This window comes from Acinetobacter sp. G18 (assembly GCF_052660225.1).
This window is the reverse complement of record NZ_CP109658.1, coordinates 3,806,321-3,890,204: the sequence shown is the minus strand read 5'-3', so window position 1 is coordinate 3,890,204 and position 83,884 is coordinate 3,806,321. Positions and strand designations below refer to the sequence as shown.

Here is an 83,884-nt window from a genome sequence, read left to right as displayed (position 1 = left end):
GTGTATCCCCTATGTCTGCGTTTTAAATTCAAATCATTTAAAGATTAACCCTTCCTGATAAGAAGGGGTCGCCATTCTACCCAAGTTATCCACATCTGTCATGACGATTTCAGTTGATTTTGTCTAAAAAGAAAACTCTTGTGAATAAATTTAAATTCAAAACCAATTGTGAATAACTTTTTGCACATCCTGTGGATAAATTAACACATAAACTTATCCACAATCTATAAAGTTAATAAAAACAGAGTTATCAACAACTCAAATATATGTTTTTTAAATTTAAAACTACGAAATCCACAGAAAAAGTCCACACTAATAAGAATAAATTTAAATTTTAAAATTTGAATTTATTTAATAGGGTTACATCAAATTGTGGATAACTAAAAAATATGAATTTAAATTCAAATATACCAAACTAGAACCACTTTGACATCTTGGTTTGTTGATAAGTATGTAAATAAGAAGTGTATATCTTGAAAGTCTCAATAAAAATAAACAATTACTTTGTGTATAACTTTTAAGTAAGAAAAAGTAGCTAAATATAAACAGAAGGTAGGAAAGTAAAAATTTGACTTAAATACAAAACTTTCTCGGTTTTTCATTGACAGCGTAAACATTGCACAATAAAATCGCGGACCTTTATAGAAAGATCATTTTTGGGAGTTTCAATATGAAACGTACTTTCCAACCATCTGAATTAAAGCGTAAGCGCGTTCATGGTTTCCGTGCTCGTATGGCAACTAAAGCTGGTCGTCAAGTTTTAGCTCGTCGTCGTGCAAAAGGTCGTCATAGCTTAACTGTTTAATTACTGTTAGCTGACCAGACTTGGGTGTGATGGCACTTTACAGTTTTAGCACAGATCGTCGTGTACGCTGTGCTGCAGATTATAAAAGTGTATTTGATGGTGCGCTTTTTAAAGTGCATCAGCCCCATTTTTTATTTCTTGCAAAATTCACCGAACAGCCTAATAGCCGTTTGGGTATTGTCGTTGCTAAGAAAAAAGTGCGCCGTGCGCATGAAAGAAATCGAATAAAGCGTCTTGCCCGTGAGAGCTTTCGTCTTAATCAGCCGAAATTTGGGTTAGACATAGATGTTGTTGTAATGCCTAAAGTTGGTATTGAAACGATTACGAATGCTGAGCTATATCAACAATTAGATTTTGCTTGGCAAAAATTACAACGCTTGGCAAAAAAACATTCTAAAGTTGTCCCAACCTCGCAGAACTAAGAGATGACCAATGGTTCGTATTTTGCGTTGGTTGATTCGTCTGTATCAAATTGCGATTAGTCCGCTTCTTGGACCCCGTTGTCGTTATATTCCAACTTGTTCCCAATATGCGATAGAAGCATTACAAACTCATGGTGCAATTAAAGGCGTTTGGTTATCTTCTAAACGTATTTGCCGTTGTCATCCATGGGGAGGCTCCGGATATGATCCGGTACCGCCAAAAGCAATTCGTTTTATTTCGTTTCATCAAATAGATTCTCAAACGCATCATGTTGCTGTACCCTTTCGTGATCGTTTAATGAAGCAAAATCTCTCTAACCATTTGGGGTAATAGATATGCAACAATGGGCCAGGTTTGCAATTCTCGGGGCCATGTTTGTCACCGCATATTTGCTCATTTTGGCTTGGCAAAAAGATTATGGAAATGCTGCAACTGCACCGCAACAACAAGCGGCGGCTGTAAGTTCGCATGAAGTATCTGCTGATTTGCCAAATGCCAAAACTGCAACAGTGGCTTCCGATGTGCCACAAGCAAATATTGCGCAGTCACAAACCACAGATGCAACTGCACCTGTGAATCAACAGCTTATTTCAGTACAAACTGACCTTTACCATATTTGGATTAATCCAAAAGGTGGTGATATTGTTCGTATTGAATTACTCTCTCACGACAAAAGCAAAGACAGTAATCAACCTTTTGTTATGCTTGAAAATGATGCCAAGCGTACATATGTTGCTCAATCTGGCTTAATTGGTTTGAATGGACCAGACAGTAGTCGTGGTGGTCGTCCGTTATATGCGGTTGAAAAAACATCATATACTTTGGCTGATGCTAAAGGTGTACAAGATCAAAAGGGTCAAGCTGAAAAAGTTTTAAACGTTCCTATGGTATTTAAAACACCAGAAGGCGTTGAAATTATTAAAACTTTCACCTTTACTCAAGGTCAGTATCCGATTGTTGTAAGCCATCAAGTCATTAACCGTAGCCAACAAAATTGGCAAGGTCAGATGTTTGGACAATTAAAGCGCGATAACTCTGAGGATCCTGGTAAGTCTTCTCAAGGTATTTTCACACTAGGAACTTTCTTAGGTGGAGCATGGGGTACGCCTGATTCACACTATAACAAGCTTAAATTTGCTAATTTCTCAGAAGAAAAAGTAAATACTGAAGCTAAAGGTGGATGGGTTGCGATTGTTCAGCATTATTTCGTTAGTGCTTGGATTCCTGGAAATCTTAAACTGACCCAAGCAAATGGTCAGCCTTATGTTGCGAAGCTTGAATCTCGTCAGTCTGCGGATCATATGAATATTATTGGCTTTACGTCGCCAGTAATTAATGTTCCAGCTGGCACTTCAATGGAAGTAGATGCGAAGCTTTATTCAGGTCCAAAAGTACAATCTGAATTAAAAGATTTGGCTGTAGGTTTAAACCAGACTGTTGACTATGGTTGGTTATGGCCAATTGCCAAGTTGTTGTTCTTAGGTCTTCAATTCTTCCATAGCATTGTAGGCAACTGGGGATGGTCGATCATCTTGCTTACCATTATGGTGAAGATGATTTTGTGGCCTTTATCTTCAAAAAGTTATCGTTCTATGGCGAAAATGCGTGTGATTGCACCAGAAATGCAACGCATGAAAGAAGAGTTCGGTGAAGACCGTATGCGCTTCTCGCAAGAAATGATGGCACTTTATAAACGTGAACAAGTTAACCCACTGTCAGGTTGCTTACCATTATTGCTACAAATGCCAATTTTCCTTGCTTTGTACTGGGTACTCATGGAAAGTGTGGAATTGCGTCATGCGCCATGGTTAGGCTGGATTCAAGACTTGTCAGCAATGGATCCTTGGTTCATCTTGCCATTAATTATGGGTGCGACAATGTTTGCTCAGCAAATGTTGAACCCGCAACCTGCTGATCCAATGCAAGCGAAAGTATTCCGCATTATGCCGATTATGTTCACGGTATTTATGTTGTTCTTCCCTGCGGGTCTGGTGTTGTACTGGATTGTGAACAACAGTATTACTATTTTACAGCAGTCGTTTATTAACAAGAGTGTTGCGAAAAGTCGTCTAAACAAGACTGAATCAGCATCTTAAACGTTGAACTTTTGCTGAATCAATCCGCTTAAGATGGTAATCTTAAGCGGATTTTTCTTTGGCTGTATTTTGGGTTTTTTAGGTGAGTAATATGCAAAGTCAAACCACAATTGCCGCAATTGCAACGCCACCCGGGCGTGGTGGAGTGGGCGTGATTCGCTTATCTGGACCTAAGGCCTATGAAATTGCTCAAAAGCTAACGCAAAAAAACTTGCCTGAAGCACGCATGGCTGGTTTCCGTAAGTTTTATGATGTAGATGGAAGCATCATGGATGAAGGGATAGTTTTGTGCTTTCCAAATCCGCACTCCTTTACTGGTGAAGATGTTGTCGAGTTACAAGGTCACGGCGGTCCAGTTATTCAAAATGCCTTGCTTGGTCGTTTATTTGAGCTTGGTGCAATTGCTGCAAAAGCTGGTGAATTCTCCATGCGAGCTTTTGAAAATGGCAAAATGGACTTGGTACAAGCTGAAGCGATTGCGGATTTGATTGATGCGACTTCGCAAGCTGCGGCTCGTTCGGCAGTCCGTTCTTTACAAGGCGCCTTTTCAACAAAAATTAATACAGTTTTAGAAAAACTGATCCATTTACGATTGCATGTAGAAGCTGCAATTGATTTTCCTGAAGAGGAAATTGATTTCTTAGCAGATGGTAAGATTTTAGCTTTACTGGAAGATGTTCAGCAGTCAGTACATGCAGTTCAAACATCTGCACGACAAGGACAACTTTTGCGTGAAGGTTTGCAAGTTGTGATTGCGGGTAAACCGAATGCGGGTAAATCAAGCTTGTTAAATGCACTTGCTGGTGTAGAACGAGCGATTGTGACCGATATTGCTGGTACTACTCGCGATGTTTTGCATGAAAAAATTAGCTTAAATGGCTTACCAATCACTTTAACAGACACTGCTGGCCTTCGTGAAACGGGAGATGTGGTCGAAAAAGAAGGGATTCGCAGAGCAATCAAGGAAATTGAACAAGCTGATTTATTGCTGTTGGTTTACGACTTAAATCAAGGTGATGACCCATTACAACTCGCTCAAGAATATTTTGCTGAACATATTGAGCCTCGGCGCTTAATGTTAATTGGTAATAAATGCGACTTAACCGGTCAATTAGCCGAAATCACTGATTTTCAGGGGTTCCGTCATATTACAGTTTCTGCAAAACAAGAGATGGGTGTACAAGGCCTCGTAGATGCGATTACAGCGCATGCAGGTTTTCACCCTGAGGAAGATACGTTTATTGCAAGAACACGCCATTTAGACGCAATGAAGCGCACACAGCTCTATCTTTCAGAAGCACGTGAGCAACTTGTTGTATTTAACGCTGGTGAGCTTGTTGCCGAGTCATTACGCCTTGCTCAAAATGCTTTAGGTGAAATTACAGGCGACTTTAGCGCTGACGACCTATTAGGCAAAATCTTTGGTTCTTTCTGTATTGGAAAATAATAAAAAAACTGGATGATGTAGAGTGCTATGTCATCCAGTAATTTCCTTAGCCGTATCTCTTTAAAACTTTTAAAAATTCCTCTAACTCATTTTGATCAACTTCTGCACCTTGAAGTACATGGTGGTGTAAGTGTTGTTCCATCAATTCACTCATTAAACCGTTTATTGCACCTTTGATCGCTGCAACTTGCTGCAAAATATCGATGCATGAGGATTCTGGTTGTTCTATCGCATTTTCGATGCTGTTGATTTGCCCTTTTAGTCGTTTTACACGATTAAGAATTTTTTTATCCTGACCAATGTGACTCATCTGTTTTCTCTTAATAATTCAATATACTGGTAGGGAGTATATTGGGTTTAAATGTTATGCACGGCTATAGTGTATCACGTCATGATCAAAATCAGATTGAGAAAGCTTTTAAAAGCTGTTTATGTTCCACGTGAAACATTGGATTAAGTAAGTGGGAGTTTGGTTATAACTCGTAATCAGCTCTGTTTTCAAAAGATGAACTGATTAAAATAATATTCTTTCCTCTCTATGAGTCGGTTTTATGCTTAAAAAATTAGGAATATTGGCATTATTTAGCTTAACTACAAGTTTGAGTTTCGCTAATGTGGATACTGTTAGGGAAAATATTAAAAAACAATATCCTAATTTGAAAATTAGCAATATTCAGAAAACTGAAATGCCCGGACTATATAGTGCTAATCTGGATCAACAAATCATTTACCTTGGTGAAGATGGTCAGCATATGTTGGTAGGTTCTATGATTCGCTTAAAAGATCAGAAGAATTTAACCAAAGACTTAGTTTTAGGGCAGAATTCAATTGATTGGAAACAATTGCCTTTAAAAGATGCTATTAAAACAGTTAAAGGTAATGGTCAGCATGTTTTAGCGGTATTTTCTGACCCAAACTGTCCTTACTGTAAAAAGCTCGAACCTGAGCTAGATAAGCTTAAAGACGTAACAATTTACACGTTTATCTATCCTTTAAAACCTCAGTCTATTGTCGTTTCCAGACAAGTTTGGTGTGCACCAAACCAATCATACTCTTGGAAAAAGCTAATTGAACAAGGTGTTAAACCAACGGTTGCGAGCTGCACAAACCCAATTGACCGAAACTTGGAGCTTGGAAGAAAATTAGGTTTTAATGCTACTCCTACTCTGATTTTTGCAAACGGTTTTAAATTAGTAGGTGCAAGGTCTGCTGAAGAAATTCAGGAAGTCTGGAAAGAGTTAGGTCTATAAAGATATTAAAAAAGCACCATAGGGTGCTTTTTTTATGAATGAACTAAAGTTTAGCTTTTTCGTGCAATCAAATTGTAAATAAACAAAATAATGACTGCACCAATTACGGAAGCGATAAAGCCCGCAGCTGAATTTTCTCCGTAAAAGCCAAGTAAGCGACCACCATAAGTGGCTAGAAGTGAACCTGCAATACCAATTAAAGTGGTAACGATAAAACCTGCTTTGTCATCACCTGGATGCAAAGCACGAGCGATTAAGCCAGCGAAGAAACCAACCACAATAGCAACAATAAGTGACCACATATTTGTTCTCCAGTTGTTTTTTTGATGAAGTTAATGATTTTGCTTCATATTCTATCGTGCGACAGAGCTGTCTATTTTGTCTGTAGCAGATTGCGACTTTTTGTGTCTTTTTTGTTCAAAGATAAAACCTTATATAAAAAAATAGCACCTTATGGTGCTATTTTTATGAAATTTATAGGCCAATTTCACCAATAAAAGGCAAATGGCGATATTTTTGATCGTAATCTAGGCCATAGCCCACAATAAACTTATCTTCAACTTCAAAACCCAAAAATTTAACTTCGAGATCAATTTCACGGCGAGACGGTTTGCTTACTAATGTGCACAATTGAATCGAATTTGGCTCGCGAGTTTGCAACATTTCCACAACTTTGCTTAAGGTGTTGCCTGAGTCGATGATGTCTTCAACCACTAGTACATCTTTACCGCGAATTTCACCGTCAAGATCTTTTAAGATTTTAACATCTCGGCTTGAAGTGGTACCACCGCCGTAGCTAGACACTGTCATAAAGTCGAGTTCGTGTGGTTTGGTAATGGTACGGCATAAGTCTGCCATAAAAATAACAGAACCACGAAGTAGACCAATCAGAACCAATTCTTTATCACTATTTGCATAGTGAGAATTGATTTGCTCGCCGAGCTCTTTGACTTTTGCTTGAATTTCTTCGGTTGAAATCATGATGCTCATTGCAACAGTCATGGCAGATTCCTACAAGATATAAAAGAAAAAATAAAAAAGGTGTTGACCTGCAACACCTCGAAAATTTGAGTTAATGGTAAAATTTTAAAGCAAAATGACGTTTCATGCACCCTTTGAAGGAGCTGAAATTTTATGATTTTGCTGAATATGTCGATCACACTTTAATACAAGAGCACATATTCCAAATAATAACAAAAACTTAACAATGCCTTTTTTACTGGGCTATTTCTTTTTGATAAGCACGTTTTCCATAAACATAAGTTGCCTCAATATTACGGTCATCACCTAAAGTGAATAATGCAAACAACGAATCTTCAACAGATTTGGATTTAGACTGACGAAGTTGCTGTAGTGCAGTTGGCTTAAGGTTAAGTACAACAAAGTCTGCTTCTTTACCGATGTTGAAATTGCCTAACTTATCCTGCAAATCAAGCGCTTTTGCTCCGCCTAGCGTGGCATGATAGAGCGCTTCATAAGCTGAAAGTTTATCACCCTGTAACTGTTGGACCTTATAAGCCTCGTTAACAGTTTGCAGTAAACTAAACGATGTACCCGCGCCTATGTCTGTCCCCAAACCTACTTTCACTTGTTTTTCCCAAGTTTTTTTCAATGGGAATAAACCACTTCCCAAGAACAGGTTTGAGGTTGGGCAAAATGCGATAGCCGACTGCGTATCATGCATACATTGCCATTCTTCATCTTCTAAGTGAACACAATGAGCAAACACGGAGCGTTTACCAGTTAGACCATAATGTTGATAAACATCTAAGTAGCCCGTTTGTTCAGGAAATAAAGATTTCACCCAAGCAATTTCATCTTTATTTTCACTTAAATGTGTATGTATATAAACATCTGGAAACTCTTGTTTTAACTGCCCTGCTCTTTCTAACTGTTCAGGTGTAGACGTTGGTGCAAAACGTGGTGTAATCGCATACAGAGCACGACCCTTACCATGCCATTTCTCAATGAGTGCTTTGGTGTCGCTGTAAGCCGTTTCTGGCGTATCACAAAGCGCTTCAGGAGCATTGCGGTCCATGAGTACCTTACCGGCAATTAAACGCATCTGAACGCGTTCTGCGGCTTCAAATAAGGCATCAACAGACTCGGGGTGAACTGTACAGAAAACGAGGGCTGTGGTTGTACCGTGTTTTAATAGCTCTTGAACAAAGAACTGGGCAATTTCACTTGCGTATGCTTTGTCTTGAAACTGGATTTCAGTGGGGAATGTATAGGTATTGAGCCAACTTAGAAGTTGTTCGCCGTAAGCTCCTACCATTTCAGTTTGCGGAAAATGAATATGGGTATCAATAAAGCCGGGTACAATCAATTGTTCTGGGTAATGTTGAACCTCAACTCCAGCAGGAAGATGCTGTTGAGCGTCTGCCCATGCACCAAACCATTTGATTTTTCCATGTTCACTAATCAATACACCATCTTCTAAATAACGCACTTGATTTGGAATATCAGTTGGCTTAGAGACGGTTTGCTGAATATCTAAAAAACGACCACGCACAACGGTGGTATTTGCGATCAATGACATGGAAAGCCTTTATATTTTCACTTTTTTCGATTGATTGTACCCCACTTAGCCAATATTTAAACGGTATAACGTTTACTTAGTCCCCATTCAGCCAAAATCCGTCGATAAGTCGTTGATGAACGGTCTGCTTCAAAATGTGCTTCCATCATTAAATCAAGTGGCAGGTCTTCCGGCTTTTGTGATTCGACCATGTCTTGGTCTTCAGCAAAAATTTGCGCATTGAATGCATATACTTTTTCTAGATCCCCTGTTTGGTCAAAGTTACGGGTGAGTGGAACAAATAAACGGGTTTTATTGCTAGAGATAGGACAGCAGGCATTTAAGATTTTTAAGACCCCATCTTCTGGGAAATCGACCGTAAGCACAGCTGAAAAAGGCGGATAGACATCAAAGGTACGCTTCCATAAAAAACCTTCTGGTTCGAGATGTTTTAGCTCATGTGGATAGTTACTGACATTGCTGATATAGACCGTTTTTAAGCCGTAGCTGGTACGTTCTGTGTGATATTTTGGTACGACAGGATTCTCTCGATTCGCAAAAGCATTGTGATGTACCCAAGCAAAATGAGCGACATCGATAAACCCTTCAAGTTGACGTCCGCTAGAACCGCCAATATCGACAAAAGGCGGTAAAATTGATTGATGCTCTGCATGGTCCCAAGTATCTAGTACAGGAATATTGGCTTGAGTAATATCACGACCATGAATACTGGTCCAAATCAGGCCATATCGTTCAACAACTGGAAATTTGGTAAGAGAAAAACGATCAGAAATTTTGGTTAACTCAGGTTGAGCTGGTATTTGGGTACATTTCCCTTCGGTGTTATAGCGCAGACCATGATAAGGACACACAATTTCTTCACCATCGACCCAACCTTTGGTTAATGGAACCCCACGATGTGGGCAAATGTCTCGAACCAGATGAATTTCACCACTTTCTGTCTTATACAAGGCCATATTGACGTCTAGTAATGTAACTCGTTGAGGTGCTGTGGAGACATCTTGAATACGCGCAACTGGATACCAGTGAGTAGATAAAATTTCCCAATCTTTTGCTTCAAAGCTGCTGTTACACGGCATTGCAAGTGGCGTTAAAGTTGGAATCGCATTCATGGCATCTCTCCTTAAAAAAATCAGGGCTCTTTCGAGCCCCTAAAATCTAGGCTTTTTTCTTTTTAGGAGATGCAAAGAGCTTGCCAATATTGATTTTTAATAAAGAAATTAAGAGTAAAATTATTAAAATACATAATTTTATGGAATTTTATTTTTGAATTTTTGTTCTAAATTAGATTTGAAAATGAAAGTTCATTATGCGTTTTATACTTAAAGTGCACTGATTGATTGCAAGAAAGACCCAATAAAAAAGCACTTTAAAAGTGCTTTTTTATGTAGATCCCTTGATAGGATGAATTAAGACTGCAATTGCTTTTTGTTGTGTCGTAAAGAGAGGTAAGCCGTGATTGCTAACACTATTACGATAAAGCTTAACGAGATCCAGATTGGCATGTGGAATACATCAAGCAACAACATTTTCGCGCCAATGAACAATAAGATGATGCCTAAACCGTATGGCAAGTAATGCAATTTAGATGCAGCGCCAGCAAGCAAGAAGAACATTGCGCGTAAGCCTAAAATTGCCATTAAGTTCGCTGTTAAAACAATAAACGGGTCGCTCGTTACCGCGAAAATAGCAGGAATAGAATCTACCGCGAAAATCACATCTGAAGCTTCAACCAAAATCAAAACTAGAAATAACGGCGTTACCCACAATAAACCATTTTGACGAACAAAGAATTTGTCACCATCAAGCTGTGGCGTAATACGCATGTGCTTACGTAGCCATTTTAAAATTTTGATGTCTTCGATATTGGTTTCTTCTTCTTGGCCCTTTAAGAACTTGAAGCCTGTATATACCAAGAACGCACCGAAAATATAAAGCACCCAAGAGAACTCTTGAACGAACCATGCACCAATGAAGATAAAAAGAGTACGCAGTACGATTGCGCCTAATACGCCGTAAAGCAAAATTTTACGTTGTAGTGCAGCTGGAATAGCAAATGCCGCAAAAATCATTAACCAGACGAAAACATTGTCAATTGCGAGGGACTTTTCAAGTAAGTAACCTGCGAAGTATTCCATGGTTTTTTGGTTTGCTAAGGTCACCCCAACTGTTTGTTGAAGATAAAGCCATAAACCACCACCAAATAAGGCTGCGACGCTTACCCATGCCACACTCCAGTAAGCAGCTTGCTTAATTGAGACATCTTGACCTTGTTTTTGCTTAAAGCCCAAGAAATCAACCAAAAGCATGACAATGACTATGCCAAAGAATGCTACGTACAGCCATAAATTGCCGATTGTTTCCATAAATCCTCCATACATCCGGCAATTGGGCATAAAAAAACCTCGACCAGTTGCCAGATGAATTAAACATCTGTATCAACATGATCAAGGTCTTGCCTACATCATGAATTTCACGATGCTCAGATACCGACTTTTTAATAAAAGTGTATTGACGATATCTGACACATAACATTGCTGTTATGTTTGGAGGAGGCTACTCCCCTTGTCAAACTAAATTCTTTATTGGATAAAACCTATCCAATTACACATAGAATGGCAGATTTTTTTGTATTACGCAACTGAACTTAATGTCGTAGTGGGAATACCAAAATTTCTACGAATTATTTAATCAAACCGCGGTCTAAAAGCGGTTTGCATATAATTTGGTAAAGGTGAATAAAGAATGCGGTCAAACTTGTACCGTAAGCATTCCAGAAGTAATAACCTGCCGTATTGACCAGAAGCGCGACAATAAAAGCCCCCAGCATGTCTAAAGGGAAATGCACACCTAAATAAATACGTGACCACGCTACCACAAATGACAAAAATAACAGAATGATGCCAATCATTTTGCGCTGAGCAAACAAATAAGACAGGGCTATGGTGCTGAAAATCAGCATATGATTACTTGGAAAAGATGCTGTTGGTGCATGTTCAATAAACGTGGTGCCCACACCCATCACAAATGGTCTTGGATGATGATAAAACAGAGAAATAACATAACCCACTAAAAGTGATATGCAGGTTAAAAAGACAGATTTAATGACCCTATTTTTTAAATCTTGATCGCCGTAGAACCATAAAAATGTAAGAATGAATAAAAGAATATAGAGGAGATCATTAGCAAAAAAGATAGCAAGGCGAATGATAAATTGACTCGCATCCTGAGCACCATTTATGACATGGAATAAGCTAAGGTTGAGTGTTTCTAAAGACATTCATATTCCAAACAAGAACAAAAAACGTGGGCTATGATAAAGAATTAAGCCTGTTGTCTTGATAAAGAATTGTCACAAAAATGAAATATAGTTTGTTTGTGACTAAAGATTAAACAGCAGGTCTAGATATTTTTTAATGCGTGATCTGGACGTTAATATTAAAGTGTTAACGTGTTGGCACTTTATTCGAGAACGTTATTTTATGACTACTCAAGAAAAACAGAAAAAATTAAGTTTGAGGCCTTTATCTCCAAGAGATCCTAAACAGCCGCATAGAGCAGCAACTCCCCTCGAATTATTGTTCGATTTAATTTTTGTGGTCGCGATTGCAACAGCAGGTCAGCAGTTACACCATGCGATTATTGAAAATCATATCTGGCATGCGCTGCCAAGCTACCTGATGGTATTTTTTGCGCTATGGTGGGCATGGATGAATTTTTCATGGTTCGCCTCAGCTTACGATAATGATGATGCATTGTATCGATGCCTTACCTTTGTACAAATTGTAGGTTCATTGGTGATGGCCGCAGGTATTCCTGATGTGTTCCGTAGTCAGGACTTCGACATCATTATTGTGGGCTATGTGATTATGCGCTTGGCTTTAGTCACCCAGTGGCTCCGAGCAGCAAAACATGATCCTGAACGGCGAGTTACGGCTTACCGCTATGCGATAGGTATAGTCTTGGTACAAATTGGTTGGCTTGTAGCTAACTTTGCTCATGTCCTTTCTATACCTTTATTTTTATGTCTAGCTGTGCTCGAGTTATTTGTTCCAATCTATGCTGAAAAACATTCGCCTACGCCGTGGCATCCTCATCATATTGTAGAGCGCTATGCCCTCCTCACCATTATTGTTTTAGGCGAATCAATCGTAGGTAGTTTTAATGCGATACGTGATGCGCTTGCCGCTCAATCTATCAATATTCCTGCCGTTTTCTTAATGATTGGTGGATTGATGCTCATGTTTGCAATGTGGTGGGCTTACTTTGATCGCAGTGAACAGCATCATCATTTTAAAGGTGTACGCCCATTTGTATGGGGTTATGGTCATTATTTTGTTTTTGTTAGTATTGCTGCGGTAGGTGCTGCGCTTGCCGCCGCCGTGGATGTCACGACCCATCATGCACATATCTCTGATTTATATATGGGTGTGATTGTTGCTGTGAGTGTGGTGCTTTATACCACTTGTATATGGATGTTATACGAGTTTGAATGTTTAGCTGGAATTTCTAAATGGTTTTATCCTATTACTGCACTCATTATTTTATGTATTCCATTTATTTGTAATAACGTGGGGTATAGCGTGTTTGCGATGGGTATTGTCTATACGTTACGTTTATTCATCTCGAATAAATTAATAGAAGATATAGAGCCAAAGCAGGTTTAAAAACCATTAAACTAAAAAAACGGGTTTCAAACTGAAACCCGTTTTTTTATTAAATCATCTAGAGAGAAAGTTAAGCAGCTTTTGCTTTTAATGCGCTTATAAGTTTTTGATGTAAGCCACCAAAGCCGCCATTAGACATAATCACAACAGCATCGCCCTCACCTGCTTCATTAACAATACGGTTAATAATTTCATCAAGTGAACGGCTGACTTGAGCGCGGTTTGAAGCAGCTTCAATCACTGGTTGTAAATCCCAGTCTAAACCTTCTGGCTGATACCAGATAACGTCATCTGCTAAGCGTGCTGAATGCGCCAAGCCATCTTTATGGCTACCCATACGCATTGTATTTGAACGCGGTTCAATAATAGCCCATAAACGGCGTTCGCCTAGGCGTTTACGTGCGCCATCCAAAGTCGTGTCAATCGCTGTTGGGTGGTGAGCAAAGTCATCATAAACCTCAATACCATTCACGGTACCGAGTAACTCCATACGGCGTTTCACACCGCCAAAGTTAGATAAAGCTTCACAAGCTGTTTCAAGTGCAACGCCCACATGTTGAGCGGCTGCAATGGTTGCCAAAGCATTCGCTACGCTATGTTGCCCTGTCATGCTCCATTTCACTTCACCAACGGCATTGCCATTTTCGAGTACTTTAAAATGGCTACCATCAATTGAAATTAATTCAGCAGATAAAGCAGCTTTTTCATTCGCTTCTAAACTTGTACGAATCACTGGCGTCCAGCAACCCATTTCAAGCACTTCATCAATATGAGTTTCAGTAATTGGCGCAATAATACGGCCTTCACTTGGAATGGTACGAACAAGATGATGGAATTGCTTTTGAATCGCTGCTAAGTCATCAAAAATATCGGCATGGTCAAATTCAAGGTTATTTAAAATCGCCGTTTTTGGATGATAATGAACAAACTTAGAACGTTTATCAAAGAAAGCTGAGTCATATTCATCAGCTTCAACGCAGAAGTATTTTCCACCGCCTAAACGAGCGCTTTCACTAAAACCAAGTGGAACACCACCAATTAAAAAGCCTGGATTTAAACCAGCCTGATCAAGTACCCAAGCTAGCATTGTGGTAGTCGTGGTTTTACCATGAGTACCCGCTACACCAAGTACATGTTTACCTTGTAAAACGTGATCTGCAAGGAACTGTGGACCAGAAATATATGGCAGGCCTTCGTTCAGCATGTATTCCACGGCATCAATACCACGTTTCATGGCGTTGCCGACAATAACCAAATCTGGATGAGGCTGTAAATGGCTACGGTCATAGCCTTGCATGAGTTCAATACCTGCGTTTTCTAACTGGGTAGACATTGGCGGGTAAACGTTTGAATCGGAACCTGTTACCTTATGTCCTAAATCACGAGCTAAAAGTGCTAAAGAGCCCATAAAAGTGCCACAAATACCCAAGATATGCAGATGCATTGCTCGCCTTCTCCACTGCTTTTGTACACAGTATAAATATGATTTACTGTGGTTTCATTATTGATAAATTTGCCAGCAACGATAGCAAGGCTCAACTGGAAAAGATAGTCAAAATTCGTTGTTGTTCTATGTGTTTGAGATGCCTATAAACGGACAGCTTTATTTTTTAGATTTAAGCTGAATTACAGTTTTATCTTTTATAATATTTTTGATCCATATTAATACTTAAATCATCGTAATGATGAAGGATGTGCCTTTGAGCCCAACGGTTTTAGCTTTTGTGCTATTAATTATTTCGAACTGTTTTATGACACTTGCATGGTATGGGCATCTTAAGTTTTTGCACCATGCCCCATTCTGGCAAGCGATTTTATTCGGTTGGATTATTGCCCTACTGGAATATAGTTTTATGATTCCAGCAACTCGAATCTTGAGTGATCAAAACTGGACCTTGGGTGAAATGAAAATTACCCAAGAAGTGGTTACGCTTATTGTATTTGTGCCATTTATGGTGTTGCTGTTTAAGCAGCCGTTTAAATTAGACTATGTTTGGGCCATGTTATGCCTGTTTGGCTGCGTCTATTTTGTATTTAGAAGCCAGTAATCAGCAATAGCTTGTATTGAATAACTGACTTTACAAGCTATTACTTTTCAAATACCTGATTATTTAGCAGAATATTTACACGCTTTTTTTAGAATTTTAGAAAATTGTTTATCTCTTGGCGTTGGGTCTTCATAGTCAAAAGCATAATTACTATCTAATGTAGTTGTACTCAAAGCGCCGTCCGGTTCAAAATTAGACATGGCAAAACCATAGGTCTGATCGTCACAGTAAATACGATATTCGGTAATTGAATATACATTTCCTACCTCAGTTGCACCAAGATAATAACCAGTCATCAGAACTGGCTCTCTCTCATCAGTAGCAGATTTTCCAGTGACAATAAATTTCTCTTGTACCTTACCAGTTAATGCTCCACTTTTGATTTCTCCGTTATAACCCTTTTCTTTATTTAAAGTTTTAATGGTTTTTTGAAATTCGCTGATATTTAAATTTACTAAGGCCGCGTAACTCGTTGTTGTGCAAAGTGTGAGTGTTAAGACTCCAAGAAATTTTTTCATTATTAAGCTCTTATGAATTTGATTAAGCGCGTTATATTAATAAAATTTGAGAATGTGTCACTGTTAAAGCATGACATTTTTTTATGAGATTAAAAATATTTACAGAGCTGGTGAGTTAAATTTTCGTGAGATGAAAAATCAGTCTATAATAATGGGCTTCCGAACTATTTAAAACTTGGCTCTCGTCGAGATTTATCTTCTTTTACTTTTGTCTTTGGAACATTAGCAATGAATGCGGCCGCAGCACAAGACGCTCAACCTCTCGTTGGAATTATTATGGGTTCTCAATCTGATTGGGCAACTCTCGAAAACACTGCCAATATGCTTAAACAGCTTGGTGTCCCATTTGAAGCGGAAGTGGTATCTGCTCACCGTACGCCAGACCGTTTATTTGAATATGCAGAAACTGCGCGTGATCGCGGTATTCAAGTGATTATTGCTGGTGCTGGTGGTGCTGCGCACTTACCAGGTATGTGTGCTGCAAAAACTGACTTACCTGTGTTGGGTGTACCAGTTAAATCATCAATTTTAAATGGCGTAGATTCATTGCTTTCAATCGTACAAATGCCAGCAGGTATCGCAGTCGGTACTTTGGCAATTGGTCCGGCTGGTGCGACTAATGCTGCGATTATGGCTGCTCAAATCTTAGGTTTAACTCGTCCTGAAATCGCAAAAAATGTTGCTGATTTCCGTGCTGCACAAACTGATAAAGTTGCAAGCAACAACATTCCGGGACAAGTTTAAGAGGCTGAAATGGATAAAACTATCGGTATTTTTGGTGGTGGACAACTGGGCCGTATGATGGCGCAAGCAGCTTTACCATTAAATATTCAATGTACTTTTTTTGAAGCAAATACAGATTGTCCCGCAGGTGTTTTAGGTCAAGTTTTTTCTAGCCAAGATGAACAAGGTTTAAAGCAGTTTATTGAAAGTGCTGATGTTTTCAGCCTTGAGTTTGAAAACACACCTGTTGCCGATGTAGATGTTTTAACTCAAACCAAAACATTGCACCCTCCCCGTATTGCTTTAGCAACTGCGCAAAATCGTTTATCAGAAAAAGCATTGTTTGATGAACTTGCGATTCCTGTTGCGCCGTATCGTGCTGTAGATAGCTTAGAAAGCTTGAAAAAAGCTGTTGCTGAACTTGGTTTGCCGATTGTACTTAAGACAGCAACTGGCGGATATGATGGCAAAGGTCAGTTTGTACTTCGTTCAGAAGACCAAATTGATACTGCTTGGTTTGAACTTGGCCCTGCAAAAAGCTTAGTTGCTGAAAGTTTTGTGAAATTTTCTCGCGAAGTGTCAATTATTGCAGTACGCGGCCAAAATGGTGAAGTAAAAACTTGGCCATTGGCTGAAAATCATCATCACAACGGTATTTTGTCGCACTCAATCGTGCCTGCACCGAACAGTGAAGCTCTACAACCAGTTGCTCAAGACTACATTACGCGTTTGTTGAATCATCTCAACTACGTTGGCGTGTTGACTCTAGAGCTATTCATGACAGAACAAGGCTTATGTGCAAATGAGATGGCACCACGTGTGCATAACTCAGGCCACTGGTCAATTGAAGGCGCCGTATGTTCGCAGTTTGAAAATCATGTTCGAGCTGTTGCAGGGTTACCATTAGGTTCAACAGACGTTGTTCGACCAACGGTTATGATCAATATTATTGGTCAGCATCCTAAAACTGAAGATGTTTTAGCACTACATGGCGCTCATCTGCACCTTTATAACAAATCAGAACGTGCTGGCCGTAAGTTGGGTCACATTACGTTAATGCCTGTGGATAGTAATGAATTGACGAATTTATGTCGTCAATTAGCGAAAATTTTGCCAGAACCACTCGCATTAACAGCTGATATGACTATTTAATTAAGTTAAAATTTCTAAAAAGCGATCTTCGGATCGCTTTTTTGTCTTTTAAATTTAAAAAATCTAATCTTGTTCTGTTGTGGATAACTTTTATTAAGCTTTTTGAATTTAAAAAATGAAACAAGGTGTTTTGGTGGTTTTGAATTTAAAATAAGTTATCCCCAGCACCCGAAGTTTGAATTTAAATCTAGTAGATCGGCTTATGTTTGTTTTGAATTTAAAAAGATGCATGTTATCTCGGTGGTGTTTTGAATTCAAAACTATATCTAACTTTTAAATTTAAAATATCTCTCTGAGTGGTGAAGGGGTTGTAACATATAAAGATGATGAAGAGCATAGCTAATATAGGGGTTGAGGCAGTTTAGAGCTGTGGTTTTATAAGTTATCCACAGATGGATTGGGCTTATATTTTTAAATTTAAAGAGGCATTTTGAATTTAAACTACAGGAGGGATTTTTGAATTTAAAAACCAATTAATCTTGTGTAAGAAGTTTTAAATTCAAAACTAGATGTAAAATTTGAATTTAAAACTCTGGAAATGAATTTAAAGAATTAATTATGAATTCAAATTTACGATTTCTCTCTGAAAATTTTGAGTCCATAATGGTATGGTAAAGACAAATTTAAATTTAAAAATTGAACTAGGATAATATGCGACGTTTTTCTTGTATTGTTGGGTCTATATTTTTGACAATGACTCAGGCTCAAGCAGAGCTGATAATTAATGGTTCTACTTCTACAATATCTAGTAATGCGACTGTTCCTGTAACGAATAGCAATACTTACACGCCTAATAATGATTTTCAGAGTTGTTTGGCAAATTTACGTTCGCAAGCGATTGCTGCAGGTGTTTCAGGTAGCACTTATGACCGCTATACACAAAATTTAACGCCAGACTACTCAGTAATTGATAAGTTAAATTATCAGCCAGAATTTTCGACACCGATTTGGGACTATTTATCTGGTCTTGTAGATGAAGAGCGTGTTGAGCTTGGTAAACAAAAATTAGCGCAATATCGAGATATTTTAAATCGTGCATCTCAAACTTATGGCGTACCGCCAGAAACAATTGTGGCGGTGTGGGGTGTTGAAAGTAATTTTGGGGATATTTCTGGAAAATATCCTTTATTGCAAGCACTTGGAACTTTAAGTTGTGAAGGGCGCCGACAAAGTTATTTCCGTACAGAATTTTTTGCCACTATGCGTATTTTACAACGTGGTGATTTAACCGAAGATCAGCTTAAAGGCTCATGGGCTGGCGCATTCGGTCATACACAGTTTATGCCATCAACTTATGAACGCTTAGCTGTTGATTTTGATGGTGATGGTCGTCGTGACTTAGTGTCTAGTACAGCAGATGCATTGGCATCAACAGCTAATTTCTTGAATAAAGCTGGTTGGCAAACGGGTATGCCATGGGGCTTTGAAGTCAAAATCCCAGCAGGTATGTCAATTGATGGAGAAGGGCGTCGCTCTAAAAAATCATTGAGTAGCTGGAATGCGCGTGGAGTAACCCAAATTGATGGTACACCTTTAATTCAAGGTGCGTTGTCTGATAATACGCCTGCTGGTTTAATGGCACCAGCAGGAGCAAATGGCCCAATCTTTTTAGTATTTAAAAACTTTGATGCTATTTATAGTTATAACGCAGCAGAAAGTTATGGACTTGCGATTGCACATTTATCTGATCGTTTGAAAGGTGGTAAACCATTCGTTGCTTCTTGGCCAACAGATGACCCTGGTACTTCACGAGCAGAACGTCGAGAAATTCAGCAGTTTTTGATTAATCGTGGTTATGATATTGGTGCTGTGGATGGCTTAATTGGTGATAAAACTCGCGTTGCTATCCGTCAGGAACAAACTCGTTTAGGTTTAAATCCAAATGGACGGGCAGGGCAACAGATTTTACGTGCATTTCGCCAAGAGCAAGCTCGAAAAATGATGCAGTAATAACGATACCAAATAAAAAGGTCTGCATATGCAGACCTTTTTATTTGGCAGTTAAACTATGAATTAATCTAGCTTTACAGCTTCCAAAATGTCCAAAATAACTGAAGTGACATCTTGGCTTAAATCACGATCATTGAAGATTTCATAACCAGTAATAGTGACATCAGTGTCACTTGGCAACTGCTTTTGTTCTTCTTCGATTAAATGCTCGATAGGGAGTAAGGTTTGCTTAACTTCAAGATGTAAAATATCTTTATATTCAATATTTTCATCTTCAAGCTCAATTTCTTGCTCGTTAAAGTAAGGCAACAAAATAGAATGAAGGTACGGTTTAAGTTCAATAATATCAAATAGTTCGATATCTCGAGTTTGTTCAATCGTACTAATGTGGTCATTTACTTCAATCAGGATATGATAATAACTCATCTTGATCTCCATTCTATTTTAGTCAGCTCTTACAACCACAATAACATGACTTTGACATGAATTTCGATGTATCTACTTATAAAATAGATACATCATTGATGTTTCATATCTAATTATTGAGGTAAAGCGTTTAGTAGATCACGATCAGCGTCAGTTAAAGCATTAGTTTTTTTATCACTGTCTTTGCGAACTGAGTACATTAAGGCACCCGGTTGATCGCTATGTTTCAAACCAAGCGCATGGCCTAACTCATGAGCAATCGTTAAACGTAAATCATCAATAGAGCTATATTCATAGATTGTGATTTGTTTACCGTTATAAATGCCTTTCTTAAATACATCAGCTTGTGCATTTTGCTTAAACTGATTTAAAGATTGATTGAACTTATCATTAATCTGGTTAAAGTGATTAACCTTTTTATTTAAGTCTGCAGCTTGTTGATTATAAGCAGCAATATCTTTCTTTAAAGCAACAGTCTGTTTCTGTAAATCTTTCTGAGTTTTACCAAGCGATTTTGCTGTGTATTCAGGTGCTAATTTACCTTGATTAAACTGCATCATTTGTTGATCAAAATTTTTCAACTTCTCATTTAAGATCTGTTTTTTGTTTTCAAGATCAGATTGAGTTTGACTTAAATTTTGCTTCAACTGCTTAATTTGCTGCTGTTCATCAATGATACGTTGTTGATCTTGTTTAAACTGAGCAGAAATTTTTTGACGCTGTTCTGAACGATTTTTGCTATCGTCATATACAAGACGAATTTCTAACTTTGCATTTGGGTCATAAGTAAAGTAATTTTTACCTGTTCCTTCTTTCCAAATATCAGCAGCTTGCTGAGTAATCTCAAGCAATTGATCTTGACTTAAACCAAAACGAGGATCAACTTCAGCAATTCTATATGTCAAATGTTGAGCATTTTTTTGCTGAACTTGAGTATTTGCAGAAGTAGCCAAGTGAGCATTGGCCTGAAAATTAGAAAAAGCAAAGGCTACGCCTAGTAACAAAGATGTTAAACGCATAATTGATGGGGGAGATTTAAAAAAAACGTATTATAAGAATATAAAGTGAAAAATCAATCAAAAAATGTACAATTTGAATAAATAAATGAGACTTTAGTCTCATTATTTTTTACCCTTTGAAAAAATCATTTATTAGTGAAACTTGATTAATTTATATTTTATTTAGTTTATTTAACTGGTTAGCTTTAATAGTTTTCACTATTTGATTTATAAAAGGAGCCTAATAAATTTAGATCGGAATCTGTTAATTTGAAGTTGTGAATATCTTGCTCTTTTAAACGAGGAAACATTAGAGACTTTGGGTCGGTTGTATGTTTTAGACCTAATGCATGTCCAAACTCATGAGCAAGGGTTAGGCGTAAATCATCGAATGAACTAAAACCATAAATCTGAATTTGATTATGACTGAATAAACCTTTATGGAAGGGTTGAATACTAGTTTTCTGCTCTAGTTTGAATTGTGTTTTTAAAGCGCTTAAGTCACTTTGCTCTCGATTTAGCTCTTTAATTTTTAAGTTAAGTGCTTGAATCTTAATATTTAGACTATTGGATTCATTTCGTAAATTTTCCGATTTTTGCTCTAGTTGTTTTTGCCATTCTTTTAAATTATTGGCACTAGAGTACTGCTGTTCTCCTTGATTAAAGCACGTTACCTCTTGTTGATATTGTTCAAACTCCGCTTTTAGATTGGCCTTTTTCTTGTTCAAATCAGTTGATAGTTGAGCAACCTCTTGTTTATTTGAAATAATTTCTTCATTTTTAATGCGCCAAGCTTCCTGCTTTTGCAAAAGTGCATCCAAATTGTTTTGCTGTTCATCTTTAACCAGTTGATGATCATCATAGATTAAGTTAATTGACAATTGAGCCTGTGAATCATAAATAAAATAGGTCTTCCCAGTTTCTTTTTGCCAGATTTCAGCAGCTTGCTGACTTACCTCGACTAATTGTTCTTTAGTGAGTTGAAATCGCGGATCAATAAAAGCAATTCGGTATTTTAAAGGCTGATGAGATGAATTAATTGGCAGATTGCTTTGAGCAAAAAGTCTTGTTTGTAAGCCCATACATAAGCATAAGCTCAATCCCCACCATAGAAATTTTTTCATGGCAAAATAAAAAATATAAATAAATCTTATTGTTAGCTACTTAATTTAATTCGTCAAAATGATAAAAATCTCAATAGATTAGGTGAGTTTTGTGATATTGGTCGAAAAATTAAAAAAGATGTTCTCAGACTTGGCAATAATCAAATAATTAATGTAGTAAATAACAGTGGTTTTTTTACAAAAAAATATTATTTAAAATTAAATATTTAGTTTTTATCATTGATCTTTCTGACAGAAATATTTGAATAATATCATTAAAACACTTATTGTTACTTTTTGTAAACAATAAAAAACTGCGCCTAAGCGCAGTTTTTTATTAAAGAAACAAATTATTTTTTGTCATCTTTAACTTCAGTGAAATCAGCATCTTTTTTAAATAAAGGTTGGTAGAGGCTAGGTACAACTAAAATGCCCCAAATTAGTGTAGAGAGAATATTGCCTAGCTCATAAAAAATAGCACTTAGACCAGACATTAATGTCCAATAGTAACTCGGTAATAAATAAATGAGTAAAATTGGGAAAAAAGTATAAATATATAGTTTCCTCGCCCATTCTTTGAATAGAAGCAAACCAATGAATATGATCAAAAAAATAATTGAAAGAAGACAAGTAATGGCTAATTCCCAGTTTTGGGGATCTATTGATAACGTCTCATTGATTGAGATAAACGTTTCATCATAGGCATCAAATGTTGCACTAAAAATGGCGAAGAGTAGAGAAAAAATAAGCATTAATCTAAATTTGGTTTTTGTGATAATTGGTTCGATTTTCATTTTTATAGCGTGATATTTTAATGTTTTAGATTATATATAATATTGTATCTGTATCAAATTGATATAGTCTGATTGACTAAAGTTGAATGTACATAATCCTAGCAATTACTTGTCAACAATGTATACAGCTGCAGTAGTTAAGATACTGAAATAAAATGATTACCGATAAATAAAATGTGAAGGAAGTTACACGCCGAAAATACTTACTTGAAGCATCTCATTCAGCATGGAGTACGATTTCATCATCTGAGGCAAAATTTAAAAATCCAATACTTGAGAATAACAGGATTTATCTTAAAAAAAACCGCGCTTTCGCGCGGTCTTTTTTTAAAGAGACAAATTATTTTTTGTCGTCTTTTACTTCTGTAAACTCAGCATCTACAACGCCATCATCAGCTTTTTGTTGACCAGCATCACCACCTTGGAATGCATTAGGATCAAAACCTTCAGCACCACCAGCTTGTTGCGCTTGTTCATAAGCACGTTGAGTGATCGGCATCAAGATGTTTTGTAAAGCTTCAGTTTTTGCTTTGATCGCTTCAACATCATTTTCTTTAGTTGCTGCTTCAAGTTCAGAAACCGCTGTGCTTACCGCTGTTTTTTCATCTTCAGTCACTTTGTCACCAAGATCTTTAACAGCTTTGTTCGAGCTTGAAATTAATGCATCAGCTTCGTTACGAGCTTTTGCAAGTTCTTCAAACTTACGATCTTCTTCAGCATTCGCTTCAGCATCTCTAATCATCGCTTCGATTTCAGCATCAGACAATCCTGAGTTTGCTTTAATCTGAATCGATTGCTCTTTACCAGTGCTCTTATCTTTCGCAGATACTTTCAATATACCGTCAGCGTTGATGTCAAACGATACTTCAATTTGCGGCACACCACGTGGAGCAGGTGGGATATCGCCTAATTGGAAGTTACCCAACAATTTGTTTTGTTGAGCCATTTTACGTTCACCTTGGTAAACCGAAATATCTACAGCTGGTTGGTTATCAGCAGCAGTAGAGAACACTTGTGATTTCTTCGCAGGAATCGTCGTGTTTTTCTCAATGATTGGTGTTAATACACCACCCATTGTTTCAATACCTAAAGTTAATGGTGTTACATCAAGAAGCAATACGTCATTCTTGTCACCAGACAATACAGCACCTTGAATTGCAGCACCGATTGCAACTGCTTCGTCAGGGTTCACGTCTTTACGTGGCTCTTTACCAAAGAATTCTTGTACTTTTTGTTGTACAAGTGGCATACGAGACTGACCACCAACCAAGATTACGTCAGAGATGTCAGAAGTCGAAAGACCAGCATCTTTAAGAGCAATACGGCAAGGTTCAATTGTACGAGCAACTAAGTCAGCAACTAAACCTTCAAGTTTTGCACGAGTTACGTTGATCACTAAGTGTTTAGGGCCAGTCGCATCAGCCGTGATGTATGGAAGGTTGATTTCAGTTGCATTAGATGAAGAAAGCTCGATTTTTGCTTTTTCAGCAGCTTCTTTCAAACGTTGTAACGCAAGTGGATCATTTTTCAAGTTCACACTTTGTTCTTTCTTGAATTCTTCAACCAAGTATTCAATTAATGCGTTATCAAAGTCTTCACCACCAAGGAAAGTATCACCGTTAGTTGATAACACTTCGATTTGTTGGTCGCCATCAAGGTCTGCGATTTCAATGATAGATACGTCAAAAGTACCACCACCTAGGTCGTAAACTGCAACTTTACGGTCGCCTTCTTTTTTGTCCATACCGAACGCAAGTGCAGCAGCAGTTGGTTCGTTAATGATACGTTTAACATCTAAACCAGCAATTTTACCTGCATCTTTAGTTGCTTGACGTTGAGCATCGTTAAAGTAAGCAGGAACAGTAATAACTGCTTCTGTAACTGTTTCACCTAAATAATCTTCTGCAGTTTTCTTCATCTTTTTCAAGATTTCAGCAGAGATTTGTTGAGGTGCTAGTTTTTTATCGTTTACTTCAACCCAAGCATCACCATTGTCTGCTTTGATGATTTTATACGGTACAAGACCAATGTCTTTTTGTACTGCTTGATCTTCATAACGACGACCAATTAAACGCTTGATCGCGAATAATGTATTTTTAGGGTTTGTTACTGCCTGACGCTTAGCGCTTTGACCAACTAAGATCTCGCCATCTTTATAAGCAATGATCGATGGAGTTGTACGTGCGCCTTCAGCGTTTTCGATTACTTTTACTTTATCGCCTTCAAGTACAGCAACACATGAGTTGGTAGTACCTAAGTCAATACCAATAATTTTTGCCATTTGGTGTGTTCCTCTAAAATTCTGTTGCAATGTTTTGCTTGTTATTCGATATGAGAGTCAATCGGTTTTTTTCAAGCATTTTTATGAAAAAAAATCAAAAAACTCTCAAATTCTTGTGCTTTTAGCAAAGCGATGCTTCGCTTTTGTTCGTTTTATTGACCAACCATAACCATAGCAGGGCGCAACAAACGACCATTTAAGGTATAGCCTTTTTGTAAAACGGTACCGATTTCATTGGCTTTGGCATTTGGATCAATACCAACAGCTTGATGTAAATCTGCGTTGAAACCATTTTGAGTATCAGCTTCTACAACGCCAAATTTCTCAAGAGTTGTTAATAGTGACTTCAAGGTTAGCTTAATACCTTCAAGTACTGGTGTTTCTTCACCACCGGCAGCCTGAATTGCACGTTCTAAATTGTCGACAGAGTCCAACAATTCTTTTGCAAATTTTTCAAGCACAGTTTCTTTATGCTTCTCAGACTCACGTTGAATACGCTCTACACTTTTTTGTGCTTCATAAACTGCATTTGCTGTACGAGCTTTTTCCAGCTTAAGATTTTCTTCTAGTTTAGTGATTTGCGCTTGTAAAGATTCAACGGTAACGTCGTTTGCTTGCTCTACACCTTCAGCTTGAGTTTGCTCGTTAGATTGCTCAGCTTGCTCATTTTGAATGTCTTGAGCTTGCTCATTTTGCTCATTAGCCATTGATGATCTCCGTTTAAATGGGTTTTTAAACATGTACAGTCCTTTTTGGCATCAGTATTTACTGTGTAAAACCTGAACTGCCATGCATATGCTGTAATTCATTAATAGGGATGAAGTATGGGCATTGCCTAAAAATTCAAGCGTACACGGCAATTTAAAGCTTTTAATTTTGCGGTTTTAAGTAAAAATCTAAATTTTCGATCATAAAAGCAATAAATTCTTGAGTAATTCGAGGTAAATGTTGTCTAGAGGCATACACGATCGACAAGCTTAGCTCAGGAGCCATAAAATTTTTAAATAAAGCGGTTAGGCGTTTTTCTTTTAAATCTTTTTCAACTAATAATGACGGTAACATAGCGACTCCCTGTGCATGTAAACACATATCGTAAAGCGCATTTACATCATTACTTTTAAAAGTCACATTCAAAGGATAGTTCTGAGGTTGTTGTTCATTATCAAACAGTGTCCAGTATTGGTGCTGACTATGATGAGCAATACATTCATGCTGAATCAGCTGACGAGGATGGAGCAGGGGACTGTGTTGTTTTAAATAATCTGGATGAGCACAGAAAACGGACTCGATCTGACAAACTGGTCGTGCAATTAAACCATCGGCTACCTTTTGGGTAATACGTAACGCTAAATCCACTTGTGCATCTATAAGATCCATAGTGTTTTCAGTCAAATAAACATCGAAATTAATATGCGGATGCTGACGTTTAAATTGGCGAATACATTCTGCTACTCCAAGTTCAAACAAAAATAAACCGCATGTAAAACGGATTGTACCGTTATGTTGCTCAGGCGCTGCGAGCTCTTGTAAAAGTTGTTGTTGTTGTAAAATATTTTCACAGTAGAGCAGAGCTTTCTCACCTGCGGGAGTGAGGGATATTTTTCGGGTATTTCTCTGAAAAAGTCGAGTTGAGAATGTATGTTCAAGGTGCTCAAGATAACGTGAAACCATGGCGCGAGAATAATTAAGATGTTCTGCGGCTTTGGTCAAATTGCCATGTTGTGCAATAGAAACAAAGACCTGAATCGCTTTTAAAGTATCCATATGTCTAGCTATTATTACAATATATGCAACAGTTTATCTTAAATTAGTGCGTTTATCTTACATAAATTGCAATTTAAAGTGTTCTTCATGAAACAGGAGAATACCTAATGAAATTATTTAAATTAACCGCTTCTGCGCTTACTACTGCAACGGCATTAACTATGGCTCAGTCAGCTTTTGCTCAAGACCTAAAAATCCAGAGTTTTCTGGCTAAACCCGAACATTTTGGCGTGACATCTACTTTAATTGAAGGCGATAAAGAAGTTCTATTGGTTAATGCGCAATTCTCAAAATCTGAAGCATTGCGCATTGCCGCAAATATTTTAGATAGCGGTAAGGCGTTAAAAACAATTTTTGTAAGCTATGGCGACCCAGACTATTACTTTGGTTTAGATGTATTTAAACAGTATTTCCCGAATGTACAGATTATTGCCACTCCAGAAACAGTAAAGCATATTCAAGATACTCAAGCGCTTAAAGTTAAATATTGGGGACCACAAATGGGTGCAAATGCACCTAGCCAAATTATTGTGCCTCAAGCTTATACAGCTAAAACTTTAAAACTTGAAAATGAATCAATCGAAATTAAAGGTAAAAAAGAACTTACCTATTTATGGGTACCGTCTGCAAAAGCAGTAGTGGGGGGAATCCCTGTGTCTTCAGGCATTCATTTATGGATGGCCGATACTCCTAAAACTAAAGATCGTGCGGAAGTTATTCAATCCTTAGAAAGTATCAAAGCCCTTCAGCCTAAAATTGTTGTGCCTGCGCATATGGTTGAGGGAGCTCCACAAGGTCTCGATGCGGTTAATTTCTCGATTAACTATTTAAATAGTTATGAAAAGGCAGCTAAAGCAACTAAAAACTCTGCTGAGTTGAGCAAAGTTATGCAAAAGCAATATCCAACTCTTCAAAGTGTTGATAGCTTAGAGTTAGGGGCTAAAGTTGTAAAAGGTGAAATGCAGTGGCCATAATTTAATGTTTAAGCCATATTCACTTTCAAAAAAAGTCGCGATCATTCGCGGCTTTTTTATGAGTAAACCACTTTTAAGGGTAAAAAAGCTCTGTAACAGTCTACGTACCTTATATAGCGTTTCTATAAATGGAAAAATTTTAAATATAAGGGCTCAGCAGAATAAAAAGAAAAAATTGATAAAATTAAACAAACGTTTATCTATGGTTTAATTTATAAAATAGATTGGTCAGATTAAAAAATTGAATTTAATAAAAAATTGCAGAATTTGTACTTCTATTACTAGAAAAGACAACCAATGATACGCACGCCAGAAAAAAAAATTGTGAATTATAGGCAGCGCGAAGATGAACTTTGCATTTAAACGTTTGTCGTAATGAAAGGAAAGTGATTATGAAAAAATTAGGTCTTATCTCTGTAGTGCTTGCTGGTGTCGCTTTTACAGCTGTTGGTTGTGCATCTGAAGCCGGTTTAAACGCATCAGGTTCTGCTCAAACAAGTGCTAGCCCATCTGGGGTACAAGCAGGTGCTGGTATTGATGCAGGTGTTTCTGGTCAAGCACAACCAGGTCAAGTAGATGCTGGTGCTTCTGGTTCAGTTTCAGGCTCTGCAACTGCTCAGTAATTTGCTGCTAAAAATAAGAGATATGAGTTTATAGAACATATATGTTCAAGATGCCAATACATATATGAAATGAGCTGCTACTCATTTTTCTATAGATTAGAGAGAATTTATATTCCTCAAAAAAGCCCCAAAAGACTTATTTCTTTGGGGCTTTTTATATAGTAGTAAGTTTAGTCATCATGACGATAATCTCGGCGATCATGATCTCGATCTTCTACCCGTTTTTTATCCCAGTCACGGTGTCTTTTATCCCATTCACGACGATCTTTTTCTTGTTCACGAATATCTTTACGTTGTTGTTCGTATACTCGTTGACGCTCTTCCCAACGCTTCCGTTCCCAATCATTATATCGACGTTGATCATCACGATCATAGCGGCGATCATGGTCATGATAAACGTATCCGCCACCACGATAATAAGGATCATCTGGGTAAGCAACACAGCCTACAGTTAAAAGACTGGTTGCTAACATAGTAACAACTAGTTTTGCTGACATAGCGGTACCTCTTTTTGTCTGTTAACAATAATTGGCAAAAAAGTCCTGTTTTAATCGACAGATTTGTTAATGACATTTGCTATAAATCAGATTAGCGTAGATTGGTTTTTACCTTTGTATCTTGATTGCATGAGTTGTATGCGAATATAGTCAAACAACAAAGAATTCTGTAGAAAATATGAAGGATAAGAGGGATTCAAGGAGACAGGCATGACAGCATTTAATCAAAAAATTCAAACATTGCTAGATAAAGGGCAAGGCCCTGCTGCTCGAGCACTCGATAGGTTGCCTCGACTAGCCCAAGAGTCTCTTGCGAAAATTTTAGGATATTCTTATCAGTATCCAGATCTCGATTCATTTACTAAATGCATGATGGCTGTGCAAATTAAACAGGGGAAAGAGGGCTTTATTGGCTCTGACCCCATTCAATCAAGAAGAATGTTTGATGCACAAATGCAGGCTATACGCCAAAAACCAACTTATATTAATTCAGTAGAGGATATTCGCCTACCACTACAAAGCGGGACAATCTTTGCCAGACATTATCATCCTGCTCCTAACAAGAAATTGCCATTAATCGTGTTTTATCACGGAGGTGGTTTTGTCGTAGGTGGTTTAGATACCCATGATGAGGTTTGTCGTTTATTAGCTAAATATGCAAAAGTACAGGTACTCAGTATCGACTATCCTCTTGCTCCAGAAGTTTCACCACAACATTTAATTCAGTCATGTGAAGATGCATTAGCATGGGTTTATCAAAACCGCAGACAATTAAAAATTTTAAAAAATAGAATAGCGGTCGCAGGGGACAGTGCTGGTGGAAATATTAGTACTGTTGTAGCGCAAAGATCAGTAAATAAAGCTTATGCTCCGCAAGCACAATTACTTATTTATCCAACAGTGGATTTCAAAAGCAGACATCCTTCTTTTTATGCTTATAACGAAGGGTTGGTTTTAACAAATACCGATATTGATTACGTCACACAATATTATGCAACTCAGCATAATGTAGAACTTGACGATCCAATTATTTCACCTACCTATGGCAATCTAAAGAAAAATCCACCAGCTTTTGTGATTACAGCTGGACATGATGTCTTACATGACGAAGCAAAAATATATAGTCATAAGTTAAGACAAAATGGCGTGAAAATGCATTACGAAGAATTTCCAGAACAGACTCATGGTTTTATTAATCTGACACCAATTTCTAGAAAAGCGAAACGCTATACTATCGAAATTAGTAAAAACTTTAGAAAATTCTGGGATAAAAATAGTTAAACAAACACAATAATCCATGTTTCACGTGGAACATGGATTACTTAGAAAATAGAATTAAAATTCTTAATAAATACTCACTAGAATTCTTTGCTGTAGACGATTAGATTTAATGATTATCTTTTTATAAATTTTATTGTAGGAAAATATGAAAAAGCTATTGATGTTGTTTTGTCTAGGTCTAAGTAGTCACTCAGTATGGGCTAATAGCTTAGTTGAGATGCAAACAAATTTAGGCAACATCGAAATAGAGTTATATGATGACAAAGCACCGATTAGTGTGAATAACTTTAAAAGCTATATAAAGTCTGGTTTCTATAAAGAGACAATCTTTCATCGTGTGATTCCAGGTTTCATGGCACAAGGTGGTGGCATGACTGCAAATATGCAGGAAAAGACAACACGAGCGCCTATTAAGAATGAAGCAGGAAATGGTATTGCAAATACGCGTGGTACTTTAGCCATGGCTCGTACATCAGATCCAGATTCAGCTACTAGCCAGTTTTTTATAAATGTTGCAGATAATAAATTTCTTAACCGTTCACCGGGAAATCCTGGGTATGCCGTTTTTGGTAAAGTGATAAAAGGAATGGATGTAGTTGATCGTATTGTTCAGGTTCCTACATCAAACTATGGCATGCATCAAAACGTGCCAAAACAGCCTATAAAAATTGTAGATATAAAGATCAAAACATCGAAAAAAATAAATTAATGATATAAATCAAATATTTAATAATTTTATAAACTTTATTTGAGTGAAAAAGAACCGGTCGAGCACTGATATTTATAAAAGTGCTTGCGTACCGGTTTTTTTTCCCTATAATGCACTCATCCCGACGCGATACACGAGAATATCTTAGCTTACAGGGTTGAGATAAAAGCTTAGTATTGTGTCGATTCTGTCTCTGACGAAGAGCAGAAAAATCATTAAGAGAATTGAAGAACAACTTGTGTGGATTTTTACTGATTGATTAATCGAAATAATTTTCATTGATTGATTGGTTTAAATTACTCGAAGTTTATTTGAGCGAAATTTAAGTCAGTAATTGATGAGCCAGAATTGGTACCTTGTCTTTAAATAAGGTACAAAATGATTTTAACTGAAGAGTTTGATCATGGCTCAGATTGAACGCTGGCGGCAGGCTTAACACATGCAAGTCGAGCGGAGAGAGGTAGCTTGCTACTGATCTTAGCGGCGGACGGGTGAGTAATGCTTAGGAATCTGCCTATTAGTGGGGGACAACATCTCGAAAGGGATGCTAATACCGCATACGTCCTACGGGAGAAAGCAGGGGATCTTCGGACCTTGCGCTAATAGATGAGCCTAAGTCGGATTAGCTAGTTGGTGGGGTAAAGGCCTACCAAGGCGACGATCTGTAGCGGGTCTGAGAGGATGATCCGCCACACTGGGACTGAGACACGGCCCAGACTCCTACGGGAGGCAGCAGTGGGGAATATTGGACAATGGGGGGAACCCTGATCCAGCCATGCCGCGTGTGTGAAGAAGGCCTTATGGTTGTAAAGCACTTTAAGCGAGGAGGAGGCTACTTTGGTTAATACCTAGAGATAGTGGACGTTACTCGCAGAATAAGCACCGGCTAACTCTGTGCCAGCAGCCGCGGTAATACAGAGGGTGCAAGCGTTAATCGGATTTACTGGGCGTAAAGCGCGCGTAGGCGGCTAATTAAGTCAAATGTGAAATCCCCGAGCTTAACTTGGGAATTGCATTCGATACTGGTTAGCTAGAGTGTGGGAGAGGATGGTAGAATTCCAGGTGTAGCGGTGAAATGCGTAGAGATCTGGAGGAATACCGATGGCGAAGGCAGCCATCTGGCCTAACACTGACGCTGAGGTGCGAAAGCATGGGGAGCAAACAGGATTAGATACCCTGGTAGTCCATGCCGTAAACGATGTCTACTAGCCGTTGGGGCCTTTGAGGCTTTAGTGGCGCAGCTAACGCGATAAGTAGACCGCCTGGGGAGTACGGTCGCAAGACTAAAACTCAAATGAATTGACGTACGCACAAGCGGTGGAGCATGTGGTTTAATTCGATGCAACGCGAAGAACCTTACCTGGCCTTGACATAGTAAGAACTTTCCAGAGATGGATTGGTGCCTTCGGGAACTTACATACAGGTGCTGCATGGCTGTCGTCAGCTCGTGTCGTGAGATGTTGGGTTAAGTCCCGCAACGAGCGCAACCCTTTTCCTTATTTGCCAGCGAGTAATGTCGGGAACTTTAAGGATACTGCCAGTGACAAACTGGAGGAAGGCGGGGACGACGTCAAGTCATCATGGCCCTTACGGCCAGGGCTACACACGTGCTACAATGGTCGGTACAAAGGGTTGCTACACAGCGATGTGATGCTAATCTCAAAAAGCCGATCGTAGTCCGGATTGGAGTCTGCAACTCGACTCCATGAAGTCGGAATCGCTAGTAATCGCGGATCAGAATGCCGCGGTGAATACGTTCCCGGGCCTTGTACACACCGCCCGTCACACCATGGGAGTTTGTTGCACCAGAAGTAGCTAGCCTAACTGCAAAGAGGGCGGTTACCACGGTGTGGCCGATGACTGGGGTGAAGTCGTAACAAGGTAGCCGTAGGGGAACCTGCGGCTGGATCACCTCCTTAACGAAAGATTGACGATTGGTAAGAATCCACAACAAGTTGTTCTTCATAGATGTATCTGAGGGTCTGTAGCTCAGTTGGTTAGAGCACACGCTTGATAAGCGTGGGGTCACAAGTTCAAGTCTTGTCAGACCCACCATGACTTTGACTGGTTGAAGTTATAGATAAAAGATACATAACTGATGATGTAAGCTGGGGACTTAGCTTAGTTGGTAGAGCGCCTGCTTTGCACGCAGGAGGTCAGGAGTTCGACTCTCCTAGTCTCCACCAGAACTTAAGATAAGTTCGGATTACAGAAATTAGTAAATAGAGATTTCGGTCTTGGTTTATTAACTTCTGTGATTTAAGTATCACGGTATTAAGCATGACCTGACGAAGGCGTGTTTATTCATTAACAGATTGGCAAAATTGAGTCTGAAATAAATTGTTCACTCAAGAGTTTAGATTAAGCAATTAATCTGAATGAATTGAGAACTAGCAAATTAACTGAATCAAGCGTTTTGGTATATGAATTTAGATTGAAGCTGTACAGTGTTTAAGTACACAGACAACAGATAGTGGCGATGAAGAATCGCACGGACAACACTCACTTGTAGGTGTTGACGACTGTTTGGGGTTGTATAGTCAAGTAATTAAGTGCATGTGGTGGATGCCTTGGCAGTCAGAGGCGATGAAAGACGTGATAGCCTGCGAAAAGCTCCGGGGAGGCGGCAAATATCCTGTGATCCGGAGATTTCTGAATGGGGGAACCCACCTACTTTAAGGTAGGTATTGCAACATGAATACATAGTGTTGCAAGGCGAACGAGGGGAAGTGAAACATCTCAGTACCCTTAGGAAAAGAAATCAATTGAGATTCCCTCAGTAGCGGCGAGCGAACGGGGATCAGCCCATTAAGTTATGTGTGTTTTAGTGGAACGCTCTGGGAAGTGCGAACGTAGAGGGTGATATTCCCGTACACGAAAGGGCACACATAATGATGACGAGTAGGGCGAGGCACGTGAAACCTTGTCTGAATATGGGGGGACCATCCTCCAAGGCTAAATACTCCTGACTGACCGATAGTGAACCAGTACCGTGAGGGAAAGGCGAAAAGAACCCCTGTGAGGGGAGTGAAATAGATCCTGAAACCGCATGCATACAAGCAGTGGGAGCCGACTTGTTCGGTGACTGCGTACCTTTGTATAATGGGTCAGCGACTTATATTCAGTAGCGAGGTTAACCGTATAGGGGAGCCGTAGAGAAATCGAGTCTTAATAGGGCGTTTAGTTGCTGGGTATAGACCCGAAACCAGGCGATCTATCCATGAGCAGGTTGAAGGTTGGGTAACACTAACTGGAGGACCGAACCCACTGTCGTTGAAAAGCCAGGGGATGACTTGTGGATAGGGGTGAAAGGCTAATCAAGCCTGGTGATAGCTGGTTCTCCCCGAAAGCTATTTAGGTAGCGCCTCGGACGAATACCATAGGGGGTAGAGCACTGTTTCGGCTAGGGGGTCATCCCGACTTACCAAACCGATGCAAACTCCGAATACCTATGAGTACTATCCGGGAGACAGACTGCGGGTGCTAACGTCCGTAGTCAAGAGGAAAACAATCCAGACCGCCAGCTAAGGCCCCAAAATCATAGTTAAGTGGGAAACGATGTGGGAAGGCATAGACAGCTAGGAGGTTGGCTTAGAAGCAGCCACCCTTTAAAGAAAGCGTAATAGCTCACTAGTCGAGTCGGCCTGCGCGGAAGATGTAACGGGGCTAAAACTATGTGCCGAAGCTGCGGATTTGACATTAGTCAAGTGGTAGGGGAGCGTTCTGTAAGCCGATGAAGGTGTATTGAGAAGTATGCTGGAGGTATCAGAAGTGCGAATGCTGACGTGAGTAACGACAAAACGGGTGAAAAACCCGTTCGCCGAAAGACCAAGGGTTCCAGTCCAACGTTAATCGGGGCTGGGTGAGTCGACCCCTAAGGCGAGGCCGAAAGGCGTAGTCGATGGGAAATTGGTTAATATTCCAATACTTCTGTGTAATGCGATGAGAGGACGGAGAAGGTTAAGTCAGCCTGGCGTTGGTTGTCCAGGTGGAAGGATGTAGGTATGTATCTTAGGCAAATCCGGGGTACTCTATACTGAGATCCGATAGCAAGCTGTACTTGTACAGTGAAGTGGCTGATACCATGCTTCCAGGAAAAGTCTCTAAGCTTCAGTTACACAGGAATCGTACCCGAAACCGACACAGGTGGTCAGGTCGAGTAGACCAAGGCGCTTGAGAGAACTCTGCTGAAGGAACTAGGCAAAATGGTACCGTAACTTCGGGAGAAGGTACGCTGTTGTTGGTGATGGAACTTGCTTCCTGAGCTGATGACAGCCGCAGAAACCAGGCCGCTGCAACTGTTTATTAAAAACATAGCACTCTGCAAACACGAAAGTGGACGTATAGGGTGTGATGCCTGCCCGGTGCTGGAAGGTTAATTGATGGGGTTAGCGTAAGCGAAGCTCTTGATCGAAGCCCCAGTAAACGGCGGCCGTAACTATAACGGTCCTAAGGTAGCGAAATTCCTTGTCGGGTAAGTTCCGACCTGCACGAATGGCATAATGATGGCGGCGCTGTCTCCAGCAGAGGCTCAGTGAAATCGAAATCGCTGTGAAGATGCAGTGTACCCGCGGCTAGACGGAAAGACCCCGTGAACCTTTACTGCAGCTTGACACTGAACTTTGACCTTACTTGTGTAGGATAGGTGGGAGGCTTTGAAGTTGGAACGCTAGTTCCAATGGAGCCGTCCTTGAAATACCACCCTGGTAATGTTGAGGTTCTAACTCTGTCCCGTTATCCGGGACGAGGACCGTGTCTGGTGGGTAGTTTGACTGGGGCGGTCTCCTCCTAAAGAGTAACGGAGGAGTACGAAGGTGCGCTCAGCGTGGTCGGAAATCACGCGTAGAGTATAAAGGCAAAAGCGCGCTTAACTGCGAGACCCACAAGTCGAGCAGGTACGAAAGTAGGTCTTAGTGATCCGGTGGTTCTGTATGGAAGGGCCATCGCTCAACGGATAAAAGGTACTCTGGGGATAACAGGCTGATACCGCCCAAGAGTTCATATCGACGGCGGTGTTTGGCACCTCGATGTCGGCTCATCTCATCCTGGGGCTGAAGCAGGTCCCAAGGGTATGGCTGTTCGCCATTTAAAGAGGTACGCGAGCTGGGTTTAGAACGTCGTGAGACAGTTCGGTCCCTATCTACCGTGGGCGCTGGAAATTTGAGAGGATCTGCTCCTAGTACGAGAGGACCAGAGTGGACGAACCTCTGGTGTACCGGTTGTGACGCCAGTCGCATCGCCGGGTAGCTATGTTCGGAAGGGATAACCGCTGAAAGCATCTAAGCGGGAAGCCTACCTCAAGATAAGATTTCCCTAGGAATTTATTCCTCTAAAGAGCCGTTCGAGACTAGGACGTTGATAGGTTGGATGTGGAAGCATAGTGATATGTGAAGCTGACCAATACTAATTGCTCGTGAGGCTTGACTATACAACACCCAAGCAGTTGTATATAAAGCATCAATCGATTCATAAATCTACAAAGAAACTTGATTTAGTTATTCCACTAGATAAAATGAACAAGTCAGATTCAATCAGCCCAATCTGTAAAGATTTGGAAAACGCTTCGGCAAATAATAAGACCAAAGCAAGTATCCATAAACAGTTGTGCTGGCGACCATAGCAAGAGTGAACCACCTGATCCCTTCCCGAACTCAGAAGTGAAACCTCTTAGCGCTGATGGTAGTGTGGGGTTACCCATGTGAGAGTAAGTCATCGCCAGCTCATTATTCAAACACCCCGGTCTCGAAAGAAACTGGGGTGTTTCTTATTGCGCGGAATTTAATTTTTAATAAAAGATAGGTCCAGAATTAGATTTGTATTCTCGCTATATTCTATGAATATAATTATGAACTCTATTATTTTTGAGTACGTCCATGAAAATCAATTCTTTCTCTCCAATACCTGAAGATGATGAAGAGCTATCTTTGCCTGCATTGATTTATTGGGCATCTCTAGGTGATATCGATCAAGTAAAAGAATTACTAATAGAGGGAGAAGATCCTAATCAGATAGATGATGAGGGATATAGTGCTCTACAGGCAGCTGCTGAAAATGATCATTTAGAGATAGTTCAACTCTTAATTGAAAAAGGTGCCCATGTCGCTTACAAAAGTGAATACACAGCATTAGAGCTTGCAGAAATGGCAGGTAATATAGATGTAGTGAATTATTTAAAAAATTTATAAAATTAAAGGCCTCTTTTGTTTAGAAAAGAGGCCTTTTGTTCAATTAAGACAAATGATATTTCTGTAGTTTCTCAACAATGGATTGAAGACCTTTTACTTCAAATTCATTGGCTTCAAATTTTTCATCTTTATTGCGTTTAAAGATATCTCGTATTTCTATTACAGCATTTGGGTCAACAATACTTAAACTTGAGGTGACTTGGCGTATTTGGCTAATAGAGCGAGAGCCATTTGTTGAGCCATAGCCAATAAATGCGGCTGGTTTACCGCTCCATTCTTTACCTACATAGTCGAGTGCATTTTTTAAAGCTGGGCTGTAACCGTGGTTGTATTCTGGGCTAATAAAGATAAAAGCATCTGCTTGAGCGATTTTGTTTGCCCATTCTTGTTGTTTAGGTTGATCATAAATTCCGGTAGCGGGTGGGTGAGAGCCTGAAAACAGAGGTAAATCCCATTCTTTTAAATCGACTACTTCGGTTTGGAAATCTTTTAGACCCAATGTTGGAATTGTTGATTCTACCCAATTGGCAATTTTAATTGCTGTACGTCCTTCACGAACACTTCCCACGACAATATAGACCAGCATATATTTTTCCTAAGGATTTTTATCTTTATAACTTAATTCATTACATAGGACGTGAGAATATAGAATTTGTAAGGATTATTATGTCATGCATAAAGATTAAATAATAAAAAAGCCCTCAATCGAGGGCTTTTTTTACATCAACTTAATGCCTTGCTGGCCAGCTGGAGTTACTTTGAATATCTCTACTTCAAAAGTAATATTTTTGCCAGCTAAAGGATGGTTGAAATCAATTTCAGTAATATCATCATTCACTGACTTCACGACACCAAATAAAGTTGCTTTTGCTTTATCTTCAAATTCGATCATGTGACCAGGAATAGGTCGTTGTTCGAATTTAACCGTATCAAAAGTTTGTATATTTTCCGGATTCCAAGGACCAAAAGCATCTTCTGGTGGAAGGTGTACTGTACGTCGGTCACCTGCACGTAAGCCGAATAAGGCTTTCTCAAAACCTGGTAACAAGTTACCGTCACCAATAGTCAAGCTAACAGGTTCTTCACGGCTACGTGTATTGTCAATTTCTACGCCATTTTCAAGAGCAACAGAAAAGTGTAGGTCAACTTTAGAACCGTCAGTAATACGAATTTCTTCATTAGGTTGAATAATTTCGGTCATATTATGCATCCGAATTTTTAGGTCTTTGCTTCTCAAGGAAGAATGTATCGATGAGTAGCAAAATGGTACCTAGAGTAATGGCACTGTCCGCAATATTAAAAGCTGGAAAGTGATGATTTTGGTAATAAACATGAATGAAATCGACCACATAACCTAAAGTAATACGGTCAATTAAATTACCAAGTGCTCCACCTAAAATTAAAGCGATAGCTACAGGTAGCACCACCATTTTTTTAGGCATACGCAGCAACCAAAATACAAAAAGTATTGAAACTAAGCCTGCCAAAGATGTGAAGAAATAGCGTTGCCATCCCCCCGCATCAGATAAAAAGCTAAAAGCTGCACCATAGTTATGTAATAGTGTCCAGTTTAAAAATGGAAGCACAGGTACAGGATCTGCATAGTTCAAATGTGTACTTGCAATCCATTTTGTCCATTGATCCAACACAATGGCAAGGACAGAAAGACCAAGCCAAATGAGGTTGTGCGGATAAAACTGGAATAAGCCTTTTTTAGCTTGTGAATTAGGCATATTTTCTCACTTCGCCACGACCAGTGACGTTCACAATACAACGACCACATAAACCAGGATGATCGGCGTGTGTATTTACATCAGGAAGGACGTGCCAGCAACGTGCACATTTTTCACCTTCAGCTGCAGATACTTGTACACGTAAGCCTTCCATTTCAGTTGCTTCACCTTGTTCAGCAAATGGATGTACTACTACTTGCGAAGTAATAAGAACAAAACGGAGTTCATCAGCCAGTTGGTTTAAAACTGTTTGTAATGATTCATTTGCCCAAAGTTCAACTTTGGCTGAAAGATTACTACCGACAAGTTTAGCGTTACGAGCTGCTTCAATCTGTTTATTTACTGCAGATTTTACGCTAATCAATGTTTGCCAATCTGCTTCAGAAAGTAAGTTTGCTTTTGATGAAACAGGTAGGTCATACCATTCAGCTGTAAATACATACTTCTCAGTTTGTTCTGGAATAAGTGGCCACGCTTCTTGAGCTGTGAAGCTTAGAATCGGGCTCATCCAACGAACAAATGCTTGTACGATATGATAAAGCGCTGTTTGTGCAGAACGACGTGCTTGTGAGTTAGCCTTAGTGGTGTATTGACGGTCTTTGATGATGTCTAGATAGAAACCACCTAAGTCATTAATACAGAAGCTTGTTAACGCACTACACACGACATGGAAGTTCATTTCTTCATAAGCAGTGATAATAGTTTGTTGTACTTCATTCGCACGTTGCAAGATGTATTGATCAAGAGCGATAAGGTCATCTACTGCTAAAGCATCTGTACTTGGTTTGAAACCATTTAAGTTTGCAAGCAAGAAGCGTAGCGTATTACGAATACGACGGTAGCTATCACTTACACGGCTAAAGATTTCTTTTGATGCTGCGATTTCATAGCGATAGTCGCTAGACGCGACATATAAACGTAAACCGTCAGCACCAAGTTGTTTGATAATTTCTTCAAGCGGAATATAGTTGCCTAAAGATTTCGACAATTTACGGCCATTTTCATCCACTGTGAAACCATGTGTTAACAAGGCTTTGTATGGCGCGCGATTATGAATTGCCATAGACGTTAATAAAGAAGATTGGAACCAGCCACGGTGTTGGTCTGAACCTTCTAAATATAAGTCAGCAGGGCTTTCTAATTCTTCACGCTGCTCAAGTACCGCATAATGTGTTGTACCAGAGTCAAACCATACATCTAGTGTATCGCGAACCGCATTGTACTGTTCAGCATCTTCACCAATGAAGTCTTTTGCATCACGGTTAAACCATGCATCGATACCTTCTTGTTCGATAAGTTTTGCAACTTCTTCGATGAGTTCTGGCGTACGAGGGTGCAATTCATTCGTATCTTTATGAACGAAGAAAGGAATTGGCACACCCCAAGTACGTTGACGTGAGATACACCAGTCTGGACGACCTTCAATCATTGATTCAATACGGTTTTTACCCCAGTTCGGTACAAACTCGATATCGTTTTCAATGGCGTTAAGCGCACCTTCACGTAAACCTTTTTGATCCATGCTGATAAACCATTGTGGTGTAGCACGGAAAATAATCGGAGTTTTATGACGCCAGCAGTGTGGGTAGCTGTGTTTAATTGGTTGATGAGCCCATAAGCGGCCTACAGCACCTAAAGCTTCAATAATCTTTGGATTGGCTTTATAGATGTGCTCACCAGCAAAGATTGGTGCGGTTGGTAAGTAAACACCGTTACCACCCACTGGGTTTTCAACTTTAAGGTTGTATTGAAGACCTACTTTATAGTCGTCTGCACCGTGGCCAGGAGCAGTGTGTACCGCACCTGTACCGCTTGTTGCGATAACGTGTTCACCTAAAATAACTGGAACCTGGCGATCGGTAAGTAAAGGGTGTTGTAAAGTAAGATTTTCAAGAGCTGAACCAGTAAAGTCAGCTAAGACAACCGGGTTTTCAAGCTTGTAACGCTCAATTGCAGAAGCAACTAGGTCTTTAGCAAGAATAAAGTTTTGCTTACCACGCTCAGTAGTCACTTGTACCAATTGATATTCAATTTCGGCATGCAATGCAACTGCTTGGTTCGCTGGCAATGTCCAAGGTGTAGTGGTCCAGATCACGATGTCTGTTGGGTCTTGAACATCTACATTTACACGAGCGCTTAAGTCTTTTAAATCTACAACGCCAAAACCAACGTCAATTGCGTCAGACTTTTTATCTTCGTATTCAACTTCAGCTTCAGCAAGTGCTGAACCACAGTCCATACACCAGTTCACTGGCTTTAAGCCCGGCTGGATATGCCCATTTTTTTGGATTAAACCTAAAGCACGAACGATATCGGCTTCTTGTTTGTAGTTCATGGTGAGATAAGGATTATCCCAATCACCTAAAACACCAAGGCGTTTAAAGTCAGCACGCTGTAAATCAATTTGTTTTAGCGCATATTCACGGCACAGTTTACGGAAAGTCGCTGCATCAACTTTTTCGCCTACTTTACCTACTTTTTCTTCAACTTTTAGTTCGATTGGCAAGCCATGACAGTCCCAACCCGGAACATATGGCGCATCGAAACCTGCCAAAGTACGGCTTTTTACGATGACGTCTTTGAGTACTTTGTTAACCGCATGACCCAAGTGAATTGTACCGTTCGCATATGGAGGGCCATCATGCAAAATATATTTTTTCTTGCCAATACGCGATGCACGAATCTGCTGATAAATGTTGTCGGTATACCACTCTTCTAACCATTTCACTTCACGTACTGCCAAATTTGCTTTCATTGCAAATTCAGTATCCGGCAGGTTTAGCGTGGCTTTGTAGTCCACTGCATTTTCAGTAGTTTGCTTATCGCTCATGCAAGTTGTCTTCCAGTTTAATCAGCTTGGGAGCCGACATGTTTTACAATCAAAATTCGAATTAAAAAGGAAATTGTGTCGTGTCTTTACGATATTGTCGTAATTGTTGCACGTCATTATCAATTCCTGCCTTAAGTGCCTCAAGCGAAGGGTAGTTCAATTCACCATGAAGATAGTGAAGAAAAGTCACCCGCATAAATAAGCCATACAGATTAGCAGAAACATCAGGGAAATGTACTTCTAATCTCCACTCTGGATGCTCTTGCTGAATGGCTGGGCGAGTACCGACATGACCTGCACCATAAAGGCTATTTTCATGATATCCGGCAATTCCCGGTTTTTCAGGATCATCCTGAAGCACTTTTTGAGTTAGCGAAGTTGTTTCGCAAATGACTTCAACGCCATAAATACCATTTAAACAAGGCTTATGGCGGTTGAGACGGACATTAATCGTTGGAAAATCTAAAGTTCGTCCAATTTGGTCGCCATATTGAACTCGTCCGGTAATACTGTACGGACGGCCTAATAATTTAGCTGCTAAAGCGAGATTACCCACTTGAAGCACTTGGCGAATACGAGTTGAACTGACGCGTTCACCTTCGAGTTCAATCGTATGTAAATTTGTGACTTGAAAGCCGTAATTTCTTAAAAATTCGCTGTTGCCTTGACGGTCTTTGCCGAAATGAAAGTCATCTCCTAAAACCAAAGCCTGCGCATTTAATTTGTCTTTTAATAAATCTGCGAATTCTGATGCGCTCATGCTACGGAAATGCTGGTCAAATTTGGCAACCGCAATGTAATCCACTCCAAGTTCAGCGAGGTATTCAACTTTTTCTCGTAATGAATTAATACGAGGTGGGGCATCGTAGCCTTTAAAGAACTCAAGCGGTTGTGGCTCAAAAATCATGACCAATGTTTTTAAGCCTTGTGCTGCAGCAATTTTTTTGAGTTGAGCAATCATCGCTTGGTGACCTAAATGGACACCATCAAAATTACCAATAGTTACCGCTGTTTGCGGCAACTGGAAATTGGGCGATAACGCATTAAGACGAAGCAGTTTCATGAACTTAAAATATGGCTATTTTTGCAAGGGCTATATATTGCCATAATCTCACAGATTCGTCTTGTTGTTGTGTTTTTACTCAGGTATTTTTCAATATGAATATCTTTTATATCTAAAAAACTGATGAATTAAATAAAAATAAATCAATTTTTCTTATTATTAATTTATCCTACTATAGCTTCATCCACTCTTTGACTAGAGACTCAAGATGAAAAGACCCTTTTACCAATTAAATCAAAGTAAAGATGTTATACGGCATTTTACCCCAAATTGGTTTACAGCAACTATGGGTACTGGTGTGGTGAGTATGATTTTAATTCAGCTTCCATTTGCCAAATCATTTTTATTTATGTTGGCGACGCTGTTATGGCAATTTAATATTGTTCTATTTAGTGTTTTTTCAGGTCTTTATTTATTGCGGTGGTTTCTTTTCCCTCATGAAGCGAAGCAAGTATTTAATCATCCAAATATGAGCTTGTTTTTAGGCGCTATACCGATGGGGCTTGCAACCATATTAAATGGCTTTTTAAGCTTCGGTGTCGGGCTTTATGGTGAAGTAGCAATCCATATTGCTCAAGCTTTATGGTACGTCGATGTATTTTTAGCACTCGCAATTGCTTGGATTGTGCCGTTTTGCATGTTTAGCCGTCAGAACCATCAGCTACATACCATGACTGCAATCTGGCTTTTACCTGTCGTTGCTTGTGAAGTAGCAGCAAGCTCTGCGGGCATGTTGGTTGCACACTTACCAGCAGATTTGCATAGCTTTCATTTATTAATGGCGGGCTACGTACTTTGGGGAATTTCTGTTTTACCTGCATTCGCTATTTTGACCATTTTAATGCTGCGTATGGCTTTGCATCAGTTACCGGAAAAAGAAGTCGCAATTTCTAGCTGGTTATCTTTAGGTCCAATTGGAACAGGTGCGTTAGGTCTATTGTTGCTAGGTGAACAGGCAAAAAGAGTGGCGCCAAATGTAGGATTTGACCAGTTTGCCAATGTATTTCAAGCATTAGGCGTGGTAGGCAGTTTGGTACTGTTAGGCTTTGGGTTATGGTGGCTAGGTCTTGCGATATTAACAACGCTTCGTCATGCAAAAACCGGTATTCCGTTTAACTTGGGATGGTGGGGCTTAACCTTTCCACTTGGTGTGTTTATTTTGGCTTTATTTAATTTAGGGCATCAGGTTGAAGTTGTATTTTTACAGTATGTTGCAGTGGCACTTAGTGTTTTATTATTAGTGATGTGGAGCGTTGTAATGAAGAAAACCTTAGCCGGAGCCTATAGTGGGCAACTGTTCTTCTCTCCATGTTTAATCGCCTTACAACAAAAAATGCAGTAATAGTGAAAAGGTGCAAAAAAGCTTTTGCACCTGATTTATACTTATTTTCTAATTTATTTAATTTTGATTTGAGCTTTTTGAATGAACAAAGATATCGCTTTAATTATGGCACTTCCCAATGAATCTAAAGGTTTATTTGAGCAAGCAGGTATTGAAGTCCATTATAGCGGTATCGGTAAAATCAACGCTGCCTTTAAAGCATTTGAAGTTATTCAAAAAACAGGCTGTAAAACTCTAATTAACTTAGGTTCGGCAGGAAGTTCATCTTTTAATCGACATGATTTGGTCGAAGTAAAAACTTTTGTACAACGTGATATGGATGTTTCACCATTAGGGTTTGAAGTAGGAGTTACGCCGTTAGATGAACACTTACCTGCTGAAATTCATCTTCAATCACATTTTGCTGATTTACCAAAAGGCATTTGCGGGACAGGGGACTCATTTGAAACGGGTCAGCCGAAAGTCGCTTGTGATGTGGTGGATATGGAAGGGTATGCCTTAGCCAAAGTTTGCTACAAGCTAGGTGTACGCCTAATTTCAGTGAAGTATATTACTGATGGCGCAGACGATACCGCTCATTTAGATTGGGAAGAAAATTTATTATTGGGCGCGCAAAAACTCTTGGCTCTTTATCAAAATCATTTCTAAAAAAAAGATCGGCAAATTTGCCGATCTTTTTTTTTTAACGAGGGATTACGCCGTAGAGCATGAGATGTACTGTATGCTCAATCGAGCGTTGGAACATACTGCGGTTTCGCAACGTTTTTCCAGTCACCATTTCCATTTGCGTGGCAAAATCGGCATAGTTTTGTGTAAGACCCCAAATATTGAGTATTAACAGCTCAGGATCGATATCTGGGGAAATTTTCCCTTCTTCCTGCCAAGTCTGAATGACTTTAGCTTTGCGCTTAAATAGCTTTTTCAAAGGCCCTTTCAGTATAGGTAAAATGTGCGGCGCCCCTTGGATAATTTCCAAAGCAAATAGTCGCGAAGCCTTTGGTTGGCTACGTGAAAGTTCGATTTTTTGTATTAAGTAGTGAGACAAAGCTTCGGCTGGTTCTAACTCAGCTTCTAAGGTTTGTAAGGGAGCAAGCCATTTTTGTAAAACTGTGGTCAGCACTTCCACATATAAAGACTCTTTATTTTCATAGTAATAGAAAATATTCGACTTATGCATGTCAGCGAGTTGGGCAATTTCATCCAGACTTGCACCACTGAACCCATATAGTGAAAACACATCAAGGGCGGCAGCAAGAAGCTGATTGCGCTTTTGAGTACTCTTCTTTTGTTCCATTTGCTGCATAAATTAAAAAGATAGTGCTCCCATTGTAAGGTAAATCGTTTGATTTGTGCACAGGTGTCTCACTTTTTTAGTGAAAAAACGGATAGTTATTTGAGCAATAGATATACTATTGTGCAAAAAATAGAGAGATTCACTAGTTTATTGTTATTCTTAAAAATATTTTTTTATATTCGCCCCAAAAAAGAGCAATAAATCATCAGTTTTATTGCTCGTTAATTGGACATTTTGTGGTTGAAATGGTTCTCATTACTCATCTCAGCTTTAAGTTGCTAAAACAGCATCGAGTACTTGTTGTTCAAGCTGGGCAAAAGTTATGCTCTTTTTACGCGGACGTGGCAAATTCACTTGGAAACTTTGGGCAATTTGGCCCTTATCTAATAGGATAATACGGTCGGCCAGTTGCACGGCTTCACTTACATCGTGTGTGACCAAAATGGCAGTAAAACCTTGCTCTTTCCATAAACGTTCAATCAAGCTTTGCATCTCAAGACGGGTGAGCGCGTCTAATGCACCTAACGGCTCATCTAACAGTAAAATACGTGGAGTATGAGATAATGCGCGAGCTAGCGCTGTACGCTGGCGCTGGCCACCTGAGAGCTGTGAAGGCCACTGTCCCGATTTTTCTTTTAAACCCACCTTTTCCAGTAATTCTTCTGCCAAAGCATGTTGTGATTTTGGTAGTCCAAGTTGAACGTTTTGAAGAATATTTCTCCAAGGAAGTAAACGTGGGTCTTGGAACATAACCCGAATATCATCGTTAGTAATCCCTTCGCGTAAATGTCGCGCAGATTTAAATTTAATTTCTCCGAAACTTGCTTTTTCAAGTTGGGCAATTAAGCGTAGTAACGTACTTTTACCGCAGCCACTACGACCAACGATCGCTAAAAATTCGCCCGGTTGAATATGCAGGTTAAGATCTTCAAGAACTTTCACCTCACCATAAAACTTGTAAAGCTGTTCAATCAGAATCTCTGCACCTACGACAGGTTCTTGTGACTCTGGATGATTTTCTGGAATGAGCTCTACGTCATTCTGATTAATATTTAAATTCAGATTTGTCATATTTTAAGCTCCCTTATTTTTGATAACCAGCGTGCCAACGTAGTAAATAGCGTTCCAAAATTTGTGCTAAAACATCGGCTAACTTGCCTAATAGGGCGTAAAGAAGAATACCGACCAGAACCACATCTGTTTGCAAAAACTCTCGTGCATTCATGGTCATATAACCAATACCTGCTTGCGCTGAGATCGTTTCAGCCACAATGAGTAATACCCAAACCAAACCTAAGGCAAAACGTAGACCCACTAAAATAGAAGGCATTGCACCTGGTAGAATAATTTCTTTGTAGAGCTGCCAGCGGGAAAGCCCATAGCTTTTACCCATCTCAATCAATTGTGGGTCGACTGAACGAATTCCATGATAGGTGTTGATATAAATTGGGAAGAAAACACCGACAGCAACTAAAAACAATTTTGCTGTTTCATCAATACCAAACCACAAAATCACCAGCGGAATAAGCGCAAGAGCTGGGATATTACGAATCATCTGTAAGGTTGTATCGAGTAGGGTGGAGGCGAAACGTGAAGACCCATTGAGCAGACCTAATAGCAAGCCTAAACCACCGCCTACCAAAAGCCCAAGCAATGCACGACCAGCACTTACTTTAACGTGATGCCATAGTTCGCCACTCACCAAAAGATGCCAAAAAGCTGAAATGACAGCACTTGGAGCAGGTAAAATACGGCTTTCTAAAAGACCCGAACTTGAGGCAATTTGCCAAACAACCAATAGAACAATTGGGAAAATCCAGGGCAGCAAACGCTGCCCGATTTGTTTTGTTCCACGTGAAACAATATTTACATCTTGGCTCATGCAGGCTCCTTGACGGAACTATTTTGCTTCTTCTCGTCTGGAACATAGTTGTTGGCAATAATCTCACCGAATGGACCAGTTAAGTTTGGCTGAGCAAGTTTAGCTCGGGTCTCAATTGGTAATAACGGGAATACTAACTCTGCAAAACGGATCGACTCTTCAAGGTGTGGATAGCCTGAGAAAATAAAGGTATCAATACCAAGGTCTGCATACTCCTGAATACGAGTAGCAACTGTTTCTGGGTCACCTACAAGTGCCGTACCTGCACCGCCACGGACTAAACCAATACCTGCCCAAAGGTTTGGAGAGACTTCTAGCTTGTCTCGGTTACCGCCGTGTAGCGCGGCCATACGTTGTTGGCCTACGGAGTCCATTTGAGCAAATTTTTTCTGTGCTGCAGCAATAGTTGCATCGTCGAGATATTGAATAAGCTCGTTCGCTGCTGCCCATGCTTGTTCGTTGGTTTCGCGAACAATGACATGCAAGCGAATGCCATAAGTTAATTTACGGCCTTTAGCCTCGGCTTTTGCACGAACATGCTCGATCTTTTCTTTCACGGCCGCTGGCGGTTCACCCCAAGTGAGGTAAGTGTCTACTTGCTCCGCTGCAAGGTCGACAGCGACATCTGAAGAACCGCCAAACCAAAGAGGTGGGTAAGGCTTTTGGACAGGTGGGTAAAGTAGTTTTGCATCATCTACTTGTAGGCGTTCACCGTGGAATGTAAAAGCTTCACCCGTATGTGAACGCGTCAAAATTTCACGCCAGATTTTTACGTATTCATTGGCAGTTTGATAACGTGTTGAGTGATCTTCATATAAACCGTCACCGCGTAGTTCTGCTTCATCGCCACCAGTCACTAAGTTGAGTAGCACACGACCATTCGATAAGCGGTCAAATGTAGCAGCCATACGAGCAGCCAAAGCTGGTGTTGTTACACCTGGACGTAACGCAACTAAAAACTTAAGGTGCTGAGTTGCATCAATCAGGCTCGCCGCCGTGATCCACGGGTCTTCACATGAACGGCCAGTTGGAATAAGTACACCCTCATAACCCAAATTATCTACTGCCACAGCAATTTGCTTCATATAGGCATGGTCAACCTGACGAGCGCCTTTACTTGTACCTAAATAGCGACTATCACCGTGGGTAGGAATAAACCAGAAAATTTTCATGTGCATTACCTATATGTCTATATGAAATTACTTCGCACCCCAAACAGCTTGTTTAATGCTGATTGATTTTGGAATGATGCCTTGTTGAGTAAAGATGTCTGCAAGCTGCTGTTGTTCAGCAATCACTTTGCTGTTAAGAGGAGCTGCTGCTGATGGACGTGGACGACGTTTAATGAATAAATCACTAGTTGCAGGTTTTAAGCCTGTACTTTGGCCAATCGCACTTGCTGTTTCTGCTTGATGGCTTTGAACCCATTTGTCAGCTTGATTAATCTGTTTGATGAGTTCAGGAACAGCTTTTGGATATTGCTTAACAAAATTTGGAGCGGCTAAATAAAAGGTATAGTTCGGACTTAAACCTTTACCTGAAGCAAGTACACGAGCTTGGTCTTCTAGTTGTGCTGAAGCGTAGTAAGGGTCCCAAATTGCCCATGCATCAACGGCACCTTTTTGAAATGCAGCGCGAGCATCGGCAGGTGTGAGCCAAATTGGCGTAATGTCGCTCCATTTTAAGCCCGCTTTACGCACAGCCTGTACGAGCAAGTAATGTGAACTAGAACCTTTTTGCAACGCAATACGTTTGCCTTTTAGGTCTTTAAGCTGGGTGAGCTGTGAGTTTTTAGGAACTAAAATTGCTGACGCCAATGGCTTGGCTGCTTCATAAGCAATGTAATATAAAGGCTTGCCTGCTGCTTGAGCATAGACTGGAGGTGTGTCTCCAGTAACGCCAACATCGAGTGAGCCAACAGCCAAGGCTTCTAAAATTTGAGGGCCAGCCGGGAACTCGTTCCAAGTGATCTTGGCATTTGGAAATTCTTGTTCAAATAATTTTTGCTGCTTAGCAATTGCAAAGTTGATCGAGCTTTTTTGAAAACCGATACGAAGTTCTTTTACAGTAGGGTCTATTGCCCAAGTAGGTGCAGCAATCGTTAAACCTAAGACAGCGACTGCGCTAAAGCGCTTAACTAACTGAGTCCACTGACTCTTATTAAATAATGACTGATGTTGCATATAGATATCCTTGTTCCCTTAAGGCAAGGCACAGCATTTATATCGTTATTTAAGCTGTGCCAAAGCTGGGTTTATTTCAGTTTTAAAATGGCATCTTGAATGGTGAGCTTGTTTGGAATGAGCTTTTGCGCATAAAAGGCATCGGCTACATATTGTTGTTCTTGGGAGACCTTGTCAGATATTGGCTGAACACCAAAACCCATTCGCGAAATAGAAGTTTTGAGTACATCAAACTCAAGTGCCGTAGGTTTTTCGAGTAGCTTGGCCGCTTCATCTTGATGCGTGCTGACCCATTCAGTTGTCTGGTTTAGCGTTTGTACAACAGTGTTGAGTACTTTTGGATTACTTTCTGCAAATTTACGATCAGCTAAGTAAAACTGATGATTGCTTACCAAGTTTTCACCTGTTGCTAAAACACGAGCCTGAATTTGATGTTCAGCTGCTGCAAAGAACGGGTCCCAAATGACCCATGCATCGACAGCGCCTTTTTCAAAAGCAGCACGTGCGTCTGATGGCGGTAAATAAACTGGTTGAATATCACTTAAGCTTAAGTTGTTGGCTTCTAGAACTTTCAATAATAGGTAGTGAACATTCGAACCCTTATTCAGTGCGACACGTTTGCCTTTTAAATCTTGAATAGAGTGAATAGGAGAGTCTTTTTGTACCAATAATGCTTCTGCTTTTGGTGCAGCCGGTTGGTTTGCAACATAGACTAAGTTTGGATTGGTTGCTTGAGCAAAAATAGGTGGTGCTTCACCTGCCTCACCCAATGAAACGCTTCCGACATTTAGACCCTCAAGTAATTGAGGACCCGCAGGAAACTCGACCCATTTCACTTGTACACCTTGGTCTTTTAGTGCTTTTTCCAAGTCACCACGAGCTTTTAAAATAGGAAGGATGCCATATTTCTGGTATCCAATATTTAGAGTTGTGGTGGTCTGTTCCTCTTTTTTGGCACAACCACCTAGCATCATCACTCCCGCAAGGCCGGCAGCAATGACTGAATATTTTGCCCATGAAGTGGAATTAAAAAGTGCCATGTGGTTTCGTGCTCCCCGAAAGAGAAAAAGAAAAATAATTGGATGAGCAGATACCCTAAAGGGATTTTTATTTCATAAAAAATAAGTATTCGGTCTTTATTTATACAAAAAAAAGCTAAAAACTTTCGGAGATAAACTTATGCAAAAAAAAGATTTATTAAACAGAATAATATTTAGAAAATGGTGTTTAAGGCTTTGTAAATAAAATGAAAAATATGAAATGAAGAAAATTTAAAGATTTAAAAAAAGTACAACCATACATTAATGGTATGTATGGTTGTACTTTTGGGACTAAGCTTATCTGAAATAAGAATATCTTAAAAAATGCAAAGACTAGGGAAGCAGTTTTTTAAACACTAAAGAATTTCTTTGATAGTTATATAGTGCCTGACGGGCATTTGGTAATTCATCAACAGTGACTTGATGGAAACCATGTTCTAAAAACCAATGAGCAGTTCGTGTTGTTAAGACAAATAATTGACGAATGCCTTGTTGTTTGGCCTTTTCTTCAAGGAATTGCAGAATTTGGCTACCACGATTTGATTTGCGATAACTTGGGTGTACTGCTACACAAGCAATTTCTGCCGAACGAGTTTCATTAAATTCAGTTGGAATTGGATAAAGAGCAGCACAAGCCAAAATCATACCGTCTCGTTCAATAACCGCAAACTGGCTAATTTCCTGCTCTAAACGTTCACGCGAACGATAAACCAAGATGCCTTCTTCTTCTAACGGGCGCAATAAATTCATTAAGCCACCCACATCTTGAATATGGGCTGTGCGAACTTCTTCATAGTGCGCATCGGTAATCATGGTACCCACACCGTCACGGGTGAAGAGTTCTTCAATGAGCGCACCATCATAAGCATATGAAATTAAATGAACACGGTGAACACCCGATAAAGAGGCCTTTTTTGCTTCTTGTAAATGTAGAGTTAGGGTGGGACTACTGGTCTGGTATTGCTGAATATAGTAATCAAGCTGATGCGGGCTCAATTCACGCAATAATTGTCCTTCTTCATTAAGCAAACCTTGTTGTTCACCTAAAAAGATTAATTTGTCTGCTTTTAAATAGGTCGCAGTTTTCGTTGCAACTTCTTCAGCTCTTAAATTAAATACTTCACCAGTGGTTGAATAACCAGTTGGGCCCAGTAAAACAATATTATCGTTATCGAGATGACGCTCAATCGCGTCGGTATCTATGGAACGAACTTCACCCGTAAGCTGAAAATCCATTCCATCACGAATACCATAAGGTTTAGCTGTTACGAAATTACCTGATACAACATCTATTCGAGCGCCGTACATTGGAGAATTAGCCAATCCCATAGATAACAGTGCTTCAATTTCTAACCGAATAGATCCCACAGCACTCATGACACAGCCTAATGATTCGCGTGTTGTAATACGACTGTTATCATAAAAAGGAGTTTCGATACCTTTATCTTTTAGATTTTGATTTATTTGTGGACGTGCGCCATGGACTAAAATTAAGCGGATACCAAGTGAATGCAATAAAGCAATATCATGAATAATATGTTCGAAATTAGGATCGCGGACTGCTTCACCGCCAAACATTAAAACAAAAGTTTTATCGCGATGGGCATTAATATATGGTGCTGAATGTCGGAACCAATGTACATAATGTTGAGTGTTATTATGTGATTTCTCTAAAGACTTAGTTGGCATACCGATCTCGAATCAACAGCAAAAAGATATAAAGATGATTCTAAACAAAAAAGCTTAAAGTCGCATGTTTTAGATATAAAAACACCCAAATTAGATTTGGGTGTCTGATATTTTATTATATTAACGAATCACTTTAATGATTTTATGGCTTTGTTCATTTACCAGTACATAGTTACCATTCACTTTATACCATTTTTGAAAACGCCCTGGTTTGGTTAGTTTCTGGTGTGAGCGGTAGTCAACTGCATAACGTGGGTGCTGATATTCACGGGGTACAACTTGACCTGCTCGCCAGTCATTGCGATGGTCGTCTTTTTTAATCACTTTAACTGTTTTTACTTCATGGTTTGGGTAATTACCATGACGATCATGGTCATTTGGAGCAGCCATTGCTGTTGTTGCGATTAAACCACTCATTGAAAGAACAATTGCTGTTGTTAGTTTTTTCATCATGAACCTCGAATGATCAATTAAATTGCGATAATTGAAGATTAGTGAATAATTAAAGATAAATCGTGAAGACTAAGAACGATAAATGTGAAAAAATTCTATGAAATAAGAAGAAATTTAGAATATATGAATTTTTATTATCTAATTGATATATAAAATAAAAAAAGGATAAAACCGATGGGCTTTATCCTTTTTTACTAACTGATGAGTGAGGAGCTATCAGTTTTATAAACCACGAATGCTCACAATACTGTTAGAGTCTGTGTCGACTAAAATATAGTCATTGTTAATTTTATACCATTGCTGGTTACGGTCTGGTTTAGGCAAGTTACTGTCTCTATAGTCGACCTTATAGCCATTGCCGCGATAATGCTGTGGCATGACATAACCTGGTTGCCAACGATGTTGTTTTAGACGCTCAAAACCACGTTCTTCACGCATACGGCGTTCATCGCGGAAACGATCATCGTCATTGTCCCGATCAAATTTATGTCCACGATCATTCCATTCACCATGCGGACCACCTTTAGGACCATGTCCTCGATCAAAAGGAGGGTCGGCAAAGCTTGCCATACTAGTAGTCAGTACGGTTATGCAAAGAGTTAAGGTAGTGAACAACTTTTTCATGATGCATCCTCGTTTACATCTGATGTCTCTCATGGTGAATACTCTACGCGTAAAATGCAGAGAAACTGTGAAGATCATTTAATGCTTCAATTAAAATTACGGATAGATCCAGAGTTTTTATCAATAATAAAAAAGGCTTGTATATATCTTTTCAGGTATAGCCAAGCCAGATGTGATGATCGGCCGTAATGTATTTTAGCTTTTCATCTATAGTTATTTAATCCTGAGCATCAATACTTTGTCCATTGAGCGCCAAACTATCTTCACCCATTAAATAAAGATAAGCCGGCATAATCGACTCAGGTGTCAATAATGTTTTTGGATCTTCTTCAGGATAGGCTTTTGCACGCATTGCAGTGCGTGTTGCACCAGGGTTAATGCAGTTAAAGCGGATATTTGGATAGGTATGCTCAGCTGCAAAAATTTTACTTACAGCTTCAATCGCAACTTTAGACACTGAATACGCGCCCCAGAGTGCACGTGCTTCGCGACCTACGCCAGAGCTGGTAAATACCACAGAAGCGTTATCTGATTTTTGTAAAAGCGGGAGTAGGGCTTGAGTAAGAGCAAAAGGCGCACGTAAATTTACTGACATTACATCATCCCATACTTCTGTTGGATAATGTGCCAGTTCTACTCGATCACCTAAAATGCCGGCATTGTGCAAAATACCGTCCAGACGTCCAAATTGCTTTTCTAACGTATTGACTAAAAAGTCATAATCACGATCAGAAGCACTCGAAAGTTGTAATGGTAAAATTGCAGGCTGAGGAGCGCCTAAACCTTCAATTTCATCATAAATTACTTCAAGTTTATTTAAGGTTCTACCATGCAAAACCACAGTTGCGCCGTGTAAAGCATAACTGAGGGCCGCAGCTCGCCCAATTCCATCACCTGCACCGGTGATTAAAATAATTCGATCTTTGAGAAGATCTGGACGAGGTTGATATTCTGAATATTTCATTGGTAAACCTCCTTCTTTTTATATTGATATAAATAACTGTTAAAAAAGCCTGTAAAACTCTTGTGTTAACCTATCATACGCTGATTTTCCTGTAGAGCAGGAAGCTTTTGACGTAACATCTCGTGTAATTCTGTCACCGTATTTACAATCGAGTCGGCTTGCCAAGCGGCTAAATCATCACGATGTTCTATAGGTAAATAACCGTATGCTGCCAAGATCGTATACATATCGGCATTGCGACCAGCATCAATATCACGTGGATGATCACCCACATAAATAATTTCATTTGCTGGTATATTTAACTGCTTTGCAGCCAAATACATTGGTTCAGGGTCTGGCTTGGTTTTAGAAACGTCTTCTGGACACACTAGAACTGCACAGCGTTCAGTCAGATTTAATTTATCTAACAATGACTCACTTAAACCACGTGGTTTATTGGTCACAATACCCCACGGAATTTGCTGAGCTTCTAACTCTTCTAAAAGTGGATACATGCCTTCAAACAGGTCTGTATCGACGACAATATTATTGCCATAAATATCTAAAAAGTTTTGTCGATGCGCCAAGAAAATTGGATTGGCTACATCCAGTTCTGGATAAACCAATTTGACCATCGCTCGTGCGCCCTCAGAAACCTGAGTACGGATGAGGTCTGCATCAACTACAGGGCGTCTTGCATCATGACACATTTGTTGAATAATACGAATAAAATCGGCAGCCGTGTCGATGAGAGTGCCGTCTAAATCAAATAAAACAGCTTTCATCATGCACCTGTATTTACTGTATGAACCATATAGTTAACATCAACATTTGGCGCTAACCAGTAATGCTTGGTAAGCGGGTTGTAGTGCAAGCCTGTCATTTCTTTTAAAGTTAAGCCTGCATTACGAATGTCATGTGCCATTTCTGAAGGGCGAATGAACTTGTGATAATCATGCGTGCCCTTTGGAAGCATGCGTAATACGTATTCAGCACCAATAATCGCAAATAAATATGACTTTGGGTTACGGTTAATGGTCGAGAAAAACACATGACCACCTGGCTTCACTAAAGCCTGACATGCTTTAACAATAGATGCTGGATCAGGAACGTGTTCCATCATTTCCATACAAGTGACCACATCGTATTGGCCTGCTTGCTCTTGGGCCAATTCTTCAACTGGAATTTGGCGATATTCAATATTTTGAACATTATCTTGCTGAGCATGCAAACGACCTACAGCTAAAGGTGCTTCACCCATATCAATACCGAGTACATCTGCACCACGGCGAGCCATACTTTCAGCTAAAATACCGCCACCGCAGCCAACATCAAGTACTTTTTTGCCTGCAAGACCACCAACACGTTCATCAATCCAGTTTAAACGTAATGGGTTAATTTGATGAAGTGGGCGAAATTCAGAATGTTGATCCCACCATTTGGCAGCAAGTGCTTCAAACTTTGCGATTTCTTGTAAATCAACATTCAATTGCGACATGGTGCTACCTCTAAACTTGAGTTATCTTTTTGGATGTAGTTCGCCGTTAGTGTAGCGATTATTGGGAAAAAAGCGATAAACCCAATAAAAAACTTCACAGAAGCAAAACGAATTTAGCATATTTGTTTTATATTTAGAGCATAAGCTAATGCATAACAACTTAGAGGAAAAGCTGTAGCAATGAAAAAATTGGTTTTGGGTGGTTTGAGTGCAGCAATTATGGCCGTATCGGGTAGTGCAATGGCAGCAGATTTCGTTGCTGGTAAAGACTACACCGTGATTGCCAATCCAGGCAAAGTGGAAGTACCGGGGAAAATCGAAGTACGTGAGTTCTTTTGGTATGGTTGTCCGCACTGTTTTAAACTTGAACCACATATGCAAACGTGGTTAAAACAAATTCCTAATGATGTACGTTTTGTACGTACACCAGCTGCTATGAACAAAGTATGGGAACAAGGGGCACGTACTTATTATACATCTGAGGCATTAGGTGTTCGTAAGCGCACACATTTACCATTATTCCATGCCATTCAGGTGAATGGTCAGCAGATTTTTGATCAGGCTTCTGCGGCTAAATTCTTCACGCGTTATGGGGTACCTGAAGAGAAATTTAACAGTACTTACAACTCATTTGCCGTAACTGCAAAAGTTGCTGAGTCAAATAAACTTGCTCAACAGTACCAATTAACTGGTGTTCCTGCTGTAGTGGTAAATGGTAAATATGTGGTACAGGGTGAAGATGGTAAAGTGACCCAAGTACTTAACTACTTAATTGAGAAAGAACGTAAAGCAAAATAATTTTGATTGCGTTAGAAAAAGGGCTCCTTTAGGAGCCCTTTTTTAATATTTAATTACTTTCACAATCACGAAATAATTCAATTAATTTTGATGATTTTCATCTTCGATTTGGAAATTTAGTGCATCAAAATTGGTGGTTTGTGTTGGCAGTGATAATGCCTGATTAATATATAAATTAATGAGTTTTTGGCGAGAACCAATTGAACGCTGATAATACGTTGAGTTTAGAAGCAGTGATGCGCCATAAGTCAGTGACCAGATATATGATAAATAATCACGAATCGACATATCGTAGTTCAATGATTTTAAATAATTTTCAGTAATATCTTTAATCGCTAAAATACGTTGCTGACGAATTTCATAAAGCTCTTCGAAGAGGTGTTTCAACTTAGACTCTGTCATGGTCAGATTTTCTTCAAGTTGATGCAATAGAATCGTTTTGCCCGGTGTGAGCAAATGATGCAGCATGTAACGGGGTGCATACTCTTTAAAGTCTGTATTATATTTTTGAGAAATTTCTAAAATTTGTTTTTCATTTTGAATAATGAGTTCAAGTAGAAGTTCATTTTTACTTCTAAAGTGCTTATAAAGCGTACCTTTTGCAATATCTAGCTCGGCCACTAATTCATCTAGAGTAATTTCCTGATTGTTTTCTAGTAACAATTTTTCTGCAACGCTCAGAATCTTTTCTTTGCGCATTAAAAACTGTGTATGACGATCAAGATTCATAGGTATTCCCACACCAGTTTGGCCTAACGAATAGTTTACTTCCTGTAAAAAAGAAAAAGACTTTTCTCGAAATTTTGAGCCTTTTTCTTTCTCTGTTTACGTATTACCACATAACCTGTTTTTTGTCATTTGCCGCTTCTATCGTTCCCAGTTCGCAATCCCTCTAAACAGTAAGCGAACTTGTGTAGATGCGTTTTCAATAAAGGCAGTTTGTTGCTGCTTGAGCTGTTCACCTTGATATTGTTTGGCGAGGTTAAGCCACGTCATTGCCCATGTAAATGACATATTAGTCAAAATGGTAGATAAGACATTTAAATCTTGAGGGTTTTGAATATGTTTAAAATTTTCGAGCTTAGTCAGATCTGTTGTTAAGTCTTCAATCAGAAATTCGATTTCTCGAGCAATCGCTGCACGAACCGTTTCGGAACCTCCCCAACGTTCAGCAATCATAAATTGCCACTGTTTAGGGCTATGATTCACTGCCTGCACAAATAGCTCAATGCTGGTTTGGGTTTTAGCAGATTTATGTTGTAAATAACTTTGTCCAAGTTGATGCAAAACGCTTTTTAAATGCAGCGCGACTTGATCGACTAGTTCCTTACCGAGTTCATCCATGTCTTGAAAATGGCGATAAAACGCTGTTGGTACCAAACCAACTTCACGTGCAACTTCACGCAAACTGATACTACTGAACGAACGCCCAGACGTACTTAAATGCAAGGCTGCATCGAGAAGTGCCTGACGACTTTGCTGTTTTCGTTCATCCCGTATCGACATTAAAAGAACCTATTTAAACCGTGAGCCAAAGTCTAACAAAAAAGAGCAAACTTTCATAAAAAAAATAGTGAACAAGTGTTGACTGAGTGAACACTTATAAATATAGTGTACATATGTTCACTATACGAACATGTGTTCACTCAAATAAATAGCCAGAAACAAAAGAGGAACGTATGAACGCAACACTTAACTATCAACCACATTGGGTTCGAGAAGATTTCGTTGATTTTGTTTTGCAAAAAATTAATGTGTCTTGGGCTTGGAAAAGGGTACTTGCAGAAGTTACCGCAGTTCAGCCACTTCATACCGATATGGTGCTGATCAAGCTTAAACCGAATCGTAATTTTAATTTCGATCAGGTTTGTGCAGGTCAAAGTATTTTACTGACTTTACTTATCGATGGCGTTTACCAACAGCGTAGTTATTCAATTATTGAAGTAACCACTCAAGGTGAAATTGCTTTAGGTATTAAAGTACAAGGCTTGGTATCTCGCGCAGCTCAACTTTTACATGTGGGTGAGTGTGTTGAAATTTCACAGCCACAAGGTGAGTTCACTTTGCATCAAGGCCAGCAGCCCGCGATTTTAATTGCATCAGGAAGCGGTATTACTGCAATTTATTCACTTTTGCAGCAAGCTTTGAAACAGCAGCTTGAACAAATTCATGTGATTTATTTTAATCGTGCGGAAATTTTTCATGCTGAATTAAAAGCTTTGGCAGAGCAGTACCCACAGCTTCAGTATCATTTTTTTAATACCACCGAGCAAAAGCAGCATTTAACCGAAAGCCTGCTACAAAAGCTTGTTCCTGACTTTGCGCAGACTGCGACGTATGTGTGTGGACACCACGGCATGATGCAGCAGGCGAATGAAATTTATGCACAAAAAGGTGCTCAGTCTCAGCTTCACCAAGAATATTTCCAACCACTTCAAGTGACGGGAACTCATACCGCACAGCCTGTTATTTTCCGCCGTGCCCAACACGAGTTTTTAGCTGAAACAAATTTACTGAGCAGTGCAGAGCAAGCAGGACTACGTCCGCAACATGGTTGCCGTATGGGTGTCTGCAATAAATGCAGTTGTACCAAAGTAAGCGGATTGACTCAAAACCTGTTAACAGGTGAAGTTGAAGATCAACCGAACCGTCCAATTAAACTATGCGTGAGCCAAGCATTAAGCCCAGTCACGATTGATCTATAAAAAGAATTAAAGAGGATTAACCCTATGAATATGGCATTAGAATTTTCTACCGTTTCTAAATCTGCTCATTTAACACCTGAACAGACTGAAGAGTTTGGTCGCCGTGTTGAACAGATTCGTCAAGAAGTGATGCAAAGTCTTGGTGAACAAGACGCAAAATATATCTATAAAGTGCGTAATTTTGTTCGCTATACCGAAATCGCATCGCGTGGCATGTTGATGTTTGGTGGCTGGATTCCACCTGTCTGGTTATTGGGAACAGGCTTATTAGGCATTTCTAAAATTGTAGAAAACATGGAACTTGGTCATAACGTTATGCATGGTCAGTTTGATTGGTTAAATGAACCAAGCCTGAACGGTAATACTTACGATTGGGATACCATAGCCTCTGGTGATGACTGGCGTGAAACACATAACTATGTGCACCATACTTATACCAATATTGTAGGTAAAGACCATGATGTGGGTTATGGAATTTTACGAGTAAGTGATCAACAGAAGTGGGAACCTCGCCATCTGTTCAATATTCCACTCGGTCTACAGTTAATGTTTTTCTTTGAATGGTATGTAGGTGTACAAAACTTACATCTTGAAGATGCATTAGTTTATAAAACCAAGAGCTGGAAACAGGTTTGGAAAGATTCTGCTAAAGTCCGTAAAAAAGCCACACGCCAAGTTTTAAAAGATTATGTGTTTTTCCCTGTGATTTCTGGTCTTATGTTTTTACCGGTTTTTGCAGGAAATGTAATTGCCAATATTATTCGTAACTTGTGGTCATCTGCTGTGATCTTTAATGGTCACTTTACTGAAGATGCAGAAACGTTTGAGCCAGACAATACAGATACTGAAACTAAGGCAGAGTGGTATTTGCGCCAGATTCGTGGTTCGAGTAATTTTAGTGGTACAGAATGGCTGCATTTTATGAGTGGTAACTTAAGCCATCAAATTGAACACCATTTATTCCCAGATATGCCTGCCAACCGCTATAAAGAAGTAGCCCCAAAGATTAAGACACTCTGCGCAGAATACGGTATTCACTACAATGAAGCGAACTTTATGCGCCAGTTCTGGAGTGTGTGGGTACGTTTAGCAAAATGTTCACTGCCAAACCATACCACTGGAAAAGTGATGCAGACATTAGAAAAGTTAAAAGCAAAATTTAAATTTGCATAATCTCAGTTAATCCAAAATAGCTCCTTTTTAGGGGCTATTTTTATTTTTGAGCCATGAAAAGTGCAGACTTACATTTCAAAGTAGGGAATAAACTCAACCTGTCAAAATCCTTTGCTATACTATGCCCAAGTTTGTATTTAAGAGAATTTAGGAAGGATTATGCGTATTGACCAACGTGCATTAGACCAATTACGTGAAGTGAAAATTACACGAAACTACACCCGTTATGCTGAAGGTTCTGTGCTGGTCGAATTTGGTCACACCAAAGTCCTTTGTACTGCAAGCATTGATAACTCAGTGCCACGCTTTTTAAAAGGCCAAGGCCAAGGCTGGGTAACAGCAGAGTATGGTATGTTACCGCGTTCAACACATTCACGTTGTGACCGTGAAGCTGCTCGTGGTAAACAAACTGGTCGTACTCAAGAAATCCAACGTCTCATTGGCCGTAGCTTGCGTGCGATGGTTGATTTGAAAAAGCTTGGTGAAAATACCATTACCATCGACTGCGATGTAATTCAGGCAGATGGCGGTACACGTACAGCTTCAATCACTGGTGCTGCTGTAGCTTTAGTTGATGCGATGAATGTTTTACTTGCACAGAAAAAAATTAAGCATGATCCGCTTAAAGGCTTAGTTGCTGCAATTTCTGTAGGTATGTATCAAGATGAAGTGCTTCTTGATCTTTGCTATGAAGAAGATTCGAACTGTCAAACTGACTTAAACGTAGTAATGACACAAGCGGGCGAGTTTATTGAAATTCAAGGTACAGCCGAAGATAAACCGTTTACTCGTGCACAAAGCAATGCCATGTTAGAAATGGCAGAAAAAGGAATTGCCGAGCTGATTAAAAAGCAACAAGAAGCTTTAGGCTGGTAATTTCAAGTTATCTAAAAAACGCATCTTCGGATGCGTTTTTTTATGCCTTCATCAAATCGACATAAAAACATCACTTGCTTGTCACTTTTACGCTTTATTAGTAGTTCGCATTTAAACCGTTTGGAAAAAAATGATGCGAAAACTTTCACTTTTATTTATTACATCTTTAGCGCTTATGCTCAGTGCTTGTAACGATGACAACAACTCAGATAATTCATCGCCAACAACACCGCCAACCAGTAATTGCAAAATGCACTGTGCACCATAATAAAAATTAAGGATGAAAAAATGAATCGTCGCGAATTTCTTTTAAATTCTACAAAAACTATGTTTGGGACCGCTGCTCTGGCGAGCTTCCCGCTGAGTATTCAAAAAGCGCTGGCTATTGATGCCAAAGTTGAAAGTGGAACTATTCAAGATGTTAAACATATTGTGATTTTGACTCAGGAAAACCGTTCTTTTGATAATTATTTTGGAACGTTAAAAGGTGTACGTGGTTTTGGTGACCGCTTTACCATTCCAATGACAGAAAGTCGCAAAGTTTGGGAGCAATACGACGCCAAGAAAAATAAAGTATTGCCTTACCATTTAGATAGTCGTTTAGGAAATGCTCAGCGTGTTTCAGGAACTCCTCACTCTTGGTCTGATGGCCAAGCTGCTTGGGACAATGGTCGAATGAGTGATTGGGTTGCTTATAAGAAACCGCAGTCAATGGGCTACTATAAAAAGCAAGAAGTTGAATATCAGTTTGCTTTAGCCAACGCTTTTACCATTTGTGATGCCTATCACTGCGCTATGCATGCAGGGACTAACCCGAACCGTAAGTTTATCTGGACTGGAACGAATGGCCCTACAGGTGCAGGCGTAGCCAGTGTGGTCAACGAATTTGATGGGATTGGACCATCAACAGAAGGTTATGAATGGACGACGTATCCTGAGCGTTTACAGCAGGCTGGTGTGACATGGAAAGTTTATCAAAACATGCCAGATAACTTTACCGATAACCCTTTAGCTGGTTTCAAGCAATATCGCCGTGCTAACGAGCAATCTGATCAACCTGTCAGTAATGACACGCCAACATGCCCAGCATACGATGAAAAAATCGATGCAACACAGCCACTTTATAAAGGTATTGCCAATACCATGCCGGATGGTGGTTTCTTAGGAACTTTCAAAGCTGATATTGCACTAGGTAAATTACCGCAAGTGAGTTGGTTGGTCGCTCCGGCAACTTACAGTGAACATCCGGGACCATCTAGTCCTGTGCAAGGCGCTTGGTATATTCAGGAAGTATTAAATGCTTTAACTGAAAACGCTGAGTTGTGGAGCCAAACTGTTTTATTGGTGAACTTCGATGAAAATGATGGTTTCTTCGACCATGTTCCTTCACCGAGTGCGCCATCTAAAGATATAAATGGTGTTGTATATGGAAAAACAACTTTAACCGATCAGCAAGTATCTTATGAATACTTTAATCATCCAGCAGTAGCGACTTCAAAATCTCAACCTAAGCCAGATGGTCGAGTGTATGGGCCGGGTGTGCGTGTTCCTATGTATGTAATTTCACCGTGGAGCCGTGGTGGCTGGGTAAACTCTCAAGTCTTTGACCATACTTCTATTTTACAGTTTTTAGAAAAACGCTTTGGTGTACAAGAGCCGAATATTAGCCCATACCGCCGCGCCGTATGTGGTGATTTAACGACAGCATTTAATTTTAAAACACCGAACCTTTTGCCTGTTGCTGAACTAGATGGCAAGAAAACCAAAGCCGAAGCCGATGCGATTCGTGTTGCTCAAGCTTTATTGCCACAAGTTCCTGTTCCAAGCCAGCAGCAATTTCCTCAGCAGGAAATGGGGATTCGACCATCACGTGCTTTGCCATATATTTTGCACACCAGTGCCAAAGTTGATGCCACTCAAAAAACAGTTAAATTGATGTTCTCTAATACGGGTAAACAAGCAGCCGTTTTCCATGTCTATAATCGATTAGATCTTACAGTAGCTCCTCGTCGCTATATGGTTGAGGCAGGTAAACAGCTTGATGACGTGTGGAGCACGATAAATGGACAGTACGATTTATGGGTACTTGGGCCAAATGGTTTCCACCGCGCGTTTAAAGGTAATTTGAGCCAAGTTAACCAAGCTCAAGCATTACCAGAAATTAGAGTATGTGTGGAAGAGTGTGATGCGAATTTGTATTTAAAAGTTCGTCACGACGGCAATAAGTCAGTCAAACTCACAGTTAAAGCAAATGCTTACCTTCCAAGTAAGACATGGACTATCGAGACGAATAGTTCTGAAAAAGAATTAGTTTGGGATATGTCTGAATTTGGTGGTTGGTATGACTTTACGGTGACATTAGCTGATGATGCAACGTTTAGTCGCCGTTTTGCAGGACGTATAGAAACTCAAGAAGATTCGATTTCTGACCCATATATGGGTTATTTAGAGTCTTAAGTTATATAGTCTGAATTGGGATTATTATCTAAAGTTGATTCAGATGACTTTAATCAAAAAGCACAGCCTCATATCACATGTAATTCAAATAGATGTTGTATAGGCTTTCCTCACTTTTGAAAGGTCAAAAGTGACAAAAACCTCTATTTCTCTGATGTTACTTCCCTGTAACACAGAGAAACGGTGACATCCATGTCACCTGTCACGATAGTAAATAAAGGGATTAGGGTATTGATATAAAATACTATGTGGGAAGATGCTGTTGTATAGATGAATAATAAAAATAAAGACTTACCTTTTGTAACAGAATCTCCTAAGCCTCGTCATATTTCTCTTTTACCTTGAAATCCTGAGTTTTTAAAAGTGATGGGGAAAATTTATGCTACAAGGTTTTATTGTATTATTAGCAGTAGTTACTTTTGTTTTAATGGCTGCCGACCCACGAGATAACGGGGCACAAGCGACTCAGTCAGCATGGCAAAAAACACAAGCGGCAGACATAACTAAGTCGCAGAAACAAACCAATAACGATGTGGATTTTATTTAAGCATTAAAACGCATAGATAAATCAACAGCTCTGACGTCTTTAGTCAGGACACCCATAGAAATATAGTCGACACCAGTAGTTGCCACTTCACGCAAGTTTTCAATGGTGATATTGCCAGAAGCTTCGAGTTTACAACGTCCAGCTACATGCTTTACGGCATCAATCATTTGCTGTTGGCTGAAGTTGTCTAGCATAACAATGTCCGCGCCAGCCTCAAGTGCTTGGTTGAGCTCATCCCAAGTTTCAACTTCGACTTCAACTGGTTTGCCTGGTGCAATTTGGTGTGCTTTTGCAATTGCTTGAGCAATACCACCAGCTGCCATAATATGGTTTTCTTTAATTAAGAACGCATCAAATAAACCAAGACGATGGTTTTGTCCGCCGCCAATAGCAACCGCATATTTTTGTGCAATACGTAAACCCGGTAAAGTTTTACGTGTATCAAGAAGTTTTGTATTTAAACCTTCAAGATGCTGAACATATTCAGCAGTTTTTGTAGCAACAGCAGATAAAGTTTGAATAAAGTTTAAAGCAGGGCGCTCTACAGTAAGTAAGCTACGTGCAGAACCAGCAAGCTTTAAAAAGGCTTCATTTGCAGCAACACGGTCACCTTCTTGTTTTAACCAAGTCACCTGTACAGTGTTGTCATAAGCTGAGATGAGCGCATTCACCCACGGCTGTCCAGCTAAAACCATATCTTCACGGCTAATAATGGTCGCGGTTGCCTGCTCATCTTCAGGCGTGAGCATAGCGGTAATGTCACCGTCCCCAATATCTTCTTGTAATGCTTGTTGAATATTGATTTGAATTGACTGTTCAAGCAAAGACTGAGGTATGCTCATACGGTTTCCATTTTGTCGATGACCCTAAAACTTGCGATATATTAGCACCGTCGACTTTAAAAATAAGCTGTTTTATTCGTTTAATCGCGATAAACAATCGTGCTGACTACTTTGAAAAGCACATAACTGTTTTAAACTAAAACAATTGGCAAGCAATTTATTGGCACTTCAATGAAGAAAATCACACCGTATGAAGTTATAGATGGACAATTAAAAGGGGCGAGACAAGTCCCTTCTCCAAATTTTAACCAGCGTCCGACTGGTACCGAAATTCAAATGATTGTGGTTCATAATATTAGTTTGCCGCCATCTCAATTTGGAGGTGGGTATATTGAGCAGTTTTTTCAAAATAAATTAGATTGGTCGGTTCACCCCTATTTTCAAACTATTGAAGGCATGCAAGTTTCTACGCATTTGCTGATTTTACGTAGTGGGGAAGTCCTACAGTTTGTTAATTTTAATGATCGGGCATGGCATGCAGGGCGTTCGAGTTATTTAGCTAAAGTTGAATGCAATGATTATTCAATTGGTATTGAACTTGAAGGAAGTGATGATTTGCCTTTTGAAGAAGTACAGTACAGTGTACTAACTGATGTGGTTACTGCTATTCGTCAAGCTTATCCAGAAATTAAAAACCATATTGCAGGACATTCAGATATTGCACCGGGCCGAAAAACCGATCCGGGACCTTATTTTAAATGGCAGCACTTTAGACAACTGTTAGCACAGAAAAAAACTTGAGTTCATTCATCATTTCACAACGAAAAGATTTTCTAGTTTCATTACAATAGCGACTTTCGAATATATAGCTGTAGGTGAGTACGATGGCATTGTGGCGATCGACTTTTATTGTCAGTGCGATGACGATGTTGTCACGGGTATTGGGTTTAGTACGAGATGTTGTACTGCTCAACGTGTTTGGTGCGGGTAAAGATTTCGATACCTTTGTCGTTGCTTTTCGTATTCCCAACTTCTTTCGAAGGTTATTTGCAGAAGGAGCTTTCTCGCAAGCCTTTATTCCAGTACTAACCGAATATAAAACAGGTCGATTACATGCTGAAGTTCAAATCCTAATTAGTCGGGTATTTGGTTGTTTGCTTATGGTCATGACTTTACTCACTTTCGTGGCTATGGTCTTAGCACCAGCAATCATCTATATGTATGCGCCGGGTTTCCATAATGACCCTGAAAAATTCGATTTAGCGGTCAGCATGTTCCGTCTGACTATTCCATATTTAATGTTTATGTCACTGACTGCTTTTGCCAGCAGTATCTTAAACAGTTATGGTTCTTTTGCTTCCCCTGCTTTTTCACCTGTATTGCTCAATGTCGCAATGATTGCAGGTGCATGGTGGCTTACGCCGTATATGGCTGAGCCTATTAAAGCATTAGGATGGTCTGTTGTCGCAGCAGGTATTTTACAGTTAGCCATACAAATTCCTGAATTATGGCGTAAAAACTTACTGATTCCACCCAAAGTTGATTTTAAACACGAGGGTGTAGAGCGTATTTTAAAATTAATGCTTCCAGCATTATTTGGTGTGTCTGTGACTCAGATTAACCTATTGTTAAATACGATTTGGGCCTCTTTCATGCAAGACGGTTCGGTATCTTGGCTCTACAGTGCAGAGCGTATGACTGAGCTACCTTTGGGTTTAATCGGTGTTGCCATTGGTACAGTGATTTTACCTTCGCTTTCAGCACGTCATGCTGAGCAAGATCAGGAAAAGTTCCGCGGCATGATCGACTGGGCAGCAAGAGTTATTGTGTTGGTTGGTTTGCCAGCAAGTATTGCCTTATTTATGCTTTCTACACCGATTATTCAGGCTTTATTTCAACGTGGCGAGTTTGACCTACGTGATACTCAAATGACAGCACTTGCATTGCAATGTATGAGTGCTGGTGTAATTTCTTTTATGCTCATTAAGGTGTTTGCACCAGGCTTCTATGCGCAGCAAGATACTAAAACACCAGTACGTGTAGGTTTAATGTCAGTTGCCGCAAATGCCATTTTAAACGTTGTATTTATTGGATTCTTTAAACTGATCAATTGGCATGCTGAGCATATGGCGCTTGCATTGGCATCTTCTGGCTCAGCTTTGGTAAATGCCGGTTTGCTCTACTTCTATCTACATAAGCGTAATATTTTCCGATTTGGCTCACATTGGAAAAAACTAGCTCTTCAATATGGTTTAGCAAACCTTGCTATGATTGCAGTGCTTTGGTTTGGGTTAAATTGGTATAATGGTGAACTTTCTCAATGGATCCGTATTGCTGAGGTCGCAGGTCTATGCGTAGTAGGTGTAATCGCTTACTTAATTGGCTTACTGATTACAGGTTTTAGACCGAGAGATTTAAAACATTAAAATAAAAAAGCGATCTTAAATGATCGCTTTTTTTGATCTTAAAAAAACTTATTTTGGCAAAACTTGTAGTAATTCAATATCAAAAATTAAAGTACTATTTGGACCAATACTATCACCAGCGCCTACTTCACCATAAGCAAGTTTAGCTGGAATAAAGAAACGGGTTTTACCGCCTTCTTTCATTGTTTGTAAGCCTTCTGTCCAGCCTGTAATCACCTGATTCAATTGGAAATCGACAGGGTGATTACGTGCAATTGAGCTGTCAAAGACAGTTCCATCGAGTAAACGACCTTCATAGTTCACTTTTACTCGAGAGGTAGCTTTAGGTGTTTTACCCGAACCTTCTTTTAATACCTGATATTGCAAACCTGATTTAGTTGTAATCACACCAGATTTCTTCGCATTTTCTGCAAGAAAAGCAGCCCCTGCTTGGGCATTTTGTTGCCCTAATTTTTGAAACTCAACGAGCTGTTTAGCTTCTAAAGTTTTTTTATACTCATTAATCGCTTTCGCCATTTCTTCATCAGTGAGGCGTGCTGACTTGTTCTGAGCACCTTCTTGAAGACCTTGATAAAAGATATCAAGATTTAAATCTGTTAATGCATCAGTATTATTACGTCCCATTAAATAGCCATAACTATAGCTAAACTGATCTTTTGCTGGGCTTTTATTTGTTATCGGCGTGGCAGCAAGAACAGATAAACTCATTGTTGAGGCTGCAATAACCAAACTAATTTTTTTCATGCCATTTTCCAAAAAAACAGGAGAGTATAATTACTCTCCTGGATTGTTATTATTTCACTGAAATGAGTTCTACATCAAAAATCAGTGTACTGTTTGCTGGGATCCCTGGAACTTCTTGTGGACCATATGCAAGGTTTGATGGAATAAAGAAAGTCGCCTTTCCGCCTTCTTTCATAAGTTGAAGACCTTCAGTCCATCCTGGAATCACCTGATTAAGAGGGAACTCGATAGGTTGACCACGTTTATAAGAACTATCAAAAACCTGACCGTTAATTAAACGACCTTCATAATGGACTTTAACAACAGACTGTGCTGTTGGCTGCTTACCAGTACCTTCTTTAGTAATGATATATTGCAAACCTGATGCAGTGGTTTTTACCCCAGCTTTTGTTTTGTTTTCAGCAAGGAATTGTGCATCGGCAGATTCAGCAGATGTGCCTGCTTGCGCTGGTTTATCTGGGTGCTGCATTTTTTGTTGTAACTCTTTTTCATAAGCTGCAACAGCTGCTTTTAAATCTTCTTGAGTATAAGCACTTGGCTGTTTGCTACGAGCATCATGGATCCCTTGAACAAATGCCTTTGTATCCAGTTCTGGAGGAGTTTGTTGCGCAACCTCATACCCAAGCACATAACTGATTTTTTGAATTGGAGAAGCATTTTTGTCTGCTTTACGTCCAACTTCTGTGGTCGGATGTTGAGTTGCATAATATACAGGTACAAGTGCAGCACCGCCTAAAACTACAGCGACAGCAATGGGTAAGGCTTTACTCATAAAAGGTTCCAAAAATAATCATTTGAGTCTAAAAGGCTGCTTCGATCTTAGCATGCTTCGACTTAAGCATAGAATGTTTAACAAAAAAAACGAGTGGTTTTTTTATATATTTTAGTTAGTTTTAATTTGGTGAAACTTAAAAAAATTAAATAAAAAAACCGGATCACTTGATCCGGTTTTATGAAAACTTGAAACTTAGTCTTCTTTTTGTGCTTTATAGGCATAGGCGTAATTATAACCATAGCCATAACCTGCACTAGCACGTTGAATATCATTAAGAATAAAGCCGTTGACTTTAACACCAGCTTGTTCGAAACGGTTTAGCGTTAATTCAAGCTCTTTCATTTGTGACTTGGCGTAGCGAGCAACAATTAAGTTCACACCAGTATATTGTGAAATAATAATACCATCAGTTACTGCAAGTACTGGTGGAGTATCAATAATAATGTGGTCATATTGACTTTGTAGCTGTTCAAGTAATTCTTTAAATTGTTTAGAACCTAAAATCTCTGAAGGATTTGTAGGACTCTTACCACGAGTAATCACATCAAGATTCGTAACTTGGGTTTTATGTAATACTTGTGATAAATCAGCTTGTCCACTTAACAGTTCAGAAAGACCAGGTTTTACATCGACATCGAAGTATTTATGCATATAACCACGGCGCATATCGGCATCAATCAAGAGTACTCGTTTGTCACCTTGTGCGAAAATAGTTGCAAGGTTGGTCGAAATAAATGATTTACCTACTTCTGGTGAAGGACCTGCAATCATAATGATATTGTTTTTTGCATTGGTTAATGCGAAGTGAATCGCAGTACGAATACTGCGTAAGCTTTCAATTGCAATATCATCACTATTTTTAACAGCAAGAATAGGAATATTCTTTTTCTTCTTTAAAATTTTGATACGACTTTCTTGAATTGGCGAACGTGGTACAGTTGCATATACAGGTAAATCCAGTTCATTTTCAATTTGTCCAGAATCCTTAATACCAGTACGAAGCATATTGCGAAGTAAAGCAATAAGAGTACCAATAAAACCACCCAAAAATAACGATAAAATCAAGACTTGAATTTTTTTCGGTTTAATTGGCTTAATTGGTTCAACAGCTGTGTCAACAACACGAACATTTCCGATCTCACCAGCTTTTGCAATTCGTAGTTGTTGATAAGAGTTTAAGAGCGCTGTATAGAGCTGAGTTTTTACTTCTACTTCACGATATAATTGAAGATACTGACGCTGTACATCAGGTAATTGTTTTAACGTACTATTTAACTCACCAATTTGTTTATTAACGGCTGCAAGTTGCCCGTTAATTTCACGCATTGCTGGGTGTTCGGCGGTATATTTTGCCGCCATTTCAGCTTGTTTTTGTTGAAGCGTTGCTTTTTGGGCTTCTAAAGTAACACTTTGAGTTAAATAAAGCTCAGACTCTTTAGTTACATCAACTGTATTATATTGTTGACGGAATTTGTTAAATTGGCGCTCCGCATCATCAAGCTGTTTCTTTAGAGTTGGAAGTTGTTCATCCAAAAATTTTAATGTTTGAGCAGTTTCAGCTGAGCGACGTTCAATATTTTGTGCACTGTAAGTAGCCAAAATCGCATTTAAAACTTTAGTAATATGTTCTTGATCTTGGCCTTGATAACTTAATCCAAGTATTCCAGTTAATTTACCACGTTCAGAAACAGAATAATTTGAACTAATCGCATTAACTGCGGCTGGTAAAGACTGTTTACTTATATTATAAGTTGTATCAAATTGATCTTTGGTGAAAATCGAAACTTTCCATGCACCATGTGGTCCAGTCACTTGATTTATACGATTTAGAGGAAGAGTTAATATAACTTCTTCAGTTGCTGGATCTGTTAAGCGTAAAGATTGTTTATCAAAATTCAGATGTAAATTTTTATCTAAATAATAAGCAGGTACTACGAATTGACGGACTTCAAAACTTTTTTCATCGTCTTTGAATAAAACAGATTTATTATTATATTCAGTTTTATACTTAACATTGCTTAATAAACGATGAGTAAAAGTGTTTTCTGTGCTAGAAATTCGTGTATCTAAGTTTAAGTCCTTGATCACAGAGCCAAGGACTAAGCGAGATTTTAAAATTTCAATTTCTGCTTGAGCTGGCGATTTCTGTTCAATCATATTAGATAAATCGCCTAGTAAAGCAGCAGAAGCTCCTTTACTATCTTCTACCTGAACCAATGCATCAACTGAATAAGTATCCGGTGTTACACGTAAATATAATAAGGCACATACAAGGCTTAAAATAAGGCAAAGGGCGATTAATTTCCACTGTGCAATGAGTGAAAAAAACAATTCTTTTAAGTCAATTGTATCTTCGGTATTAGTATTTTGGTTCATAAGCTTAAATATCTAAATGTTAAATATAAGGTGTCCAGTCAGCCACGCATTTTTGAATGAGTTGGCAAGTATCATCAAACACAGCTTGATCATGGCGGTATGGATCAGGCACATTTCTGTTTTGCCAATGTCCCAAGCGAAAAGTTTTACCTTTAGCAAAAGGCCATGTTTGCTCGATATGCTTTTGCTGGTTTTGACTCATAACTAAAATGAGATCGGCTTTCTTAATATGTTCCGCATTTAGCTTGCGTGCGATATGCGGTTGCATATCAATACCTAAACGTTGCATGCAGAGTAAGGCTTTTTCATCGGCTTGATGACCAGTAAGACCTGAGATGCCTGCAGATTCAATATTTAATAGAGGATATTGCTGTTTTAATAAATATTCTGCCATAGGACTACGGCAGATATTTCCAATACAAACTACCAAAATATTTTTAAATTGCATTAGTTTTTTCCCAAACGGTCTACGTTATATAAAGCACTTGAGAACGGAATAATCTGGTTGATAACACGTTGCCAGCGAGTTAGACCTGTAGCATCAACATAGATAATATCATTACTACGTAACTTAAATTGATTCGCTAAACCAAAGTCACCAATACTCATCAGATTTAAATGGTAGAGTTCTGTTGAGCGATCATTTGGGTTGGTACGTAAAACATAAATACGGCTAGCACTAGCTGATAATGGATTTAAACCTAGACTTTCTCCCAAAGCATCGCTTAGGGTCATGCCTTGGTCACGCATAGGTAATGCTTGATTTTTACCAGCCTCACCCATGATATAAATCTTTTGGTTTTCACGAGTGCTAACATAAATAGTATCGTTAGGCTGTACTAAAAGCTTATTTAATGAATAACCTGCTTTTTCTAATTCAATTGTATTGAGTTTATAGGAAATACCATTACGAATTAATTGAATATATGTATTATCACCAAGTTCGGATACTCCACCAGCCATACCAAGTGCAGTATAAATACTCACAGGTTGATCACTTAAATAAAACTGCCCAGCGCGACTTACACTACCTTGTACTGAAAAGCGTTGTCCTTCATAAGATAATACACGTACCACTACATCCGGATTTTTTAAGAAACGTGCAAGTTGGGTGCGTAACTCGCGGTTAACTTGAGCTAAGGTTTTTCCAGCTGCTTTATAACGACCAACTAGGGGGAACTGTATATATCCACTTTGATCAATAGGATAGCCATTTGCCTGAATAGACTCCTGATTACTAATCGTGTTTACTGGAGGTGTAATTTCAGGATAGGCCCAAAGGTGAATAGATAGAACATCACCTGAGCTTAAGCGATATATAGGCTGCTGATTTTTAAATAATGCAGAGTAGTTACGATTATAGTCAATTTGAGCGGGTTGAATTGCTGGTAATGTTTCTTGAGTAATTTTAACCACATTTACTGTGGTTCCGAGATCTGTTTTATACACACCTTCATTTGGAATATCGTAAGTTTGTAAACCGGAAGTAACTGCACAACTGGCAGCACTTAAACTTAAGGCAAGAACAGAAAAAAACTGGCAATACTTCACACGCAACCCTTTGTGTATTTATCTTTAATTGATATTGTCCACTGCATAGTAACAAGTGTCTATTAAACGCAGGATGAGCCGATTCTAGCTCAAAAAAGAACAAAAGACACTGAAAAATCGTAGAGCTTTGTATGTTTTAGTTTATCTAGACGTACTTTTAGGCAAAACTCATTTAATCGAAATATCAAAAACGTATTAGTTAAATTCAATTAATAAATTGCCGTATCGGTATTGTAAACACATTTATACAATTGATGTTCGGGTATAACTTAAAATCTGATATAGTACTTTGCGTTGTAAGTGCCAAAAGCATGATTTATTAGATATAAACTCTAAGGAAAAAGGCTCGTTTTATATGCAAATTGCCAAGTTAAAAATAGCAATTATTGGGTTAGGCTATGTTGGCTTGCCTCTGGCAGTTGAGTTTGGGAAAAAAGTTCCAGTTGTAGGCTTTGATATTTATCAAAAACGTATTGATGAGCTTGATAGTGGAATAGACCATACCTTAGAAGTTGCTAGTGAAGAATTAAAGCAAGCACTTCATTTAAGTTATACAACTAATCTAGATGATCTTAATGATTGTAATTTTTTTATAGTCACAGTTCCGACACCAATTGATGACTTTAAACAACCTGATTTAACCCCTTTAATAAAAGCTTCTACCAGTATAGGGCAAGTATTAAAAAAAGGTGATATCGTTGTTTATGAGTCGACAGTATACCCTGGTGCTACAGAAGAAGTTTGTATCCCTGTTTTAGAAAAAGTGTCAGGACTAAAGTTTAATCAAGACTTTTTTGCAGGCTATAGTCCAGAGCGTATAAATCCTGGTGATAAGCTGCACCGTGTAACCAATATTTTAAAAATTACTTCAGGATCTACACCTGAAATCGCTGATTATGTCGATGAGGTATATAATCTCATCATTGAGGCAGGAACTCATAAAGCGCCAAATATTAAAGTAGCCGAAGCAGCCAAGGTAATTGAAAACACACAACGTGATGTCAATATTGCTCTTATAAATGAACTTGCTCTTATTTTTAACAAGTTGGGCATTGATACAGAAGATGTTTTAAAGGCTGCTGGAACTAAATGGAACTTTTTACCATTTCGACCAGGGTTAGTAGGTGGGCACTGTATTGGTGTAGACCCGTATTATTTAACTCATAAAGCACAATCTATCGGCTTACATCCAGAAATTATTTTAGCAGCACGTCGCCTAAATGACAGAATGGGTGAGTATGTAGCAACTCAGCTTATTAAAGAGATGGTGAAACAACGTATTCAAGTAGTAGGTGCCCGTATTTTAGTCATGGGTCTTAGCTTTAAAGAGAACTGTCCAGATATTCGTAATACAAAAATTGTCGATTTTATTAAAGCATTAAAAGAATACGATTTAGATTTAGATATATATGATCCATGGGTAGATGATACAGAAGTCCAACACGAATACGGTTTAGCGCCAGTTAAAGAGCTAAAGCAAGGTGTGTATGATGCTGTCGTGATAGCAGTCGCTCATGATCAGTTTAAAACTATGACTGCGCAAGAGTTTCATGCATTAGGTAAGACCGATCATGTACTTTATGACTTGAAGTATGTATTAGATCAAGAAGAATCATCGATACGTTTATAAGGAATTATTACAGGTGAAGAAAGTTTTATTGGTATTTGGAACAAGACCAGAAGCAATAAAAATGGCGCCTTTAGCCTTGAAATTACAACAGAATACTCAAGAATTTGAAACAAAGGTTTGTGTAACTGGTCAGCATCGCCAAATGTTGGATCAGGTTTTGGAATTATTTGATCTGAAACCAGATTTTGATTTGAACTTGATGAAACCAGGTCAGACTTTGTCTGATGTTACTTCGGGTGTGTTAAAAGGTTTAGAGCAAGTATTTGAACAGTGGATACCAGATATTATTTTGGTTCATGGTGATACTGCGACGACTTTTGCTGCTTCATTAGCCGGTTACTATCATAAAATTAAAATTGGACATGTTGAAGCTGGTTTGAGAACGGGCGATCTTTATTCGCCTTGGCCAGAAGAGGCAAACCGAAAACTTACAGGTGTTTTGGCAAATTATCACTTTGCTCCTACAGATTCTTCTTACCAGAATTTAATCAAAGAAAATGTTAAACCTGAAACAATTATCGTAACAGGCAATACTGTTATCGATGCACTACTGCAGGTAAAAGATAAAGTTGAAAAAAATCAAAAATTAATTGATAAATTTGAACAGAAATTCAATTTTCTAGATAAGAGTAAAAAGTTAGTTTTAGTTACAGGCCACAGACGTGAAAACTTTGGACAAGGTTTTTTAAATATTTGTGCTGCTTTAGCGAACCTTGCGAAAAGATACAGTGATATTCAAATTGTATACCCTGTGCATTTAAATCCAAATGTACAAAAGCCAGTAAATGAGCTGTTGTCAGGGATTGATAATATTTTCTTAATTGATCCGCAAGACTATTTACCATTTGTATATTTGATGAATCGTAGTTATCTGATTTTAACTGATTCTGGTGGGATTCAGGAAGAAGCGCCTTCTTTGGGTAAGCCAGTATTGGTAATGCGTGATACTACTGAGCGTCCTGAAGCAGTGGAAGCGGGCACAGTCCGTTTGGTAGGAACGGACGTTAATACGATTGAAACGGCTGTATCTGAGTTGTTAGAAGACACATCATTATATAATGCTATGGCTGATGCTTATAATCCTTATGGTGATGGTACAGCATGCCAACAAATTATTGATTTCTTAAAACGAAATTAAATAGAAGTTTTATTATTTTATTTTAAAGTATTGAAAATATGAGTACATCATTTAAGCATATCTGTGTAATTGGTTTAGGTTATATTGGTTTACCTACAGCAGCAACATTTGCAGCCCATGGTATTAAGGTTACAGGTGTAGATGTAAATCAACATGCAGTAGATATGATTAATCAGGGTAAAGTACATATTATTGAACCTGATTTAGATGCCTTGGTCCGTGATGTAGTTGCTCAAGGCAAGTTATCTGCCCAAACTATTCCCACAGAAGCTAATGCTTATATTGTTGCTGTACCTACTCCTTTTAAAGATGATTATCAACCTGATTTAAAATATATAGAAGCAGCTTCTAAGGCAATCGCTCCATTCTTAAAAAAGGGTAATCTAGTCATTCTTGAATCTACTTCACCTGTTGAGGCGACTGAACAAATGGCAGCTTGGTTAAGTGAGGCTCGTCCAGATTTAAGTTTTCCTCAGCAAAAAGGAGAAGAAGCAGATATCCTCGTTGCGCACTGTCCAGAACGTGTTCTACCAGGTAAAGTTTTACAAGAACTAATTAGTAATGATCGTATCATTGGTGGAATGACTCCACGCTGCTCAAAAGCTGCGAGTGAGTTATATCAAATTTTTGTAAAAGGTGATTGCATTGAAACAAATGCAAGAACTGCTGAAATGTGTAAATTAACGGAAAACTCTTTTCGTGATGTAAATATTGCTTTCGCAAATGAGTTATCGATGATTTGTAATAAGCTCAATATCAATGTGTGGGAGCTAATATCATTAGCAAATCGCCATCCACGGGTAAATATTTTACAGCCGGGTCCTGGAGTTGGAGGCCATTGTATAGCCGTTGACCCTTGGTTTATTGTGGCGAAAACACCTGAACAAGCCCAATTAATTCGAGCTGCACGTGAAGTTAATGATAGTAAGCCAGAATGGGTAATTGATCAGGTTAAAATTAAAATCGCTGATTTTTTACAATCTAATCCAACAAAGACAATCAAAGATGTAACTATTGCTTGCTATGGATTGGCATTTAAACCAGATATTGATGATTTAAGAGAAAGCCCAGCTTTAGAAATTACAAAAAAACTAGCTGAGCAAGGATTAAATATTTTGGCAATTGAGCCAAACATTGAGAAATTGCCACAAACAATGCCAGATAATGTTCAATTAACAGACATTGAAGCAGGCTTAGAGGCGGATATTTATGTTGTTTTAGTAAAACATAAAGAATTTAAAAGTCTGCATTTAAATACTGAAAAAGTAATTAATACCTGTGGTCTATAATTAAATGTCCATAATTAAAAACTTTGGATTTGTTTATGTAAGATTGTTAATAGTGATGTTACTTTCTTTAGTAACATCAAGCTATATTTTACAAAGACTTGGCGCGGATGATTATGGACTTTATAGTGTAGTTGGTGGTGTTGTTATTATATTGGCTTTTTTAAATAATGCCATGGCAGTAACAACACAACGCTATCTAAGCTTATATATAGGTGATACAGAAAGATTAATTGATACTTTTAAGATATCAAAAGGTATACACTTAAGAATCGCTTTAATAGTATTGCTGTTGAGTGAAACTTTTGGACTTTATTTTCTAAATCATTATTTAAACTTTAATGCGAATAGATTGTTTGCAGTTAATGTTGTATATCAGTTTTCTGTGTTTTCTATTGTATTAATGATTTTAAATGTTCCATATTTATCACTTCTTTTGGTAGGACAAAAAGTAAATTTTTATGCTTTGGTTGGTATTTTGGAGGCACTATTAAAATTTACATTAGCTTATTTTTTAATTTTTGTAGATTCTGACCGACTAATTGCTTATGCAGCTTTACTTTTTTTAATTTCACTATTTACATATAGTTTATATTATTTTTATGCTATAAAAACATTTAAATATATAAAAAATGTTGGATCTTCTTTTGATGTCAAAACTGCGAGTGAAATGATTTCATTTGCTGTATGGAATCTTCTAGGGGTTTTAGCTGGTTTGGGTCAAAATGTAGGGGTTAATGTTTTACTAAATATATATTTTAAACCAGAAGTTAGCGCCTCACGTGCACTCTCACTGCAAATATATAATGCTTTTAATACAATTACGAGCAATGCTCAGGTTGTATATAACCCAATTATTATTAGAAAGTATGCTGAAAACCCAGAAGATGCACATGGATATGTGTTTATATTTTCGACGCTTAGTTTCTTCATGTTAGCCTTTGTAATTGTACCAGTATATTTTTATCTTGATCCTTTATTAATATTTTGGCTTAAAAAAGTTCCAGTTTTTCTTGAAATATTTATAAAAATTATGTTTTTTGAGTTGCTTATAGCTTCTATTATTGGACCATTACATAGTTTGATACAAGCCACAGGTAATATTCGAAATTATCAAATAGTAGTGAGTAGCTTACTGTTGTTGAATATTCCAATTGGATGTTTGCTCTATGAAAATGGGTACTCGCCTGAAGCAATTTATTATGTTTCAGTTGTTCTAGTATTTTTAAGCTTTGTAGTGAGATTAATATTTTTAAGAATGATGAGCCTGATCAATATTTTAGAATATCTAAAAAAAGTAATTGCTCCAATCCTTATAATGTCATCTATCATTATATCTATTAATTTGTTTGTGGATGTAACTGTTATAACTAAACTTATAGTTTCTGAAATTATAATTATTGTTTTTTCAGTGCTTATGTTTTTGTATAACAAGGACATAAGAAATATATTAGTCAGTATGAAAAGAGCTAAATAAATTTAGCTCTTTTTTTTATATTTATTTTTTATTGGATATTTGCTCAATAAAATTTAAATACTTTTTAGTTCGATCTAGGCTTGTACCAAATCTTTTAAGATTAATTTCACCTTTTTCAATTAAGTCTTTACCTTTCTCTGGATTATTATATAAATTTATAATAGCCTCAGCATATGCAGTGGGGTTAGTCGCTTCACAAAAATAAGCACTATTATTGCAAATATCTCTAGAAAAGCCAAAATCAGAAGCAATAATTGGTTTTTTCATAAACATGGCTTCTAAATATGTGGCAGAGAAGACTTCTAGTAATGTGGGGATAAATGCAATATTACTTTGTTCGTAGATATTGGCTAGTTGATTTATATTAACTTTACCAATGTATTTGATATACTGGTCATAGTGATCAGGAAAATTAAGTTCATTCTTATTGATAGTCAATATGAATTTAAAATTATGGAAATTAAATTTATTGGTTAATATTTCTATAATACTAGGAATAATTGTAAGATTTTTATGTGGATAGTTTGCTGTTAAATATACTATATTAAATGTGTTATCAAGATGTAAAGGAATCTTCTGCCATTCATCTGGTGAATTAAAAATTTCATTTAAAGTGTTATTTGCAACAAAAACATTTTTGTTGAAAGAATATTTTTCTTTATAAATATTTGCAGCATCTTGAGTTTCAAAAACTAAAGCATCAGAGTATTTTTTAAAACAGTAACTTTTAAAATATGCTAGTAGCTTACTATATAATTTATCTTTAATAGAAAGCTTTTTAAAATAGGGTGAGTCTGGATAAATAATATGAGGAATAGCAAATCCTACAAGCTTCGGATAGTTACTTTTATGATAAGATGGACCAAATACAGTAAAAATACAGTCTGGTTTAATCTTGTCTTCTAAACTTTTAACTTGCTGAATACGCGTTTTTTTAGAAAAAGCTGCATTTTCAGATAGCTTATAAAATTTAAAATTATTTGGAAAATCAACTTCTCCAAAAGCTTTCGCCATATTGGGTGATTGAATAACATGATAAATATGATCAAAGTTTAAATTTTTAAGATCTTTTAAGAAAGAGATGGCAACCTGAATACCACCACCAGCAAAAAGATTTGAATTATCAATAATTAAATTCATATATTTTCCAAGAAACCTTTTACCCAAACATCAGTGTTTCGATAATGCTTATAAAAAAGATAAGCATTATTCGAAACATTTTTGGCGTAATTTTCATCACGATAAAGTAACATTACTTTAGTTAAATCTTCAGTTGTGCCATTATAAAAATTACCATTTACATTATTAATAATGGAAAAGGCTTCTCCACCAGTAATAGCATCTTTGGTCGTAATAAAACCAGTACCATAAGAAAAACATTTCTGAACAGATAAACCTGCTTGGCCTGGAGAAATACAAACTACCGCACGTTGCATAATAGGTAATAGCTCTTTATCAGAAGTAATCTTTCCATGTAAAATAATATTCTTCTCTAAAGAATGTTCTGCAATGTAGTTTTTAATATTATCGAATTCATCACCATCGCCTACAATTTCAAGCTTTAAAATATTTTCGTCAATTTTTAAAAGCTGATGATAAGCTTCAATCAGGGTGAATATTTTCTTTTGCTTGTAAAGAGAACCGATGAATAAAAATGATTCAAAAGTTTTATTCTGAATATGAAACTCAGAATTTTCAGCAACAGTATTATATGCGACTGACATTTTAGAACTGTCGACCCCTAAAGCCTTATATTTAATTAAAGGATAATTTTCATAAAAAATAGCAAAATCAAATTTTTTTAAATAAAAAACTCTTAGGTAATCAAGTAATGTTTTTTGATCATATGATTTTGTATAAGATGCTGCTACACCAATGCCAAATATTCCTTTTTTATAATTTGTCTTTTTTAAAGATTCAAGAAATAAATTTATTACACGGGCATTAAATGGATAAATAACGACATCATATTTATCTAAACTCCCAACTTTATAATAAATGAAAGGCCCTTTATGTTGAATTGATAGTTTTTCTTGTTTAAAGAGAGTGTTAGGCTGAGTCTGGTCAGCATGGGCAATCGTAAGATCTACTTTATCTGCAATTAAATTGAAAAGAGGAATGCGATAATGTTCCAATTTATCTGATATGAAAAGAACTTTTTTAGTGTGCATATAACGTAAATCAGTAGGTTGGGCTGGTTAATCATAACATTTTTTATTATTTAAAATGTTTTATCCTTTATCAGTTTTTAGTAATCTATTTATATTTTCAAAGGAACTTTAGTCGTCAATTGACCAAATTCTATATCGTATTCTATATTACTGCCTTGACTTTTAATAAATAGTGGTTGATTAATAATCTTGGATAAATATGGATAAATATTTCCCACTTGTCTGCAAGAGCCTTGGTTGCATATCGTTACTATTCCATCAGGAAATACATCTAATATTTCACCTGTTTTTAAGGCAGGAATAGTTAAAATTGGAGTATTTCCAGCAAGGAGTTGAATGTTTTGCAAGGTTATCGGTAGTTCTTGTTGCATAGAGACATTTTTTAATACAATTTCGTCTTGATTAGAACAGGCTTTCATCCAACGAAAATTAATTGCAGTAACTTTTGAAAAATCAAAATTATAAAGGGCAGACTTCATATTATAATTTGTGTTGGCGGGCATAAGCGTGGTTAACATTTGTTTTGGTGCATCAAGGTAGCTAATATTTGTTGTACCTGTATGGTTAGGAACAACATTAAGATAATAATCCCGGTAGGATCCATTGACATCCTCAAGTTGTGCATTAATGACTGCACAAGATGATGAGCTATTTAAGTTGTTTGATTTTACAGAGTAATCAATAGACATTTGTCGGGCATGTGTTAGATCAAGTATGCCGTTTTTATTCGAAGTAAACCGTACGGTATTAATTAATGATCCTCGATTTGTAGTATTAATATCAGCTTGTTGTTTAGCATTTTGAATCATATAAGCTTTTGGTACTAGAGGTATCATATTCTGATTGTTGGTTGAGTGCACATTGCTTAGACGTAGCATTATGCCACTTGCATTTTTTGCAGTAATACCAAGTGGAGTACTATTTTGATTAAGGGGGACATGCTGTGTCTGTAGCATAAGTTGGGCAAAATAAGGATTCGCGTCATCAACTAAATACCAATTTCCCGTTTGTAAAGTTTTCTTTGCAGTTGAATTTAAGGCCTTGCCTGTTTGCAAAGTACGATTAACTATACCGATTATACGAAATAGTCTTGTTGTGTAGGGATTAGCTTCCAGATCAGATTGAGTGGTTCGTATAGAAAAAGGCAAATTCAGTGCTAGTGTTCGTGCCAAAGTTGTTGAAATGTCTTCAACTGTTGTTGCAGGGTATGATGGTTTTTCTGACAATAAACCAATCCAGCCGAGTTCTGCGGGCATTAAGCTATTAATTCGCTTTGGTAAGACTTGTTCTATTTTATAAGAGTCTAAATATTGAATAGATGCTAGGGTTGAGTAATCGGCTGTCGCCATTCGACTCATATATGGCCACATTCTTGCGACGTCGCTAGAACCTTGAGTTAGAACCTTTTTATTTAATCGTGATAATATATTAATTTGCTGTTCTGCATTATCGTAAGTGGGATCATTTCCCTCAGCAGTTGCTAGCTCTATACCATCAAAGTAAATCATTCCAGGATTCACTTTATTTACTACGTCTGCTATTTTCTGCGCACTAACATTTTTTATATTTTCTTTCATGTTAATGATATAGTCGTTACCATGGCGTACGAAAGCATTATTTTTCTTAAGCAAACTATCTTTATTCGCGGCAAAGGGATCATTGGAAGATATTAGAGCTGTTAAAATGTGCAATCCAATCTTCGTGTTGTGTTGAGCAGCTATCTCAGAAACAGAAGCTAAGCCATTCACGCCATGTGGATAATTAGCCATATTAATTGGATATGAGCCAAAAGTTTTTGCCCAAGTCCAAGCATAGATCAATACATAAGGAAAAGCGCCTTGTTGTGCTAAATCTAGAACCTTGGTCGCATTATGTTCGTTTAAGTCGATGAATAAATAACTATCTTGCTTAACAGTAGGAGATGTCTTATCTATAACTTTTTGTATGGCTGCATTTGGATCTGGAACCCAAATACTTGGAGTTTGTGCTAAATAATTGATGTCTTGAGGATTGCCAGTCAACAAGTAAAACTCATTTAAATTGCGAGTATTGGTATTTATATTGTTTATAGGACCATTGCATATTTTTAGAGCTGAATTTGGTGGATTTGGATTAACTTTTTGACTTGCTCCAGCCAATATCATGAGTGAGCTTGTTGAGCCTGATATGATAGGAGGTTCATAATATCCATGAGTCTTGGTTTTATCCCCAGAGATATCAAAACACCAATTATCACTACCTTGTACTTTTACTTTATAAATATTTGCACTTTTGATAGATGTGATCTTTTGAATATCCAAATGCGCATTTGCAACAGGATTATTAGGTATATTTAACTTTCCAATGTAGTCATTTGATGAACCACATGTAACATTGATCGAATCGGAACTGGTACATTTATAAGAAGTTTCGTTAGTCTGAGCTATGACTTTTGTTGCGCAACTACTTGATATAAATAAAAATAAAATATAATGTCTTATAGTAGCCATGATCTGCCTATGCTCTTAAAATTTACCTGAATAAATTTTTCTATAGAAATGAAGCTTTAGTTTCTCTTCAAATCTCAAATAATTACCCTTTTAGTATATGTTATCTATCATTGTAACGTTAGACTGAAGATATGCGAAAGAATTTAACGATGTAAGATGGTTTTTCGCAGGTTTGGAATGTTAACTTTTAAAATTCAATAAGTTATGGTGATACTTTCAAAGCTTGTTTTTGTCCATAATTTACGATTTAGTACATTTTCATTAAGATTCTAAGCAAGACAAACCTTCTTAAATGTTCTATTTTTTTGTATTATTGTGTTTTATTGCAACAGTATTTGATGGGTTTTATTTTTAGTATAAAATACGTGAAATTTTGATTGCAAGTTTACCTAAAATTAATGGTTCAAAGAGAATTTCTTTTGTTATGAAAATTTTAGTAGTTGCGTCAAGTGTTGGAAATACTGCTCCAGGTAAAGTTTTTTCTGCGTATATCAAAAGATTAGCTAAAGACTATCAACAAATTGATATTATTTCTTTAGATTCAAATGAAACAATAAATTCTGAAATAATTCAGATGCCCAAAGTTCATCCAAGGTTGAAAAAATTATCTATTAGCTGTTTTGGGTTGGATTTATTCGATTATTATTACGCAT

General features: G+C 38.4%; 75 protein-coding genes, 2 tRNA genes, 3 rRNA genes and 2 pseudogenes (1 of these 82 only partly in view). 37 read left to right on the top strand and 45 right to left on the bottom strand.

Translation table 11 applies throughout. The features are described 5' to 3' along the window. Positions 1-670: 670 nt before the first annotated feature. The 5 genes from rpmH (at position 671) to mnmE (ending at position 4,771) form a co-directional block, all read left to right on the top strand. Positions 671-805: a 50S ribosomal protein L34 gene (rpmH, locus tag NE363_RS18405; protein ID WP_000831329.1), complete on the top strand. Its 135-nt coding sequence runs from the start codon at positions 671-673 to the stop codon at positions 803-805. 29 nt (positions 806-834) lie between these two features. Beyond that, positions 835-1,227: a ribonuclease P protein component gene (rnpA, locus tag NE363_RS18400; RefSeq protein WP_004706196.1), complete on the top strand. Its 393-nt coding sequence runs from the start codon at positions 835-837 to the stop codon at positions 1,225-1,227. 10 nt (positions 1,228-1,237) lie between these two features. Next, positions 1,238-1,558, top strand: coding sequence for a membrane protein insertion efficiency factor YidD (gene yidD, locus NE363_RS18395; protein WP_004706194.1), 321 nt, complete (start codon positions 1,238-1,240; stop codon positions 1,556-1,558). Positions 1,559-1,563: 5 nt separating this feature from the next. Next, entirely contained in the window at positions 1,564-3,324 is a 1,761-nt protein-coding gene (gene yidC / locus NE363_RS18390) for a membrane protein insertase YidC (protein WP_004706192.1), read from the top strand. Between the two features lie 91 nt (positions 3,325-3,415). Then, positions 3,416-4,771 carry a tRNA uridine-5-carboxymethylaminomethyl(34) synthesis GTPase MnmE gene (gene mnmE / locus NE363_RS18385; protein WP_004706190.1) on the top strand — a complete coding sequence of 452 codons (1,356 nt, stop codon included), beginning with the start codon at positions 3,416-3,418 and terminating at the stop codon, positions 4,769-4,771. Between the two features lie 46 nt (positions 4,772-4,817). On the opposite strand, the gene NE363_RS18380 is transcribed toward mnmE, so the two are convergent. Continuing rightward, positions 4,818-5,081 carry a metal/formaldehyde-sensitive transcriptional repressor gene (locus tag NE363_RS18380; protein ID WP_004706188.1) on the bottom strand — a complete coding sequence of 88 codons (264 nt, stop codon included), beginning with the start codon at positions 5,079-5,081 and terminating at the stop codon, positions 4,818-4,820. 241 nt (positions 5,082-5,322) lie between these two features. Here NE363_RS18380 and NE363_RS18375 point away from each other — a divergent pair, with 241 nt between their 5' ends. After that, on the top strand, positions 5,323-6,021 hold the full coding sequence (locus NE363_RS18375; protein WP_004706186.1) for a DsbC family protein: 699 nt from the start codon (positions 5,323-5,325) through the stop codon (positions 6,019-6,021). A 50-nt stretch (positions 6,022-6,071) separates the two neighbouring features. On the opposite strand, the gene NE363_RS18370 is transcribed toward NE363_RS18375, so the two are convergent. From NE363_RS18370 to NE363_RS18345, 6 genes are all read right to left on the bottom strand, one after another. Beyond that, positions 6,072-6,323, bottom strand: coding sequence for a GlsB/YeaQ/YmgE family stress response membrane protein (locus NE363_RS18370; RefSeq protein WP_004706183.1), 252 nt, complete (start codon positions 6,321-6,323; stop codon positions 6,072-6,074). Between the two features lie 172 nt (positions 6,324-6,495). Next, entirely contained in the window at positions 6,496-7,023 is a 528-nt protein-coding gene (hpt, locus tag NE363_RS18365; RefSeq protein WP_000214980.1) for a hypoxanthine phosphoribosyltransferase, read from the bottom strand. Positions 7,024-7,237: 214 nt separating this feature from the next. Continuing rightward, the gene (gene guaD / locus NE363_RS18360) at positions 7,238-8,563 is read right to left on the bottom strand and encodes a guanine deaminase (protein ID WP_445535590.1); all 1,326 of its coding nucleotides are present in this window, start codon (positions 8,561-8,563) and stop codon (positions 7,238-7,240) included. A 56-nt stretch (positions 8,564-8,619) separates the two neighbouring features. After that, complete coding sequence (locus NE363_RS18355; protein WP_445535589.1) at positions 8,620-9,675, bottom strand: Rieske 2Fe-2S domain-containing protein; 1,056 nt, start codon at positions 9,673-9,675, stop codon at positions 8,620-8,622. 297 nt (positions 9,676-9,972) lie between these two features. After that, positions 9,973-10,929 (bottom strand): TerC family protein, encoded by a 957-nt coding sequence (locus NE363_RS18350; RefSeq protein WP_445535588.1) that lies wholly within the window; start codon positions 10,927-10,929, stop codon positions 9,973-9,975. A 317-nt stretch (positions 10,930-11,246) separates the two neighbouring features. Then, complete coding sequence (locus tag NE363_RS18345; protein WP_004706173.1) at positions 11,247-11,843, bottom strand: undecaprenyl-diphosphatase; 597 nt, start codon at positions 11,841-11,843, stop codon at positions 11,247-11,249. A gap of 136 nt (positions 11,844-11,979) precedes the next feature. On the opposite strand from NE363_RS18345, the gene NE363_RS18340 reads away from it, so the two are divergent. Then, positions 11,980-13,230: a low temperature requirement protein A gene (locus tag NE363_RS18340; protein ID WP_348902177.1), complete on the top strand. Its 1,251-nt coding sequence runs from the start codon at positions 11,980-11,982 to the stop codon at positions 13,228-13,230. A 70-nt stretch (positions 13,231-13,300) separates the two neighbouring features. Here NE363_RS18340 and mpl read toward each other — a convergent pair whose 3' ends face one another. Then, on the bottom strand, positions 13,301-14,674 hold the full coding sequence (gene mpl, locus NE363_RS18335; protein ID WP_100191594.1) for a UDP-N-acetylmuramate:L-alanyl-gamma-D-glutamyl-meso-diaminopimelate ligase: 1,374 nt from the start codon (positions 14,672-14,674) through the stop codon (positions 13,301-13,303). Between the two features lie 241 nt (positions 14,675-14,915). Between mpl and NE363_RS18330 the strand changes: the two genes are divergently transcribed. Further along, the gene (locus NE363_RS18330; protein WP_004711246.1) at positions 14,916-15,278 is read left to right on the top strand and encodes a DMT family protein; all 363 of its coding nucleotides are present in this window, start codon (positions 14,916-14,918) and stop codon (positions 15,276-15,278) included. A 59-nt stretch (positions 15,279-15,337) separates the two neighbouring features. Here the strand turns inward: NE363_RS18330 and NE363_RS18325 are convergent, their stop codons facing one another. Beyond that, positions 15,338-15,796: a hypothetical protein gene (locus NE363_RS18325; RefSeq protein ID WP_445535587.1), complete on the bottom strand. Its 459-nt coding sequence runs from the start codon at positions 15,794-15,796 to the stop codon at positions 15,338-15,340. 228 nt (positions 15,797-16,024) lie between these two features. Here NE363_RS18325 and purE point away from each other — a divergent pair, with 228 nt between their 5' ends. The 3 genes from purE (at position 16,025) to NE363_RS18310 (ending at position 19,621) form a co-directional block, all read left to right on the top strand. Next, on the top strand, positions 16,025-16,540 hold the full coding sequence (gene purE, locus NE363_RS18320; protein ID WP_311070317.1) for a 5-(carboxyamino)imidazole ribonucleotide mutase: 516 nt from the start codon (positions 16,025-16,027) through the stop codon (positions 16,538-16,540). Positions 16,541-16,549: 9 nt separating this feature from the next. After that, positions 16,550-17,671 carry a 5-(carboxyamino)imidazole ribonucleotide synthase gene (locus NE363_RS18315; protein WP_445535586.1) on the top strand — a complete coding sequence of 374 codons (1,122 nt, stop codon included), beginning with the start codon at positions 16,550-16,552 and terminating at the stop codon, positions 17,669-17,671. 651 nt (positions 17,672-18,322) lie between these two features. Further along, the gene (locus NE363_RS18310; protein ID WP_445535585.1) at positions 18,323-19,621 is read left to right on the top strand and encodes a lytic murein transglycosylase; all 1,299 of its coding nucleotides are present in this window, start codon (positions 18,323-18,325) and stop codon (positions 19,619-19,621) included. A gap of 63 nt (positions 19,622-19,684) precedes the next feature. Here NE363_RS18310 and NE363_RS18305 read toward each other — a convergent pair whose 3' ends face one another. The 7 genes and pseudogenes from NE363_RS18305 to NE363_RS18275 all read right to left on the bottom strand — a co-directional run bounded on the left by NE363_RS18305 (position 19,685) and on the right by NE363_RS18275 (position 26,987). Then, complete coding sequence (locus NE363_RS18305; RefSeq protein WP_445535584.1) at positions 19,685-20,059, bottom strand: hypothetical protein; 375 nt, start codon at positions 20,057-20,059, stop codon at positions 19,685-19,687. A gap of 101 nt (positions 20,060-20,160) precedes the next feature. Further along, a pseudogene (locus NE363_RS18300) lies at positions 20,161-21,169 on the bottom strand (M57 family metalloprotease). A gap of 82 nt (positions 21,170-21,251) precedes the next feature. Next, positions 21,252-22,169 (bottom strand): matrixin family metalloprotease, encoded by a 918-nt coding sequence (locus NE363_RS18295; RefSeq protein WP_445535583.1) that lies wholly within the window; start codon positions 22,167-22,169, stop codon positions 21,252-21,254. Positions 22,170-22,498: 329 nt separating this feature from the next. Then, the gene (locus NE363_RS18290; protein WP_445535582.1) at positions 22,499-22,942 is read right to left on the bottom strand and encodes a hypothetical protein; all 444 of its coding nucleotides are present in this window, start codon (positions 22,940-22,942) and stop codon (positions 22,499-22,501) included. A gap of 340 nt (positions 22,943-23,282) precedes the next feature. Then, on the bottom strand, positions 23,283-25,223 hold the full coding sequence (gene dnaK / locus NE363_RS18285; protein ID WP_049065422.1) for a molecular chaperone DnaK: 1,941 nt from the start codon (positions 25,221-25,223) through the stop codon (positions 23,283-23,285). A 152-nt stretch (positions 25,224-25,375) separates the two neighbouring features. Beyond that, entirely contained in the window at positions 25,376-25,930 is a 555-nt protein-coding gene (gene grpE, locus NE363_RS18280) for a nucleotide exchange factor GrpE (RefSeq protein ID WP_039250138.1), read from the bottom strand. Positions 25,931-26,058: 128 nt separating this feature from the next. Further along, positions 26,059-26,987, bottom strand: a pseudogene (locus tag NE363_RS18275) (LysR family transcriptional regulator). Positions 26,988-27,094: 107 nt separating this feature from the next. On the opposite strand from NE363_RS18275, the gene NE363_RS18270 reads away from it, so the two are divergent. Together NE363_RS18270 and NE363_RS18265 are read left to right on the top strand one after the other, a co-directional pair. After that, complete coding sequence (locus tag NE363_RS18270) at positions 27,095-27,961, top strand: MBL fold metallo-hydrolase (protein WP_134263582.1); 867 nt, start codon at positions 27,095-27,097, stop codon at positions 27,959-27,961. 392 nt (positions 27,962-28,353) lie between these two features. Next, the gene (locus tag NE363_RS18265; RefSeq protein WP_004706148.1) at positions 28,354-28,584 is read left to right on the top strand and encodes a hypothetical protein; all 231 of its coding nucleotides are present in this window, start codon (positions 28,354-28,356) and stop codon (positions 28,582-28,584) included. Positions 28,585-28,754: 170 nt separating this feature from the next. On the opposite strand, the gene NE363_RS18260 is transcribed toward NE363_RS18265, so the two are convergent. After that, positions 28,755-29,081: a hypothetical protein gene (locus tag NE363_RS18260; protein ID WP_019456661.1), complete on the bottom strand. Its 327-nt coding sequence runs from the start codon at positions 29,079-29,081 to the stop codon at positions 28,755-28,757. Positions 29,082-29,291: 210 nt separating this feature from the next. On the opposite strand from NE363_RS18260, the gene NE363_RS18255 reads away from it, so the two are divergent. The 8 genes from NE363_RS18255 (at position 29,292) to NE363_RS18220 (ending at position 37,256) form a co-directional block, all read left to right on the top strand. After that, positions 29,292-30,362 (top strand): alpha/beta hydrolase, encoded by a 1,071-nt coding sequence (locus NE363_RS18255; RefSeq protein WP_445535581.1) that lies wholly within the window; start codon positions 29,292-29,294, stop codon positions 30,360-30,362. Positions 30,363-30,507: 145 nt separating this feature from the next. Beyond that, a complete protein-coding gene (locus tag NE363_RS18250) occupies positions 30,508-31,071 on the top strand; it encodes a peptidylprolyl isomerase (RefSeq protein ID WP_445535580.1) in 564 nt (187 codons plus the stop codon). A gap of 385 nt (positions 31,072-31,456) precedes the next feature. After that, a 16S ribosomal RNA gene (locus NE363_RS18245) occupies positions 31,457-32,990 on the top strand. A 59-nt stretch (positions 32,991-33,049) separates the two neighbouring features. After that, a tRNA-Ile gene (locus NE363_RS18240) sits at positions 33,050-33,126 on the top strand. Between the two features lie 55 nt (positions 33,127-33,181). Then, a tRNA-Ala gene (locus NE363_RS18235) sits at positions 33,182-33,257 on the top strand. Between the two features lie 352 nt (positions 33,258-33,609). Then, positions 33,610-36,499, top strand: a 23S ribosomal RNA gene (locus tag NE363_RS18230). Between the two features lie 178 nt (positions 36,500-36,677). Continuing rightward, positions 36,678-36,792: ribosomal RNA gene (gene rrf, locus NE363_RS18225) — 5S ribosomal RNA — on the top strand. The 16S, 23S and 5S rRNA genes sit together here with 2 tRNA genes alongside, the layout of an rRNA operon. Before the next feature lie 152 nt (positions 36,793-36,944). After that, on the top strand, positions 36,945-37,256 hold the full coding sequence (locus tag NE363_RS18220) for an ankyrin repeat domain-containing protein (RefSeq protein WP_445535579.1): 312 nt from the start codon (positions 36,945-36,947) through the stop codon (positions 37,254-37,256). Between the two features lie 43 nt (positions 37,257-37,299). Here the strand turns inward: NE363_RS18220 and NE363_RS18215 are convergent, their stop codons facing one another. From NE363_RS18215 to ribF, 5 genes are all read right to left on the bottom strand, one after another. Then, a complete protein-coding gene (locus NE363_RS18215) occupies positions 37,300-37,842 on the bottom strand; it encodes an NADPH-dependent FMN reductase (protein WP_004706139.1) in 543 nt (180 codons plus the stop codon). Positions 37,843-37,974: 132 nt separating this feature from the next. Further along, complete coding sequence (locus tag NE363_RS18210; RefSeq protein WP_004884037.1) at positions 37,975-38,457, bottom strand: FKBP-type peptidyl-prolyl cis-trans isomerase; 483 nt, start codon at positions 38,455-38,457, stop codon at positions 37,975-37,977. A 1-nt stretch (position 38,458) separates the two neighbouring features. Then, a complete protein-coding gene (gene lspA, locus NE363_RS18205) occupies positions 38,459-38,989 on the bottom strand; it encodes a signal peptidase II (RefSeq protein WP_001133879.1) in 531 nt (176 codons plus the stop codon). Next, the gene (gene ileS, locus NE363_RS18200; protein ID WP_151762165.1) at positions 38,982-41,819 is read right to left on the bottom strand and encodes an isoleucine--tRNA ligase; all 2,838 of its coding nucleotides are present in this window, start codon (positions 41,817-41,819) and stop codon (positions 38,982-38,984) included. Before ileS ends, lspA begins: the two co-directional genes overlap by 8 nt. A 61-nt stretch (positions 41,820-41,880) precedes the next feature. Beyond that, on the bottom strand, positions 41,881-42,882 hold the full coding sequence (gene ribF, locus NE363_RS18195) for a bifunctional riboflavin kinase/FAD synthetase (RefSeq protein ID WP_019457890.1): 1,002 nt from the start codon (positions 42,880-42,882) through the stop codon (positions 41,881-41,883). Between the two features lie 208 nt (positions 42,883-43,090). Here ribF and NE363_RS18190 point away from each other — a divergent pair, with 208 nt between their 5' ends. Further along, positions 43,091-44,224: a TDT family transporter gene (locus NE363_RS18190; RefSeq protein WP_019457891.1), complete on the top strand. Its 1,134-nt coding sequence runs from the start codon at positions 43,091-43,093 to the stop codon at positions 44,222-44,224. Between the two features lie 81 nt (positions 44,225-44,305). After that, entirely contained in the window at positions 44,306-44,872 is a 567-nt protein-coding gene (locus NE363_RS18185) for a 5'-methylthioadenosine/S-adenosylhomocysteine nucleosidase family protein (protein ID WP_445535578.1), read from the top strand. Positions 44,873-44,906: 34 nt separating this feature from the next. Here the strand turns inward: NE363_RS18185 and NE363_RS18180 are convergent, their stop codons facing one another. The 12 genes from NE363_RS18180 to ubiG all read right to left on the bottom strand — a co-directional run bounded on the left by NE363_RS18180 (position 44,907) and on the right by ubiG (position 55,830). Further along, on the bottom strand, positions 44,907-45,527 hold the full coding sequence (locus NE363_RS18180; protein WP_004706123.1) for a TetR/AcrR family transcriptional regulator: 621 nt from the start codon (positions 45,525-45,527) through the stop codon (positions 44,907-44,909). 261 nt (positions 45,528-45,788) lie between these two features. Next, the gene (locus NE363_RS18175; protein WP_004706121.1) at positions 45,789-46,589 is read right to left on the bottom strand and encodes an ABC transporter ATP-binding protein; all 801 of its coding nucleotides are present in this window, start codon (positions 46,587-46,589) and stop codon (positions 45,789-45,791) included. Between the two features lie 13 nt (positions 46,590-46,602). Further along, positions 46,603-47,400 carry an aliphatic sulfonate ABC transporter permease SsuC gene (gene ssuC / locus NE363_RS18170; protein ID WP_004706119.1) on the bottom strand — a complete coding sequence of 266 codons (798 nt, stop codon included), beginning with the start codon at positions 47,398-47,400 and terminating at the stop codon, positions 46,603-46,605. Beyond that, the gene (gene ssuD, locus NE363_RS18165; RefSeq protein WP_445535577.1) at positions 47,397-48,572 is read right to left on the bottom strand and encodes an FMNH2-dependent alkanesulfonate monooxygenase; all 1,176 of its coding nucleotides are present in this window, start codon (positions 48,570-48,572) and stop codon (positions 47,397-47,399) included. Before ssuD ends, ssuC begins: the two co-directional genes overlap by 4 nt. Before the next feature lie 27 nt (positions 48,573-48,599). Continuing rightward, the gene (locus NE363_RS18160; protein ID WP_445535576.1) at positions 48,600-49,583 is read right to left on the bottom strand and encodes a sulfonate ABC transporter substrate-binding protein; all 984 of its coding nucleotides are present in this window, start codon (positions 49,581-49,583) and stop codon (positions 48,600-48,602) included. A 71-nt stretch (positions 49,584-49,654) separates the two neighbouring features. Further along, complete coding sequence (locus tag NE363_RS18155) at positions 49,655-50,623, bottom strand: sulfonate ABC transporter substrate-binding protein (RefSeq protein WP_445535575.1); 969 nt, start codon at positions 50,621-50,623, stop codon at positions 49,655-49,657. Positions 50,624-50,956: 333 nt separating this feature from the next. Continuing rightward, the gene (gene argA, locus NE363_RS18150) at positions 50,957-52,312 is read right to left on the bottom strand and encodes an amino-acid N-acetyltransferase (RefSeq protein WP_019457895.1); all 1,356 of its coding nucleotides are present in this window, start codon (positions 52,310-52,312) and stop codon (positions 50,957-50,959) included. 120 nt (positions 52,313-52,432) lie between these two features. After that, positions 52,433-52,762 carry an RcnB family protein gene (locus NE363_RS18145; RefSeq protein ID WP_019457896.1) on the bottom strand — a complete coding sequence of 110 codons (330 nt, stop codon included), beginning with the start codon at positions 52,760-52,762 and terminating at the stop codon, positions 52,433-52,435. Between the two features lie 225 nt (positions 52,763-52,987). Then, on the bottom strand, positions 52,988-53,389 hold the full coding sequence (locus NE363_RS18140; RefSeq protein ID WP_019457897.1) for an RcnB family protein: 402 nt from the start codon (positions 53,387-53,389) through the stop codon (positions 52,988-52,990). A 217-nt stretch (positions 53,390-53,606) separates the two neighbouring features. Then, on the bottom strand, positions 53,607-54,353 hold the full coding sequence (locus tag NE363_RS18135) for a YciK family oxidoreductase (protein WP_019457898.1): 747 nt from the start codon (positions 54,351-54,353) through the stop codon (positions 53,607-53,609). A 65-nt stretch (positions 54,354-54,418) separates the two neighbouring features. After that, on the bottom strand, positions 54,419-55,120 hold the full coding sequence (locus NE363_RS18130) for an HAD family hydrolase (protein WP_445535574.1): 702 nt from the start codon (positions 55,118-55,120) through the stop codon (positions 54,419-54,421). Beyond that, positions 55,117-55,830: a bifunctional 2-polyprenyl-6-hydroxyphenol methylase/3-demethylubiquinol 3-O-methyltransferase UbiG gene (gene ubiG / locus NE363_RS18125; RefSeq protein WP_019457900.1), complete on the bottom strand. Its 714-nt coding sequence runs from the start codon at positions 55,828-55,830 to the stop codon at positions 55,117-55,119. Before ubiG ends, NE363_RS18130 begins: the two co-directional genes overlap by 4 nt. A 180-nt stretch (positions 55,831-56,010) precedes the next feature. Between ubiG and NE363_RS18120 the strand changes: the two genes are divergently transcribed. Then, positions 56,011-56,628 carry a thiol:disulfide interchange protein DsbA/DsbL gene (locus tag NE363_RS18120; protein ID WP_019457901.1) on the top strand — a complete coding sequence of 206 codons (618 nt, stop codon included), beginning with the start codon at positions 56,011-56,013 and terminating at the stop codon, positions 56,626-56,628. An 81-nt stretch (positions 56,629-56,709) separates the two neighbouring features. Here NE363_RS18120 and NE363_RS18115 read toward each other — a convergent pair whose 3' ends face one another. Together NE363_RS18115 and NE363_RS18110 are read right to left on the bottom strand one after the other, a co-directional pair. Beyond that, a complete protein-coding gene (locus NE363_RS18115) occupies positions 56,710-57,357 on the bottom strand; it encodes a TetR/AcrR family transcriptional regulator (protein ID WP_019457902.1) in 648 nt (215 codons plus the stop codon). Between the two features lie 138 nt (positions 57,358-57,495). Further along, entirely contained in the window at positions 57,496-58,134 is a 639-nt protein-coding gene (locus tag NE363_RS18110) for a TetR family transcriptional regulator (RefSeq protein ID WP_000027529.1), read from the bottom strand. Between the two features lie 173 nt (positions 58,135-58,307). On the opposite strand from NE363_RS18110, the gene NE363_RS18105 reads away from it, so the two are divergent. From NE363_RS18105 to NE363_RS18080, 6 genes are all read left to right on the top strand, one after another. Beyond that, entirely contained in the window at positions 58,308-59,333 is a 1,026-nt protein-coding gene (locus NE363_RS18105) for a ferredoxin reductase (protein ID WP_445535573.1), read from the top strand. A 30-nt stretch (positions 59,334-59,363) separates the two neighbouring features. Further along, complete coding sequence (locus NE363_RS18100; protein ID WP_445536400.1) at positions 59,364-60,506, top strand: fatty acid desaturase family protein; 1,143 nt, start codon at positions 59,364-59,366, stop codon at positions 60,504-60,506. Positions 60,507-60,665: 159 nt separating this feature from the next. Next, positions 60,666-61,382: a ribonuclease PH gene (gene rph / locus NE363_RS18095; protein ID WP_004706096.1), complete on the top strand. Its 717-nt coding sequence runs from the start codon at positions 60,666-60,668 to the stop codon at positions 61,380-61,382. A 130-nt stretch (positions 61,383-61,512) separates the two neighbouring features. Then, complete coding sequence (locus NE363_RS18090; RefSeq protein ID WP_153575731.1) at positions 61,513-61,650, top strand: hypothetical protein; 138 nt, start codon at positions 61,513-61,515, stop codon at positions 61,648-61,650. 20 nt (positions 61,651-61,670) lie between these two features. Next, positions 61,671-63,839: a phosphocholine-specific phospholipase C gene (locus NE363_RS18085; protein ID WP_445535572.1), complete on the top strand. Its 2,169-nt coding sequence runs from the start codon at positions 61,671-61,673 to the stop codon at positions 63,837-63,839. 379 nt (positions 63,840-64,218) lie between these two features. After that, positions 64,219-64,386 carry an ABZJ_00068 family colistin stress protein gene (locus NE363_RS18080; RefSeq protein WP_004706093.1) on the top strand — a complete coding sequence of 56 codons (168 nt, stop codon included), beginning with the start codon at positions 64,219-64,221 and terminating at the stop codon, positions 64,384-64,386. On the opposite strand, the gene nadC is transcribed toward NE363_RS18080, so the two are convergent. Then, complete coding sequence (nadC, locus tag NE363_RS18075; protein WP_019457906.1) at positions 64,383-65,228, bottom strand: carboxylating nicotinate-nucleotide diphosphorylase; 846 nt, start codon at positions 65,226-65,228, stop codon at positions 64,383-64,385. The genes NE363_RS18080 and nadC overlap by 4 nt on opposite strands. Before the next feature lie 171 nt (positions 65,229-65,399). Here nadC and ampD point away from each other — a divergent pair, with 171 nt between their 5' ends. Then, positions 65,400-65,969, top strand: coding sequence for a 1,6-anhydro-N-acetylmuramyl-L-alanine amidase AmpD (gene ampD / locus NE363_RS18070; RefSeq protein WP_348888648.1), 570 nt, complete (start codon positions 65,400-65,402; stop codon positions 65,967-65,969). Between the two features lie 74 nt (positions 65,970-66,043). Beyond that, entirely contained in the window at positions 66,044-67,594 is a 1,551-nt protein-coding gene (gene murJ / locus NE363_RS18065; RefSeq protein WP_171063688.1) for a murein biosynthesis integral membrane protein MurJ, read from the top strand. Between the two features lie 48 nt (positions 67,595-67,642). Here the strand turns inward: murJ and NE363_RS18060 are convergent, their stop codons facing one another. From NE363_RS18060 to NE363_RS18040, 5 genes are all read right to left on the bottom strand, one after another. Continuing rightward, a complete protein-coding gene (locus NE363_RS18060) occupies positions 67,643-68,338 on the bottom strand; it encodes an FKBP-type peptidyl-prolyl cis-trans isomerase (RefSeq protein ID WP_445535571.1) in 696 nt (231 codons plus the stop codon). A gap of 49 nt (positions 68,339-68,387) precedes the next feature. Next, entirely contained in the window at positions 68,388-69,110 is a 723-nt protein-coding gene (locus NE363_RS18055) for an FKBP-type peptidyl-prolyl cis-trans isomerase (RefSeq protein ID WP_068934965.1), read from the bottom strand. Between the two features lie 195 nt (positions 69,111-69,305). Next, a complete protein-coding gene (locus NE363_RS18050; protein WP_445535570.1) occupies positions 69,306-71,489 on the bottom strand; it encodes a polysaccharide biosynthesis tyrosine autokinase in 2,184 nt (727 codons plus the stop codon). A 19-nt stretch (positions 71,490-71,508) separates the two neighbouring features. Then, entirely contained in the window at positions 71,509-71,937 is a 429-nt protein-coding gene (locus tag NE363_RS18045; protein WP_068934970.1) for a low molecular weight protein-tyrosine-phosphatase, read from the bottom strand. Then, complete coding sequence (locus tag NE363_RS18040) at positions 71,937-73,040, bottom strand: polysaccharide biosynthesis/export family protein (protein WP_134263436.1); 1,104 nt, start codon at positions 73,038-73,040, stop codon at positions 71,937-71,939. The genes NE363_RS18045 and NE363_RS18040 overlap by 1 nt, the downstream gene beginning before the upstream one ends. A gap of 355 nt (positions 73,041-73,395) precedes the next feature. Between NE363_RS18040 and tviB the strand changes: the two genes are divergently transcribed. From tviB to NE363_RS18020, 4 genes are read left to right on the top strand one after another with little or no spacing between them, the layout of a single operon-like run. Further along, positions 73,396-74,670, top strand: coding sequence for a Vi polysaccharide biosynthesis UDP-N-acetylglucosamine C-6 dehydrogenase TviB (gene tviB / locus NE363_RS18035; protein ID WP_068934974.1), 1,275 nt, complete (start codon positions 73,396-73,398; stop codon positions 74,668-74,670). 13 nt (positions 74,671-74,683) lie between these two features. Then, complete coding sequence (gene wecB / locus NE363_RS18030; RefSeq protein WP_134263435.1) at positions 74,684-75,808, top strand: non-hydrolyzing UDP-N-acetylglucosamine 2-epimerase; 1,125 nt, start codon at positions 74,684-74,686, stop codon at positions 75,806-75,808. A gap of 38 nt (positions 75,809-75,846) precedes the next feature. Then, on the top strand, positions 75,847-77,097 hold the full coding sequence (wecC, locus tag NE363_RS18025) for a UDP-N-acetyl-D-mannosamine dehydrogenase (protein ID WP_346791380.1): 1,251 nt from the start codon (positions 75,847-75,849) through the stop codon (positions 77,095-77,097). 52 nt (positions 77,098-77,149) lie between these two features. Continuing rightward, positions 77,150-78,571, top strand: a complete 1,422-nt coding sequence (locus NE363_RS18020; RefSeq protein ID WP_445535569.1) for a hypothetical protein — start codon at positions 77,150-77,152, stop codon at positions 78,569-78,571. Positions 78,572-78,592: 21 nt separating this feature from the next. On the opposite strand, the gene NE363_RS18015 is transcribed toward NE363_RS18020, so the two are convergent. The 3 genes from NE363_RS18015 to NE363_RS18005 all read right to left on the bottom strand — a co-directional run bounded on the left by NE363_RS18015 (position 78,593) and on the right by NE363_RS18005 (position 83,231). Beyond that, positions 78,593-79,711 carry a glycosyltransferase family 4 protein gene (locus NE363_RS18015; protein WP_191000895.1) on the bottom strand — a complete coding sequence of 373 codons (1,119 nt, stop codon included), beginning with the start codon at positions 79,709-79,711 and terminating at the stop codon, positions 78,593-78,595. Next, on the bottom strand, positions 79,708-80,742 hold the full coding sequence (locus tag NE363_RS18010; RefSeq protein ID WP_191000894.1) for a glycosyltransferase: 1,035 nt from the start codon (positions 80,740-80,742) through the stop codon (positions 79,708-79,710). Before NE363_RS18010 ends, NE363_RS18015 begins: the two co-directional genes overlap by 4 nt. An 89-nt stretch (positions 80,743-80,831) precedes the next feature. Continuing rightward, positions 80,832-83,231: a hypothetical protein gene (locus tag NE363_RS18005; RefSeq protein WP_445535568.1), complete on the bottom strand. Its 2,400-nt coding sequence runs from the start codon at positions 83,229-83,231 to the stop codon at positions 80,832-80,834. 373 nt (positions 83,232-83,604) lie between these two features. Here NE363_RS18005 and NE363_RS18000 point away from each other — a divergent pair, with 373 nt between their 5' ends. Continuing rightward, a protein-coding gene (locus NE363_RS18000; protein ID WP_445535567.1) for a hypothetical protein crosses the window boundary here: on the top strand, positions 83,605-83,884 show its 5' portion. The gene runs 860 nt beyond the window's last position; the window shows 280 of its 1,140 coding nt (coding positions 1-280); the start codon lies at positions 83,605-83,607; the stop codon falls past the right edge of the window.

Coding starts and splice junctions, on each gene's coding strand:
- rpmH (WP_000831329.1), top strand. CDS start 671: ATGAAACGTACTTTCCAACCATCTGAATTAAAGCGTAAGCGCGTTCAT.
- rnpA (WP_004706196.1), top strand. CDS start 835: ATGGCACTTTACAGTTTTAGCACAGATCGTCGTGTACGCTGTGCTGCA.
- yidD (WP_004706194.1), top strand. CDS start 1,238: ATGGTTCGTATTTTGCGTTGGTTGATTCGTCTGTATCAAATTGCGATT.
- yidC (WP_004706192.1), top strand. CDS start 1,564: ATGCAACAATGGGCCAGGTTTGCAATTCTCGGGGCCATGTTTGTCACC.
- mnmE (WP_004706190.1), top strand. CDS start 3,416: ATGCAAAGTCAAACCACAATTGCCGCAATTGCAACGCCACCCGGGCGT.
- NE363_RS18380 (WP_004706188.1), bottom strand. CDS start 5,081: ATGAGTCACATTGGTCAGGATAAAAAAATTCTTAATCGTGTAAAACGA.
- NE363_RS18375 (WP_004706186.1), top strand. CDS start 5,323: ATGCTTAAAAAATTAGGAATATTGGCATTATTTAGCTTAACTACAAGT.
- NE363_RS18370 (WP_004706183.1), bottom strand. CDS start 6,323: ATGTGGTCACTTATTGTTGCTATTGTGGTTGGTTTCTTCGCTGGCTTA.
- hpt (WP_000214980.1), bottom strand. CDS start 7,023: ATGACTGTTGCAATGAGCATCATGATTTCAACCGAAGAAATTCAAGCA.
- guaD (WP_445535590.1), bottom strand. CDS start 8,563: ATGTCATTGATCGCAAATACCACCGTTGTGCGTGGTCGTTTTTTAGAT.
- NE363_RS18355 (WP_445535589.1), bottom strand. CDS start 9,675: ATGAATGCGATTCCAACTTTAACGCCACTTGCAATGCCGTGTAACAGC.
- NE363_RS18350 (WP_445535588.1), bottom strand. CDS start 10,929: ATGGAAACAATCGGCAATTTATGGCTGTACGTAGCATTCTTTGGCATA.
- NE363_RS18345 (WP_004706173.1), bottom strand. CDS start 11,843: ATGTCTTTAGAAACACTCAACCTTAGCTTATTCCATGTCATAAATGGT.
- NE363_RS18340 (WP_348902177.1), top strand. CDS start 11,980: ATGCGTGATCTGGACGTTAATATTAAAGTGTTAACGTGTTGGCACTTT.
- mpl (WP_100191594.1), bottom strand. CDS start 14,674: ATGCATCTGCATATCTTGGGTATTTGTGGCACTTTTATGGGCTCTTTA.
- NE363_RS18330 (WP_004711246.1), top strand. CDS start 14,916: ATGAAGGATGTGCCTTTGAGCCCAACGGTTTTAGCTTTTGTGCTATTA.
- NE363_RS18325 (WP_445535587.1), bottom strand. CDS start 15,796: ATGAAAAAATTTCTTGGAGTCTTAACACTCACACTTTGCACAACAACG.
- purE (WP_311070317.1), top strand. CDS start 16,025: ATGAATGCGGCCGCAGCACAAGACGCTCAACCTCTCGTTGGAATTATT.
- NE363_RS18315 (WP_445535586.1), top strand. CDS start 16,550: ATGGATAAAACTATCGGTATTTTTGGTGGTGGACAACTGGGCCGTATG.
- NE363_RS18310 (WP_445535585.1), top strand. CDS start 18,323: ATGCGACGTTTTTCTTGTATTGTTGGGTCTATATTTTTGACAATGACT.
- NE363_RS18305 (WP_445535584.1), bottom strand. CDS start 20,059: ATGGAGATCAAGATGAGTTATTATCATATCCTGATTGAAGTAAATGAC.
- NE363_RS18295 (WP_445535583.1), bottom strand. CDS start 22,169: ATGAAAAAATTTCTATGGTGGGGATTGAGCTTATGCTTATGTATGGGC.
- NE363_RS18290 (WP_445535582.1), bottom strand. CDS start 22,942: ATGAAAATCGAACCAATTATCACAAAAACCAAATTTAGATTAATGCTT.
- dnaK (WP_049065422.1), bottom strand. CDS start 25,223: ATGGCAAAAATTATTGGTATTGACTTAGGTACTACCAACTCATGTGTT.
- grpE (WP_039250138.1), bottom strand. CDS start 25,930: ATGGCTAATGAGCAAAATGAGCAAGCTCAAGACATTCAAAATGAGCAA.
- NE363_RS18270 (WP_134263582.1), top strand. CDS start 27,095: ATGAAATTATTTAAATTAACCGCTTCTGCGCTTACTACTGCAACGGCA.
- NE363_RS18265 (WP_004706148.1), top strand. CDS start 28,354: ATGAAAAAATTAGGTCTTATCTCTGTAGTGCTTGCTGGTGTCGCTTTT.
- NE363_RS18260 (WP_019456661.1), bottom strand. CDS start 29,081: ATGTCAGCAAAACTAGTTGTTACTATGTTAGCAACCAGTCTTTTAACT.
- NE363_RS18255 (WP_445535581.1), top strand. CDS start 29,292: ATGACAGCATTTAATCAAAAAATTCAAACATTGCTAGATAAAGGGCAA.
- NE363_RS18250 (WP_445535580.1), top strand. CDS start 30,508: ATGAAAAAGCTATTGATGTTGTTTTGTCTAGGTCTAAGTAGTCACTCA.
- NE363_RS18220 (WP_445535579.1), top strand. CDS start 36,945: ATGAAAATCAATTCTTTCTCTCCAATACCTGAAGATGATGAAGAGCTA.
- NE363_RS18215 (WP_004706139.1), bottom strand. CDS start 37,842: ATGCTGGTCTATATTGTCGTGGGAAGTGTTCGTGAAGGACGTACAGCA.
- NE363_RS18210 (WP_004884037.1), bottom strand. CDS start 38,457: ATGACCGAAATTATTCAACCTAATGAAGAAATTCGTATTACTGACGGT.
- lspA (WP_001133879.1), bottom strand. CDS start 38,989: ATGCCTAATTCACAAGCTAAAAAAGGCTTATTCCAGTTTTATCCGCAC.
- ileS (WP_151762165.1), bottom strand. CDS start 41,819: ATGAGCGATAAGCAAACTACTGAAAATGCAGTGGACTACAAAGCCACG.
- ribF (WP_019457890.1), bottom strand. CDS start 42,882: ATGAAACTGCTTCGTCTTAATGCGTTATCGCCCAATTTCCAGTTGCCG.
- NE363_RS18190 (WP_019457891.1), top strand. CDS start 43,091: ATGAAAAGACCCTTTTACCAATTAAATCAAAGTAAAGATGTTATACGG.
- NE363_RS18185 (WP_445535578.1), top strand. CDS start 44,306: ATGAACAAAGATATCGCTTTAATTATGGCACTTCCCAATGAATCTAAA.
- NE363_RS18180 (WP_004706123.1), bottom strand. CDS start 45,527: ATGCAGCAAATGGAACAAAAGAAGAGTACTCAAAAGCGCAATCAGCTT.
- NE363_RS18175 (WP_004706121.1), bottom strand. CDS start 46,589: ATGACAAATCTGAATTTAAATATTAATCAGAATGACGTAGAGCTCATT.
- ssuC (WP_004706119.1), bottom strand. CDS start 47,400: ATGAGCCAAGATGTAAATATTGTTTCACGTGGAACAAAACAAATCGGG.
- ssuD (WP_445535577.1), bottom strand. CDS start 48,572: ATGAAAATTTTCTGGTTTATTCCTACCCACGGTGATAGTCGCTATTTA.
- NE363_RS18160 (WP_445535576.1), bottom strand. CDS start 49,583: ATGCAACATCAGTCATTATTTAATAAGAGTCAGTGGACTCAGTTAGTT.
- NE363_RS18155 (WP_445535575.1), bottom strand. CDS start 50,623: ATGGCACTTTTTAATTCCACTTCATGGGCAAAATATTCAGTCATTGCT.
- argA (WP_019457895.1), bottom strand. CDS start 52,312: ATGCCAACTAAGTCTTTAGAGAAATCACATAATAACACTCAACATTAT.
- NE363_RS18145 (WP_019457896.1), bottom strand. CDS start 52,762: ATGAAAAAACTAACAACAGCAATTGTTCTTTCAATGAGTGGTTTAATC.
- NE363_RS18140 (WP_019457897.1), bottom strand. CDS start 53,389: ATGAAAAAGTTGTTCACTACCTTAACTCTTTGCATAACCGTACTGACT.
- NE363_RS18135 (WP_019457898.1), bottom strand. CDS start 54,353: ATGAAATATTCAGAATATCAACCTCGTCCAGATCTTCTCAAAGATCGA.
- NE363_RS18130 (WP_445535574.1), bottom strand. CDS start 55,120: ATGATGAAAGCTGTTTTATTTGATTTAGACGGCACTCTCATCGACACG.
- ubiG (WP_019457900.1), bottom strand. CDS start 55,830: ATGTCGCAATTGAATGTTGATTTACAAGAAATCGCAAAGTTTGAAGCA.
- NE363_RS18120 (WP_019457901.1), top strand. CDS start 56,011: ATGAAAAAATTGGTTTTGGGTGGTTTGAGTGCAGCAATTATGGCCGTA.
- NE363_RS18115 (WP_019457902.1), bottom strand. CDS start 57,357: ATGAATCTTGATCGTCATACACAGTTTTTAATGCGCAAAGAAAAGATT.
- NE363_RS18110 (WP_000027529.1), bottom strand. CDS start 58,134: ATGTCGATACGGGATGAACGAAAACAGCAAAGTCGTCAGGCACTTCTC.
- NE363_RS18105 (WP_445535573.1), top strand. CDS start 58,308: ATGAACGCAACACTTAACTATCAACCACATTGGGTTCGAGAAGATTTC.
- NE363_RS18100 (WP_445536400.1), top strand. CDS start 59,364: ATGGCATTAGAATTTTCTACCGTTTCTAAATCTGCTCATTTAACACCT.
- rph (WP_004706096.1), top strand. CDS start 60,666: ATGCGTATTGACCAACGTGCATTAGACCAATTACGTGAAGTGAAAATT.
- NE363_RS18090 (WP_153575731.1), top strand. CDS start 61,513: ATGATGCGAAAACTTTCACTTTTATTTATTACATCTTTAGCGCTTATG.
- NE363_RS18085 (WP_445535572.1), top strand. CDS start 61,671: ATGAATCGTCGCGAATTTCTTTTAAATTCTACAAAAACTATGTTTGGG.
- NE363_RS18080 (WP_004706093.1), top strand. CDS start 64,219: ATGCTACAAGGTTTTATTGTATTATTAGCAGTAGTTACTTTTGTTTTA.
- nadC (WP_019457906.1), bottom strand. CDS start 65,228: ATGAGCATACCTCAGTCTTTGCTTGAACAGTCAATTCAAATCAATATT.
- ampD (WP_348888648.1), top strand. CDS start 65,400: ATGAAGAAAATCACACCGTATGAAGTTATAGATGGACAATTAAAAGGG.
- NE363_RS18060 (WP_445535571.1), bottom strand. CDS start 68,338: ATGAAAAAAATTAGTTTGGTTATTGCAGCCTCAACAATGAGTTTATCT.
- NE363_RS18055 (WP_068934965.1), bottom strand. CDS start 69,110: ATGAGTAAAGCCTTACCCATTGCTGTCGCTGTAGTTTTAGGCGGTGCT.
- NE363_RS18050 (WP_445535570.1), bottom strand. CDS start 71,489: ATGAACCAAAATACTAATACCGAAGATACAATTGACTTAAAAGAATTG.
- NE363_RS18045 (WP_068934970.1), bottom strand. CDS start 71,937: ATGCAATTTAAAAATATTTTGGTAGTTTGTATTGGAAATATCTGCCGT.
- tviB (WP_068934974.1), top strand. CDS start 73,396: ATGCAAATTGCCAAGTTAAAAATAGCAATTATTGGGTTAGGCTATGTT.
- wecC (WP_346791380.1), top strand. CDS start 75,847: ATGAGTACATCATTTAAGCATATCTGTGTAATTGGTTTAGGTTATATT.
- NE363_RS18015 (WP_191000895.1), bottom strand. CDS start 79,711: ATGAATTTAATTATTGATAATTCAAATCTTTTTGCTGGTGGTGGTATT.
- NE363_RS18010 (WP_191000894.1), bottom strand. CDS start 80,742: ATGCACACTAAAAAAGTTCTTTTCATATCAGATAAATTGGAACATTAT.
- NE363_RS18005 (WP_445535568.1), bottom strand. CDS start 83,231: ATGGCTACTATAAGACATTATATTTTATTTTTATTTATATCAAGTAGT.